The following is a 115,343-nucleotide window of genomic DNA, read 5'->3' on the forward strand; positions in this document are numbered from 1 at the left end:
GATGATCTGAAGCAGCTCGCTGTCGAAAACCGCGTAACTCTTTGTTTACCAAGGAGTTTTCCGTTTCGACTGCGCCGGAAGTGGGGCGAATTATAGACTTCCAGAATCTGCCGTCAACCCCTAATTTGTATTTACTATCAATAACCTGGAAATACCCGCCAATCGCCCTTCTATATAGAAGGAAAGAAACACCTTGAGCAATATATTGCGCAACCCGGACGACTTGAGCATGATGTGCTCCCCGCCTGACTAGTTCGGATACATCCAGAAATGAACGATCAACCCCGCAGCCTCGGTGCAACCCTGTTCCCGGTTGGCCTGCTTCTAATCGCCATGGCTTCGATCCAATCCGGCGCCTCCCTGGCCAAGAGCATGTTTCCCGTGGTTGGAGCCCAGGGCACCACCACCCTGCGGCTGATTTTCGCCAGCGTGATCATGTTGCTGCTCCTGCGCCCCTGGCGCGCCAAGCTCACCGCAAAGTCATTGCGCACGGTGCTGGTGTATGGCGTGGCGCTGGGCGGCATGAACCTCCTCTTCTATATGTCCCTCAGAAGCGTGCCTCTGGGTATTGCAGTGGCCCTGGAGTTCACCGGCCCGCTGGCGGTGGCTATTTATGCTTCACGGCGTGCAGTCGACTTCTTGTGGATAGGCCTGGCGATCATCGGGCTACTGCTGCTGGTGCCCATTGGCGAAACCAGTGCCAGCATCGATCTGGTCGGCGCAGCCTATGCCCTGGGCGCAGGCGTGTGCTGGGCGCTCTATATATTGTTCGGGCAAAAGGCCGGGGCCGATAACGGCATTCAGACAGCAGCCCTCGGCGTAATGATCGCCGCCGTGGTGGTGGCCCCGGTCGGCATTGTCCATGCGGGCGCGGCTTTGCTGACACCAGCCCTGATCACGGTTGCACTCGGCGTGGCAATCTTGTCCACCGCCCTGCCCTACACCCTGGAGATGGTCGCCCTGACCCGACTGCCCGCCCGCACCTTCGGCACATTAATGAGCATCGAACCAGCCTTCGGCGCCTTGTCCGGCTTGCTGTTCCTGCATGAATACCTGTCTCTGGCGCAATGGCTCGCGATCGCCTGCATTATCCTGGCCTCGGTCGGAGCGACCATGACCATGCGCAGCGAATCCAAACCCATGGTCGCAGCGGATTGATTCTATCTGCGATCTAGCTCTGGTATTTAGCGCTCAATTGAGCGATGTTTAGCCGGCTAATGGAGCGTCAACCACGGACTTTTCGGACAGGGATATCGCAAACGCTAAAGCAGCGGTCAATGCAGGCTCACTGCAGTCACACTCGAGCACCAGACTCGAGGCCGGCATTAAGGACGGGAATGAAACGATTTTTGATACTGTTGGCTGTACTTGCTATTGCAGGCTGCGCCGCGACCGCGAAGACCGAGGTCAAGCGTGGCAAAAAGGGGCTGCATATCAACTGTTCAGGGCTGTCCTCTTCCTGGGACAAATGCTACACCCGCGCTACCGACTCCTGCGGCCCCAAAGGCTATAGGGTGATCGCCAAGTCGGGTGACGGTACTGAAGAACCCGGTGACTACCCGTTCGGGCTGAACCCCGCCGGCTACACCAGCCGCAGCATGATCGTCATCTGCAAGTAAGCGCACGCGCCTCAGGTGGGTTCGCTTAGCTGGCTGACGATCCGGTCATGGTTCGACTTCAGCACCTGGCGCTGCATGTCCGGGCTGACCAGCATTCTCGCCACTACCAGTGCACCCACGCACTGCGACAGGATCGACCAGGCCAGGGCTTCATCGCCCAGGGTCTGGGCCCAGCATTGTTGCAAACGGCAAATCCAGTCCTGCGCCTGCTGACGCACCTCCACCGATGCCCGGGAAATTTCCGCACCCAATGTCGGTAACGCGCACCCAGCCTCCGGTTGTTCGACGTGACTCATGCTCAGGTATTGCTTGAGGCAACGGCGCAACCTGGCCTGACTTTGCTCGCCCTCCCCACCCAGCCGCTCGAGGCTATGGCTCAGTTCACGCTCGACGATCGTGGCGAACAGTTCGTCCTTGGACGAGAAGTGGCTATAGAAAGCACCGCCACTCAGTCCGATAGCCTTCATCAACCCATCCACACCAACACTGGAAAAGCCTTCCTTCTTGGCCGACACCGCGCTGCTTTGCAGCAGCCGCTCCCGGGTTTCCTGCTTGTGACTGGCTGAATAGCGCATGGTCTGCCTCGCTGATCTCTCGTCTTGACGCGTCGCGAATCGTAGCATAACGTTCGTTTAGTTAACGATCGTTTACTAATGAGTGATCCCACCATGACTGCAATCATTGATAACAAGAAAGTCGTATTGGTCGTTGGGGCTGGCGATGCCACCGGCGGCGCCATCGCCAGGCGCTTCGCCGCAGAAGGGTATGTCGCCTGTGTCACACGACGCAGCGCCGACAAACTGCAGCCGCTGGTCGAGTCCATCCAGCAAGCAGGCGGTGAGGCCCATGGGTTCGCTTGCGATGCACGCAAGGAAGAAGACGTGGTCGCGTTGATCGAGCACATCGAAACCCAGGTCGGCCCGATCGAGGCTTTCGTCTTCAATATCGGCGCCAATGTGCCGTGCAGCATCCTTGAAGAGACGGCACGCAAGTACTTCAAGATCTGGGAAATGGCCTGTTTCTCCGGCTTCCTCAATGGACGGGAAGTCGCCAAGCGCATGGTCACCCGCCAGCGAGGGACCATCCTGTTCACCGGCGCCACTGCCGGCCTAAGGGGCGCCGCCGGTTTCGCCGCGTTCGCCGGAGCCAAGCACGGTATTCGCGCGCTGGCACAAAGCATGGCGCGGGAGCTGGGCCCGTTGAATATCCACGTCGCGCACGTAGTGGTCGACGGCGCCATCGATACCGACTTTATTCGCAGCAACTTCCCGGAAAAATACGCGCTCAAGGATCAGGACGGCATCCTCAATCCCGAGCACATCGCCGACAACTACTGGTACCTGCACAGCCAGCCCCGGGACGCCTGGACCTTCGAGCTCGACCTGCGGCCGTGGAACGAGCGCTGGTAACCCCCCCTCAATAACAACAATCAGGGAGTACCCTCCATGAGCAAAAGCGTCGAGTTCTTCTTCGACCTGGGCAGCCCCACGTCTTACCTGGCCTACACCCAGTTGCCCAAGATCTGCGCCGAAACCGGCAGCCAGCTGATTTACCAACCGATGTTGCTCGGAGGCGTGTTCAAGACCACCGGCAATGCCTCACCCGTGACCATTCCCGCCAAAGGTCGCTACATGCTGCAAGACCTTGCACGCTACGCCAGACGCTACCAGGTGACGCTCAACTTCAACCCGCACTTCCCGATCAACACCCTGCAACTGATGCGCGCAGTGACCGGCGTCCAATTGCGCCACCCTGAACGCTTCGGGCAGTTTGTCGATTGCCTGTTCCGCGCGCTGTGGGTCGACCAACTGAACCTCAATGATCCGGCAGTGGTAGCTGCCACCCTGAGCCAGGGCGGCTTCGACCCTCGGGAAATTCTCGCGCTGTGCGAGGATGAAGAGGTCAAGACGGCCCTCAAGGACAAAACCGAGCACGCCCTGCAGCGCGGCGTATTCGGGGCGCCGAGCATGTTTGTCGATAATCAGCTGTTCTTCGGCCAGGATCGTCTGGACTTCGTGCGCGAAGCCCTGAGCTGATCTCCCCACGCCCTGCGCCGCCTGCCAGGGGCAGACGGCGCAATCGGCAATCAGATCGCCGCGGTGCGGATCTCCAGCCAGGCCAGCGCCGCGCCTTGCAGCAACGGGCTCAGACGCTGGCGAACTTCGGCGTGGTAGGCGTTGAGCCAATCACGCTCGTCCTGGGTCAACAACGAAGGTTGCAGGCAACGGGTGTCGATCGGGCACAGGGTCAGGGTTTCAAACCTTAAGAACTCACCGAACTCGGTACTGCCTGCTTCACGATTCAACACCAGGTTTTCGATACGCACGCCCCAGCGGCCGGGCCGATAGGTGCCCGGTTCGATGGACGTGATCATCCCCGGCTGCATCGCCGTGTGCGGTGCCGGCACGGCCTGGTAGGCAATGACCTGCGGGCCCTCATGGACGTTGAGGAAGTAGCCCACGCCGTGGCCGGTGCCATGACCGTAGTCCACGCCTTCAGCCCAGATCGGCGCACGGGCGATGGCGTCCAGCAAGGGCGAGAGAATGCCCCGGGGAAACTGCGCCCGGGACAACGCGATAACGCCCTTGAGCACCCGGGTGCAATCAGCTTTCTGCTCGGCGCTCGGGGTGCCGATCGGCACCATGCGCGTGATATCGGTAGTGCCACCCAGGTATTGGCCACCGGAGTCGATCAACAACAGCCCATCACCCTCGATCAGCGCGTGTTCCTCGGGCGTGGCGTGGTAATGGGGCATCGCGCCGTTGGCGTTGAATGCGGCGATGGTATTGAAGCTCAGCGAAACATAACCCGGGCGCCGAGTGCGGGCTGCGGTGAGGTGTTCGTCGATGGTCAGCTCGGTGATGCGCTCCTGGCCCAGGGCACTGTCGAGCCAGGCGAAGAACTCGCAGAGCGCGGCACCGTCCTGTTCCATGGCCTGGCGAATATGTTCGGCGTCGGCCAGGCTCTTTTGCGACTTGGCCAGGGTCGTCGGGTTCAGGCCTTCGATCAGGGTCACCGCGCCGTCCAGGTTGCCCAACAAACCGGCGGTCACCCGCGCCGGGTCGATCTGCACACTGGCCCCCGCAGGCACCGCGCTCAAGGCGGCGGCCACTTCGCTGTAATCGCGCAGGTTCACACCGTCCTGCTCAAGTACCGCGCGCAGTGCCGGGTCGACCTTGCCCAGGGCCACAAACAAGGTGGCCTGCTCTTGGCTGATCAGGGCAAAGGAGACAAACACCGGGTTGAACGACACATCGGCGCCGCGCAGGTTGAACAGCCAGGCGATGTCATCGAGGGTGGCAATGAAGTGCCAGTCCGCCCCACGCGCCTTCAGGGTTTCCCGCAACTTGGCCAGCTTTTCGACGCGGCTGACCGTGGCTTCAGGTGGCAAGTGTTGATAGATCGGCTGATTCGGCAAGGCCGGGCGATCGCTCCAGACCTGCTCCAGCAGGTCGATATCGGTGCGCAAGCGCGCGCCCCGTTGCTCCAGCTTGTCACCCAGGGTGCGGGCCGACGCCACGGCCATCACCGCGCCGTCCACCGCCACCACCGCGCCTTCGGGCGTGTGCTCGGCCAGCCAGTCCAGGGGCCCGGGTTGCCCCGGCAGCAACTTGACCAGTTCGATACCACTGCCTTTGAGTTCCTTGGTCGCCTGTTCCCAGTACCGGCTATCCGCCCAGACTCCGGCGAAGTCCGCCGTCACGATCAGGGTCCCGACCGAGCCATGAAACCCCGACAACCATTGCCGGCCCTGCCAGTAGCCCGGCAGGTATTCCGACAGGTGCGGGTCGGCCGATGGCACCAGCAATCCGTGGATGCCCTCGCGGCGCATCAGTTCGCGGGTGCGCGCCAGGCGCTGGGGAACCGTTCCATGGGTCAAAGGCTGCGTACTCATTGTCTCTCCTGCTAACCGTTTGGATCATTGTTATAGAAGGTTGAAGCCCGCGCCCTCTTCAGGGTTGGGCCACCGCCCAGAACGCAGGCGCACTGGCCACGGCGGCCTTGATCAACTGTGCGGCCTGATCGATGTCTTGCTCAGTGGTGAAACGCCCCAGGCTCAGGCGGATGGTGCGGCCGGCGGACCGTGCGTCATGCCCCAGTGCCAGCAGCACATGGGACGGCGCATTGCTCGCCGAATTGCAGGCCGAGGTCGCGGAAAACGCCATGGACGCGCTCAAGGCTGCGCCATCGAACGCACCTTCGTTAAAGGTCAGGCTCAGGGTATGGGGAATACGCTGCGTGGCGCTGCCATTGAGCCGCAAACCTGGAATATCGGCCAGTTGTTCGAGCAGGCGCGCGCGCAGATCGGCGATGGTCGCGGCTTCCTGCTCAAAGTGTTCGGCGGCCAGGGCAAAGGCGGCGCCCATCCCGGCAATCTGATGGGTGGCCAGGGTGCCGGAACGCAAGCCGCCCTCGTGGCCGCCGCCGTGAATCTGCGCCTGCAAACGCTGTTGCGCGCGCGGGCCGACATACAGCGCGCCGATGCCCTTGGGCCCGTAGATCTTGTGTGCGGAAAACGACATCAGGTCCACCGGCCATTGCGCCAGATCGATGGCCACCTTGCCCGCGCCCTGCGCCGCGTCCACATGCAGCAACGCACCGCGCTCCCGCACCACCTGGCCGATGGCAGGAATGTCGTTGACCGTGCCCAGCTCGTTGTTGACCAGCATCAGCGACACCAGAAAGGTGTCGTCACGCAGCGCCTCGCTCACGGCCTGGGCGCTGATCAGCCCTTCGGTATCCGGCACCAGGTAGGTCACGGCAATGCCGGCTTCCTGCAGTTGTTTGGCGGTATCGAGAATCGCCTTGTGTTCGATCTGACTGGTGATGATGTGCCCGCCGGACACCCCGCGTGCCTGGGCCACACCCTTGAGCGCCAGGTTGTTGGACTCGGTGGCGCCGGAGGTCCAGACGATCTGCTCGGCGCTTGCACCCACCAGTTGCGCGACCTGCTGGCGCGCCAGTTCGACACTGCGTCGTGCCTGTTGGCCGAACGCGTGGGAGCTGGACGCCGGATTGCCGAAGTTGCCGGCAAACCCCAGACACTCCACCAGCACCTGGATGACTCGCTCATCCACCGGCGTGGTGGCGGCGTAGTCGAAATAAAGAGGACGTTTATTCATGGCAAAAAACCCACAGAGACTATTCCAGGATCAGGCCGCGGGGCGTCCTGTTGCCGCTCACAGCGCAGGCTCGAAGGCCACGCGACAACGGCAGGACAGCCCGGCAACAGCCGATCGAATGCAGTTAAAGAAAAACAACTTCGTTTAAAAGTGCGTAGGAACGCTCCTGAAATCAGCTTAACAGGCTACTGGCGCCGGGTTGAAGCGGTTCAGCCAACGCTTTCGAGCAGCAACGGGTACAGGGAAATCACCAGCAGGGCCGCCATGCCTAGATTGAACAGCCGCAACCAGCGCGGGTTACGCAGCACATTGCGCAACAGGCTGCCGCAGGCCGCCCACAGGCTGACGGTCGGTGCATTGATCAAGGCGAATACCGCCGAGATCACCAGCACATTGGTGAAATAGCCCTGCAAGGGGGTGTAGGTGCTGATGGCACCGACGGCCATCACCCAGGCCTTGGGGTTGACCCATTGAAACGCCGCGGCGCCCCAGTAACTGATGGGTTTGCCCTGGCCTTGCTCGGTCTCGGACATTGGCCCGGAACGGGCGATCTTCCACGCCAGGTACAACAAATAGGCCGCGCCGACATAACGCAACACGCTGTACAGCACCGGGTACGCCTCGAACACCGCGCCCAGCCCCAGGCCGACCGCTAATACGAGCACGAAGAAGCCGCAGCTGATGCCGAGGATATGGGGGATCGAACGGTTGAAACCGAAGTTGACCCCTGACGCCAGGAGCATGGTGTTGTTCGGTCCGGGGGTGATGGAGGTAACCAGCGCAAACAAGGCAAACGCCAGCAGCAGGTCCGGGGAGAGAGTCATGGGGCAAGTCCTTGGGGCAGGTCAGTCAGGCATTGACCTTATTCGAGCCCAGGCGCGAAACCCACGGACAGTTGGAGAAAACTTCGAGCAGTACAGACGCCTCAGCTGGCCCGCCCGTGCAGATTGAGCCCACGCTCGGCGCTCATCTCACCCTGCTTGTCAAAACCCGGGACCTTTTGCGGCAGGCCCAGCAACTGGGCTTTTTTCTGCTGGTACTCATCGAACGACAAGCTGCGACGGCTCAGCGCCTCCAGGGCCAGTTCGCGGCTTTCTTCAGCCGTGTAGGGCCGCAATTCGGGGGTGGAAGGGCTGGCGCAACCGGCAAGAACAGTGGCGGCGAGCAACAGTAAAAGGGCGGGAAGACGGTTCATGGCGGGTTCCTGGAAATCGGGTTGCGGACAATGAACACAGGCTACTCCCGCCTCCCGGGAGAGAAAAATCAACAGCCTCGATAGTCGCTATCGACTGTTTGTGTACCCGTTATTGGCGGCCCTTATATTTCTTAATGATCTATAAATATGGAAATACGCTCTTTTGAGGAATAACAACAAGGCTTTATAACTGGCCATCCGTTGCACGGCTGTTGCCTGAGCAACTGTTTGCCAGGCAACAGCCAATCAACAAAAGCAGACCCAGGCAACAGCACCCGACACCCTGCCATTGGGCTACAAGCCCCGTAATACCTGGGCTGCGGTCGTTGGTACAGCTCTTGCTCAGGCTCTGGGACTTCTCACTGCTCCTTGAGCCACTGTTTAAAAAGGAACTGATCATGTCGCGTCCATTGAAAGTCGTTGCCCTTTCCGGCGGTACCTGGCGTCCCTCGCGCACCCTGGTGCTGACCCAGGCCCTGCTCGCCGAACTGGCCGAACAGTTGCCGATCGACAGCAAGCTGATCGAACTGGGCGACATTGCCCGGCCCCTGGGCGCCGCGCTGTCGCGTCAGGAGCTGCCGGCCGAGATCGAGGCCGAGCTGCAAGCCATCGAAAGCGCCGACCTGTTGATCGTCGCCGCCCCGGTGTATCGCGGCTCCTACCCGGGCCTGCTCAAGCACCTGTTCGACCTGATCGACCTCAATGCGCTGATCGACACCCCGGTGCTGCTGGCCGCCACCGGTGGCAGCGAGCGGCATGCCCTGGTGCTGGATCACCAGTTGCGCCCGCTGTTCAGTTTCTTCCAGGCCCTGACGCTGCCGATCGGGGTCTATGCCACTGAAGCCGACTTCGCCAATTACCAAATAACCAGTGAGCCCTTGAAGGCCCGCATTCGCCTTGCTGCAGAACGCGCCGCTCCCCTGTTCGGCGCCCATCCGAAAAATCTGCTGAAAATCGCTTAAGGACCTGTCATGGATGTTTTCTGGTTTCTTCCGACCCACGGCGACGGCCATTACCTGGGCACCACCCAGGGCGCGCGCCCGGTCACCCTCAATTACCTGAAACAAGTGGCCCAGGCCGCCGACAACCTCGGTTACCACGGTGTGCTGATCCCCACCGGCCGTTCCTGCGAAGACTCCTGGGTCATCGCCTCGGCCCTGGTGCCCCTCACCGAACGCCTGCGCTACCTGGTGGCGATCCGCCCGGGGATTATTTCGCCCACGGTCTCGGCGCGCATGGCCGCCACCCTGGATCGGCTGTCCAACGGCCGTTTGCTGATCAACGTGGTCACCGGCGGCGACCCCGATGAAAACCGGGGTGACGGGATCTTCCTCGACCACAGCGAACGCTACGAAGTGACCGACGAGTTCCTCAAGATCTGGCGTCGCGTGCTGCAAGGCGAAGCCGTGGATTTCGAAGGCAAGCACTTGCAGGTGCAAAACGCCAAGGCCCTGTACCCACCGGTGCAGAAGCCCTATCCCCCGCTGTACTTCGGCGGCTCCTCCGACGCGGCCCATGACCTGGCGGCCGAACAGGTGGACGTGTACCTGACCTGGGGCGAGCCACCGGCCGCCGTGGCGGAAAAACTCGCCGACGTCCGCGAGCGCGCCGCACGCCATGGCCGGACCGTGAAATTCGGCATCCGCCTGCACGTGATCGTGCGTGAAACCGAAGAGGACGCCTGGAAAGCCGCCGCCAAGCTCATCGAGCACATCAGCGACGAAACCATCGCCGCCGCGCAGAAATCCTTTTCCCGCTTCGACTCCGAAGGCCAGCGCCGCATGGCCGCGCTGCACGACGGGCGCCGCGACAACCTGGAAATCGCCCCCAACCTCTGGGCCGGGGTCGGCCTGGTCCGTGGTGGCGCCGGCACCGCGCTGGTGGGCAACCCCGAGCAGGTGGCGGCACGCATCAAGGAATACGCGGACCTGGGCATCGAGAGCTTTATCTTCTCTGGCTACCCGCATCTGGAAGAGGCCTACCGCTTCGCCGAACTGGTGTTCCCGCTGCTGCCGGAACCCTACGCCAGCCTTGCCGGCCGTGGCGTCACCAACCTCACCGGGCCGTTTGGCGAAATGATCGCCAACGATGTCCTCCCCGCACACGCCAAGGCCTGATTGCTCGCAAACCTGTGTCGCGCGGTGGTCGTGCAAAGCCGATGGGCGGTGCTTCATGGCCGGCCCATTGGATGGGAATACGACTGCTGCGCAGGGTTTGCGATGACCACGCTTCTCCACGAGGAACACCGCGTGACTGCCAAGCCGCAAAGCGCCCTGTTGTCCCCCCTGCAGACCGCCCGCCAACTGGCCGCCGAGTTTGCCCTGACCGCCGTCGAACGCGATGAGCGTGGCGGCACCCCCAAGGCCCAGCGCGATGCCCTGCGCCAGAGCGGGCTGCTGGCCCTGAGTATCCCCACCCAGTACGGCGGCCTCGGCGCCAGCTGGAGCGACACCCTGAACATCGTCCGCGAGTTCGCCAAGGTCGACAGTTCCATCGCCCACGTCTTCGGCTTTCATCACTTGATGCTGGCCACCGTGCGCCTGTTTGCCCGCCCCGAGCAGTGGCAACCCTGGTTCGAACAGACCGCGCGCAAAAACTGGTTCTGGGGCAATGCCCTCAACCCGCTGGACACCCGCACCGTGGTCAAGAACCTCGGCGGCTGGCGCGAGTTTTCCGGCAAGAAGAGCTTCTGCTCCGGCGCCAGCGATTCGGAAATGCTTATCGCCTCGGCGGTCGATGAAAGCGCCGGTGGCAAGCTGCTGATTGCCGCCATCCCCAGCGGCCGCAGCGGCATCACCCTGCATAACGACTGGAACAACATGGGCCAGCGCCAGACCGACAGCGGCAGTGCCAGCTTCGAACGGGTGCGGGTCGAAGAATCGGAGCTGCTGCTCGACCCGGGTCCGCTGAGCACGCCGTTCGCCTGCCTGCGGCCGCTGATCGCTCAATTGACCTTTACCCATATGTTCCTCGGCATCGCCGAAGGCGCGTTCGAAGAAGCCCGGCAATACACCCTGACCGAAACCCGGCCCTGGCATAAATCCAGCGCCCAGGACGTACGCCAGGACCCTTACGTGCTCAGCCACTACGGCGAGTTCTGGGTTGCCCTGGAAGGCGTGCGCCTGCTGGTGGAACGCGCCGCCGACCTGCTGGACAAGGCCTGGGCCCGGGGTCCGGCCCTGAGCGCCGAAGAACGCGGGCACCTGGCCACCGCCATTGCTACCGCCAAGGTCGCCGCCAGCCGCAACGGGCTTGAGCTGTGCAGCAAGTTGTTCGAAGTCACCGGCGCCCGCTCCACCCATGCCTCGCTGCGCCTGGACCGGCATTGGCGCAACCTGCGCACCCAGACCCTGCACGACCCGCTGGACTACAAACTCCATGAGCTGGGCGACTGGGCACTGAACCAGTCCCTGCCGACACCGACTTTCTATTCATAGCCTTCTGTTCCCGGAGCGTGTCCATGCAGCTTTTGACCTTACCGCCCTCGCCCGCGCTGGCCACCTCGATCCGGGCCACCGCCCAGGTCTTCGAGGACCCGAAATCCCGGGCCCTGCTCGCCCACTTGCAACAGGTCGCGCCGAGCGAAGCCAGCGTCCTGATCATCGGCGAGACCGGTACCGGCAAAGAGCTGGTGGCGCGACATATCCACAACCTCAGCGCGCGTCGCAACCGGCCGTTCGTGGCGGTCAACTGCGGCGCGTTCTCCGAATCCCTGGTGGAGGCCGAACTGTTCGGCCATGAAAAAGGCGCGTTCACCGGCGCCCTGAGTGCCAAGGCCGGCTGGTTCGAGGAGGCCAACGGCGGCACCCTGTTCCTGGATGAGATCGGCGACTTGCCGATGGCGATCCAGGTCAAGTTGCTGCGGGTGCTGCAAGAGCGCGAAGTGGTGCGCCTGGGCTCGCGCAAAAGCATCCCGATCGATGTGCGGGTGCTGGCGGCGACCAACGTGCAACTGGAAAAAGCCATCAACGCCGGGCATTTTCGCGAGGACCTGTACTACCGCCTGGACGTGGTCAGCCTTGAACTGAGCCCATTGCGCGAGCGCCCCGGCGATATCCTGCCGCTGACCCGGCACTTTATCGATGCCTACAGCCAGCGCCTGGGTTACGGCAGCGTGTCCCTGAGCAGCGAAGCCGAAGCCAAGCTCAAGAGCTACAGCTGGCCGGGCAATATCCGCGAGCTGGAAAACGTGATTCACCACACCCTGCTGATCTGCCGCAACGGGGTGATCGAGCGCGACGACCTGCGCCTGTCGAACATGCGCATCGAGCGCCAGGACGACGGCCACGGCACCCAGGACGACTCGGCCCAGGCCCTGCTCGAGCGGGCCTTCCATAAACTGTTTGAAGAACAGGCCGGGGCTTTGCACGAGAAAGTCGAAGACGCCCTGCTGCGCGCGGCTTATCGCTTCAGCCATTACAACCAGGTGCACACCGCCAACCTGCTGGGCCTGAGCCGTAACGTCACCCGCACCCGCCTGATCAAGATCGGCGAGCTGGCCGTCAACAAAAGGCGGCCGGTAGAAGGCCCCAGCGAACGCACCCTGCAACTGTCGATATAACGTCAGTTGACCCGTTGCGGGGCCGGCGTTTTCGGCTCGACCAACAGACAGTGCAGGGCGTTGTCCGGGCTGCGCTCGATGCTGCGCAGCACCTGGAACGAACCAAAGGTCACCGTCCTGGCCTGATAGGCGTGAATCAGCTGCCAGAAGTCCTGTTCGCCGTTTTCAAAACTGCGAAAGGCCGCCTCCCCGGCTTCCCGTGATTGCCATTGCAGGTAGTTGAGGACCCGCCGCCCGTCGTCGCTGGCCTGCACGCTGGCACTCAAGAACCCCTCATGATCCTGGGCCAGACGCTCGGTCTGTACCGACAGTGCGGCCACCAGCCCCGGCTGCTGGTGGGGTTCGATTTCGAACTCGATCAATTGCGTGAAGCTGCGGTTTTTCTCGGGCAGGTGCATGGCCAATCCCCACGGACAAGTGAAAACGGAAATCTTGCGATTCGAAGGTGCGCAGGGTAAAACCTCGAGTTAACTAGAGGTCAAGTCACTTTTTTATCCGGGGCCGTCCATGATCTGCAGCGACAACATCCACAAGGAACTGACCGTCGGCCAACTCTCGGAGCGCAGCGGCGTGGCAGTCACCGCCCTGCACTTCTACGAATCCAAGGGCCTGATCAAAAGCAATCGCAATGCAGGCAACCAGCGCCGCTACCACCGCGAGGTGCTGCGCCGGGTGGCGCTGATCAAGATCGCCCAGCGCCTGGGCATCCCGCTGGCCACCATCGGCGAAGCCTTGCAGACGTTGCCCGATGGCCGGGCGCCCACGGCAGCGGACTGGAAAAATCTTTCCGCCCAGTGGCGCAATGACCTCGACGAGCGCATCAGCAAACTGATCTGGCTGCGCGACCAGCTCAATGGCTGCATCGGCTGTGGCTGCCTGTCCATGGAAGCCTGCCCGCTGCGCAATTTTGGTGACGTGCTGGGCGAGCGCGGACCGGGGGCGCACCTCCAGGATTAAGCGGGGCTGGTGGCCGAGAAGGTTAAGAAATCTGCCGAGTACGTAGGAACAGGCCGTAGGCCGTCGTCAGTAGAATCGACCCTATGCTAATGTCCGCAACTGCCTCCTACATTGAGCACCCTTCCATGCCACGGATTGCCTCCTTCGAAAAGCCGCGCTGGCTGCGCGACCTGCTGCGTTTCCTGCCCCTTAAAAGTCAGTTCGTGCTGTCTGGCAATGTCCGCGACCTGCAGGCCAGCGAAGTCGCGCCCGGGGTCATCACGCCCCAGACCTTCAACCTCAACCTGCGCGACGAACTGCTGGCGGCCGGCTACAGCCAAGTCATCAGTTGGGACCCGTTGGCCGGGTTTCGCGTGTTGCAGCCACCCGGGGCCGATCCGGCCATTGCCGACACCCTGCTGCGCGAACTGGGCCTGACCCCGGTGGAAGGCGCCGCGCCAGCCGGCACCGACCTGCTCAGCGCCACCTTACAGCGCCTGGTCAATCGCCCCGGCGAGCCCCTGGCGCTGATTGTCGATTTTGCCTCGCGCCTGGTCATTCGCAACGACGCCCTGACCCCGGCCGAACACCAACTCTTCACCCAGGCCCTGGTGCTGTCCCACCAGGCCCGGGGCCGCCCGGCCGGCGAGCAGCGCAAGCCGTTCTTCAACAGCATTCTCTGGGTGGTGGAAAAAGAAGGCGACCTGCCGGACTGGATGCTGATCGACAACCCTCGCCTGCGCCATATCCCGGTGTCCAAACCCGACCAGCAAGCGCGCCTGGCCCTGGCCCCGGCCTTGCTGCGCGGCCTTGCCGGCGGCCAGGAAGCCAGCGAGGAAACCCAGCACAAAGCCGCCCGCGACTTTGCCGAAAACACCGAAGGCCTGCTGCTCCTCGACCTGAATGCCATCGCCCAACTGGCCCGGGTCGAAGGCCTAGCCCTGGAGCGCATCGGCGATGCGGTGCGGCGCTACAAGGTCGGGGTCACCGAAGACCCGTGGCTGAAGATCGACCGCCAGCGGATTCGCCAGGCCGACGACTTCATCCGCCAGCGGGTCAAGGGCCAGAGCCATGCCGTGACCCACATGCTGGATATCGTCAAGCGCGCCATGACCGGCGTTGGCGCCAGCCGCAAGGGCAATCGACCCCGGGGCGTGGCCTTTCTCGCCGGCCCCACCGGGGTGGGCAAGACCGAACTGGCGAAGACCGTGACCAGCCTGCTGTTTGGTGATGAAAGCGCGTACATCCGCTTCGATATGTCGGAATTCAGCGCCGAACATGCCGACCAGCGCCTGGTGGGCGCCCCCCCGGGTTATGTCGGTTATGACGTCGGTGGCGAACTGACCAATGCCATCCGCGAAAAACCCTTCAGCGTGGTGCTGTTCGATGAAATCGAAAAAGCCCACCCGCGCATCCTCGACAAGTTTCTGCAAATCCTCGACGACGGTGTGCTCACCTCGGGCCGGGGCGACCGGGTGTATTTTTCCGAGGCGCTGATTGTCTTCACCTCCAACCTCGGCATCTACCGCCAGGGCGAGAACGGCGAGCGGGTGGCCAACGTACTGCCGGGGGAAACCTTCCCGGTGGTCCAGGGCAAGGTCCTGGGGGAAATCGAGCGTTACTTCAAACTGGTGCTCAACCGTCCGGAGATCCTCAACCGCATCGGCGAGAACATCATCGTCTTCGATTTCATCCGTGAGGACGTGGCCGGCGAGATCTTTCACCAGATGGTCGGCAATACCCTGGCCGACCTCACGGCCCAGGCGCTGCATATCGAACTGGACGCCGGCTCCCTGCAAAGCCTGCGCGACTTGTGCCTGCATGACCTGTCCAACGGCGGCCGGGGCATTCGCAACCAGCTCGAGGCGCACCTGCTCAACCCGCTGGCCCGGGCTCTGTTCGACCAGGATGCGCAACCCGGCGAGCACTTCCAGATCAGCCAACTGAACGCCGAAGGCCTGCTGCTGGAACGCCGTACCCTGTGAATATCAGCCTGTCGCGGGTGCATTTCCCGGTCACCACCCTGGGGCCGGGGCGGCGCCTGGGCATCTGGTTTCAGGGCTGCAGCATCCGCTGCGACGGCTGTATCTCCGCCGACACCTGGGGCCCCGGCAAACGGCCGCTGGCCCTGGCGCAACTGCTGGACGATATCCAGCCGTGGCTGACCGAGGCCGAGGGCATCACCCTCTCCGGCGGCGAGCCGTTCGACCAGCCCGACGCCCTGCTGGCCCTGCTCGGTGCGCTGCGCCAGCGCACCCGGGTCGATATCCTGGTGTACAGCGGCCACCCGCTGGAAACCCTGCAACCGTTGCTGCAACGCGCCGAGGGTTTGCTCGATGCACTGATATGCGACCCGTTCGAGCAACAACAGGCGCAAACGCGGGTCTTACGCGGCAGCGATAACCAACGCCTGATTTTTTTCACCGAGCTGGGTCGGCAACGCCTGGGTGCCTACGAGCGCCCATTGCAGGCGGACGACCGGGCTCTGGACCTTATGTTCGATGACGATGGCAGCATCTGGATGGCCGGCATCCCTCGCCGTGACGACTTGTTGCAACTGCGCGACCTGTTGCACGAGCAAGGTCACCAACTCCAGATCAGCGCCCATACCTCACGCCGCCGTTAACCGGAATTGCCACCGATGATACGTTTTTGCCCCAATTGCCAGACCGCACGCCCGCTGGCGGAAATCTTTTGCGAAGGCCAGCTGCCGGATGACCGGCCCTGTGGCTGGGAGCTTTCCGCCGAGGCCATCCACCCGGACGGCTGGCACCCGCAACCGGTGATCACCCAGGAACTGCTGGCCCAGCAGCAGACTCTGGACGCCGCGCCCATTGGCCTGCACTGCACCGCCGGGCACCCCATGGACCCCGGCGACATCATGTGCCTGGAGTGCGGCGCCGACCCGGCCAGCGCCGCCCCCGTCACCGACCCGGTGCCAGTGGCGGCCCCGGAACCGGCTGCCGCCAGCGGCGAAACCGTGATCGACGGCTGGCGCCTGCTGCGCCAGATCAGCAGCACCGGCGTGCGCGAACGGTTCATGGCCGAGCAGTTGGACAGCGCCCGCCAAGCGGTGCTGACCCTGTACCAGGCTGGCTCCGAGCCGGACCCGGCAGTGTACGAAGTGCTCAAGCGCCTGCCCCGCGAGCACGTACCGGAAATCATCGCCACCGGGCGCTGGGACGAACGCGCCTATGAAGTGGCCGAAGAACTCACCGGCGGCACCCTGGCCGACCTGGGGATCGTGGTCACTGATGTCAGCGCGGTGCAGCACATCGTTCGCGAGCTGGGCCAGGCCCTGCATGCCTTCAGCGAAGCCGGCCTGCGCCACCGCGACCTGCGCCCGGCGACCCTGCTGGTACGCAGCCGCGAGCCGCTGGACCTGGTGATCAGCGGCTTCGGTTCGGCGCGCCTGTCGGAGTTCGACCTGGACATCGTCTCGCCCCTGGAAACCAGCCGCTACATGGCCCCCGAGGCGATTGCCGGCGGCGTGGCCGCAGCGTCGGACTGGTGGAGCCTGGGCATGATCCTGCTCGAGCAACTGACCCAGGGCGCCTGCTTTGAAGGCATCAACGCCAATGCCTACCTGATCCATATCCTGGCCAACGGCGTGCTGTTGCCCGAGGACCTCGACCCGCAACTCGACCTGCTGCTGCGCGGCCTGCTGGCCCGTGACCGCCACCAGCGCTGGCAATGGCCGCAGGTCCAGGCCTGGCTCAATGGCGAGGCGGTCAGCGCCCCCGCCGCCACGGCCGCCGAGGAAGACACCGCCGAAGGCGCAACCATCGCCCTGGACAGCCGGCGCTTTCGCAAGCCCCGGCTGTTTGCCCTGGCCGCCGCCGAAGCGCAGCACTGGGACCAGGCCCTGGACCACCTGCTGCGCGGCGTGATCGTGACCTGGGCCGAACAGGCCGGCCTGGCGCCCAAGTTGCTGGCCGGCCTGCGCCAGGTGGCCCAGCACGAAGGCCTGGAAGATGATGTGCGGCTGATGCTCGCGCTCAAGCTGCTGAACCCGGAAATGCCGCTGATCCAGCGCGGTGACATCGTCACCCCGGGCTGGCTGCTGGAACACCCCCTGGACGGTTATCGCCTGATCAGCGGCCCGGCCCCCGACCTGCTGGAACGCCTGGAGACCGAACACTGGCTGTCGCGGCTCAAGGTACGCGCCGAACAGGTACGCCAGCGCGCCCAGCATCAATCCATCGAACTGGACGAAGACCAGCTGCGGATCTACCTGCTCTCGACCTCCCGCGCGCGTCTGGCGGCGCAGTGGGAAGAGCGCCAGCGCTTGCTGCCCGACAGCGAGCACCACGGCGTGCTGTCACTGTCGGACCGGCGCCTGATCAGCGAAGAAGACCTGATCGTGCTGCTCAGTGCGGCCATCGGCCAGTTCCGTTCGGTGGACGCGATCCTCGAGGAAGCCGCGCAACTGGCCCGGGACGCGGTGGTGCTGAGCTATGAAGACGAAGCGGCGCGCAGCTTGCTGGCGCAGCCACGGCCGTCCATTTACCGCAGCGTCGACGAGCGCATCAGCGGCTTTGCCCGCTGTGGCGTGCCGAGTATCGATGAGTGGGCCGAGCAGTTCCGCCTGGAGCGGCGCATGCCGTTGGCCCGGGCCCTGGTGCTGCTGGCGATCCCGGCCGAGCAATGGCTGGAGCCGCAAAAGCAGCATTACGTGTCGCAGATCCTGGATTTCTTCGAGAAGAAGGTTGCCAGCGTGGTCATGCGCGGGCCGCTGGTGCGCATGAGCATCGGCAAGACCACGGCCCGGGTCGATCTCCACGAACTGCACAGCGAACGCAGCCCGGCCCCGGCCCTGCTGGATCACCTGGTGGCACGCAACGCGCAGCCGATTGCCCTGGACCCGGCCTGCTTCGCCAGCGACGAAGGGCGAGAGGGGCGCCTGAACAGCCTGTACCGGCAAAGCTCGCTGTATAAGCGCGACACCGGGATCGACGGGCTGTACCTGGGCTTTCCGTTCCTGCTGACCCGCGACCCGCGCGGCACCACCCGCACTCGCATCGCCCCGCTGCTGCTGTGGCCGGTCAAGCTGCTGCTGGAAGTCGGCAGCCGTGGCCAGGTGTCCCTGGTGTTCGACAGCGAACGCGAAGAGGTGCGGCTCAACCCGGGCCTGGAAACCCTGCTCGGGATCGACGCCAGCAAGGTCTGGCGCAAGGCCGCCGACGAGCTGCTGGGGCGCTCGGCGCTCAAGGCGGCCGACGTGATGGACGCCTTCGGCATGCTGGCCACCGCCCGTTCGCGGGTGCTGGGGGCACTGCCGCCGGCCACCACCGAGGTGGTCGCCTACCAGGATCAACTGGCCTGCTCCGCGGTGCTGTTCCATGTGGCCTTCATGGGCCAGGCCATCGGCGAAGACCTGCGCCAGCTCAAGGCCCTGCCCCCCGGCGGCACCGGCCTGGAAACCGCCCTGCGCCTGACCGAGGGCAGCACCCAGGCGCCGGCCATGGAGGCGGTGCCGGAACTGCAACGCTTCTTCACCGTGGCCAGCGACCCGTCCCAGGAAGCCGCCGTGCTCCAGGCCCGGCAAGCCCCCGGGCTGCTGGTGGAAGGTCCGCCCGGCACCGGCAAGAGCCAGACCATCGTCAACATGGTGGCCGACGCCATTGGCCGCCAGCGCAGCCTGCTGATCGTCTGCCAGAAGCACGCGGCCCTGGAAGTGGTGCACAAACGCCTGGTGGCCGAAGGCCTGGGCAACCGCATCGTCATGCTCAACGACATCAACCGCGACCGCGAACCGGTGATCCGCAGCGTGCGCGAGCAACTGGAGGCACTGTTCAAGGTCGAGGTGGTGGAGCAGCCCTGGTTGCGCCAGCGCGAACGCCTGGCGGCGCGGATCGAAGCCCTGGAAGGCGAGCTGGATCGTTTCCACCAGAGCCTGCACCGTCTCGATGAACACACCGGCCTCAGCTACCGGACCCTGCTCGGCGAGCTGATCGGCCTCGAACAAGGCACCGCGCCGCTGGACATGCCGGTGCTGCGCCAGCGCCTGGCGGCCCTGGACATCGCCGACCTGACGCGCCTGGAAGAAGCCTGCGCGCCCCTGGCCCGGCTGTGGTTGCCGGCACGTTACGAAAACAGCGTGCTGGCCCAGGTCCAGGCCTTTCCCACCGACAAGGCCAGCCTGCAAGCCTTCGACAGCAGCCTGCGAAGCTTTCAGGAAGCCGAGCGCACGCGCCTGCAAACCCTGGACAGCCACCCGGCAAGCTTTGAAGTCGAGGACCCGGCGCCCTATCGCGCCTGGCTCGATGGCCATGTGCAAAGCCTGCTCGGCCTCGACGACAGCCATCGCCACCTGCTGGCCCGCTGGCTGCCGCTGTTTCGCAGCCATGGCGGCGAAACGCCCCAGGGCGATGGCCTGATCCAGGCCCTGGAACAACTGGACCTGCAATTGCAGCAGTGCGACCCGGCCCATTACCAGGCCAGCCTGTCGCCGGCCCTCGGCAGCCTGCCACCGGCCGAGCTGCGGGCCTTGCAGAACCGCACCCGCAGCCTGATCCAGGGCACTTCCTGGCTGGCCCGGCTCAACCCCTTGCGCCTGGTGCGCCGCAGCAAGGTGCTGGGCTTCCTCGCCGAACAGGGGGAAAACGCCAGCGAACAACGGCTGCCGGCCCTGCTCAACGCCGCCCTGCTGGAAAGCCAGTGGCGTCCGCTGCGCCACCAGCTCGGCCAGTTGCACCAGGTGTTGGGCCTGGGCGAAGTGGCCAGTGATAGCGGCCTGGCCCTGCACCCGCTGGTGCGCAATGACCTGCGGCAATTGCAGGACATGCGCGCCCTGGCCCGGGGCCTGGCCGAAGCACCCCGGGTCGACCAGGTGGACGCCGCGATCCTCACCGGCGAGCGGCAGTCCCTGGAAGCCTTGCTCGCCGGTTACGACGTGGCCTTTATCCGCTGCAATGTGCGCCAACTGAGCCTGGCCGCCCTGCAACGCCTGGGGGACTGGCTGGAACCGCCGCTCCTGGCACAGTTGCAAGGCGCGGTGCAGCAGAACCAGAGCAACCTGCTGATCCTCAACCGCCTGGAGGCTGCGCTGCCGACGCTGGCGGCCTATCAGCAGTTCCGGACCCGGGTCGGCCAACTGTCCGCCGCCGACCTTGAACTGTTTGGCGTATTGCGCGAGCAACAAGCGGCCCTCGATGCCGTGCCGCCCGAGCAACTGGAGGCGCTGATCCGGCGCATGCTCAACCGCGAAGCGCGCCTGGCCTGGAAACGGCGCATGGAGCAACAGCTGCCGGAGCTGATGCTGGAGCAAAGCGAGACCGCCGCAAAAATTGCCAGCCTGGCCGAAGCCGACGCGCAGATGCGCATGCTCAATCGCCAGTTGCTCAGCGAGGGCATCGACGCCGCACGCCTGGGCACGCGCAAGCAATGGGAAGACGTGACGCGCCTGACAGGCCGGCGTTCGCGGCGCCTGCGGGAATTCATCGAGATGGGCTCGAGCCTGGGCCTGATGAGCCTGCGTCCGGTGTGGCTGATGAACCCCGATGTGGCGAGCCGGGTGCTGCCGCTCAAGCCCGGCCTGTTCGATATCGTGATCTACGACGAAGCCTCGCAGATGCCGGTGGAGTTCGCCCTGCCGACCCTGTATCGCGGGCGGGTGACGGTGGTCAGCGGCGATGAAAAACAAATGCCGCCGACCGCGTTTTTCTCCAGCCGGGTCGAGAGTGACGAAGCCGAACTGTTCGACGGCGACCTGCCGGAAGACCAGGACAGCGAAGAACAGCGCGAGGAATTCGAAGACACCTGGAACCGGCGCGAGATCAAGGACTGCCCGGACCTGCTGCAACTGGCCCGCAGTTCGCTGCCGGCCACCACCTTGCAGATCCACTACCGCTCGGCCTACCGCGAGCTGATCGGTTTCTCCAACGCCTCGTTCTATGGCAACCGCCTGAGTATTCCGGTGCGCCATCCCCAGGCCAATATCCTCAGCATCAAGCCCCTGGAGCTGATTCGCGTCGACGGCGTCTACCAGCAGCAGAGCAACCCCCTGGAAGCCGAGCGCGTGGTCGAGCACCTGGCCCAGCTGTGGCTGACGCCGTACGACGAGCGACCGTCGGTGGGCGTGGTGACCTTCAACCGCAAGCAGGCCGACCTGATCGAGGAATGCCTGGAACGCCGCGCCGAACTCGACCCGGTGTTCCGCGCCGCCTACAGCCAGGAACGTGAACGCAGCGAAGACGGCGAAGACATGTCGGTGTTCGTCAAGAACGTGGAAAACGTCCAGGGTGACGAACGGGACATCATTGTTTTCTCTTCGACCTTCGGCCGTAACAGCCAGGGCAGCTTCCGCCGCAACTTCGGTGTGCTCGGGCAGACCGGCGGCGAGCGCCGACTCAACGTGGCCGTGACCCGGGCGCGGAAAAAAGTGGTGATGATCACCTCGATGCCGATTGCCGACATCTCCGACATGCTCAGCACCCAGCGCCCGCCGGCCAGCCCCCGGGACTACCTGCAGGGCTACCTGGAATACGCCCGGGCGCTGTCTGCCGGGGAGTTCAGCACCAGCCAGAACGTACTCGGGCGCCTGCTCACCGAACGCCCGGAAGTGCGCCTGCAACACAGCGCCCACAGCGACGGCTTTACCCAGGCCGTGGCGGCCTTTGTGCAAACCCTGGGCTGGACCGCAGCGCCGGCCAACGAAGGCGATGCCTTCGGCCTGGATTTCGCCATCGAAAACCCGGCCACCGGGCTGTATGCCATCGGCATCGAATGCGACACCCCGCGCCACGCCCTGCTCGGCCGCGCCCGATCGCGAGAGATCTGGCGGCCGTCGGTGCTGCGCCGGGCCATTCCCCATATCCACCGGGTCTCGTCCCAGGGCTGGTACCAGGATGGCGACGCCGAGCGCGCCCGCCTGCAAGCCGCCATCGAACGCGCCCTGAGCGAGCCGGTCGTGGCCCCGCCATTGGTGGCCCCGGCCATAGTCGCCGAGCCGGACGCAGTGCAGCCCCTCCTCGATACGGAAGACACCCCATGAGCGGCCCTAAAGTCGTACGCATCATTACCCGCGAAGAAGTCCTTGAGATCTGCGCCGGCCATTTGCGCCGCCTGGAAAAAGCCATCGCCCGCTGGGAGCAGCAAGCCGCACGGATCGGTGAACTCAACGCCGGCGAACAGGCCGCCACCTACGCCCGTCGCGATCAACTGCGACGCCTGATCGACGCCGACCAGTTGCGTGAACTGCAAACCCTGGTGCCGATCGAGATCGAGTTTCTCCAGCGTGACCTGGCCCAACGCGAAGAGCGCGCGGTGCAACGCGCTGCCGAGCAGCGGCAATGGCAGCGGCGCCTGCGGGAAAACGCGGCGACCCTGCTCAAGGCCCTGCAAGGCAAAGAGGCGCCGGCCGCGCTGCTGGAGCAACTGCACGCCCTGGCAGACGGCCGAGGGGACGAACAGGCCGAAGGCATTCTGGCCGAGGGCTTTGCCGCACTCAGCGCCACGCCGGTCGACAGCAGCCTGAGCGAGGCGCAGCAACAATTGGCCCGGCGCCTGCAAACCGACACCGCGCCCCAGACCCTGGCCCAGTGGCGCGCCGCCCATGAACAACGCGAACCCCGGCTGCTCGACATCGATCGGCATATCGCCCACCTGCAGACCCTCGACAGCGACGCCAGCGCCGAGCCGTACCTGGCCAAGCTGGTGCTGATAGAAAGCGAACACCGGAGCCTGCAACGCAACCTGCTGCTCGACAGCCTGGTGCTGGAACTGGCCGCGGCCACCCGCGCCAGCACCGAACGCCGGGGGCGCCTGGCCCAGTTGCAGGATCTGGCGGCGGAAGTCGAGACCCTGCTCGGCGAAGCGGCCCAGGACGTGCTCAGCCAGGTGCAGCAGTGCGCCGCCGACGACCCGCACAGGGTCAATGATCTGATCGAACAATGCACCGCACTGATCGCCGAGCACCTGCAACGCCAGGCCGCTTTGGCCCGGCGCCAGGCGGTATTGGAAGGCTTGAGCAGCCTGGGCTACGAAGTCCGTGAAGGCATGGCCACGGCCTGGGCCGACAAGGGCCGGGTGGTGCTGCGCAAAACCGCCACCCCGGGCTATGGCGTCGAAGTCGGCGGCAGCGCCGACAATGGCCGGCTGCAAGTGCGTGCGGTGGCGCTGACCGCCAATCACGACAGCCAGCGCGACCAGGACATCGAAACCATCTGGTGCGGCGAATTCCAGCGCCTGCAGGCCCTGCTCGCGGCCCAGGGCGATGACCTGAGCATCGAAAAGGCCCTGGCCGTGGGCGCGGTCCCGCTCAAGGAAGTGGCGCTGGATGAAGCGCTGGTGCAGCACGACGTGCGTCAGCTGCGCACCTTGTGACAACGCCCGGCGGGCACCGGGCGCCGAGTGGGCAAATCAGAAGCCCGGGGCAATCTGACCCTTGTAGCGGGTCAGGATAAATTGCCGGACCTCATCGGAGTTCAAGGCCTTGGCCAGCTTCTGGATCCGCGGGTCGTTGATGTTGTCCGGACGCGCCACCAGGAACTCGATGTACAGGTCCTTGCCCTTCTCCACGATCAACGCGCTGTTGGTGTCGATCCCGGCTTCCAGGGCGTAGTTGGCGAAAACAAACGCCAGGTCCACCTGGCTCACCGAACGGGCGAGCAAGGCCCCTTCCAGTTCACGAATCTTCAGGTGCTTGGGGTTCTCGGCAATATCGCGCTGGGTGGCCAGGGTGTTGCTCGGGTCCTTGAGCTTGATCAAACCGGCCTCGTGCAGCAGCACCAGGGCGCGGCCGGTGTTCACCGGGTCATTGGGGATCGACACCGTGGCCCCGTCCTTCAACTCGGAGATGTTCTTGATCTTGGTCGAGTAGGCGCCAAAGGGTTCGATGTGCACGCCCACCACCGGCACCAGGTCGGTGTGGCGGGTCTTGTTGAAGTCATCGAGGAACGGTCGGTACTGGTAATAGTTGGCGTCGAGGTTTTTCAGCGCCAGTTGCTGGTTGGGCTGGATAAAGTCGGTGAAGACCTTGATATCCAGGTCCACGCCCTCCTTGGCCAGGGTCGGTTTGACGAATTCGAGGATCTCCGCGTGGGGCACCGGGGTGGCACCGACTATCAGTTTTTCATTGGCGTGAACGCTCAACGACAGGACGGCGGCCAGGATGGCCAGGGACTTTTTCATGCTGTGCTCCTAAGGCAGAGGCGAGTGACCGTCGTGGGGCGCACGTGAGGCCGTTTTTTGGTTTTGAAAAGGAAGGGCTCAACGCCGGCTGTAGCGCGCCACCAGGCGGTCGCCGGTCATCTGCAGGGCCTGAACCAGCACCAGCAGCAGGACCACGGTGACCACCATCACGTCGGTCTGGAAACGCTGGTAGCCATAGCGGATCGCCAGGTCGCCGAGGCCGCCGCCGCCAATCACCCCGGCCATCGCGGTGTAGTCCACCAGGACGATGGCGGTCACGGTGACCGCCGCCAGCAACCCGCCACGGGCTTCCGGCAACAGGGTGTGGCGGATGATCTGCCAAGTGCTGCCACCCATGGCCTGGGTGGCCTCGACCACGCCGCGGTCGACCTCGCGCAGGGCGGTTTCCACCAGGCGCGCGAAAAACGGCGTGCAGCCCACCACCAGCGGCGGGATGGTGCCGGGCACCCCGAGGGAGGTGCCCACCAGCAGCGTGGTCAGGGGGATCAGCACAATCAGCAAAATGATGAACGGCAGCGAACGCAGCATGTTGACGATCACCGACAGCACCCGATAAACGCCTATGGCCTCATGCAACTGGCGCTTGCCAGTGAGAAACAGCAGCACCCCCAGGGGCAGCCCCAGCAGCACGGTAAACCCCAGGGCGGCAAACAGCATGCTCAGGGTGTCGAGGCAGGCCTGGCCGATATCGGCCCAGTAAATATTCTTCAGCAACTCAGCCATGACGTGCGCCTCAGGACCAGTCGTGGCGCGGCGGCTTCACGCCATTGAGCAGCCAGTTGCCGAGCACGTGGTACTTCCAGCGCACCGGGTCGTGCAGGGTGTGCACCCGGGCGTTGCGCCAGTGACGGTCGAAGTTGTGCTTTTTCAGGGTCGAGCGGGTGCCGCCCAGTTCGAACAGCTTGTTGCTGGCCTCGATGGCAATCTCGGTGGTCAGCACCTTGGCCCTGGCCACCGCCAGCGAGGCCCGGGCCACGTTGTCTTCATCCGGCGCCGGACGCGCCGCATCCAGGGCCAGGCCGGCACGTTCCAGCAGGGCCTCGGCGGCTTCCAGGCGGATGTCCAGGGCGCCGATCTGAATGATGGTCAGCGGGTCTTCGCTGGCTTTTTCCACACCTGCATCGATCCATGGCCGCGCATGCTGCTGCACAAAGGCCACGGTGTCGCGCAGCGCGGCGCGGGCGATCCCGGCGTCGATGGCGGCGGTGGTCAGTTGGGCGAACGGCCCGGCCAGGGTCGGGCTTTCATAGGAGCGGTAGGTGGGAAACAGGTTGAAGGCCGGTACATACAGGTCCTGGGCCAGCACCGTACCGCTGGAGGTGGTGCGCTGGCCCATGCTGTCCCAGTCATCGATCACCGAAAGCCCCGGGGTGCCACGGGGCACAAAGGCCAACTGGCCCTTTTGCTCTTCGTCCAGGGCCAGTACCGCCAGCCAGTGGGCATACAGCGAGCCGGTGCAGTAACCCTTGCGGCCATTGACGCGGTAGCCGTCACCCTCGCGACGAATGGTGGCCTGGATGTCCTGCACGTTCTTGCCGCCGGTTTCCGACAACGCATTGGCGAAGCGATGGCCTTGCAGGGCCAGGGCGAAAAAATGCGCCTGCTGCTCGGCGCTGCCCTGCAAGCGGATGTCCTCCAGCAGGCAGTAGTGGTTCTGCGGGATCTGCCCCAGGGACGGATCGGCCGCCGAAATGATCGCAATCACCCGTGCCAGGACCGCGTAGGACACCTGGGCCCCGCCAAACTCGCGCGGCACGCTGATGCCCCACAGGCCACTGTTGGAATACAGGTCGACCACCTCGACCGGCACCTGGCGGCTGCGGTCGCGCTCGGCGTCGTGTTCCAGCAGCACGGCGGCGACCCGCTCGGCGACGCTGATGGCTTCGGCCTCGTCGCGGATCACATGGGCAGCGGGCGAATGAATGGGGTAAACGGCAGATTCAGGCAAGGAAGGCATGCAGCGCTCTCGGGTGAATAAAGGTCTGCCAGGGCCATTGCAGCTTCCATGCCGGAAGTTTTAGCCAATGGATTCAAGCAGTTGCGCCAGCGCGACCAGCAGTGAAGGTTGCCCTGGCGAGCAAACTGCTGGATCACTGTTGCCCGGCCAACAGCGCGCCACTGTTGCCAGGGCGACACCTCGTCGGCTCGTACCAGGGCCAATGACGCCCGGGCCTATAGTGAATCCACCGGAAAAACCGGCCCACCCGCGTCACTCACCACGATCCAGGAGAAGCGTCATGAGCGTGAATCCGATTCCCGAGGGCTACCCCAGCATCACCCCCTACCTGGGCATCCAGAAGGCCGCCGAGGCCATCGAGTTCTATAAAAAGGCCTTCGGCGCCGTTGAAGTCATGCGCCTGAGCATGCCCGACGGCGGCATCGGCCATGCCGAACTGCGCATCGGCGACTGCCCGATCATGCTCGGCAGCCCCTGCGAGCAGGGCCCCTTGAGCAACCCGCAGGCCTCGCCGTCGGTAGGGCTGCACCTGTACGTCAAGGACGTCGACCAGCAGTTCGCCCAGGCCATCGCTGCCGGCGGCCAGGTGGTGTCCGAGGTCAAGGACCAGTTCTACGGCGACCGCAGCGGCACCCTGAAGGATCCGTTCGGCCACCTGTGGTTCCTCGCCAGCCGCAAGGAAAACCTCAGCAATGAAGAAATCAGCCAGCGCGCGGCGCAGATGTTTCAACAGGCCTGAGCCCGAAACGTGCGGCACCTCGCGGACGACCGCCCATGGCTGACCCTTAGCGGCTCATGAGCCCTCCCGCCCCCTGTGGCCTGGCCCAGGCTCGGGGCTCGGTGGGCCGCTGACTGGCTCTGAAACATTTCCTTTCATATCCGCCTGCGGGTTTTAAGATTCTCATTCGTCTTAATTAGATGCAGCCGGCCGCGTTGGCTAAACCTATGCCTCCACTTTTTGTGCCCGGGGCATGAGGTCAATTTGCCAAAGCGGCTCCACTCCTCGAATCAAGACGTGCATTCAATGTCGAAGAAGTCTCGCTCAAAAATCTGGTTTCTCGTCCACAGCTGGCTGGCGCTGCCCATCTGGTTCTTTGTGCTGATCGTGTGCGTCACCGGCACCCTGGCGGTGGTCAGCCAGGAGATCGTGTGGCTGGCCAACCCGGATGTCCGGGCCAGCAAACCGTCGGATGATGCCCAGGCCCTCAGCTACGACCAGGTGGTCGCGGCCATCAAGCAGGCCGAGCCGCAGTTGATGGTGAGGTCCATCAGCACCCCCGATGAAGGGCATTTCGCCCTGGATGCCGCTGTTACTTATCCCGACGGGCGCTCGGTCACGGTGTACGTCAACCCTTATACCGGGGCCATCCAGGGGGTCAGCCCGCAGTTCAACTTCCAAGCCTTCACCCGTGCCCTGCACGGCTGGTGGCTGGTGCCCTTCACCAACGGCTACAGCTGGGGCTGGTACCTGGTGTCGCTGCTGGGCCTGCCGCTGCTGGTGTCCCTGATCACCGGGCTGGTGGTCTACAAGAAGTTCTGGAAGGGGTTTCTCAAGCCCAACCTGCGTTTCAAGCACGGCGCGCGGATTTTCTGGGGCGACTTCCACCGCCTGAGCGGCATCTGGTCGATCTGGTTTATTGCGGTGATCTCCATTACCGGCACCTGGTTCCTGATCGAGGCGATCCTGGCCGATAACCACATCAGCATTTCCAGCGAAGCCGTGGTTCCGGTGATCGCCCGTGAAAGCGTGCCGATGTCGCTGGACGGCAAGCCCGCGCCGATGATCGGCCTGGACGAGGCGATCGCCATTGCCACGCAGAAAATCCCCGGCTTCGACATCAGCTTCGTCAGCCTGCCGAGCAACGCCTACAGCCACTTGTACGTCGGCGGCCGTGGCTGGTATCCGCTGATGTTCCAGACCGCCAACATCAACCCCTATACCGGCTCGGTGGACACCACCAGCCTGCTGGCGGACCGCACTTCCCTGGAGTTCGTCACCGAATCCATGCGTCCGCTGCACACCGGCGATTTCGGCGGTCTGTGGATCAAGCTGATCTGGTTCTTCTTCGGCCTGGTGCTGAGCATGATGGTCCTCAGCGGCCTGCTGATCTGGACCAAACGCACCGCACTGGCCACCGCCAACGCGCTCAAGCGCAGTAACAAACCGGCCCGTAGTAGCACCCCGCCCCGGGCTGTCCCGGCGATGAACACCGACACCCCGGAGGGCAACCTGTGAGCCAGGCAACCACTACCACACCGACCTCGGGCCTGAGCCGGCTGTGGCACAAATGGCGTTTCCACCTGAACATCCTGCTGTTGCTGATCCCCCTGGGGTTCATGCCCAAGTACTTTGCCGACGCCGCACTGTTTCGCGGCGACAGCGGCCTGGGCGAACGGGAGCTCGGGGAAATCCAGGTCGGCCCCTGGAGCTTGCGCCTGGCCGAGTTGCGCAATGAAGCACCACGCCTCGACGGCCCGGCCGGTTACATGAAACGGTTTAACGCCGCCCTGTGCGAGGCCTGCGTTGATCAGGTCAAGGCCACGTACCTGCGCATCGGCAAACCGCGCAGCCTGCGCGCCGCCGGGGTGATTTTCTTCGGCACCCCGTACCGCCTGGCTGCCACTTTGCCGGTCGCGGAAAAAACCAAGGCCGACGCCGAACTGTGGATCACCATGGAAGGCTGGGACGGCAGCATGCACCAGGCCGCCATCCCCCTGAGCCAAGCGTCGCCCGCCACCATTGCCTGGCTGAACAAACAAGGAGGCAAACCATGATCTTCGCCGCACCCCTCTCCCGCCTGCGCCTGTTGCGCAGCGCCCTCCTACTGGCCGCCGGCGCCGCATTCAGCGGCAACGCCCTGGCCCACAACCCGATGTGCGAATGCAAGGCCATCGACGCCGAGCAGATCCAGTGCACCGGGGGTTTCTCCGACGGCAGTGGCGCCCCGGGGGTGACCCTGGACGTGATCGGCTACGACGAGACCATCCTCGTCCCGGGCAAGCTGGGCACTGACTCGACACTGACCTTCAAGAAGCCGGCGTCGGAATTCTACGTGCTGTTCGACGCCGGCCCCGGCCACGTGGTGGAAATCGACCAAGCCGATATCGAGGCCCCATGAGCGCCTCCACAACCCAGATCGTGCGCCCTGCCGGCGCCGGCCACGAAACCCTGTACGTGCTGCTGTTGTGCCTGGTGATCCTGGCCGTGGCCGGTTCGGTGGCGCTGCTGCGCGGCGAGTCGCAGACCGTCAGCAGCGTCGACAGTCATCAACTGGACGCCCGACGCGACCTCAGCGCCGGCGAACAGGGGATCTACGCCGACCTGCGGGTGACCCTCGACGAAATCCACCTGTTGCAAACCGAGGCCCAGGCGCTGCCTACCCCCGCGCAACTGGCCGCAGAAGGTTTCGCGCCCTTTGCCCAGGACGCCAGCTCGGTCAGCCGTGGCGACCACGCCTGGCAACTGCTCGACCAGGCCTATGTCGGCCTGAGCCAGAACCCGCAAGTGGCAGGCTCGTTTGTGATGCGCATCGGCGCTGACCCGACCAACCCGGATATCTGGCTCAACCGCAGCAAGCCCCTTGCCGCCCCGACCGACTTCAGTGACCAGGCCCTGCTCGATGCCGGCTGGAAACAGGTGGTCGCGCAATTCGATGCCGGGGTGACCCGCCAGCATCGGCACTGAAACTCCGCATTCACCCGAGAGAAGACTGCTTGCCCATGCCTATTTCATCTCTACGTCGCCCGCTGCTGCGCGGCTTGCTGGTCGGCCTGCTGGCCCTGCTGCTTGCGCCCCTGGCCCAGGCCGATCAAGCCAAGCGCCTGCGCATCGGCATCACCCTGCACCCGTATTACAGCTATGTGGCCAATATCGTCGGCGACAAGGCCGAGGTGGTGCCGCTGATTCCCGCCGGTTTCAACCCCCACGCCTACGAACCGCGCGCCGAAGACATCAAGCGCATCGGCACCCTGGATGTGATTGTGCTCAACGGCGTGGGCCACGATGACTTCGCCGACCGCATGATCGCCGCCAGCGAGCGCCCCGACATCCCGGTGATCGAGGCCAACGAAAACGTACCGCTGCTGGCCGCCACCGGTGTGGCCGCCCGCGGCGCGGGCAAGGTGGTCAACCCGCACACCTTCCTCTCCATCAGCGCCTCCATTGCCCAGGTCAACAACATCGCCCGCGAGCTGGGCAAGATGGACCCGGACAACGCCAAGACCTACACCCAGAACGCCCGCGCCTATGGCAAGCGCCTGCGGCAGATGCGCGCCGACGCCCTGGCCAAGCTGACCAAAGCCCCCAACGCCGACCTGCGAGTGGCCACGGTGCACGCGGCCTACGACTACCTGCTGCGCGAGTTTGGCCTGGAAGTCACGGCCGTGGTCGAGCCGGCCCACGGCATCGAGCCCAGCCCCAGCCAGCTGAAAAAGACCATCGACCAACTGCGTGAGCTGGACGTGAAGGTGATCTTCTCCGAGATGGACTTCCCGTCCACCTACGTCGACACCATCCAGCGCGAATCCGGGGTCAAGCTGTACCCGCTGTCGCATATTTCCTATGGCGACTACAGCGCCGAGAAGTATGAAAAGGAAATGACCGGCAACCTCGACACCGTGGTCCGGGCGATTCAGGAGGCCGGGGCATGACCGCCATTGAAACCCTGACCCGCGGCCCGTCCATCGAGTTCGCCCAGGTCAGCCTGACCCTGGGCCGCACCACCATCCTCGACAACGTCAGCTTTGCCGTGCAACCCGGCACCGTGCACGCCCTGGTCGGCCCCAACGGCGGCGGCAAGAGCTCGCTGATCAAGACCCTGCTCGGGCAGATGCCGCACCAGGGCCAACTGAGCCTGCAGTGGCCGGGTGAACCGGGGGTGATCGGCTACGTGCCCCAGGCCCTGGAGTTCGACCGCGGCCTGCCGATGACCGTCGACGACTTCATGGCCGCCATGTGCCAGCGCCGCCCGGCCTTCCTCGGCCTCAGCCGGCATTACGCCGGGGCCATCGGCGAAGCCCTGGAGCGGGTCGGCATGCAGGACAAACGCAAGCGGCGCATGGGCGCGCTGTCCGGCGGCGAACGCCAGCGCGTGCTGCTGGCCCAGGGTTTGATCCCGGCCCCGCAACTGCTGGTGCTGGATGAGCCGATGTCGGCCCTCGACGAAGCCGGGATCCAGGTCTTCGAGCGCCTGCTGGGCGACTGGCGCCGCGCCGGGATCACCCTGCTGTGGATCGAGCACGACCTGGAAGCGGTCGGGCGCCTGGCAGACCGGGTGACCGGCCTCAACCGTCGCGTGCTGTTCGACGCCCATCCGCAACAGGCCCTGACTCCGGAACGCCTGCTGACCCTGTTTTCCACCCATCCGCGTCCCGCCGACGCCACCTGCGAGAGTGCCGCCTGATGAGTTATGAAGCTGTGCGCCTGACGATCCAGGGCTGGGCCTCTTCCGGGTATCTGCCTGAAGCCCTGGCCTACGGCTTCGTGGTCAACGCCCTGCTCGCCGGCCTGTTGATCGGCCCGGTGCTGGGCGGCCTGGGCACCCTGGTGGTGGTCAAGCGCTTTGCGTTCTTCTCCGAAGCCGTGGGCCACGCGGCGCTGACCGGGGTCGCCATCGGCATTCTGCTGGGCGAACCCTACACCGGGCCCTACGGCAGCCTCTTCGGCTACTGCCTGCTGTTCGGCATCCTGCTCAACTACCTGCGCAATCGCACGGGCCTGGCACCGGACACCCTGATCGGCGTGTTCCTCTCGGTGTCCCTGGCCCTGGGCGCCAGCCTGCTGCTGATTTTGGCGGGCAAGATCAACGTGCACATCCTCGAGAACGTACTGTTCGGCTCGGTGCTGACGGTCAACGGCAACGACCTGCTGGTGCTGGCCGTGGTCGGCGCACTGGTCATGGGCCTGAGCCTGCCGCTGTACAACCGCATCATGCTCGCCAGCTTCAACCCGCAACTGGCAGCGGTGCGCGGGGTGGCGGTGAAAAGCCTGGATTACCTGTTCGTGATCCTGGTGACCCTGATCACCGTGGCGGCGGTGAAAGTGATCGGCGCGATCCTGGTGGGCGCGCTGCTGGTGATCCCGGCCGCTGCCGCACGCTTGCTGAGCCAGTCGCTGAAGGGCTTTTTCTGGATCTCGGTGTTGATCGCCACGGTCAGCACCCTGTGCGGCATTCTCGCGCCGATCCTGTTCGACCTGCCCATCCCCTCCGGCGCCGCGATCATCCTGGTGGCCGGCATCGCCTTCGCCCTCGCCGCCATCGCCCGCGGCACGGTCCCCAGCCTGAAAGGGAATATCGGATAAATGCTTCGTTCAATGCACACTCCCCTGCGTCACCTGACCCTCGCCCTGGCCCTGGCCGGGCTCGGCATCAGCCATGCCGGCGCCGTCGAACGCTTCGAGCCGATGCACATGCTCGCCAGCAACGGCCTGGGCAATGCGGCCCTGCACTCGGCCACGGCCAGCAAGCCGGTCACCGTACTGGCCTCGTTGCCGGTGACCTTCGGCCTGGGGCAGATATTGCTGCAAGGCACGCCGGTCAAGCTGGAGCGGGCAGCACCGGCCAACCTCCCGGGTTCGCGGCAGACCGCCTACTTCACCGGGCGCGGCGCCCCGGCCCTGAGCAAACTGGCCCTGAGCGCCGACGCGGTGATTGGCCTGCGCTCGATCTGGCCCGACGATCCGCTGTACCCCAACGCCCGGCGCAGCAATATCCATGTGGTCGAAGTCGACGCCGCGCGGCCGGTGGATGGCGCCTTGCCGGGCATCGCCCTGCAACCGGGCAAGACCGATGGCCTGAACAGCCAGCCCTGGCTGTCGAGCAACAACCTGGGGCGCATGGCCGATGTGCTCGCCGCCGACCTGGTGCGCCTGGCCCCCGAGGCCAAACCGAAGATCGAAGCCAACCTGGCCGCGCTCAAGCAGCGCCTGCTCAAACTCAGCGCCGACAGCGAAGCGCGCCTGGCCGATGCCGATAACCTCAGCACGTTCAGCTTGAGCGAACACTTCGGTTACCTGATCAGCGGGCTCAACCTGGAGTCGATCGGCGTCGATGCACGGCCCGACAACGAATGGACGCCCCAAGCCCTTGAACAACTCAAGACCCAGCTCAAGGACAACGACGTGGCCATCGTCCTCCACCACCGCCAACCGTCCGATGCCGTGAAAGCCGCGATCAGCGCCGCAGGCAGCCAGTTGCTGGTGCTGCAAACCGACAGCGACGACCCCCTGACCGAGCTGGAAACCAACATCGGCCAGGTCACCCGCGCCCTCACGCCTCAATCCTGAGCGCTGTAAACGGGAGCCGGCGAGCGGGCATCCGCAACCCGGCGCCTACAGGCCGTTACGCGCTTACAAAAACCTTCAGGAAATAGCCCCCAAGCCGGTGCTAACCTGCCGTTCGCCTTCAAGGACCGACAGGAGCCCTGCCCCATGAGCGACTACCTCAAGCTCAACCAAGCCAACTGGGACGAACGCGCGCCGCTGCATGCCGCGTCCGAGGAATATGCGTTTCAGCGCTACCTCGACGACCCCCACCACCTGTCGTGCGTGGTGCGTTTCGATCAACCGCTGCTGGGCGATATTCGCGGCCTGCGGGCCGTGCATCTGCAATGCCATATCGGCACCGACACGCTGTCGCTGGCGCGCCTCGGCGCGCAGATGAGCGGGCTGGATTTCTCCGCGGCGTCGCTGGTCCAGGCCCGCAGCCTGGCGGAGCAATGCGCCACGCCGATCACCTATGTGGAGTCCGATGTCTACGCGGCCTGCGAGGTGCTGCCCAAGGCGAGTTTCGACCTGGTGTACACCGGCATCGGCGCCCTGTGCTGGCTGCCGAGCATCGACCAATGGGCACGCACCGTCAGTGAACTGCTCAAGCCCGGTGGCCGGCTGTTCCTGCGCGATGGGCACCCAATGATGATGAGCCTCAACGAAGATCGCCAAGACGCCCTGGTGGTGGACCGCCCCTACTTCGAACAGGCGCAGCCGCTGAGCTGGAACGATGAGACGACCTATGTGCAAAGCGAAGTCCGGATCAAGGCCAGCCAAAGCTACGAGTGGAACCACGGCCTGGGCGAGGTCATCACCGCACTGCTGAAATATGGCCTGCAGATCAGCGCCCTGGTGGAACACCAAAGCATTCCCTGGGAAGCGCTGCCTGGGCAGATGGTCTTGGACGACCAGGAAGAATGGCACCTCAAGGAAGCGCCATGGCGCTTGCCATTGAGCTACACCCTTGTGGCCACGGCCGCAGGCTGCGCCAAGCACACCTGACACATCACGGCGTTTTGGTGAGCCCTGTAGCCGCTGCCGCAGGCTGCGGCTACAGGCGCGGCGTATCTGGGATTTACTGCGCCGCGGCGGCCTGGCCATCCATTTTCTGGCGCAGGCTCAGGGGGCGCATGTCGGTCCAGACCTCTTCGATATAGGCCAGGCATTCCTTTTTGAAGCCGCTCTTGCCGACGGTGCGCCAGCCTTGTGGCACGGCTTTGTAGTCGGGCCAGATCGAGTATTGCTCCTCGTGGTTGACCACTACCTGAAAGAGGATGTCCTCGCGGTCAAATACTGAAGTCATTGCGTGTCTCCATCGATATAAGGTTCGCCACGCCACGTGCGCGGCCACTGTGTAAAAGGAACGGATCAGCGCGGCAATAAATTACAAACTGCTCACCGCAGCAGCCACCGCCAGGCTGAAAATCTTCGCCACCTGGTCAATTTCCGCCGCGGTAATCACCAACGGCGGCAAGAAACGCACGACGCTGCCATGGCGTCCGCCCAACTCCAGGATCAACCCGCGCTTGAGGCACTCGCGCTGCACCAGTGGCGCCAACTGCCCGTAGTGCGGCGGGTGGTCCTGGGCATCGCGCTCGCCTTCGGGGTTGACCAGCTCGACGCCGAGCATCAACCCACGGCCACGAATATCCCCCAGTTGCGGAAACTCGCGTTGCAGGATCCGCAAGTGCTCGGTCAGGCGCTCCCCCATGGCAGCCGCGTGTTCCGGCAGACGATGCTCCTTGAGGTAACGCATCACCGCCGATCCGGTAGCCATGGCCATCTGATTGCCACGGAAGGTGCCGGCATGGGCCCCTGGCAACCAGGTGTCGAGCCAGTCGCGATAGACCATGACCGCCATCGGCAAGCTGCCGCCAATGGCCTTGGACATCACCACCACATCGGGAATGATCCCCGCGTGTTCGAAGGCAAACATCTTGCCGGTGCGGCCGAAACCGCTCTGGATCTCGTCGACGATCAGCGCCACGCCGGCCTTCTCGGTAATCCGCCGCAGGCCGCGCAGCCAATCAAGATCGGCCGGGATCACCCCGCCCTCGCCCTGCACCGCCTCGACGATCACCGCCGCCGGCAACTGCACGCCGGCTTCCGGGTCGCTCAACAGGTTTTCCAGGTAATGCAGGTTGACCTTGACCCCGGCCTCGCCCCCCAGGCCGAACGGGCAGCGGTAGTCGTAGGGGTAGGGCAGAAACTGCACACCGCTGCTCAACAGGCCGGCCATCGCGCGCTTGGGGCCCAGGCTGCCCATCAGGCTCAAGGCGCCCTGGCTCATGCCGTGGTAACCGCCCTGGAACGACAGCACGGTGCTGCGGCCGGTGGCGGTTCGCACCAGCTTCAACGCGGCTTCCACCGCGTCGGTGCCGGTGGGGCCGCAAAACTGGATCTTCGCCTCGTCGGCCAGGGCCTGGGGCAACAGGCCGAACAGGTCCTGGACAAACTGGTCCTTGACCGGCGTGGTCAGGTCCAGGGTCAGCAGCGGCAATTCGTCGGCCAGCACTTGCTGGATGGCCTCGATCACCACCGGGTGGTTATGCCCCAGGGCCAGGGTGCCGGCACCGGCCAGGCAATCGATAAAGCGCCGGCCTTCGACGTCCTCGACATAAATGCCGCGCGCGCGCTTGAGCGCCAACGGTATGCGCCGTGGGTAACTGCGGGCGTTGGACTCCTGGCGGGCCTGACGCGCCAGCAACGGCGATTCGTTGAACTGATACAGGGTTTCGGCCGGCGCGGGGCTGACCCGCGCGGGCTGATCTTCAATAAGGCTGGTAACGGCTGACATCGCAAACCCTCACGCTGGAATTGACCAAAACTGCTCACCAGCCAGAGGCAGCCGTGACGGCGCACACTCGCAGGTTTTCCTGTTCTGGAAACGCACCAGCACGACAGGGATTTACACCCAGGGGACAGTTAATTGCTCAACGGCAGGTGCCGGGCAATCCGCATTCGGCGACGTGGGCCCGCGAGCGGTCATCAGCCGGGTTGCTCCAGTCACGAAAAAGACCCAGGGCGTGATGCCCTGGAGTGGGATCAGGCGGCGTGCAGCGGCAAGGTCAATTCGACCCGCAGGCCATCCGGCCGGCTGTCGAACAGCAAGGCACAGCCGCAGCGCTGGACGATCGCCTGGACAATCGCCAGCCCCAGGCCACAGCCGGTGCTCTGGCCATTGCGCCAGAAACGCTGGGTCAGGTGCTGCAGGTCTTCCTGGGCAATACCGGGGCCATGGTCGCGCACCTGGAAGCGCACACGGCTGCCGACGGTTTCCAGGGTCAGCTCCACCGGCGCGTCGTCCGGTGTGTGGCGCAAGGCGTTGTCCAGCAGGTTGCGCAGGGCGGCAATCGCCAGCACCGAGGGCATTTCCACCGGTGCGGTGGCCACCGAGTCGTTCAGGTGCAGACGGATCCGCTGGCGCGCGCCGCTGGCCGCGTCCTGGATCGCCAGGCGCGCCACCTGCTCGGCGTTGCACTGCACGCCATCGTCGAACGACAGGCTGCCCTCGACCCGGGCCAGCAGCAGCAATTGTTCCAGGGTCCGGTGCATGCGGTCGGCGCCCTCTTCGGCGCGAGCCAGGGATTGGTCGCGCGCGGCCCCCTCGGTCATGCGCGCCACTTGCAGGTGGGTCTTGATCGCCGTCAGTGGGCTGCGCAGTTCGTGGGCGGCGTCGCCGGTCAGGCGGCGTTCCCGTTCCAGGGTCTTGGCGATGCGCTGGAACAGCTGGTTCTGGGTTTCCACCAACGGCCGCAGTTCACTGGGCATCGGATCGATCTGCAACGGCTCCAGGGAATCGGCGCTGCGCCGCATCAAAGCGTCGCGAATACGGTTGAGCGGCGCCAGGCCCTGGCCGATGCCCAGCCAGAACAGCCACAGGCACCCCAGCAGCGCCACGCCTACCGGCACCGAGGCCGCCAGCAGCACCGACATGTTCAGGGCTTCGCGCTCCACCTGGCGATCAGCGGTGGTAATGCGCAGGTTGTCGCGGGCCAGGGTGAAACTGCGCCAGCGCGCGCCGTCAATCATCTGATCATGAAACCCCAGTTTTTCGGCCTCCAGTTTCTGCTCCGGGGTGCTGTGGCTCCGGGCCAGGATCTCGCCCCGCAACGAGCTGACCTGGCACGCCATGCCGCCGGGGACGTTCAATTGCTGGGCACTGAAATGGGTGCCCTCACCCTTGTTCGGCAGCTCCGGCAACTGCTCCAGCAGGCCGGCGACCATGCGCGCCGAAGCCACCAGGCGCTGGTCGAGGGAAAACATCATCTGATTGCGCAGGTCGCTGAGCATCCAGGCCGCCGCCAGGGCCCAGATCAGGATAAAGGCAGCGCCCAGGGTCAGACTCAGGCGCAGGCGCAGGCTCATCACTCAGGCGTCCTCCCCGCCATCTGCCGGCCCCAGGCGATAGCCCAGGCCGCGCACGGTCTCGACGATGCCGTTGCCGAGCTTGCGCCGCAGGTGGTGGATGTGCACGTTCAGCGCGTTGCTCTCCAACTCGTCGTTGAAGCCGTAGACACTGTCTTTGAGCTGCTCGCTGGAGAGCACCCGACCACGGTTGTGCAGCAGCGCCTGGAGCAGCGCCTGCTCGCGTCGGGAAAGGTCTACCGGTGCGCCGCCGAGCAGGGTTTCCCGGGTGCTCGGGTCGTAGCTGAGGCGGCCATGCTCGATCAGGTTGACGCTGCGCCCGGCCACCCGGCGCAACAGGGTGTGCAGACGGGCGGCGAGTTCACGCAGGTCGAAGGGTTTGAGCAGGTAATCGTCGGCACCGGCCTGCAGGCCGTCGACGCGGTCGGTGACCGAGTCGCGTGCGGTGAGGATCAACACCGGAATCTCCAGGCCTTGCTGGCGCTGTTGCTTGAGCAGCTTGAGGCCGTCTTCATCAGGCAGGCCCAGGTCGAGCACCATCACATCGAACGCGGCCACCCCGAGCATGGCCCGCGCCGCGGAAGCGGTGGCGACATGCTCCACGGTCAGGCCCTGGGCCGTGAGACCGGCGACTATGCCGCTGGCGATCAGCTCATCATCTTCACAGACAAGTACGTGCATGGTGAGACCTGTAGAAAAGCGTAGATTAAGACCGCGCGGGATTAAGCCGACATTATGGCCCGCACGGCCAACGCCACAAGCTGCGCAGGGTTAATCATCGGTTAATCGCCACCCGCCATTGTGCTCGCTGCCCCCAAAGGTTTAAGGCTTTAGCATGCGTCGATTGTTTATTTTGCTGTGTTTACTGGTCTCGGCCGTGGCCCAGGCGGGGAATAACCCGTTCGAGGTCAAGCCGGACTTCCTGCCGGTCGGCAAGGCTTTCGTGTTCACTTCACAACGTCTCGACTCCGGAGAGACCCAGCTCTATTGGCAAATTGCCGATGGCTACTACCTCTATCAACAGCGGCTGAAACTCGATGGCCTGGCGGATGCGCACAAACCGCCGCTGCCCGAGGGCGAGGCCCATAGCGATGAGTTTTTCGGCGCCCAGCAAGTCTATCGCCAGGGCCTGGAACTGAAGATCCCGGCCGGCGCCAGCGGCAAGATCAAGGTCGGCTGGCAAGGCTGCGCCGACGCCGGCCTGTGCTACCCACCGCAATCGCTGGAGGTTGACCTGGGGGGCAGCCCGGCGCTGGCCGGCAACACCACGCAAGCGGCGGACCAGGCCCTGGCCAGCAGCCTGCAACAGCAGAGCCTGGGGTGGAGCCTGCTGCTGTTCTTCGGCCTGGGCCTGGTGCTGGCCTTTGCCCCGTGCTCGCTGCCGATGCTGCCGATCCTCGGCGGGCTGGTGGTGGGCAGTGGCGCCAGCCCCCGTCGCGGCCTGGCCCTGGCCAGCAGCTATGTGTTGAGCATGGCCCTGGTGTATGCCGCCATGGGCGTGATTGCCGCGCTGCTGGGCAGCAACCTGCAAGCCTGGCTGCAACAGCCCTGGGTCCTGGGCAGCTTCGCCGCGCTGTTCGTACTGCTGGCGCTGCCGATGTTCGGCTTCTTCGAATTGCAATTGCCCGCCTTCCTGCGCGACCGCCTGGAAGACGCCAGCCGTCAGCGCCAGGGCGGCAGCCTGATCGGCTGCGGCATTCTCGGCGCCCTCTCCGCCTTGCTGGTCGGCCCGTGCATGACTGCGCCCCTGGCCGGCGGCCTGCTGTATATCGCCCAGACCGGCGACCTGGTATTCGGCGGCCTGGCCCTGTTTGCCCTGGGCCTGGGCATCGGCCTGCCACTGCTGCTGCTGGTGACCGTGGGCAACCGTTTCCTGCCCAAGCCCGGGCCGTGGATGAACCTGCTCAAGGGCGCGTTCGGCTTCATGTTCCTCGGCACCGCGATCTATATGCTGCGCCCGGTGCTGGACGCCAGCCTGTGGATGGGCTTGTGGGGCGCCCTGGGCCTGGTGCTGGCCTACGCCACCTGGCAACAACGGGCCATTGCCGGACGGCTGCTGCACCTGTTCGGTGCCGCCGCGCTGCTGGTCGGCTTGTGGGGCAGCCTGCTGCTGGTGGGCGCCGCCGGCGGCAGCGACAACCTGTGGCAACCCTTGCAGGTCTACAGCGGCGGCAACGTCGCCAGCGCCGCGACCACCGACGAAGCGTTCCATACCGTCAAGACCCCGGCCGAGTTGCGAGGCGCCCTCGACAGTGCCAAGGCCCAGGGCCAATGGGTGCTGCTGGACTACTACGCCGACTGGTGCGTGTCGTGCAAAGTCATGGAGAAGCAGGTGTTCGGCCAGGCCACTGTCATGCAGGCCCTGAGCGACGTACGCCTGCTGCGCCTGGATGTCACCGCCGACAACGCCGACAGCCGCGAACTGCTCAACCGGTATAAAGTGCCGGGGCCGCCGAGCCTGCTGTGGATCGGCCCGGACGGCGAAGAACGTCGTAGCCAGCGGATCACCGGAGAGGTGGATGCCGCGGCTTTTCTGCAACGCTGGACCATCACCCGGGAAGCCCGTTGATGCTGACCTTTACCATCGGCACCTTTGCCATCGCCCTTAACCACCTGCTGTTGATCAGTGCATTGGCGCTCGCCACCCTGATTGGCTGGAGGGTGGCCAAGCGCGGTGGTGAAAACCCCGAATCGGTGCTGTTCAGCCTGTTCCTGCTCGGCCTCCTGGCCGCGCGCGCAGGCTTTGTGCTGGCCTACTGGAAACACTATCGCGATGACCTGTGGCAGATCGTCGACCTGCGCGACGGCGGCTTCCTGGTCTGGCCCGGGGTCATTGTCCTGGTGCTCGGGGCGCTGGCCTGGGGCTGGCGCCGGCCGGCACTGCGCCGGCCCCTGGGCGCCGGGGTCGGCAGCGGCCTGGCGTTCTGGCTGCTGGCCAGCCTGTCGTTGACCCTGTACGAGCAAGGCACGCGGCTGCCCGAGATCACCCTGCACAGCGCCACCGGCGAAAGCGTGCAATTGACCGACTATCAGGGCGGCCCGCTGGTGATCAACCTCTGGGCCACCTGGTGCCCACCGTGCCGGCGAGAAATGCCGGTGCTGGAAAAAGCCCAGCAGCAACGCCCGGACCTGACCTTCTTGTTCGTCAACCAGGCCGAAAGCATGCAAAGCGTCAGCACCTACCTGGCCACCCAGGGTCTGAACCTGAACAACGTGCTGTTCGACGGCAGCGGCCGCCTCGGCAAGGCCGTGGGTTCGATGGCGTTGCCGACTACCCTGTTCTACAGCGCCGACGGGCGCCTGTTGGGCAGCCATCTGGGCGAACTGTCCGAGGCCAGCCTGGCCCGCGCCCTGGAAAACTTCGACACGCCGCACACCTCGGCGCTCGCCCCTTCAAGGAAACTGCCATGCCCTTCATCCGCCACCTGCTGACCCTGTCCCTGGGCGCCGCCCTGCTGCCGGTAACCGCGCTGCACGCCGAAGAACTGCCGGCGCCCATCCGCAAGATCGAAGCCAAGGGCGCCAAGATCATCGGCAGCTTCGACGCCCCCAGCGGCCTCAAGGGCTACGCCGCGCAGTACCAGAACCGGGGCATGACCCTGTACCTGACCGCCGACGGTCAGCACGTGCTGCTGGGCAACCTGTACGACGCCGACGGCAAGGACCTGAGCGCCGAGCCCCTGCAAAAGCTGGTGTACGCGCCGATGTCCAAGGAAGTCTGGGCCAAGATGGAAGCCAGCAACTGGATCGCCGACGGCAACAAGGACGCGCCGCGCACCGTGTACCTGTTCAGCGACCCCAATTGCCCGTACTGCAACATGTTCTGGGAACAGGCCCGGCCCTGGGTGAACGCAGGCAAGGTCCAGCTGCGGCACATCATGGTCGGCATCATCCGCGAAGACAGCCCCGGCAAATCCGCCGCCCTGCTCGCCGCCAAAGACCCGCAGAAAACCCTGGCCGAGCACGAAAAAGCCGGCAAAGGCAGCACCCTCAAGCCCCTGGCGAAAATCCCGGCAGCCATCCAGGCCAAGCTCGACGCCAACATGAAGCTGATGGAAGAACTCGAACTGTCCGCCACCCCGGCGATCTTCTACCTCGACGACAAGGGCGAACTGCAACAGCAGCAAGGCGCGCCTTCGCCGGACAAACTGCTGAAAATCCTCGGTCCGAAATAAGCCATACCGCCCGCGGTTTCCCTGATTCAAGCAGCAGGCAGAGGTGGATCAGCACCTCTGTGTCCGCGACCAAAGGCAACAGGAAGTCAGATTGATTGAGGCACCTGTAGCCGCTGCCGCCAGGCTGCGCTGGCCAGGATAGCCGCCGATAGGGTGTCAGTGGTTTGGGGGTGTCGTTGAGGGCCAGCGCCCGAACGCGGCCCGAGCCTGGCGGCAGCGGCTACAGGGTATCGGGGCGACGGGGTTGTAGCGCAACCTCACTCACGCCGCTCAATGATATTCGGCAACTGCTCGGTCATGCCGTGCGCCGTCAAATACCGGGTCACTTCGTCGACCCAGGCCTCGTTCGAGGCGATACCGGCCCAGGCCTGGCTGCCGACTCTGTGGTAGGGGCGGTCGTCGAAGGTGTAGATCAAGCGCTGGTTGACGTGGCTCAGGTCGAGGTTGTTCTTTTCACTTTGACGCAGCAGGGCATTCAGGACTTTCTGTTCCTCTTCTTCATTGCGGCGGTAATGGGACAGTTTCGGCGAGCTGAGGACCAGGAACTGCGGCGCCACCTGTTCATCCAGGGCCGCCTGCAAGCGGTAATGGCCATCCAGGATCAGGTAGGCATTCAGGCCGCTGACGTACCACAGCAGGATCGGCGGCAGGCTGCCCTCGCGCGCCTTTTTGCGCCACCACTTCAGGCGTCCTGTAAGGCGTCCGGAAAACCGGTCCACCGCGTGCAGGCCGACCACCGCCCCGCCGGCTTCCCCGAGTGCGACCCAACGTGGCGCGCCGGGCTCCTGGTTGCTCAGAAGGTTATCGCCCCGTATCGACCACTCAGGCAAATGGCTCAGGGCGTCCTGGCCGCCGACGAAATTCCAGTGCTGTTCCTGTGCCCACTGGCGCTGTATCAGCTTCAGCGGCTGATGCCACAAGCCGCGCACCAGCCAGTAGCCGGGGTACAGGAAGTCGGGCTGCTGGTGCCGCAGCTGGTCGATAAAAAACCGGCTCCAGGCCTTTAAGCGCAAGGCCGGCGCCAGTTGCGCGTGCTGTTCGATCGTGGGCGAATCAATGGCCTCGACCAGGGTCAGCGGCAGTTGTTCGAGCAGGGTGTTGCGGATCAGCCACACCCCGTAAAAGCAGCGCGACAGGGTGCCCCAAAGCAGGGTCTGATCCCCCAGCACCAGTTGCATGCGCAGGTTGTCGCCGCTGAGCAGACGCAACGGCGGCTTACTAGCGCACGGGCGTTTCACGTCCACGCCCAAACCGCTCCAGTTGCCTGCGAGGTCCTCGATATCACGCCAGAAAATCTGTTCCACCTTCACTCCTCAATCCCTGCCTGCCACCCGCGAGGCTCACGCCTTGCGCTGAATAATGTCCTGCAAATGCCCGGTTTCACCCTGGGCCTGCAAATGCCGGCTGACGTCATCGACCCAGGCCTGGTCCGAACCGATCCCGACCCAGGTGTGGGTCTGCGGGGAATGCTCGGGGCGGTCGTCGAAGGCGTGGATCAGCACGTCATTCATGCTCGCCGGGTTGAAGTTGGGGTACTTGTCGATCTGCCGGCGCAAGGTTTCCAGCACCTGTTGCTGCCAATCGGGGTCGGGCTGCACCGGCTGGATATGGGTCGAGCTGAGGACGATAAACTGCGGCGGGCGGTTTTCCTCGATGGCGGCCTGCAAGCGGTAATGGCCATCGAGGACCACATAGGCACTGAGGCCACCAACGAACCACAACAGGATCGGCGGCAAGCTGCCCTCGCGCGCCTTCTTGCGCCACCACTTCAGGCGCCCGGCCGTGGGGTCGACGCGGCGCAGGCGTATCAGGTTGCTGTCGTGGGACCACCAGTTGATCCAGTGCACCGGCTCCACGGCCAGGTCGTCGGCCAGCGCGCTGCCCCGCAGGCGCCAGCCCGGCAGGTGGCTGGAGGTGTCGTCGATGGAGGCAAAGGACCAGGCCGAAACGCCGTTGCGCTCGATGCCACGAATGTTGTCCGGGTCCGGCAGCAGGCCCCGGGCAATCCAGTAGCCGGGGTAGAAGAAGTCCGTTTGCAGGCTGTGCAGTTGGCTGACGAAATGGCGGCTCCAGGCCTTGAGCCGCGCGTCGGGGGCCAGCGCCTGATGCTGTTCGACCTCTGCCGAGGAGATGCTCGGCAACAGTTGCAGCGCCTCGGCCGCCTGGGCATTCCTGATCAGCCACACGCCGTCGCAATAACCGGCCATGGTCGCCCAGAACAGTGGCGTGGCGCCCAGCATCAGCTGCATCCGCCAGTTGTTGCCGGTCAGCAGGTGCAGCTCGGGCTTGCGCGCCTCGCCCTCGACCTGAACCCCGAGGCCCACCCAGCGGCCTTGCCGACTCTCGATATCCCGCCAGTAAAGCTGTGCCGTCATCGTCCCTGGTCCTTGACTCTTGATTCTTGAAAACCTGTCTGAAACAACAATGCCCGGCAGCAACGATGAGGGCGCTGGCGGGCATGGGGGCGGGACTATAGCAAGGATTGCCGCGCAAGATGGAGGCTGGGCTGACCTTGGATTCGCCTACGGGTGGGTTGGCGGATGGAGGGGACAGCGCAGCCTCGTGCCTCGGCAGCGGCTACAGGGTCAGTGGGTTAGAGGCCCTCCAGTTCGGCCATGAGATCGCTCAGGCGGTCGGCTTTTTCTTCATCGATTTCGCTGGTGCCCAGGCCGTCGATGTACTCGGCCAGTTCCTGCACCGTGCTGCATTCGAACATGGCCCGCAGCGGTACGTTGCGTTGCAGTTGCTTTTGCACCCGCGAGGCGATCTGCGTGGCCAGCAGCGAGTGGCCGCCGAGCTCGAAGAAGTTGTCGCGGATGCCCACCTGCTCGACCTTCAGTACCTCGGCCCAGATCGCGGCCAGGGTTTGCTCCAGTTCGTTGCGCGGTGCCAGGTAGTCCTGGCCTTGCAACTGGCCGATTTCCAGGGCCGGCAGGGCCTTGCGCTCGAGCTTGCCGTTGGCGTTGAGAGGCATGCGCTCCAGCCATAGCCAATGCAGCGGCACCATGTATTCCGGCAGTTCGCTGCGCAGTTGCTGCTTGATCCGCTCCAGGCGTTCGCCGGGCGTGCGCGCCGAGTCACTGGCCACCAGGTAGCCCACCAGGTGCTTGCCATTGGCGCCCTCTTGCACCCCGACCGCCGCTTCGCGAACGTCCGGGTGCTCGTGCAGGCGGGCTTCGATTTCCCCCAGTTCGATGCGGTAGCCGCGGATTTTCACCTGGTGGTCGATGCGCCCGACGTACTCCAGGACGCCATCGCTGCGGCGCCGCGCCAGGTCACCGGTACGGTACAAACGCTCGCCCGGCGCGCCGAACGGGTTGGGCACGAACACCTGGGCGGTGCGCAGCGGATCGCTGACATAACCGCGCCCGACACCGGTGCCGGCCACGCACAATTCGCCGACCGCACCCAGAGGTGCCAGGGCCAGGGCGTCGTCCACCAGGTACAGCAGGTTGTTGTCGGTGGGCGTGCCGATCGGCAGGTAACTGCCACGGGTCGAGGCCTGGTCGACGCGGAAGAACGCCACGTCATCGGAACATTCGGCCGGCCCGTAGGCATTCACCAACCCCACCTGTGGATAACGCAGCAGCCACTGATGGGCCAGTTCCGGTGGCATCGCCTCGCCGGTGGGCAACATCCAGCGCAGGCCGTCGAGCGCCACCGATTCCTGGGCGAGCATGCCCTGGATCAATGACGGCACGCTTTCCAGCACGCTGATGCCCTGGGCCTGCACGTGTTCCAGCAAGCCCTGGGGATCGTGGGCCAGGGCGTTGGGCACGATGTCCACCCGCGCCCCGAACAGCGGCGCAGCGAGGAACTGCCAGACCGAAATATCAAAGCTCTGGGACGCCGTCTGGGCGATCACATCGGCCTCGCTCAGTTGCAGGTACGGCACCTTGCTCAACTGGTTATTGAGCATGCCGCGCTGCTCCACCATCACGCCCTTGGGCAGGCCAGTGGAACCCGAGGTGTAGATCACGTACGCCAGGTTGTCCGGGGCGCTGTAGCGGCCCGGGTTGCCCTCGGCAAAATCGCCGGCCTGCACCGCCTCCCACACCAGCAATTGCGGGCGGTGGGCACAGGCCAACTCGTCGAGCAGGTGCTGCGCTTGTTCACGGCAGGCTTCGGTGCACACCAGCAACGGGGTCCGGCTCAGGTCGATGATGCGCTCCAGGCGCTGGCTCGGCAGGCCCGGGTCCAGGGGCAGATAACCGGCCCCGGCCTTGAAGCTGCCGATGATCATGCCCAGCAGGTCCAGGCCGCGCTCGGCCAGCAGCGCCACCGGTTGGTCGAAGCCCACGCCCTTGGCCAGCAGGGCATGCCCCAGGCGGTTGCTGCGTCGGTTCAACTCGGCATAGCTGTGGTGCTGATCCAGGCAGGTGGCGGCAATGCGTTGCGGATGGACCGCCACCTGCGCCTCGAACAGCTCAACGTAACTGCGCTCCAGCGGGTAATCACCGGCGCTCTGGTTGCAGTCGTGCAGCAGGAATTGCTGCTCCTGCTCGCCGAGCAATGGCAGGTCGGCCATGTCCCCGTGCAAGCCGTGCATCAGCGCCAGCAGCAGGCGCTTGAACTCGCCCAGCATGCGCTGCACGGTGTTCTCGTCGAAGTAACGCTGGTCGTAAGAGAGGTGCAGCCCCAGGTCATCCCCCGGGTAGCACACCGCCGTCAGCGGGAAGTTGGTGTGGGTGCGGCCCGAATCCGAGGTGGCATTGAGGCTTTGCGCACGGTCCAGCACCGAGACTTCCACCGGCGCGTTCTCGAACACAAACAGGCTGTCGAACAGCGGCTGGCCCTTGGGCAGTTCACTGTGTTCCTGGATGCTCACCAGCGGCAGGTATTCGTACTCGCGCAGCTCCATGTTGCTGGCCAGCAACTCGCCGAGCCACTGGCGCACGCTGCACGGCTGATCGTCAGCCGGCATCTTGACCCGCAGCGCGACGCTGTTGATAAACAGCCCCACCGTGCGTTGCATCTGCGGCATCTCCACCGGGCGTCCGGCCACGGTGACGCCGAACAGCACGTCGCGCTCGCCGCTCAAACGCCGCAGCACCAGGGCCCAGGCCGCCTGGGCGAAGGTGTTGATGGTCAGTTGGTGCTGCTGCGCCAACTCGCGCAATTGCGCACCGTCGCAGGCATCGAGACGGGTGTAGCAGTCGCCGACGGTCATGCCGCCGCTGTCACCGGCGTGTTCACGCAGGAAAGGCCGGTCGCTGGGGATCGGCGTGGTCTGCTCGAACCCTTGCAGGTTGCGCTGCCACCACTGGCGCGCCTCGGCCAGGCTCTGACGTTGCAGCCAGCCGATGTAGTCGCGATAGCGCGGCGGCACGTCCAGTTGCGGGTCGCGGCCTTCGCCGAGGGCGCTGTAGATCTCGAAGAAGTCATTCATCAGCAACGAGCGGCACCAGGCATCGATCAGGATGTGGTGGTTGCTCATCATGAACCAGTAGCGGGTGGCGCCGACGCGGATCAGCCGCAGGTGGAACGGCGCCTTGTCCAACAGTTCGAACCCGGCTTCGCGCTCACGCTTGAGCAGCGCTTGCAGTTGGGGCTCCTGCTCGACCTCGGCTACCGCAGTCCAATCCAGGTACTCGATCGGCGTGCTGCCCGGCTTGTGGATAACTTGCAGCATGTCCTCGCCGACGTTCCAGCAGAAGGACGCGCGCAAGGCTTCATGACGGGCGATCACCGCCTGCCAGGCCTTGGCGAAACGCTCGGGGTCGAGTGCGCTGTTGATGCGGTAGCGGTCCTGCATGTAGTACAGGCCAGTGCCCGGCTCCAGCAGGGTGTGCAGCAACATGCCCTCCTGCATCGGGGTCAGCGGGTACACGTCTTCGATCTGCGCCGCCGGCACCGGCAAACCGTCTAGCTGTGCCTGGGTCAGACGAGCCAGGGGGAAATCCGAGGGCGTCAGGCCGCCGGCATCGTCCTTGAGGCAATGGGCAATCAGGCTGCGCAGCTCGCCCAGGTAGGCCTCGGCCAGGTCGGTGATGGTCTGGCTGTCGAAGCGCTCGGCGCTGAAGGTCCAGCGCAGCACCAGTTCGCCGCCATACACCTGGCTGTCGACGCTCAGCTCGTTGGGCAGCGGTGCGTCCGGCGAGTGGGCCGGGCCCACCGGCTCGTCCAGGGGGCGGAACAACGCGTCCTGGGCAAAACTCTGGTCGAACTGCCCCAGGTAGTTGAAGGTGATCGGCGCCCGGGGCAAGGCGGCCAGGGTCTGGCGGCTCAGGTCGTCAGCCAGGTAACGCAGCACGCCATAACCCAGGCCCTTGTGCGGCACCGCGCGCAATTGCTCCTTGATGGCCTTGATCGAGGCGCCCTGCCCGGCTGCTTCTTCGATCTGCAACGGGGTCAGGCGCAACGGGTAGGCACTGGTGAACCAGCCCACGCTGCGGGTCAGGTCGATGTCGTCGAACAGGGTTTCGCGGCCGTGGCCTTCGAGCTGAATCAACGCCGAGTCCTGCCCGGTCCAGCGGCACAGCACCCGCGCCAGGGCCGTCAGCAGCAGGTCGTTGACCTGGGTGCGGTAGGCGGCGGGCGCCTGTTGCAGCAGTTGCTGGGTGCACGGGGCATCCAGGGTCACGCTGACGGTCTGCCCGTGCCGGTATTGCTGCCCGCCCTGGGCGCGCTCCACCGGCAGCTCGGCGCTGGGACCGGCCAATTGGTCCTGCCACCAGCCCAGCTCTTCGCGCAGGGACTCGCTGCCGGCATAGGCCTGCAAGCGCGCCGCCCAGTCGCGCAGGGCACTGGTTTTCAGCGGCAGACGCGGCGCCTGCTGCTCGAGCAACTGGCGGTAGACGCTTTGCAGATCGTCCAGCAGCACGCGCCACGAGACCCCGTCGACCACCAGGTGGTGAATGGCAATCAACAGCCGTTGCTGGTCTTGCGGCCCGTCCACCAGCAGCGCCCGCAACAGCGGCCCCTGCTGCAGATCGAGGCTGCGCTGGGCGTCGCTGAACAGTTCGAGGCAACGCTCCATGGACGGCACGCGCACGTGCCACAGCAGCGGCTCGTCACCCAGGGCCTGGTGTTCGGCCTGCCACGTGCCCGAGTCCTGGCTGAAGCGCAGGCGCAGGGCGTCGTGGTGCTCCAGCACCGTCAACAGGGCCTGCTCCAGGTGCTGCGGATCCAGCGGCTGGGTCGGTTGCAGCAGCAAGGCCTGGTTCCAGTGCTGGCGCTCGGGAATGGCGCTGTCGAAGAACCAGTGCTGGATCGGCGTCAGGCCCGACGCGCCGCTGAGCAGGCCTTGCTCGGCACTGACCTGCTGGCTGCGGCTGGCGACGGCGGCCAGGGTCTGCACGGTCTGGTGCTGGAACAGGTCACGCGGGCTGAAATGAATACCCAGCTGGCGCGCCCGGCTGACCACCTGGATCGACAGGATCGAGTCGCCCCCCAGTTCGAAGAAGTTGTCGTTCAGGCCGACCTGAGCCAGGTTCAGCACTTCGCACCAGACCTGGGCCAGGGTCTGCTCCAACTCGTTGCTCGGCGCCACGTACTGCTGGCGGTTGAGCTCCGGGTCCGGCAGGGGCAAGGCGCGACGGTCGAGCTTGCCGTTGGCGGTCAGGGGCATGCTCGCCAGCAGGATCAGGTGGGTCGGCACCATGTAGTCCGGCAACTGGCTTTTCAGGTGCAGCTTGAGCGCATCACGCAGGGCGTTCTGCTGCTCGGCGCCGTGCTCGGCCGCCTCGCTCACCAGGTAGGCCGCCAACTGCCGGCCACCGGGCATCTCCAGCGCCAGCACCACCGCCTCACGCACCGCAGCATGTTCCAGCAGGCGGGTCTCGATCTCCCCCAGCTCGATGCGGAAACCACGGATTTTCACCTGATGGTCGATCCGCCCCAGGTATTCCACCAGGCCGTCGGCACGCTGGCGCACCAGGTCGCCGGTGCGGTACAGGCGCCCGCCCTCGGTGCTGAACGGGTCGGCGACAAAGCGTTCGGCACTCATGCCCGGACGCTGGTGATAGCCCTGGGCCAGGCCAGCACCGCCGACATACAGCTCACCGGTGGCACCTTGCGGCACCAGGGCCAGGTCGGCATCGAGAATGTAGGCGACACGGGTGCCGATCACGCTGCCGATCGGCACGCTGCCGACGCCCTCCTCCAGCACCTGGGGTGCGAGGCTGGCCAAGGGCATGACCACGGTTTCGGTGGGGCCGTAGGCGTTGAAGAACAGGCTCGGCTGGAACGCCCCGCGGATCCGGCTCAGGTGCTCGCCGGTCAAGGCTTCGCCGCCGGTGATGCACATGCGCACCGGCAGGGTTTCACCCTGGGTTGCCAGCCACTGCGCCAACTGGCTGCCGTAGCTGGGAGTAAAGCCGAGGATGTTGATCCGGTGCTGGCGGATCAGTTGGCAGATCTCCTGCGCGTCCCACTGGCCCTGGGCCCGCAGCACCACATGGGCGCCGCTGAGCAGCGGCACCAGCAGGCGCTCGGTGGCGGCGTCGAAGTTGATCGAATAAAAGTGCAGCTCGCAATCGTCGGCGCGCATGCCGAAGCGCTCGATCACCGCCTGGCAATGCATGGCGATTTCGCCGTGGGCCACCACCACGCCCTTGGGTTTGCCGGTGGAACCCGAGGTGTAGATCAGGTAGGCCTGATGCTGCGCCAGGCTGATAAAGGGCAACTCACTGGCCGGGTAGTCGGCCAGCAGCGCGCCGTCTGCCTCCAGGCACCAGCGCCCGACCGTGGCCGGCAGCAGGCCCAGGGCCTCGAACATCGCGCTGTCGCTGAGTAGTAGGCCGATGCCGCTGTCTTCGATCATGTAATGCAGGCGGTCCAGTGGGTATTCCGGGTCCAGGGGCACGTAGGCGCCGCCGGCCTTGAGGATCGCCAGCAAGCCGATGACCATTTCCAGAGAGCGCGGCAGGGCCAGACCGACCCGGACCTGGGGGCCAACCCCACGCTCACGGAGCATCCAGGCCAAGCGATTGGCGCGCTTGTCGAGCTCGCTGTAGCTCAGGGTCTGCCCGGCAAACGTCAGGGCCGGCGCGTCCTGGCGAAGCTGCGCCTGCTGGCTGAACAGCTGCTGGATGCACTGGTCGAGACGATGCACCCCGGGCTCGATGCCCAGGCTGTCCAGCAGCTGCTGTTGCTCGCCGGCGTCCAGCAGCGGCAGTTCACTCAAGCGCTGCTGCGGATTGGCGATCAGCGCCTGCAACAGGTTGCGCCAGTGCCTGGCCATCCGCGCAATGCGCGGCTCGTCGAACAGGTCGGTGCTGTAGGTCAGGCAGCAACCCAGGCGATGGTCGAGGTCGGTGACTTCCAGGTTGAGGTCGAACTTGGTCGCCCGCGCGTCGTTGGCCAGGTATTCCACGCTCATCCCGGCCAGTTGCCGGCTTTGCTGGAATTCCCAGCGCTGCACGTTGCACATCACCTGGAACAACGGGTTGTAGGCAGCACTGCGCGGCGGTTGCAGGGCTTCCACCAGGTGGTCGAACGGCAGGTCCTGATGGGACTGGCCCTCGATCACGGTGTGCCGCACCTGCTCGAACAGCTGGGCCACGCTCATCTGCCCGTCGAGCTGGCAACGCAGGACCTGGGTATTGAGGAAGGCACCGATCAGCCCTTCGCTTTCCGGGCGGATGCGGTTGGCCACCGGCGCGCCGATGCGCAGGTCGGTCTGGCCGCTGTAGCGGTACAGCAGCACTGCCAGGGTCGCGGTCATGGTCATGAACAGGGTCAGGCCCTGTTGCGCATTGAAGGCGCGGACCCGCGCTGCCAAATCATCACTCAGGTCGAAGCGGTACAGCTCGCCCTGATGGCTTTGCACCGGCGGCCGCGGACGGTCGCTGGGCAACTCCAGCAGCGGGTGCTCGTAGCCCAGTTGCGTGGTCCAGTAGTCGAGCTGGCGCTGGCGTTCGCCGGCCTCCAGCCACTGGCGCTGCCACACGCTGTAGTCCAGGTACTGCACCGGCAACGGTTCCAGGGGCGACTCGCGGTCGTCGATAAAGGCTTCGTACAGCGCGCTCAACTCCCGGGCGAAAATATCCATCGCCCAGCCCTCGGTGACGATGTGGTGCAGGGTCAGGACCAGGTAGTGCTCCTGCTCGCCGGCCTTGACCAGGCACACTCGCAGCAGCGGGCCGGTCTCCAGGTTGAACGGTGTATGCGCCTCGCTGTCGGCCAGTTGCTGCAGACGCGACTCCCGAGCCGCAGCGTCGAGCGCGGAAAAATCCTTCCAGGCCATGCGCACCGCGCTTTGCCCGTGCACCTGTTGCCGGGCCACGCCGTCGACGCTGGGGAAGGTGGTGCGCAAGGTTTCATGGCGCATGATCAGCGCCTGCAACGCCGCCTCGAAACGCCCGATATCCAGCACACCGCTAAAGCGCGCCATACCTCCGACGTTATAGGCCGGGCTGTCGGGCTCCATTTGCCACAGGAACCACATGCGCTGCTGGGAATAGGACAGTGGCACCGGCAGGCTGCGGTCGACCTTGGCAATCGGCGGCTGCTGGTTGCGTTGCCCCGCTTCCTGGATCAATCGCACCTGTTCGGCAAAGTCCCCCAGCTCGCTGGCTTCGAACAGCACCCGCAGCGGCAGCTCGACATCACAGGCCTGGCGGGTGCGGGAAATAATCTGCGTGGCAAGCAACGAGTGGCCGCCCAGGGCGAAGAAATCGTCACGCAGGCCGATCCGTTCCTGGCCCAGCACTTCGCGCCAGACCCCGGCGATTTGCTGTTCCAGGGCGCTGCTCGGCTCAACGTGCTCGCGCACCTGCCACTGCGGCTCGGGCAAGGCACGGCGGTCGAGTTTGCCGCTGGGGCTCAGGGGCATGGCCTCCAGGCGCAGCAGTTGCGCCGGCACCATGTAGTCCGGCAGCTCGGCGGCCAGCGCGGTTCTCAGGCGGACACTCTGCGCCGCGTGCTCCTCGCTGCTGTCACTGCTGGTGTAGTAGCCGATCAATTGCGCCCCGGCCAGGGTGTCGCGCACCAGTACCGCAGCCTGGGCCACGCCGTCCTGGGCCAGCAGCCGCGCTTCGATTTCCTGCGGCTCGACGCGAAAGCCCCGCAGTTTGACCTGCTGATCGAGGCGTCCGAGGTATTCGAGCACACCCTCGCGGCTCCAACGCACCCGGTCACCGGTGCGGTACAGGCGCTCGCCGCTGACGCTCAGCGGGTCGACCACAAAACGTTCGGCGGTCAGCGCCGGACGTCCCAGGTAGCCACGGGCCAGGCCGTTGCCGCTGATGCACAGCTCACCCGGCACGCCGGCAGGCAATGGGTTGAGGTCGTGGTCGAGCACGCGGCAAATCACATTGCCCAGGGGCCGGCCGATGGGCGAACGCTCGCCGTCGGCATCGGTGCAGTGCCAGTGGGTAACGTTGATCGCGGTCTCGGTCGGGCCATAACGGTTGTGCAGTTGCACCTGCGGCAGTTGCTCCAGGACTCGGCTGCGCAATTCGGCAGGCAAGGCTTCGCCCCCGGAGAACAGGCGGCGCAGGCTTGTGCACTGGGCGGCCAGGGGCTCATCGATAAACAGCTGCAACAGCGGCGGCACAAAGTGCAGGGTGGTCACGCCGTAGTCCTGCACCAAGCGGGCGATACGGTGCGGGTCGCGATGCTCGCCGGGGGCGGCGATCAACAACTGGCAACCGGTGATCAACGGCCAGAAGCACTCCCAGACCGACACGTCAAAACTGATGGGCGCCTTTTGCATCAGCACGTCGCTGGCGTCCAGGCGGTAGGTGGCCTGCATCCACTGCAAGCGTTCGCTCAGCGCCTGGTGAGTCACGCCCACACCCTTGGGCTGGCCGGTGGAACCGGAGGTGTAGATCACATAGGCCAGGTGCTCGCCATCCAGGTGCAGGCCCGGGGCCTGGCTTGGCCAGGTGTCGAGCTTGAGGCTCTCCATGGCGATGGTGCTGACGCCCGCGGCCTGGGGCAGGCGCTCGAGCAGGTGGGTCTGGGTCAGCAGCAGCTCGACGCCGCTGTCGCCCAGCATGTAGGCCAGGCGCTCGGCGGGGTAATCCGCATCCAGCGGCACATAGGCGCCACCGGCCTTGAGGATCGCCAGCAGGCCGATCAGCAGGTGTGGCGAACGCTCGGCGGCAATCGCCACCCGCACATCCGGGCCCACGCCCTTGTCGCGCAGGTAATGGGCCAGTCGGTTGGCCTGGGTGTGCAGCTCAGCAAAGCTCATCTGGCCGCCGTCCCACAGCAGGGCGCTGCGCTCCGGGGTCAACCGCGCCTGTTCGCAGAGCAGCTCCGGCAGCCAGCGCGTGGCCGGGGCGCAGGGGGCGCTGCTCCATTGCAGTTGCTGGGCCTGCTCGGCCGGGTTGAGCAGTTGCAGGTCGCCAATTGCAGTATCCGGCTGCTCGCAGGCCTGTTGCAGCAGGCTGACGAAATGCTCGGCCAGACGCTCGATGGTGGCGGCGTCGAACAGTTCATCGGCGTAGTCGAAGGCCAGGCTCAGGCGCCCATTGCGGTCTTCGTCGCTGTGCAGTTGCAGGTCGAACTTGGCTTCGCGGCTGTGCCACGGCAACTCTTCGGCCAGCAGCCCGGGCAGCCGGCGCAAGGCGCTGAGATCGCGCTGCTGGTGGTTGAACATGACCTGGAACAGGCCCTGCTCCCGCGCCTGGGGGAAGGCTTCCAGCAGTTGTTCGAACGGCAGGTCCTGATGGGCCTGGGCTTCCAGCGCGGCTTGCCGGGTCTGTTGCAGCAGCTCGGCGAACGACAGCCGCGAATCGATGTTGGCACGCAGTACCTGGGTGTTGATGAAGAAGCCGATCAGGCCCTGGGTTTCCAGGCGCGGGCGGTTGGCATTGGGCACGCCGATGCGCAGGTCGCGCTGACCGCTGTAGCGATACAACAGGCTCTGGAACGCCGTCAGCAGCACCATGAAGGCGGTCGATTGCTGGGCCTGGGCGGCTTCGCACACTGCCTCGCTCAGGCTCGCGCCCAGGCGCAGGCTGTGGCGTGCGGCGCTGCGGGTGAGCTGCGCGGCGCGTGGGTGGTCGGTGGCCAGTTCCAGGCTCGGGTGCTCGTCCCCCAGTTGCTGTTTCCAATACGCCAGTTGGCGTTCGCCCTCGCCCTGGGCCAGCCACTGGCGCTGCCAACTGCCGTAATCGGCGTACTGCAACGGCAGGGGCGCAAGCGTCGCCACCTGCCCCTGGGAGGCCGCTGCATACAGGCGCGAAAACTCGTCGACCAGCAGGTTCAGCGACCAACCGTCGGCAATGATGTGGTGCAAGGTCACCAGCAGTTGGTGCTCTTCGTCGTCCAGGCGCAGCAGGGTGACCCACAGCAGCGGACCGTGCTCCAGGTCGAACTGGGTGCGGGCTTCGTCCTCGCGGATCTGCCGGGCCCGGGCTTCGCGCTCGGCCGGCGGCAGGTCGCCGAGATCGATCAGTTGCAGATTGAATTCAGCGCTCGGGGCCACCTGCTGCAGGGCCTGGCCGTCGCGTTCGAAAAAGCGCGTACGCAGCGATTCATGGCGTTCGATCAATTGCTCGAAGCTGGTGCGCAGGGCGTCCTGGTCCAGTTCGCCGCGCAGGCGCAAACCGGCGGGAATGTTGTAGGCCGTGCTCTGCGGGTCGAGTTGCCAGGTGATCCACAGCCGGTTCTGAGCCAGGGATTGCGGCAGGGCCTCGCTGCGGGACAAGGCGCCAATGGCGCCCTGGGCCAGGCCGCCGTCCTGTTGCAGGCGCGCCACCTGGGCAGCAAAACCGGCCAGGGTCGGGGCCTCGAACAGCAGCCGCAGGTTCAGTTCCAGGCCCAGCGCTTCCCGCAGGCGCGCCACCACCTGGGTCGCGGCAATCGAGTTGCCGCCAAGCAGGAAGAAGTGATCATCGGCCGCCACGTGCGGCACTTGCAGCTGCTCGGTCCAGATCTGTGCAATCACGGCGCGCAGCTCACTGCTGCCCTGCTCGGCCGGGGTCGACTCAAGGGCGCCCCCGTGCGACGGCGGGAACAACCCATAGTGATCCAGGCTGCCATCGGCCAGGCGCGTGCGACAGGCCGAGCGTTGCAGTTTGCCGCTGGAGGTCTTGGGCAACGCCCCCGGGTTGAGCAGCACCACCACGCTTGGCGCTTCCTGATAGGCCTCGGCCACGGCCTGGCGAATCAGCTTGATCAAGGCCTCGGGCGCCAGGATTTTCTGCACGCTGCGGCTGATCTCGGCGGCAATGCCGATGCCTTCCACGCCCTGCTCGGTGACCGCGAACGCCGCGACCCGGCCTTTGCGCACCACCTCCACTTCACGCTCGATGGTTTGCTCGATGTCCTGTGGATAAAGGTTGTGCCCGCGCACGATCAGCAGGTCTTTCAGGCGCCCGCTGATGTACAGCTCGCCAGCGCGCATAAAGCCCAGGTCACCGGTGCGCAGCCAGGTGCGACCAGCGTGCTGGACAAAGGTCTTGGCGCTGGCTTCGGGGTTGCGCCAGTAACCGTGGGCGATGCTCGGGCCGGCGGCCCAGACTTCGCCCACCTGGTTTTCGGCCAGTTCGGACAAGGTGTGAGGATCGACGATCAGCACCGCGTGCAGCGGCTGGCTGCTGCCGCAACTCATCAGCGCATTGCCACTGCCCGGCTCGGCGCAATTGCGCGCCAGGGCCTGGTCATCCAGGCGCAACGCCGGGATGCCCTGGCCACGGGTACCGCCGGCCACGAACAAGGTGGCCTCGGCCAAACCATAAGACGCAAAGAACTGATGGGAGGTGAATCCGCAGGCGGCGAATTTCTCGGCGAAACGCTCCAGGGTGTCCAGGCGAATCGGCTCGGAACCGGAATAGGCCACGCGCCAGCGGCTCAGGTCCAGGCGCGCCAGGGCCGACTCGCTGACCCGCTCGCTGCACAGGCGGTAAGCGAAGTCCGGGCCACCGCTGATGGTGCCGCCGTACTCGCTGATCGCCTCCAGCCAGCGCAGGGGCCGACCGAGGAAATACCCCGGGGACATCAGGACACAGGGCACGCCGCTGAAGATCGGTTGCAGCAACCCGCCGATCAGGCCCATGTCGTGGTACAGCGGCAGCCAGCTGACGATCACATCATCGGGGTTGAGGTCGATGCCAAAGCCGCGACGGATCAGCAGTTCGTTGGCCACCAGGTTGCCATGGCTGACTTGTACACCCTTGGGCAGCGCCGTCGAACCGGAGGTGTATTGCAGGAAGGCGATATCGTCGGCCGCCAGCTCAACGGCCCGCCAGCCCTGGGCCAGGCTCGGATCCAGTGTGTCGACACAAAGCAGGGGCGGTGCACCGGGGGCTTGCAACTCTTCCATCTGCAGCAGGGATTCACGCAGGCCGGCACTGGTCAGCAGCAGCCTGGGCTCGGCGTCGGCGATGATCGAGATCAGCCGCTCCTGGTGATGGCGCCGGCTCGACTCCGGTGGATAAGCCGGGACCGCGATCACCCCGGCATACAGGCAGGCAAAAAACGCCGCGACATAATCCGGCCCGCTGGGGAACAGCAGCACCGCCCGGTCGCCCAGCTCGGCGTTGGCTTGCAGGGCCGCAGCCAGGGTCCGCGCGCGCAGATCGAGGTCGCGGTAAGTGAGGACCACGTTCTGATCCTGGTCTTCGGCAAGAAAGCGCAAGGCCACTTGATCGGGCGTCTGAGCCGCCCGGCGTTGAAGGGCGTGGGCCAGGGTGCTGGGGAGTTCGAACGCGTCCGTCATGGGGTTTCCTGCCAGGATTATGCTTGCAATTGGTGTCGATCCGGGAGCTGCCTAGCGCCTAACAACCCTTTTATAAACAAAGGGTTATGCCGATATACAGAAGGTTTTAAGCGCTGCACGACAAGGCTCTTGGCCCGTGACCTTTCTCCAATGAGAACGGATGACGTCTTGAAATAATTAGTCGCCATCCTGCGCTCTCAAGGCTCGGCGCCGGGGTCAGACGTGCAGCAGTTCTCAATCTGCACCTCAGGGGAGCATTAATTCTCTTTCTCAATTGACAATCATTATCATTCAGCCTAGTTTGTCGCTCGATGTGTAGGACGAGTCCCAATCTTCTGTCGTCCCACTTACCTCCCTGCAACAAGGTGATTTCCATGACGGAACAAGTATCCACAAGCAAGTGTGATTCACCGCTTCTCCAGGCGTTTGTCGATAACCGCCTGATTCTGGTCAAGATTGCCGCGCGCATCACGGGCTGCCGCTCGCGCGCCGAAGACGTGGTGCAGGATGCGTTCTTCCGATTGCAGTCGGCACCGCAGATCACTTCATCGTTCAAGGCCCAGCTCAGCTATCTGTTCCAGATCGTGCGCAACCTGGCGATCGACCATTACCGCAAGCAGGCGCTGGAGCAGAAGTACTCAGGCACTGAAGAGGAAGGTTTGAATGTGGTCATTCATGGCGCGTCCCCGGAAACCTCGCACATCAATTTTTCGACCCTGGAACACATCGCCGACGCCTTGACCGAGCTGCCGAGTCGCACCCGCTATGCGTTCGAGATGTACCGCCTGCACGGCGTGCCGCAAAAGGACATCGCCAAGGAGCTCGGCGTCTCGCCGACCCTGGTCAACTTCATGATTCGCGATGCCCTGGTGCACTGCCGCAAGGTCTCGGGCAACCGCGCCGATACCTACGCCCGCCGTTGAGCCCCGCCTCTTCCTGAGGTCAGCAACTCGCTTGCAGCCGACCAGGGCCCGGAGCAGAAAACTGCACCGCCCTCGCCGGCAAGCCCGCTCCCGGGATTACAGCAGGGAGCAATGATCGAAAAAGCGTTCACGCCCCAACATCATCAAGGCCGCGCGCTTGTGGGGAAAATCGAACTCCTTCTCGCAGTGAAAACACTGGTTGTGCATGTAGCCGATCATCTTCGCGTTATCGGCGCGCGGCTCGGCAACCACCGTCTGGGTGCGCGGGTCGTCGAGAAACAGGTAATGCACCAACGCCGATAACCAGCTCGCCACCTTGTGCGGGCCGCGCTGATCCTCTTCTCCCACCAGCATGTGAATGCCGCGATCGTAATTGTCGGCGTCATAGAACGGCGCAATCCGGTCTTCCTTGGCCCAGTAGGCTTCGAAGTAGGCGAACGGCTGGTCGTCGAAACAGCCGATCAGGGTCAGGGTGTGGGGGTCGGCCTGGAGCTTGTCGAGGTATTCGCGGTGCTGCTCGAGGCTGCCGCCTTCCTGCCAGAAACTCAGGACCCGCGGGTTGTTCTGCCAGCGGTTGAAGCGCGCCAGGTCGCTCTCGATCTCCAGGGTGCGCAACGACACCCAGGCCCCCAACCGCGCATCGAAGCGTCGATAGACTTCACCCCGGGGCTTGACCGGACGTCGAGGGTGGCGCTTGCCGTCGCTGATGATCATCTGCTGTGGATAACTGCCCGTCAGCGACTCGCCCAGCCAGGGCTGCGGCAACTGCCAGAACAGGGTGCGCTGGCACAGGTACTGCTCGGCGTGCTCGCCGGCTATCAGCAGCCCGCTGCGCAACGCCTCATCAGGACGCTCGGGCAGGTGCCAGGTCAGGCTCTGGCAGCTCGGGTCGCGGGCGAACAACCAGTAGCAGGCGGCCCAGATCGCCTGGCCCAACGGCCGCTGGTGCAGTTGCAGCAGGTGGACCTGGGTCTGTTCCTCACGGTCGAGGCGCAGTTGGATCAGCAACTGCCCTTCCAGTATCAGGCTCAGGCAGGTGGCGGTTTCATCGGCGGCAAGGCGCTGCCCCTGGGGCAACGCCAGGGCGCTCAGATCGTTCAGGTTGGACATGGGTCGGGCTCACGATAATCGTCGACAGTTCAAGCAAGTGACGTGATCGGAGAGCAAAAATTTAGCCTTCAACGCCAGGCGTCGGCCATCTGGCGCAATCAGCGACGGGCCACCGGACTCACCACGATGCGGTAGGGGTCGAAGATCTTCAGCATCTGCCCGTTGTCGCGCAGGTCCTGGAGCAACTGGCCGAAGGCTTCGCCGCTGATCGGCGCTTTGGAACGGATCAGCGCGTAGTGGTGATACACCTGATCGATGCGCTCGGAGACCAGCAGTTGCGGGGCGTCATCGGCGTTATGCAGCAGGAAGTCGCTGAGGTAGGAACGGGTCACCAGGGCAATGTCCGAACGCCCGCGCAGCACCATCAGCAAATTGCTGTCGTGGGAGTACGTCAGCGTGGCGTTGAAGGTCTGCGCCAGGTACTTGGGGTCGGCGTTGAAGTGGGCAAAGGCATAGTGGTAGCCGCTGAACAGCGCCAGGCGCTTGCCGGAAAGGTCGTTGAAGTATTCCTGGCCCCGCTGCGGCGTGCGCTGGGCGACGAAAATCTCTGCGTCCTCCAGGCCCATGTCGACGCTGGTGTGGGCGATGTCCTGCCAACCCCAGGCGGGGTTTTCAAAAATCGCCATGTCCACGCGGCCCTGCTCGAAATCACGAAAGCGCCGGGGGATGGACGTGGGAACCAGAACGAACTGGTAGTCGCTTTGCAGTTGGTTCAAGGCTTCCACCAATTGCGGCAGGAGCCCGGTGTCGGCGCCCTGTTCGGGGCGTACGGTGTACGGCGGAAAATGCGCCGCCGCGACCCGTACCAACTGCGCCGCGGTTGCCGGCCCCATCCATAGCGCAACCAACGCCAATAACGCGATGTGCGTGGCCGTACGCATGGACAAGGACATCAAGGCAACACACCTCAAAAAAGACCGGGGGAATGCAAGTAAGCTAGGCGGTTTCAAGCACTTCGACAACTTTTGCAACAAACAATGATGGCTTGGGCTACCGGTCCTTGAGCACCAGGGTCAACGCTTCCTCGGCCAGTTGCTCCAGGGTCATGCTGCCATCGGCGCGAAACCAGGTGGTGGTCCAGGACAAGGCACCGGTCAGAAAGCGCCGGGTGATAAACACATCGCCCTTGATATACCCCGCTTCCCGGGCCTCGCCCAGCACCTGCAACCAGATCTGCTCATAGATATCGCGCAGCGCCAGCACTTGCGCCTGGCCCTCGGCGGACAGCGAGCGCCACTCGTACACCAGTACCGCCATGGCTTCGCCGCTGCCGCCCATGATCGACTGCAATTCACAGCGAATCAGCGCCAGCACCCGCTCGCGCACGCTGCCGGCCGCGGCCAGTTCGACCCGCATCAACGCGGTGTTGTAGTGGATGGTTTCTTCCATCACCGCGCGCAGGATGTCGTCCTTGCTTTTGAAGTGATGAAAAATGCTGCCCGATTGAATGCCCACGGCGCTGGCCAGGTCACGCACCGTGGTGCGCTCATAGCCTTTATTGCGAAACAGATGGGCGGCGGTTTGCAGCAGCTTGCCCCGGGCGCTGTCGGGGTCGGTCAGTTGCCCGTTGGCGACCAGCTCGCGTATGGCCTGCAAGGCTTTTTGCTCGTCCACGGGTTCTCTCCTACATTCAGCCAATCAGAAATACGCTGCCGCCCCTGAAAACAGGCGGGTTGCGCGCGCAATTTAAGCCTCCGGGGGCGACCAAGCAAGCGCTCGGGTCGAAGATACCTTGTGCATTTACAAACCAAGCGCTTGCTTGGTAGTCTCCTCGCAGTTCTTTTACCCGAGAGCCCTGCCATGACCAAGACCGTACGCATCGGCTGCGCCAGCGCCTTCTGGGGCGACACCTCAAGTGCCGCCGCGCAACTGGTGGAGGGCGGACACCTGGATTACCTGGTGTTCGACTACCTGGCCGAAATCACCCTGTCGATCATGGCCGGTGCCCGCATGAAGGATCCGACGGCCGGCTTCGCCACCGATTTTGTCGACGTCCTCAGCCCGCTGCTGGCGACCATTGCCCAGCAGCGGATCCGGGTCATCAGCAACGCTGGCGGGGTCAACCCCCAGGCCTGCGCCGCTGCTCTGCAAGCCGCCTGCGACAAAGCCGGGGTCGAGCTGAAGATCGCCGTGCTGCTGGGCGACGACCTGCAACCTCAATTCAAGCAACTGCGCGATGCCGGCCTCCACGAGATGTTCAGCGGTGCGCCCCTGCCGGCAACGTGCGTCTCGACCAATGCCTACCTGGGCGCCCCGGGGATTGTCGAAGCACTGCGCCTGGGCGCCGACATCGTGATTACCGGGCGGGTGGTCGACAGCGCGGTGGTCAGTGCGGCGCTGGTGCATGAGTTCGACTGGTCGTGGCAGGACTACGACAAACTGGCCCAGGCCGCCCTGGCCGGGCACATCATCGAATGCGGCGCGCAATGCACCGGCGGCAACTTCACCGACTGGCGCGAGGTGCCGGACTACGAACACATCGGTTTTCCTATCGTCGAAGTCGCGGCCGACGGCCAGTTCGTGGTGAGCAAGGTCGAACACAGCGGCGGCCTGATCAGTCCTCTGAGCGTCGGCGAACAGTTGCTCTACGAGATCGGCGACCCGCGTGCCTACCTGCTGCCGGATGTGGTCTGCGACTTCAGCCAGGTCCGGCTGCGGCAACAGGGCAAGCAGGCGGTCAGCGTGCACGGCGCCAAGGGCCTGCCGCCCACGGCCCAGTACAAGGTCAGCGCCACCTACCTCGACGGGTTTCGCTGCACCGCCAGTTGCCTGATGGCCGGCATCGACGCCGTCGCCAAGGCGCGCAGGGTCAGCCAGGCGATCATCGACAAGACCAGCGAGATGTTCAGCCAGCGCGGCTGGGCGCCCTACAGCGAAGTGAACATCGAACTGCTGGGCAGCGAAGCCACCTATGGTCCCCATGGCCAGCGCCAGGACAGCCGTGAAGTGGTGATCAAACTGGCGGTGCGCCATCCGAGCAAGCAGGCCCTGGTCCTGTTTTCCCGGGAGATCGCCCAGGCCGCCACCGGCATGGCGCCGGGCCTGACCGGGATCGTCGGCGGCCGGCCGACGGTGTATCCGCTGATCCGCCTGTTCTCCTTCCTGATCGATAAACAGGCCTGCCCGTTAAGCATCGACTTCGCCGGCCAGCAGCATCCCTGCGCCCTGCCCGCCGTCGACGCCCTCGACCCGGCGGCCCTGCCCGCCCCGCACCCGGTGCCCAGGCCCGAAGGGCGCGCCGACGCCAGCGTGGCCTTGATCAAACTGGCAGTGGCGCGTTCCGGCGACAAAGGCAACCACAGCAATATCGGGGTCATGGCTCGCAGCGCCGAGTACCTGCCGTGGATTGCCGAAGCCCTGACCCCGGAAGTGCTGGTGGACTGGATGAGCCACGTGCTCGATCCGCTGCATGGCCGGGTCGAACGCTGGTACTTGCCGGGCAGCCACAGCCTCAACTTCCTGCTGGAAAACGCCCTCGGCGGCGGTGGCGTGGCCAGCCTGCGGATCGACCCGCAAGGCAAGGCCTTCGCCCAGCAGTTGCTGGAAATCCAGATCCCGGTGCCCCAGGGCATCGCTGACGCCGTCAATTGACGCAAAGGAGCCGCCGTGGCTTACGACTCGATATTCAAACCTGGGCTGTTCAGCGGCCAGACCGTGCTGGTCACCGGCGGCGGCAGCGGTATCGGCCGCTGCACCGCCCATGAACTGGCGGCGCTGGGCGCCCATGTGCTGCTGGTGGGGCGCAAGGCCGAGAAGCTGCAAGCGGTGGCCGGGGAGATCGCCGAGGACGGTGGCAAGGCCAGTTGGCAAGCCTGCGATGTTCGCGATGAAGAGGCAGTGAAGGCGCTGGTAGCCGAGCTGATCGCCGCCCACGGGCCGATTCATGGCCTGGTCAATAACGCCGGCGGGCAGTACCCCTCGCCGCTGGCGTCGATCAATCAGAAAGGTTTTGAAACCGTGATGCGCACCAACCTGGTAGGCGGTTTCCTGATGGCCCGGGAAGTCTTCAACCAGTCCATGAGCAAGCACGGCGGGAGCATCGTCAACATGCTCGCCGACATGTGGGGCGGCATGCCGGGCATGGGCCATTCCGGCGCGGCGCGCTCCGGGATGGACAACCTGACCAAGACCGCCGCCTTCGAATGGGGTTACGCCGGGGTGCGGGTCAACGCCGTGGCGCCGGGCTGGATCGCCTCCAGCGGCATGGACACCTATGACGGCGCCTTCAAGGCGGTGATCCCGACCTTGCGCGAACACGTGCCCCTCAAACGCATCGGCAGCGAGTCGGAAGTCAGCGCGGCGATTGTGTTTCTGCTGAGCCCGGCGGCGGCCTTTATCAGCGGCAGCACCTTGCGCATCGACGGCGCCGCCAGCCTTGGCAGCCGCGCCTGGCCGCTGCACAAGGCGCAACGCGGTGCTCCGGCGTACAACGGTTTCCACCGCGCCTACCTGCCGGACGTACTCAAGGACGAGGAGTAAGCCATGCCGGTGATCCACTCCCAGCTCGACCCGCACAGCCCGTCATTTGCGCAGAACCGCGAGGCGATGCTGGCCGCCATCGCGCAGATCCGCCAGTTGGAGCAGAACCTGCTGGACAAGGCCGCCCAAGCCAAGGAGAAGTTCGCCCAGCGAGGACAATTGCTGCCCCGTGAACGCCTCAATTTGCTGCTGGACCCGGGAGCGCCGTTCCTGGAGCTGGCGAGCCTGGCCGGCTACAAGCTGCATGACGACAAGGACGGCAGCCAGGCCGGTGGCGGCCTGATCGCCGGGATCGGCTACGTGTGCGGGGTGCGCATGCTGGTGGTGGCCAACAACAGTGCGATCAAGGGCGGCACCATCTCCCCCAGCGGCCTGAAAAAATCCCTGCGTCTGCAGCAGATCGCCCTGGAAAACAAATTGCCGGTGGTGACCCTCGCCGAGAGCGGTGGGGCCAACCTCAACTACGCGGCGGAGATTTTCGTCGAAGGCGCACGCAGTTTCGCCAATCAGGCGCGCCTGTCGGCCATGGGCCTGCCGCAGATCACCGTGGTCCATGGTTCAGCCACTGCCGGCGGCGCCTATCAACCGGGGCTGTCGGATTACGTGGTGGTGGTGCGCGGCAAGGCCAAGCTGTTTCTGGCCGGGCCACCGCTGCTCAAGGCCGCCACCGGTGAAGTGGCCACCGATGAAGAACTGGGCGGTGCGCAAATGCACGCTCAGGTCGCCGGGACCGCCGAGTACCTGGCAGAGAACGACGCCGATGGCCTGCGCATCGCCCGCGAAATCGTCGGCCTGCTGCCGTGGAACGACCAGTTGCCAGTGGCTGCCCCGCGCCCCTACGCCGAACCGCTGTACCCGATCGACGAGTTGCTGGGGTTGATCCCCGACGACCCGAAAAAACCCTACGACGTGCGGGAAATCATCGCGCGCCTGGCCGATGCCTCGAACTTCCTGGAGTTCAAGGCCGAGTTCGACCAGCAGACCATTTGCGGCCATTTGCAGATTCAGGGCCGGGCCTGCGGCTTTATCGGCAACAACGGGCCGATCACGCCCAAAGGTGCGAGCAAGGCCGCGCAGTTTATCCAGCTGTGCGATCAAAGCCGCACTCCGCTGCTGTTTTTCCACAACACCACCGGGTTCATGGTGGGCACCGAGTCGGAACAGCAAGGGGTGATCAAGCATGGGGCGAAGATGATCCAGGCGGTGGCCAATGCCCGGGTTGCCAAGCTGACCATCGTCGTCGGCGGTTCCTACGGCGCCGGCAACTACGCCATGTGCGGGCGCGGGCTGGACCCGCGCTTTATCTTCGCCTGGCCCAACAGCCGCACGGCGGTGATGGGCGGCGCCCAGGCCGGCAAGGTGCTGCGCATCGTCACCGAGGCCAAGCACGCCAAGCAAGGCCAGGTCGCCGACCCGAAGATGCTCGACATGCTGGAACAGGCCACCGCGCAAAAGCTCGACAGCCAGTCCAGCGCCTTGTATGGCAGCGCCAACCTATGGGACGACGGGCTGATCGACCCCCGAGACACCCGTACGCTGCTGGGTTACCTGCTGGATATCTGCCACGAGGCCGAGGTTCGCCAGTTGCAACCCAACAGCTTCGGCGTAGCACGGTTTTGAAACGAAATACCCTGTAGCCGCTGCCGAACGCGGCCCGAGCCTTCGCCAGCGGCTACAGGTCGGGAGTTCGGGCAATCAGGATTGACGCGGTGTGACTCAACCTCAGGAGAACAATAAAAATGATCTTCACCCAGGAACATGAAGCGCTGCGGCGCACCGTGCGCAGTTTTGTCGAGCGCGAGATCAACCCCCATGTCGAGGAATGGGAGAAAGCCGGGCGCTTTCCGATCCACGAGCTGTTTCGCCAGGCCGGCGAGCTGGGGTTGCTGGGCATTTCCAAGCCGGAGAAATTCGGCGGCATGGGCCTGGACTACAGCTACTCGATCGTCGCCGCCGAAGAATTCGGCACCATCCATTGCGGCGGCATCCCGATGTCCATCGGGGTCCAGACCGATATGTGCACCCCGGCCCTGGCGCGGTTCGGCTCCGATGAGTTACGTGAACAATTCCTGCGCCCCGCCATCAGCGGCGAACAGGTGGGCTGCATCGGCGTCTCCGAAGTCGGCGCCGGCTCCGACGTGGCGGGCCTGAAGACCACGGCCCGCAAGGATGGCGACGACTACGTGATCAACGGCAGCAAGATGTGGATCACCAACTCGCCCTGCGCCGACTTTATCTGCCTGCTGGCCAACACCTCGGACGACAAGCCCCATATCAACAAGTCGCTGATCATGGTGCCGATGAACACCCCGGGCATCAGCCTCAGCTCGCACCTGGACAAGCTCGGCATGCGCAGCTCGGAAACCGCCCAGGTGTTTTTCGACAATGTGCGGGTGCCTCAGCGCTACCGCATCGGCCACGAGGGCGCGGGTTTCATGATGCAGATGCTGCAATTCCAGGAGGAGCGGCTGTTCGGCGCGGCCAATATGCTCAAGGGCCTGGAGTACTGCGTCGACAGCACCATCGAGTACTGCAAGGAGCGCAAGACCTTCGGCAACGCGCTGATCGACAACCAGGTGATCCACTTCCGCCTGGCCGAACTGCAAACCGAGATCGAATGCCTGCGGGCCCTGGTCTACCAAGCCACCGAGCAGTACGTGCGGGGCCAGGACGTGACCCGCCTGGCGTCCATGGCCAAGCTCAAGGCCGGGCGCCTGGGACGCGAAGTCAGCGACAGTTGCCTGCAATATTGGGGCGGCATGGGTTTCATGTGGGATAACCCCGTGGCCCGGGCCTATCGCGATGTGCGCCTGGTGTCGATTGGCGGCGGCGCCGACGAAATCATGCTGGGCATCATCTGCAAACTGATGGGCATCCTCCCGGGGAAAAAGAAATGAGCCGCCTGCCCGAATGCCAAACCCTGCTGCTCGAACCCCACAACGGCGTGCTGCACATCACCCTCAATCGCCCGGACAGCCGCAATGCCATGAGCCTGCAGATGGTCGCCGAACTGCGCGCGGTCCTGGCTGCCGTGGGGGACGATCGCAGCGTGCGCGCCCTGGTACTGGGCGGCGCCGGCGGGCACTTCTGCGCCGGTGGCGACCTCAAGGACATGGCCGCCGCCCGCGCCCAGGGCCCGAGCGCCTACCGCGACCTGAATCGCGCCTTTGGCACCTTGCTCGAAGAGGCGCAGCAGGTGCCCCAGGTCCTGATCGTGGTCCTGCAAGGTGCGGTCCTCGGTGGCGGTTTCGGCCTGGCCTGTGTCAGCGACATCGCGATTGCCGACCACCAGGCGCAGTTCGGCATGCCCGAAACCAGCCTCGGCCTGCTGCCGGCGCAGATCGCCCCCTTTGTGGTCCGACGTATCGGCCTGACCCAGGCCCGCCGCCTGGCCCTGACCGCTGCGCGTTTCGACGGCAACGAAGCCGAACGCCTGGGGCTGGTGCACTTTGTCGAGCATGACCCCCAGGCCCTGGCGGAACGCCTGGACGAGGTGCTGGCCCACGTCCTGTGCTGCGCCCCAGAGGCCAATGCCGCAACCAAGGCCCTGCTTCTGGCCAGTGCCGAAGAAGCCCTGCCCTCGCTGCTGGATCGCGCCGCCGAGCAGTTCAGCCGGGCGCTGGTCAGCGCCGAAGGGGTCGAAGGCACCCTGGCTTTTGTACAAAAACGCAAACCGGCCTGGGCCCGTTGAGCCAGTGGCCGGCCAGCCACTGATGCTGAAGCCGGCTTCGCCAGAACTACCACCTCAGGGAGCCCCCCATGCGTGCCTTCAGCAAAATCCTTGTCGCCAACCGTGGTGAAATCGCCTGCCGTATCCAGCGCACGGCTCAGGCCCTGGGCTATCGCACCGTGGCGGTGTTCAGCGATGCCGATGCCGACGCCCTGCATGTGCGTATGGCCGATGAAGCGGTAAATATCGGCGCGGCGCCGGTGCAACAGTCCTACCTCAACAGTGCCGCGATCCTGGACGCTGCCCGCCGCAGCGGCGCCGATGCGATTCACCCCGGCTACGGCTTTCTTTCGGAAAACGCCGCGTTCGCCAGCGCCTGCGAGGCGGCCGGCCTGACGTTTATCGGCCCCAGCGCCGCAGCCATCGAACTGATGGGCAGCAAGCGCCTGTCCAAACTGGCGATGCTGGCGGCGGGTGTGCCGTGCATTGCCGGCTACCAGGGCGCCGAGCAGGACGATGCCCGCTTGCAGGCCGAGGCCGAACGCATCGGCTACCCGCTGATGATCAAGGCCAGCGCCGGTGGCGGCGGGCGCGGCATGCGGCTGGTGCAACAGCCCGGACAGTTGCAGGAGCAACTGCGCACCGCCCGCTCGGAGGCACTGCATGCCTTTGGCAGCGATGAGTTGATTCTGGAACAGGCGTTGATCGAACCGCGGCACGTCGAGATCCAGGTGTTCGGCGACCAGCACGGCAACCTGATCTACCTCGGCGAGCGCGATTGTTCGATCCAGCGCCGGCATCAGAAAGTCATCGAGGAAGCGCCGTGCCCGGTGATGACTGCCGAACTGCGCCAGACCATGGGCGAGGCCGCCTTGCAGGCCGGGCGTGCGGTCAATTACGTCGGTGCCGGCACCGTCGAGTTCCTGTTGGATGCGCGCGGGCAGTTCTATTTTCTGGAGATGAACACCCGCTTGCAGGTCGAGCACCCGGTCACCGAGTTGATCACCGGCCTCGATTTGGTGGCCTGGCAGTTGCAGGTCGCCGCCGGCCTGCACCTGCCCTTGCGCCAGGAGCAGGTGCAGCTCACGGGCCATGCCATCGAAGTACGGTTGTATGCCGAGGATCCGGCGCAGCAGTTTCTGCCCCAGACCGGCCGGGTACAGCGCTGGGAGCCCGCCTCGGGCCCAGGGGTGCGCATCGACCATGGCCTGCTTGAGGGCCAATCGGTCAGCCCCTTCTACGATCCGCTGCTGGGCAAGCTCATCGCCCATGGCGCCACCCGTGAAGAAGCCCGGCGCAAGCTGCTGCGGGCCGTGCAGGATTCGGTGCTGCTGGGGCTGGCCAGCAACCAGCGGCTGCTGGCCAATCTGTTGGTCCATCCGGGATTTGTCAGCGGCCAGTTCAGCACCGCCTTTATTGCCGAGCACTGCGCCGATGACCCGAGCCTGCAAGCTCTGACCCCCAGCCCCGAACACCTGGCCATCGCCGCCGCGCTGTTTTACCAACAGGCCAGCGGCGCCCATCCCACAGGCCTGGCGGGCTGGCGCAACACCCCTAACCCGGCCCTGCACTACCGCCTGGGACATGAGCTGCAAAGCTGGTCGATCGCGGTCAGCCCGTTGCCGGCGGGCACGGTGCAGGTGCACCTGGTAGAGCAGACCCTTCAGCTCAAACTGCTGGAACAGGACGGGCGCTGGGCCCGGGTCGAGGTCAACGGCGTGCAGCGGCGCCATGCCTACCACTTGCAGGGCAAACACCTCTGGCTGGGCACCGGCCCCGGCAGCCTGCACGTGCAGGACCTGACCCACGCGCCGGTGGCCGGCCAGGCCAGCGCCGAGACGGGCACCCTCAAGGCGCCCATGGACGGGGCGATTGTCGATGTGCTGGTCAGCGAGGGCATGCCGGTGAGCAAGGGCCAACTGCTGCTGGTGCTGGAAGCGATGAAGATGGAACACCCGCTCAAGGCCGGCATCGACGGGGTGATCAAACGGGTTCAGGTGAGCCTGGGCGACCAGGTGAAAAACCGCCAGATTCTGCTGGAGGTGGAATAAGCCGCTAGGCGGATACGCCGGCTTTGGCTACGCTCATGCCTCATCTGGATGTTCAAGGCTGGAATTTGCGATGCCCCACTGGCTGGTAATAGATCTGGAAGCCACCACCGATGAAGGCGGCTGGCCGGTGAGCGAGATGGAAATCATCGAAATCGGCGCCACCCTGGTGAACCGGGAAGGCCGCGAACTGGATCACTTTCAACGCTTCGTCCGGCCCTCGCGGCGGCCGATGCTCACGCCCTTCTGCCGTGAACTGACCCATATCACCCAGGCCCATATCGACGCGGCGACGCCCTTGAGCGAGGTCTGGCCGCAGTTCGAGCGCTGGCTCAGCCCGCACCACGAGCGCTTGCACGGCTGGGCCAGCTGGGGCGATTACGATCGTCAGCAACTGCTGCAGGAATGGCAGCAACTGCACTTGCAAAGCCACCTGAGCCAGGTGCCCCACATGAACCTAAAGCAGCGCTTCGCCAAGGCCCGGCGCCTGGAACGGCCCATGGGCCTCAACAGCGCGCTGCAACTGGCGGGAATGCAGTTCAGCGGCCAGCAACACCGGGCCCTGGAGGACGCGCGCAATACCGCGCGCCTGCTGCCACTGATTCTTCCGGCCTGAGCCTGCGGGCAACAGGTGACGCCCCTAATGCCCTTGTGCATACTGGCCGACCTTTTTGACCCTTTTTCTAGAGGAATCGCCCATGTTTAAAGTCAACGAGTACTTCGACGGCACCGTCAAGTCGATTGCCTTCGGCACGGCCGAAGGTCCGGCCACCATCGGCGTCATGGCTCCGGGCGAATATGAGTTCGGCACCGCGCAACGGGAAATCATGCACGTGGTCTCCGGTGCCCTGACCGTCAAGCTGCCTGACAGCAACGGCTGGGAAACCTTCGCCGCCGGCAGCCAGTTCAATGTTCCGGCCAACAGCAAGTTCCAGCTCAAGGTCGCGGTCGATACCGCCTACCTGTGCGAGTACCGCGGCTGATCCGAACACCGGACACTGCACAAAAAAATGCCCGTATCCTGCGATACGGGCATTTTGCATTTCAGGACCAGGGGTTATTCGAGCACTGTGACCGGCATCCCGACTTCAAGCCGACCGTTGCTGTCGTTCACCAGGTTTTGCCCGAACATTGCACCCTCTTCCTGGGCCCGATACTGCTGCAGGGTGGCCAGGGGCTCGCGGTCGGCGCTGCGCTCGCCGGTCTGCGGGTCGATGGTGGTGAGGATGCAGCGCGCGCATGGCTTGACCAGCCGAAACTCGATATCGCCGATTCGCACCCGCTTCCAGCCGTCCTCGGCATAGGCGCTGCTGCCCTCGATCACCAGGTTGGGTCGAAAACGCAGCATCTCCAGGGGGCGTCCCACACGCAGCGACAAATCTTCAAGGGACGCCTGGCCAATCAGCAGCAACGGAAAACCATCGGCAAAGGCCACCTGATCGTCGTCCTTGCCGTAACCGGCCTCGGTGGCACGGGCCCGCTCCAGCGGCACCTGCACCAGGCGCGTCGGCTTGCCGACAAAGTCGCTGACCCAGGCCGCAGCAGCCGCGCCGGCATCCGGCACGCGCAGGGTATCGCGCCAGATGGTCACCCCCCGCAGCTCGGCATCGGCGCCGGGCAAGGCGACATCAATCGCGCTATGCCCGGGGGCACTCAGGGTCAGGCCGCCGCGTTCGTTATACAGCGCCGAGAGTTGGCTCATCTGCGCCACCGCGCGCTGCGTCAGGAACCGGCCGCTGGCTTCATCCACCAGCATCCAGCGTCGATCCCCATCCAGGCCCAGTTTGTCCAGGGTGATCTGTTGCAGGGACTCGCCCTGGCCGGACTTGAGGGGGTATCGATAAAGCGCGCTGAGACGCATGGCTGCTTCCTGAGGGGCAAAAACGCCACCTTATACGAGCCACCGGATGATGCAAGAAAACCCGACACGGGCAGGCCTTGCGCCTGCCCGCAGCCGCCAGGTCAGGCCGGAACTTCGTCGAGCATCAGGCGCTGGCGCACCACGTCGACCAATTTGTCCGGCTGGAACTTGGAGAGGAAGTTGTCGCAGCCGACCTTCTTCACCATCGAGTCGTTGAAGCTCCCGGACAGTGACGTGTGCAGCACTACATACAGGCCACGCAGGCGCGGGTCGTTGCGGATCTCGGTGGTCAGGCGATAACCGTCCATCTCCGGCATTTCCGCATCGGTGAAGATCATCAGCAACTTGTCGGTCATGACCACGCCGGTATCGGCCCAGGCCTTGAGCATATTCAGGGCCTTGAGGCCGTCACTGGCGATGTGCATCTTGACCCCGAGCTGGCCCAGGGTATCGCGCAGTTGCGACAGCGCTACGTTGGAGTCATCCACCAGCAGCACTTCGCGACCACGGGCGCGCTCCAGCACCGGATCGTCGAGCTTGTCGCGGGAAACCTTGGCGTTGTAGGGCACGATCTCCGCCAGGACTTTCTCGACGTCGATGATTTCCACCAGTTGATCGTCGACTTTGCTGATGGCGGTCAGGTAATGCTGGCGGCCAGCACTGGTCGGTGGCGGCAGGATGGCTTCCCAGTTCATGTTGACGATGCGATCGACGCCGCCGACCAGGAAGGCCTGCACCGAGCGATTGTATTCAGTCACGATGATGGTGCTGTTTGGCCCCGGGATCAGCGGGCGCATGCCAATGGCCTGGGACAGGTCGATGACCGGCAAGGTCTGGCCCCGCAGGTTGACCACACCGCATACAAACGGATGGCGCTGGGGCATCAGGGTCAGCTTGGGCAGTTGCAGAACTTCCTGCACCTTGAAAACGTTGATCGCGAACAGCTGCCGCCCGGCCAGGCGGAACATGAGGATTTCCAGGCGATTCTCACCCACCAGCTGCGTACGTTGATCTACCGTGTCGAGAATGCCGGCCATTAATGACTCCTGGGCGTGTTCTGATGAATTCACTAAAGGGAGTTATCGGCTGATAAAGCCGGACCTTGACCCCCTTACAAAATGCCACGTAAAACCATTGATGTCACATTAACATCATGGTTTACTGCGGTCGTCATCTCACACGAACACGACATTACTGGCGCCGACTACAAAGCGCCGGCAAAGTTCCTGCGTCTAGGGGAATCCCCTAGGAACAATCAGGACCAACCTGATATTCGCAGTATCCAATAGCCATTAATGTGACGCCATTCTCATTGCATGAATGGAGTCAGGCTTTTGTGTGCGACCGCAGGAACACAGCTTGGAACCCTCTCAAGCCCCACCGTCCTTGATATTCCAGCGCGCGAGCTCTTGCTTGTCAGCGGCGCTGACGGTGCCTGCCTTTGCAGATTAGGCCACTCCCTGCCTACCCTCGTCGCCCCATCAGTCGCACCGGCGCGCAGCACGTTCGGCCTCATAGGCATCCTCAAATCCCTGGCCGGCCCAACCCTTCCATTACCTGGCACCCCGTCGTGGAGATCCGCATGCTGAAGGAAGGCTATGAGGGGTATCAGCCGTTGTCGGAATTCCTCGCCGAAGCCGAGAAGCTGCTGGCCAAGTCCGAAGATTGCCTGAATCACCTGCACCTGATCAGCAACGATGAAGAAGCCATCCAGTGCCTGCGCGACTCCCTGCTCAAGCTTGCGAACATCACCCACGCCAGAGATGTAGAGCCTCTCAGTGATTTTGCCCGGTGCGTCCATGAGGTACTGGACCCATCCCGAAACTCGATGGACTTGGGGCAACAGGTCCTGCTCGCACTCAAGGACTGCCTGACACTGATGGCCTGGCAACTGGAACTGGTCGACCCCACCAGCGGCCAACTGAACATGGATGACAGCGAACAAAGCCTGCTGCTCGATGCCCTTGCCACGCAGCTTGATCAGCACCCTCCCCGGCGAATTTCCTCAGGCACGCCCTACCAAACGCTCTCTATCTCCAAGCGAAACAACTGAAAACGCTGCCAGTCATTTCGACTTCGGACCTGCCCGAACAGACCGCTGAGCGTTTTGAGCGTGATGTCGCCATTGAATACTTCATATCCCTCAGCGACATACTCAAGTATTAGCACCGCCAACTAAGGCCCATTATCGGGACTGCAAGTTTGGCGCTCTAACACCCAATAAAACCCTAATAAAATCAAATAGATCTTTACTGATTACAAGCATAAGACACAAATGGAACACCCGTCCCAAACCCAATAAACCTGACTTCCCAGACATATAAGTCGTCTATTTGGAAACGCGACCAACGGTATTCGAAGTGGTATTATGCGATCCATTAGATGCATTAAATAATGGCAAATTGCCTTCATTCAGAACCTGCAAAAGGCTGGCTCGCGACTTATGGAGCGTGCTGATTTTTAACCTTGCCCTTTCAAACAGCACCGCTTTTCAAACCGGGTCCCGTCACACGTTGTGACCGGGCTCCCCGTACTGAACATTTATTGGCTTCATATGCTATGCACGCCAGCCTCAAGTCCTTTATCACCTGGTCGCGTCCTCATAAAAACCTGCTGTGGCTGAGCCTGTTGCTGTGCTCATGCGCAGCCGTCGCCAACCTGGTTATTTACTGCCTGGCCAGTACCCTGCCGACGGCCCTGCTGGTGTTGAATATGGCGGCGCTGGCTTGTACCTGGATCCAGTACGGCTATACCCGCAAGTCGATCGAGTTCCAGCCCCAGGAGTTGGCCGACCGCCTGTTGGAAGTCCAGGAAAACGAACGCCATCGCCTCAGCCGCGAACTGCATGACGATATCGGGCAACTGCTGACCGCAGCCAAGCTGCAAAACGAATGGCTCAAGCGGCGCCTGCCCGAAGACCTGCACAGTCACTGCGCGGCCCTGGGCGCCACGCTGGATGAGACCCTGGCCAAGGTGCGCGACGTCTCGGCTATTCTCAACCCCCGACAACTCAACAGCCTGGGGCTGGAAGCCAGCCTGCGCGCGCACCTGCTCAAGACCCTGGAAAACACCCCGATGCACTGGAGCCTGGAATGCCAGCAGCACTTGACCGGGATCCCCGAGGAAATGGCCGTGGCAGCCTTTCGGGTTACCCAGGAAGCCGTCACCAATATCCTGCGTCATGCCCAGGCGCAAAACCTGCTGGTGCGCCTGCAGCGCCTGCCGCAGGGGTTGTCATTGCTGATCAGCGACGATGGCCGGGGTTTTGCCCCGGCGGCCAACCCGGGTGCCCAGGGGCAACGGGGCATGGCCGGCATGTCCGAGCGCATCGCACAACTGGGCGGCACCTTGAAAATCACCAGCCAGTCCGAGCAGGGAACACAGATTGAAGCACTTTTCCCCTGGGCTCCCCGGGCACTCGAACGGGCCAGCAAGAATAAGGTTTTACATTGACCTGTAATTTACTTCTGGTGGATGACCACTCGCTTATCCGGGCCGGCGTGCGAGCCCTGGTCATGGACATTCCCGGCTACGCAGTGGTCGGCGAGGCCAGCGACGGCGGCCAACTGCTGGAGCTGGTTGAACAGCTCCTGCCGGATATCGTGCTGCTGGATATTTCAATGAAAGACACCGGTGGCCTCGAAGCCTTGCAGCGGCTCAAGGCGGTACGTCCGCTGAGCAAGGTGCTGATCCTGTCGATGCACACCGACCCGGCCCTGATCATGCAGGCGCTGGAATCCGGCGCCCATGGCTACCTGCTCAAGGACACCACCGCCACCGAACTCGAGCACGCCCTCGAAGCCCTGCGCAACAACGAGCGCTACCTGAGCCCGGCCATCGCCCACACAGTAATCAACCAGGCCCTCACCCGAGTCCAGAAGCAGCAGCCGGAACAGGCCGACACCCACAACCTGACCGCGCGCCAGCTGGAAATCCTGCGCCTGATCGTGCGCGGCAAGTCGACCCGGGAAATCGCCCAGGGCCTGGGTCTGAGCATCAAGACCGTGGAAACCCACCGCTCGCAGATCATGAAGCGCCTGCAGATCTACGACGTCGCAGGCCTGGTGCTGTTTGCCGTGCGCGAACAGATCATCAGCCTCGACGACTAGTGCGCCGGGCGCTGGCCGAGCAAGGGTGAGCCCACCGGCAAATGCACGCGTAGCGCCCCAGGCCGGGCGCAGAAGCGCAGGCTGTCGCCCTTCAGCGGCTCGCCGTCGAGGTTGATGTCCAGGCCTTCGCTGACCTTGATCTCGACCCACGGCAAGCGCGCCCGGACAAACATGTTGTCCAGGCCAAAGCCCCCGGCCAACAGGTCCTTCAAGGTCCCGACCAACTCCTGCGGCGCCGGCAGGATGCTGATATCCAGCAGCCCGTCGTCGGCCAGCGCATTCGGGCACAGCACATGCCCCCCACCCGCCTGACGACCGTTGCCGATCCCCAGCGCCAGCAACTCGCCGCGCCAGTGGAAATCCGGCCCCTGCAACTCGCCGTAGGCCGCATGCAGCTCGCTGAAACGGGAGAGACCGGTAAACAGATAGGCCGCACCGCCCAGGACTTTCTTCAAATCTTCGGACGTATTGGCGGTCACCTGGCTGCCAAACCCGCCGGTGGCCATGTTCAGGAACACCTGGCCGCCGACTTCCCCCAGATCGATCGCCTGGGGCGCGACATCAAGCAGGTCCAGCGCGGCTTCCGGCTCCAGAGGAACACCGGCCGCGCGCGCGAAATCATTGGCCGTGCCCAAAGGCAACAGAACCAGGCTGGCCTCGCCGGCATGCCCGGCCATGGCCTCGGCGATATCGCGCAAGGTGCCATCGCCGCCGCCGGCAATCAGCTGTGGATAACCTGCGGCCAGGGCTTCACTCACCAGGCGCTGGGCATCGCCCGCCTCCCAGGTCAGACGTACGGCCAGCTCCCAGCCCTGCTCACGCTTGCGTTCGACGGCGTTGCGTACTTGTTCGTTGAGGGCTTGCTTACCGTGTAAAATCAACAGCGCTTTGCGCTCGCTCATCCGTCGTCACTCCTGTCAGTCGAAGATTGCTGCTGGATGTTGACCACCGGACGAGGAAAAAAACCCGTGGTTGGCCATTTAATTCATCACCTTCGTCGATTCCTGCGGAAAAACAGCGCACTCACTCGTACCAGGGCGGTTCGCCATTACCCAGCGTAGGTCGACAGCCCAGGTTTCGTGCGCGCATGCCGTCACAAACCATTTCGCTTTTACTCGGCGCAGCCCTGGCCGCGCACCTGACACCTGAGGCCTTCTGAGTGAGCACTCTCATTCCCTGCATCATCGCTGGCGGCGCCGGGACCCGGTTGTGGCCTGTTTCTCGGGAGGCCCTGCCCAAACCCTTCATGCGTCTGCCCGATGGCGAAAGCCTGCTGCAAAAAACCTTCGCTCGCGCGAGCGGGTTGGATGACGTCGGCCGGCTGCTGACGGTAACCCGGCGGGAAGTGCTGTTTAACACCCTTGATGACTACCGCCCCCTGAACCGCCGCAAGCTGGAGCTGGACTTCATCCTCGAGCCTTTCGGCCGCAACACCGCGCCAGCAATCGCCGCCGCCGCCCTGCACGTGCGCCGCCACTACGGCGAGGACGCCCAGTTGCTGGTGCTGCCGGCCGATCACCTGATCACCGACCTGGACGCCTTCGCCACCGCGGTAGGCCACGCTCGGACACTTGCCGAACAGGGCTGGCTGGTGACCTTCGGCCTGGTTCCTCAGCGCGCGGAAACCGGCTTCGGTTACATCGAAAAAGGCGCGGCATTGGACGATGCGAGCTTTCAGGTCGCGCGATTTGTCGAAAAACCCGACGCAATGACCGCCCAGGCCTATGTCGACAGCGGTCGCCACCTGTGGAATGGCGGCATGTTCTGCATGCGCGTCGACACCCTGCTGGAGCAATTGCGCGAGCATGCGCCCGAGGTGCTGACCAGCGTGCAAGAGTGCCTGGCGCGAAGCCACAGCCGCCAGGGCCCTGGCGAACTGCACCTGGAACTCGACGCGGACAGCTTCGCCTGCGTACCGGATATTTCCATCGACTACGCCCTCATGGAGCGCTCGCACAAGGTGGCGGTGGTGCCCTGCCAACTGGGCTGGAGCGATATCGGCTCATGGCAGGCGGTGCGCGAACTGCGCCCGGTCGACGCCCACGGTAACCAATGCCAGGGGGAAAGCGTGTTGCTGGACGTCAGCAACTGCTACATCGACGCCCCGCGCCGCCTGGTAGGTGCGATTGGCCTGGACAACCTGATCATTATCGACACCCCGGATGCCCTGCTGATCGCCGATGGGGCACGCAGCCAGGACGTCGGGGTCATCGCCCAGGCCCTGAAGCGCCAAGGCCATGATGCCTATCGCCTGCACCGTACCGTCAGCCGCCCCTGGGGCACCTACACGGTTCTGGAAGAAGGCCCGGGGTTCAAGATCAAGCGCATCGTGGTGCAGCCCCGCGCCTCACTTTCGCTGCAACTGCACCATCACCGTAGCGAGCACTGGATAGTGGTCAGCGGCACGGCCCAGGTCACCAATGGCGACCAGGCGTTCGTGCTGAAAACCAACGAATCGACCTTTATCAAACCGGGCCGCCCGCACCGCCTGGTCAACCCGGGGGCTGACGAACTGGTGATGATCGAAGTGCAAAGCGGCGAGTACCTGGGGGAGGATGACATCGTGCGTTTCACCGATGCCTATGGACGCACCCCAGGAGAAAAAGGGCCGGCCTGATCCGGTCAGCCGAATTCTCTGGGCGAGGCTCCAGCTTTCGTACGGACTCTCTTTACTTTTCTTACAACAGATTGGGAATTGCCTGAATTGACCCCATCCCGGCAATCGAAGAAGGTTCAGGTCAGGCGAACGGCGCCTGTTACAGGGACGTGAATATCATGAACGACAAGCAACTTTTCGAGGGTTCGAACTCCGGCCTCAATCGCCGACCCGGCCATAACCTGTGGTTGGCACCCAAGCCTGTGCAGGTGGCTGGCGGGGTCGTGCAATCGACCGTCGAACTCAAGGCCGGCGAGGGAAAATGCCTGCGCCTGCTGAAAAGGCTCGCCTGGGCCGGCCTGGCCGTGGCCCTGCTGACGGGGCTGCTGAGCTGGGGCATCAACAGCCGCTTCGGCTTGCTGCTATTGCTCCTGCTGCGCTAGCCGCCAGGCCTTGCCGACACACGCCCGACCATGATCCGGTCGGGCATGTCTGCTGCCACTTCAACCGAGCACTTCACTCAAGGGAATGAAGTTGACCCAATCCCCCTCGACCAGTGTGCGGCCCTCGAGCACCTCGACCAGCCCTTCGGCCCAGGCAGCGCTGCGCAACACACCGGAGCTCTGGTTGCGGTAAATCACCGCCCGACCTTGCTCCATCCGCCCACGCAGGTACTCACGCCGGTTACCGGGCTTGGCCCAGACAAACCCCGCAGGTACCTGAAACTGCAATGGCAGTACGTCGCGTACACCCTGCCGACGCAACAGATAAGGCCGGGCCAGCAAGGCAAAGGTCACCAGGGTCGACGCCGGGTTACCCGGCAAACCAATGACCGGCACCCCGCGAAAATGTCCGAAAGTCAGTGGTTTGCCAGGCTTTATCGCCAGCTTCCACAACGCCAGTTCACCTGCCTCGCGCAAGGCGATGCCGAGGAAATCCGCTTCGCCCACCGAGACTCCGCCGGTGGATAAAATCAGGTCGACATCGGACAGCTCGGCGAGGCGCTGGCGCGTGGTCGGCAGGTCATCGGGAAGAATCCCGGCGTCTACCACCTCACACCCCAGGCGTTGCAGCCAACTGCAGAGCAGGACCCGATTACTGTTATAGATCTGCCCCGGTCCCAAGGCCTGGCCCGGCTCAACCAACTCGTCACCGGTAGACAGCACCGCCACGCGCACAGGGCGCACCACCTCAAGCTCGGCGCAACCCAGGGACGCGGCCAGCCCTTGCTCGATAGGCCCCAGGCGTGTGCCGGCCACCAGCACTGTCTCGCCTACGGTGGTTTCCTGGCCCTGGGGGCGAATGTTCTGCCAGGGGCTCATCGGCTCGCTGAACAGCACTCGCTCATCCGCCTGGACCTGGGCGTTTTCCTGCATTTCTACACAATCGGCCCCTACCGGCACCGGCGCACCAGTGAAAATGCGCGCACAGGTGCCCGCCTTCAGCGGCTCGGGCGCTTGCCCGGCGAAGATCCGCTGGCTGACCGGCAGCGGCTCGCCGTGCCAATCCGCAAGACGCAAGGCATAGCCGTCCATCGCACTGTTGGGCCATGGCGGCAGGTCCAGGGTGGAAACCAGGTCATCGGCCAACACTCGCCCCTGGGTCTGGGCCAGGGGCAAGCGTTCACGCTCAAGAATCGGCGCCGCTTCAGCCATCGCCAGCAACTGTGCCAGGGCTTCTTCCACCGGCAGCAAGGCGCCGGTCTTGCCGGGCTTACCCACGGGATTCACAGGGTGCGGCCTGCTTCAAATGGGGAACGAAGTTGCACGGCCGGTGGCGCGAGTCCAACTGCTCGGCGAGGATCCCGTCCCAGCCGGTGCGCACGGCATTGGTCGATCCCGGCAGGCAGCAGACCAGCGTACCGTTGGCCAGCCCGGCCAGGGCCCGGGACTGCACAGTGGAAGTGCCGATATCGGCCACCGAGATCTGCCGGAACAGCTCCCCGAAACCATCGACCTGCTTGTCCAGCAGGCAACTGACCGCTTCCGGCGTGCTGTCGCGACCGGTAAAGCCCGTACCGCCGGTGATCAGCACCACCTGCACCACGTCATCGGCAATCCAGGTCGCCACCTGCGCGCGAATCTTGTAGAGGTCGTCTTTAAGCAGAACCCGTGCGGCGAGGTTATGCCCCGCTGCGCTCAGGCGATCAACGAAGACTTGACCGGAGGTATCGGTCTCCAGGGTGCGGGTATCACTGACCGTCAGCACGGCAATGTTCAGCGCTGCGAAAGGCACATCAGCCTTGGCTTTCATAGGCTCGATCCAGTTGTAGGAGAAACAGCCCGGTGTTATATCACAGCGCTCTCTTTGACTGCCGCTACGGAGACCTGCCATGACCTTGCGCCTGCCCACACCGCCCTGTTCGATCCTGCTCCTGGCTGGCGGACGAGGGCAACGCATGGGTGGCCAGGACAAAGGCTTGATCGAATGGCGCGGGGAGCCGCTGATCGCTCACTTGCAACGCCTGACCCGTGGCTTGAGCGACGACCTGATCATCTCCTGCAACCGCAACCTGGAGCTGTACGCCAGCTATGCCGATCAGTTGGTGCACGACGACAGCCAGGACTTTCCCGGGCCGCTGGCGGGGATTCGCGCCGGGCTCAAGGCTGCGCGCCATGAGCGGTTGCTGGTGCTGCCCTGCGATGTGCCGCAGGTCGATACCGAACTGCTGTTGCAGATGCTGCAAACCGCCAGTGCCCACCCAGGAAAACCGCTGATGCTGCGCCAGGGCAAGCACTGGGAGCCCCTGTTGTGTGTCATCCCGACATCACTGCTACCGGACGTGGAGCGGGCCTGGCTGGAAGGTCAGCGCAGCCCCGGCAAAGTCATGCGGGACCTGGAGTGCGTGGCACTGCAATGCCCGGAAAATGATGCACGGCTGGCTAACCTGAACACGCCTGAGCTGTTACACCAGCACAACAGAGTGGCAGAATGACGCTAGTAAGGAACTTGCTGACGCTGTATACGTCTGAACATCAGTACTCAAAGTATTCAATTTCGGAGACATGCAATGACTCAACGGACTCTCGCCACGCTCATGCTCGCACTGGGTATCGCCACTCTTGCCGGTTGCGCCTCGCCTACAGTGATCACCTTGAATGACGGTCGCGAAATCCAGGCCGTCGACTCACCTAAGTTCGACAAGGATTCGGGCTTCTACGAATTCGAACAACTGGACGGCAAGCAAACCCGCATCAACAAAGATCAGGTTCGTACTGTCAAAGAGCTGTAAGCCCACCAGCTTGCGCCCGACTGACATAAAGCCCGCCTTGCGCGGGCTTTATTCTATGCAGGGCACTGAAATCCAGCCCCATGCCCCTTTACCAGTCCAGGCGGATGCGACTTTCGAACTCGCGCTCCTGCCCCGTCAACGGGTCGAGAAAACGCAGGCCCTGGGCCAGTAACTTGAGCGGCCGGGCATAGTCGTCCTGCGCGTCCTTGAGCACCTGTGGATAGAACGGGTCATTGCAGATCCCCGCCCCCAAGGCACTCATGTGCACCCGCAGCTGGTGCTTCTTGCCCGTCACCGGGTACAGACCGTAGCGCCAGAGCTCACCGTTTTTTTCACGCACTTCCACCGCCGTTTCGGTATTACTGACGCCGGCGCCTTCCTGCATGCGGAAGAACGGCTCGCCCTCTACCAGCCGACTCTTGTGCACCAGTGGAAAGTCATGTTGCGGCAACGCCCGGGCAATGGCCTCGTAGCGTTTTTCAATCTGCCGCGTGGGAAACAACGATTGATAGGCCGAACGGCTATGGGGATTGGCGGAGAACAGCACCAGCCCTGCGGTATGCCGATCGATACGGTGCAAGGGCACCAGGTGGGGGTTGTCCAGACGCCGAATCAATCGTCGCAGCAGCGTCTGCTCGACATACTCGCCTGCCGGCGTGACCGGCAGAAAATGCGGTTTATCGGCCACGATCAGATGCTCGTCGGCAAACAGAATCGACTCCTGCACCGGTATCACCTTTTCGTCCGGCACTTCGCGAAAATAATGAATTCGCAAGCCTTCGCGGTACACCAGGTCAATGCCGACAGGCTGCCCCTGCCCGTCAAGCACCCGTCCGCGAGCAATGCGGTCGAGCCACTGCTCGCGGCTGATGGTGCTGAAGTGATCACAGAGGCAATCGAGCACTGTCGACCAGGAACCTGGAGGCAGGTACAAGGTGCTGGCCTGGTGCTGCGCGGCATTGAAAGGTGTGGAAGACATACGAAAAGCTCGAGCCGTTAATGCAAAGGCGCATTATCCGGCAAGGGCTGCGAGGCGCCTAGGAGAGTTTGCGCAAGCGAATCAAGCGTGCCCGACCTTGGCTTGCGCCGCTGCATCGGTGAACTCCTTGAGCCAGCGCAGCACATCCACCGCCTCCCAACGCCCTGGATCGTAGAGCGCATAAAGCAGGCCCTGATAGCCCACCACATCCAACTGGCGGTGGTAACCGGCCCGCTGAAACAAGGCTTCGATTTCGGCGAAGCAGGTATTGAAATGCAACTTGTTGAACGGTGTCTTGCCTTCGGTGACCAGGCCATCCAGGCGCAGTTCGAGCACCGCCTCATGCACCACATCGGCCGACATGCGGTTCACACTGCTTTTCAGTTGTTCGACATTGACCATCATCTATCCCTTCCCTTCTTCATTCGTCCCCTGCCTGCACCCTCTGCATGGCAAGATCATCCACGGCCCACATAGCTGACCACCCACAGCACCACACCCCAGATCTGCAGCGACTCCTGATCATTCACCGCTACCGACGGTATCGACGGGCGCGCAGCCTTGAGCAGCAGGCCGCCCCTGGGATCGGGCGCCAGCAGGCGCAGGCTGAAGCGACTTTCCCCATCGAGATGGACCACGACATAGTGCTCCGCGACCGGGGTCGCCGAGCGATCGACAATCAAGCGGTCACCGGGGTAAATGCCAAACCCGAGCAAGCTGTCGTCATCGACCAGTACTGCGCGGATCTGCGGGGCGCCCAGGCCTACGGTACGGTCCAGGGAAAACCCGTTCAGCAGCGCCTGTTCATCCGCGACAACGCTGGAATCAGCTCGCGACTCTCCGGGCTCGGGCAGCAAGTGCTGCAAGCGCTCGGCACGGGCAAGAATGGTCAAGGACATGGCAGGGCACCCCAAATACTGTACGCACATACAGTAAACGAATTATCGGGTTGTTGCCAACGGATTAGCAGGCGTGCGACAGGCGGGGGCCAGGGCGCGTTGCCCTCAGCGCAGGAAGGCCACGACCTGTTCGGCTTCGAAGGGCCAGTCCAGTTCGGCACCGGTGTCTACCCGGCGCAGTACCGGAATGCGCAAGCCATAAGCCTCGAACAAGGCCTCGCTGTCGGCGATGTCCACCAGTTCGACCAGCAATCCATGCTCGACCAGCGGCATCAATTCTGCTTCGGCAAGCTCACACAGGTGGCAACCAAGGGTGCCGAACAACTGGCATTCAGGAGGCATGACGCACAGACCAAAAAAAAGGAACAGGGCGTTATTCTAGGCCTGTCGACAATGCTCGTCGACCCAGGCCCGGGGCGCATTACAGCCGAAACCCACGCCTCGCCGGCCCCTCGAATCCGGCTGCCGGACCACGCATTCGGACATTCCGGGCAAAACATGACCTATATCAGCTCACGCCCAGTGCGATTGCGCGACCCTCGCGGCTTTTTTGCCTCTAGGCTGTACCCCCACGTGCGCCCCCCTGTCCGGAGATACCTGTGTTTGCCAATCTGTTGATCATTCTCGCCTCGTCGCTGGTGGTGATAGCCCTGTTCCGGCGCCTGCGCCTGCCGCCGGTACTGGGCTACCTGTGCGTCGGCCTGCTGGTGGGGCCTACGGCATTCGACTGGGTGAATGACAGCGAAGACCTGCCGGACCTGGCCGAATTGGGGGTGGTGTTTCTGCTGTTTTCCCTGGGGCTGGAATTCTCCCTCTCGAAAATGCTCGCCCTGCGCCACGTGGTGTTCGGCCTGGGGAGCTTGCAGGTGCTGTGCTGCGGCGTATTGCTGGGCAGCCTGCTGGCGATCTTCGGCATGCCCCTGGGCGCGGCACTGATGCTCGGTACCGGCCTGGCCCTGTCATCGACGGCAATTGTCAGCAAGGAACTGACCAGCCTGGGGGAAATCTTCAGCAGCCACGGCCAGAACGCCATCGGCGTGCTGCTGTTTCAGGACGTGGTTGCGGTGTTGCTGCTGACCCTGGTCCCGGTGTTCGCCGGCCACAGCGAGCAGGCCTGGTACTGGGCCTTGCCGAGCACCCTGGGCAAGACCGTGGTGCTGTTTGTCGGCCTGCTGCTGGCCAGCCGCTGGTTGCTGCCCCGGCTGTTTCACGAGGTTGCTGCTTCCCATTCCGCCGAGCTGTTTGTGCTGCTGGCGCTGGTGATCGTGCTGCTGACCGCCTGGCTGACCCACCTGCTTGGCCTGTCCCCGGCCCTGGGCGCGTTTCTCGCCGGGATGTTGCTGGGTGAAAGCCATTACCGGCACCAGATCGAGGCCGACATCCGGCCGTTTCGCGACATCCTGCTGGGCCTGTTTTTCGTCAGTATCGGCATGTTGATTGACCTGCAATTGTTCGCCAGCCACGGGCTGCTGATTCTCGGCCTGACCCTGGCGTTGCTGCTGATCAAAGGGACAGTGGTGGCGATCCTGCTCAAGCTGCGGGGCAGCGATGGCGAAACCGCCTGGCGCAGCGGCCTGGCCCTGGCCCAGGGCGGCGAGTTCTGCTTTGCCCTGATGGCGCAGATGCAACAAGGCCAGTTGATGCCCGCCGAGATCAGCGGCCTGCTGCTGGCCGCGACGTTCTGCTCGATGTTGCTCACGCCCCTGCTGTTGCGGGCGGCGCCGGCGATTGCCGCACGCTTGCACCGCAAGCCGAACCAGGAAGCCCGGCTCGAAGAAATCAGCGCCCTCACCGCCGAGCTGCAAGGACACGTGGTGATTTGCGGTTATGGCCGCGTGGGCCAGTCGATCGGGCGCTTTCTGCGCCGCGAGCAGCAGCACTTCATTGCTCTGGATGACGACCCGGTGCGGGTCCGGGAAGCGGCGGCGGGTGAAAGCTGCGTGCATTACGGCGACTCACGACGCGGCGACCTGCTCACCGCCGTCGGCCTGGAGCGCGCCCGGCTGGTGGTGATTGCGGTGGATAAAACCGATATCGCCCTGCTGGTGCTCAAGGAAGCCCGACGCCTGAATCGCCAGGTGCCGATCCTGGTGCGCACCCGAGATGACAGCCAACTGGCCGAACTCAAGGCCGCCGGCGCCAGCGAAGTGGTGCCCGAACTGCTGGAGTCGAGCCTGATGCTCGCCTCCCATGCCCTGATCATGCTCGGCGTGCCCGAACAGCAGGTGCAGGCCAAGGTCGACGATGTTCGCCGCGATCGCTACCAGTTGCTTCACGGTTTCTACCACGGGGCGCAAAGCAACCTCATGGACAACAATGGCCAGCCCCGGGTGCTCAAGCATGCGGTCAACCTGGGGCCCGACGCTCACGCCTGCTACCTGCCCTTGAGCGCCCTGGGCCTGGAACAACTGGGGGCCCAGGTGCAGTGCATCCAGCGCGACAGCAAGGAACTCTCGGCCGACACCGCGACCCGCTTGCAGCCCGGCGATACCTTGGTGCTGTGCGGCCCCCTGGGAGCGATCGAAGCCTGCGAAGCACGCCTGCTCAGCGGCCTTTAGCCCGCGCCGGGGAACGACCGCGGTCAGTCCTGACTGACCGCGCCGATCTTGTGCAGCGACAGGTCGGCGCCGTAATACTCCTCTTCCTGGCTCAGGCGCAGGCCGTGGCAGGCCTTGATCGTGCCGTACACGGCAAAGCCGCCGAGCAGCGCCACCATCACCCCGAGGGTGGTGCCGATCAACTGGCTGGCCAGGGTGACCCCGCCCAGGCCACCCAGGGCGCTCTGGCCGAAGATCCCGCAGGCGATGCCGCCCCACACGCCACACAAACCGTGCAATGGCCAGACACCCAGCACATCGTCGATCTTCCATCGGCTCTGCGCGGCGATAAAGCACCAGACAAACAAGGCGCCGGCAATGGCCCCGGTGACCAGCGCCCCCACCGGGTGCATCAGGTCGGATCCGGCACAGATCGCCACCAGCCCGGCCAATGGGCCGTTGTGCAAAAAGCCTGGGTCATTGCGCCCAACAATCAACGCCGCCACGGTGCCGCCGACCATCGCCATCAGCGAGTTGACCGCCACCAGGCCACTCACGCCTTGCAGGGTCTGGGCGCTCATCACGTTAAAGCCGAACCAGCCGACAATCAGAATCCACGAGCCCAGGGCCAGGAACGGAATGCTCGAAGGCGCAAACGCCACCAGCTTGCCGTCGCGATAGCGGCCATTGCGCGGGCCCAGCAACAGCACCGCCGCCAGCGCCAGCCAGCCGCCCATGGCGTGCACCACCACCGAACCGGCAAAATCGTGGAAGCCGGCGCCAAAGCGCGCCAGCAACCAGGCTTGCAGGCCGAAATTGCCATTCCAGACCATGCCTTCGAAAAACGGATAGATGAACGCCACGATCAGCGCCGTCGCGCACAATTGCGGCACGAAGCGCGCCCGCTCGGCGATGCCACCGGAAATAATCGCCGGGATCGCCGCGGCAAACGTCAGCAGAAAGAAGAACTTCACCAGCCCGTAGCCGTGATCGGCACTGAGCACCGCCGCCGGCTGCAGGAAGCTGACGCCGTAGGAGATCCAATAGCCTATAAAGAAATAGGCCAGGGTCGAGATCGCGAAGTCACTGAGGATCTTCGACAGGGCATTGACCTGATTCTTCTGGCGCACGGTGCCGACTTCAAGGAACGCAAAGCCGGCGTGCATGGCCAGGACCATGACCGCGCCAATCAGGATAAACAGCGAGTTGGAAGCATGGACCAGACTGTCCACAGCGCTTTGCAAATTTTCCATGGGGTTGGCAGACCTGATATCAGCAATAGACCCCTGATGCTGTGGACCAGGCTACTTGCACCAAGTTGGCACCAACCACCCCTTGGCGGGGGCATTGGCGAACCGTTTTGGCGCAGAGCCGATGTCGAGGCAAATCATGCTCGGGGATCAAAGGTTCGATTTTTGGTTTTTTAGGCTAAGGTTTGACGCGCCTTGCGGGTGCGGGTGCGCGTTTTCAGCGCAATCGCCCGAGATTGCGCACCACGACAAAGCAAAAGCTGTACCAGAGATTTGCACTGAACCTTCAGCCAAGGCTCATACTCGAAACACTCACAAGCCACTACGGAGATAACCATGGCCAGCAAAACGGCAAAGACTGCTCAAGAAATACTGATGGCGGATTTTCAGGCACTGGTCAGTGACACGGAACGTCTGCTGGAACACACCGCGACCCTGGCCGGCGACCAGGCCGACGAGTTGCGCGGGCAGATCCACGACAGCCTGTTGCGCGCCCGCGAAACCCTGCAACTGACTGAAGACTCCCTGCGCGAACGCGGCAAGGCGGCGGTCACTGCCACTGAAGACTATGTCCAGTCCAACCCCTGGCAGTCGGTCGGCATTGCGGCAGGCGTGGGCTTTTTGATTGGCTTGCTGGCGACACGGCGCTGATATGGCTATCGGTGATTCCGACTCGCCCGCAGCGGGCGCCAGCTCCTCATCGCGGCGCCTAGGCGCTGCTTTCCTGGGTTTGTTGCACAGCCACGTCGAGCTGTTCGGCATCGAGCTGCAAGAGCAGAAATCGCGCACCGTAAGCCTGTTGCTGTTTGCCGGGCTGGCCCTGGTGTTCGCCTTGCTGTTGCTGGTAGGGCTGTCGGCGCTGGTGCTGATTTTGCTCTGGGACACCTACCGCCTGGCCGGCATCATCGGACTGTGCGTTTTCTACAGCCTGGCCGCGCTGTTTTGCGCCATGCGCCTGAGAGCCGCGATCTTCGATGAGTCCTCGCCCTTCCACGGCACCCTCGAAGAACTCGCCAACGACCGGGAGCGCCTGCTGCCATGAACCTGCCCGAGATTCCGCAAAACAGCTCCCGCCGGGAAATGCGCAAGGCGCTGATTCGCTTGCGCATGGAAATGCATCGCCAGGAAATCCGCCACGAATCCCAGCAACTGCTCCAGCCCTTGCAGCGCATGCGCGGGCTGGGTCAAAGCTGGCAAGCCGGTTTTGGTATCAAGCACGCGCCGTTATGGGGCGTGGCTGCGGTGACCCTGCTGGGGTTTTTCACCGGCAAGGGGGCCAAGGGCGGCGGCGTCAGCAGCCTGACCCGGATAGTCCGCCTGGGCACCACCCTGGTGCCGCTGATCAAACTGGCCATGCAAGGCTCCTCGCGTAAAAACTAGTCAGTCTGAATCTGGCTGCATTCTTGCTAAGCATCCTCGATCGGCCCCTTTATCAAAGGGGCCGTTTCCTGCCTGTCCAACCGACAGTCGCCGGCTTCAAATCCAACAAGACACACTTAAGGAGGCCATGTGATCGACGGGCAACCGCTCGCCTGCTTTCAGCCATTCATCGATACCGCCACCGGGCGTATCGCGGGTGTCGAAGCCCTGGGGCGCCTGCGCCAGGCTGATGGCCAACTGGCTTCGGTCGGTCCTCTGTTCGCCGACTCCAGAACCCCCTCGACCGCCCTGCGCCGCCTTGATCGCCTGATTCGCGAAAAAGCTCTGAGCCGCCTGCACGAAGCGCCCGAAGAGTGGTTCCTGAGCCTGAATATCTCGCCGCGCTGGATCAGCCGCCTGCGCAGCGGCCAAGCCCTGCCGAGCCTCAAGCAGTTGCAGCAACACGGGGTCGACCCACAGCGCATAGTGTTCGAGATCACCGAACTGGGCGGCAACAGTCAGCGCCTGGCCGAAGTGGTGGCGCGTTATCGCGAGGCCGGGGCGCGTATCGCCATCGACGACTTCGGCGCCGGCTATTCCCAGCTCGATCGGGTGCTGGCCCTGCAGCCGGATATCCTCAAGCTCGACATGCGCCTGTTCCAGGCGGCGGCCCGAGGCGGCCCGAGCAGTGACGTGGTCAAGGCCCTGGCACAGATGGCCGAGAAGACCGGCTGCTGGATCATCGCCGAAGGAGTGGAGACCGAGGCCGAGCTGAGTTTCGCCCTGGAGTGTGGTTCGCGCTATGTGCAAGGGTTTCTGTTTGCCCGCGCCGAGGAACATTTTTTCGCCAGCGACGCCTTTGTCGCGCCGTTCGCCCGACTGCGCGAACGCTACGTGCAGCACAAGCTCGGCGAGCGCAATCGATTGATGGTGATGCGCCAGCAACTCGCCGAGCTGATGGCGATTCTGCAAGCCTGGGCCCAGGCTCAGGCGCCGATCAGCCAACTGCCACAGTTGCAGGCATTCCCCTGGTTGCTGCGCTTCTATCAATGCGACCGCCATGGCACGCAACTGACCCCCAACCTGGAGTGGCGCAACAACGGCTGGGAAGCCAACCACAGCTATGTCGGGCACAACTGGTCGTGGCGACCGTACTTCTATCACCTGCTGGCCGAAGGCTGGGACGAGCGCCGCCTGACCCTGTCCAACACCTACCGCGATGCCACCAGCAACCAGTATTGCCTGACCGCCGGGCAGTTTTTCGATAATGGCCAACGTCTGCTGTTGATCGATATCGATGCCGCCGGGCTTTAGTGATTAGCAGCACTTGCAGGTCGTGACGCGAACCGGGAAGCTAGCCCATCAGTCACTTGACGGAGAGACCCAGCCTTGGATTGGCAGACCCTGCTCAACCGCGAACGCCTCGGAAAACCGCTGCACAGCCCAGAAGAACTCGGCCGCAGCCCCTTTCACAAAGACCACGATCGCATCATCTTCTCCGGCGCCTTCCGCCGCCTGGGACGCAAGACCCAGGTGCACCCGGTTACCAGCAACGATCACATCCACACGCGCCTGACCCACTCCCTGGAAGTCAGTTGCGTCGGCCGCTCCCTGGGCATGCGGGTCGGCGAGACGATCCGCAGCGCCCTGCCCGACTGGTGCGAACCCAGCGACCTGGGGATGGTGGTGCAATCGGCCTGCCTGGCCCACGACATCGGCAACCCGCCCTTCGGCCATTCCGGTGAAGATGCCATCCGCCACTGGTTCCAGCAGGCTGCCGGACGTGGCTGGCTGGATGCGATGAGCGAGGCCGAGCGCAACGACTTCCTCAACTTCGAAGGCAATGCCCAGGGTTTCCGGGTACTGACCCAGCTCGAATACCACCAGTTCGACGGCGGCACGCGCCTGACCTACGCCACCCTCGGCACCTACCTGAAATACCCCTGGACCGCACGCCACGCCGACTCCCTGGGCTACAAGAAGCACAAGTTCGGCTGCTACCAGAGCGAGCTGTATTTAGGCCTTGCAACCAAAAACGACATTATTGCAATGTCAACAGCCAAGAAGTTATAAGTGCGAGTATTTTAGAATAGGCATGCGTAAATCTATGCCTTTTTGGAATAAGGCCTGATCTTTCGTAACTTTCATCATAAACGCAAACCCCACTCCGTGAACAGCCCGATCTGGCTAGGTGCTCGTAAAGACCAGAGCCAGTAAAGAAGCAAAAGCACTGGCTCGGTAACCTCTACAGGCCTGAGTGCCAGTGGAAGAGTTGCTGCAAGTTCTCTGGCTAGCTGTAAGGCTAGGTGATTCGGATTCAGCGTTACCCCTTCCATGGACTCAAAGACATGATAGGATTCTCACCTGAACAGATGGTAGCATTATGCCATTTTTGGACCTAAGGCTATTGAACCTCAAAATGACCAGTTCGTAGTAGGAATCTGAGGTAAAAATTCAAGTTTGTAATTGTGTTTTGTTTTTTGCTAAAGAAACTAAGGAATAGACATGAGTAAAAAAACTGTAGTGAAATATGTAGCAGTAATTGTAAGAGATAAAACGGTCAGCTCCCACACAAGCGGCTCTGTTACAACAAGCAAGCAAGGTAATAACGTTTCTGTAAGCAACAACATAGGTACCAATGTAAAGCTAGAGCTAGTCCTTGAGTTCCCCGACGGGGACTTACTGCCAGTAATCCTACTCAACGAAAGTTTACATGCCCCAGTGGGTAAGAAAATTCTAATGGCTTTTAAAGAGGGAGAACCCATAGCTTATCAAGTAACTCCAGTCGGGCAGATCTACCCTCTTGGCTATGTTACCCAAAAAAGCAGTACTGGCTCTCAAGAGTTCTGGGGTTTAACAATGCCTTTAGCGGGAACTTTTTTTAGTTTAGCACTGCTAGCATTGCCTTTAACGTACTATGAAGATGGCGAAATGAAAAACTACAACGGCGGGAAAATTGTCGCCGCTGCCGGGCTAGCATTCACCGCACTCGCTACTTATATCGGCAGAGGGTGGCTCGGCTATATTATTGGAACAGCCCTCAGCGGAATCGCAACTCTCGCAACAAGCGTACACGCGAACTCAAAAGAAAATGCCGGACGCAAACTAATGCTGAACGAAATCAAAAGCGAATTTGACAAGCTAAAAGTTCAGCTTTGACACAAAAGGCCACTTCGGCGGCCTTTTTTTGTGAGAAGTTCACTCGCAAAACACAATGAAACACGCACTCATAACATACACATCAAAGTTTTAACTTGGCAAACCTTAGAAAACCACCTAGATAGGCCCTAGAACTGATGTAGGAACGGTATAAAAAGGCCAACTTAGAAGGTAGCCTAAATATCGCCATCCAAGAAGCAAAACAAATGCTTATCTAACTGCTTTTGGACTTATCAAAATACAACCAATACAATGGCTGTGGTTTAATTTAATACCACATACCACTTTCCTCGACCGACTTCAACTCGCTTTTATATGGACTTTTGTTAAAGCCCTCAACCACCTTATAAGTATTCAGCTTTTCAGGAGAGCGATATTGCGTATCACTTGCGAAAGATTGGAATGTGTCACCATCAATCATTCTTATATGCATTTGAAGCTCTCTTGAATCGTAGCCATAAAACTCAACAAAACCGGGAATTTGACTTTGACGTGCAACCATCAACGCTTCTTTGACTGGTTGATCATATAGATAGAATGTAGCAGTCACCATGATGGCACCACCGGATTCAGTATTGTTCTTACCAAACTGGGGGTTCACATAAGGGGTGAATACAACCCCACCATCCATGTCCTTGGTTTGACCTAGCCATTTACGTTCTTTAATAGCGTTGATCGTCTTATTGATAGGGCCAGAGTACTCAACACTCCGCCTATCTTTGTCCAAATCAACATGATTAAAAACTTCCGCACTAACAACCATAGACGAAGCGGCTAGCACTACTGCAAACGCCAAGCTGATATTTTTTTTCATTTGCCCCCTCAATTCAACCCTTAAAAAACCACCAGAATAGTTTTTTTATTTTAAATTAACTAAAACCAAGTCCCACTTTCTTCTGGGGTTTTCAATTGGCTTTTATATTGACTCTTATTGAAGTGTTCAACCTTCTTGTAAGTATTCAGCTTTTCAGGAGAGCGGTATTGCGTATCACTTGCGAAAGATTGAAACGTGTCATCATCAATTATTCTTACATGCATTTGAAGCTCTCTTGAGTCGTAGCCATAAAACTCAACAAAACCGGGAATTTGACTTTGGCGTGCAACCATCAACGCTTCTTTGACTGGTTGATCATATAGATAGAACGTAGCCGTAACCATAATAGCCCCACCAGATTCAGTATTATTCCTACCAAACTGAGGGTTTACATAAGGCGTAAATACAACGCCACCGTTCATATCCTTGGTTTGACCCAGCCATTTCCGATCTTTAATAGCGTTGATTGTTTTATTGATAGGTCCAGAATACTCAACGCTTCTTCTGTCTTTATCAAGCTCGACATGCCCAAAGGTTTCCGCTGATACAGCGAACGGAGAAACGGCAATCAACGACGCCAATAAAATTCCTAATATCTTATCCATTTTTTCCTTATCCATTCAGTTTAATTACATGCACCATCCTATCAACACCAAGGCAGAATGCTATCACACAGGTAGCGATAGTAAAATCCACCTCATTTAAAAATCCGCACGAAACCAATAACTGTTTAGTTACCACGGAAATGGCGACCAGAACGCCGGTCCCTACCGCAATACCGATTCCCGCCAAAATTCAGTTTGCTTTCATGACGACTCCTTTGGTGTTCCTCATTGTCGTTTAACGCGATGGGAACGCCAAGGGCGTGAGTGATGGGGACGCATGCCCGCAAAGCTTCTCCACCACCAAGAAGCTCGCTACCTGACGGCAATTTTCGACGAATCCTTAGAAACGTTCCCTACCGCTAACGTTGGCATCACGATCTCTGGGCTTTTCAGAACAAGGCTTAAAACTACGCTTTATTCATATAAATCAATTAGATAGCAACTTTACAGTTTGGTTGCTGAATTGCCCGTAGTGGGTTGCCGCTGCTGGAGCAGATCGCCCACAAACTCGGCCTGCCGCAACTCGAAGAACAGCGCTGGGCCCGCCATCCGCTGGTGTACCTGATGGAGGCCGCGGATGACATCTGCTACGCCCTGATCGATCTCGAAGATGGCCTGGAGATGGAGCTGCTGGAGTATGCCGAGGTTGAATCACTGCTGCTGGGGCTGGTAGGTGACGACCTGCCCGAGACCTATCGCCAGCTCGGCCCTCAGGATTCACGCCGGCGCAAGCTGGCGATCCTGCGGGGCAAGGCCATCGAGCACCTGACCAATGCCGCCGCCCGCGCGTTCGTCGAGCAACAGGATGCGCTGCTGGCCGGCACCCTGCACGGTGACCTGGTGGAGCACATGCACGGCCCGGCCAAGCGTTGCGTGCTGAACGCCAAGGACATCGCCCGCAAGAAAATCTTCCAGGACAAGCGCAAGACCCTGCATGAAATCGGCGCCTACACCACCCTGGAAATCCTCCTCAACTCCTTCTGCGGCGCAGCGCTGGAGCAACATGGCGGGCGCACCCCGTCGTTCAAGAACCGGCGCATCCTCGACCTCCTGGGCAACAACGCCCCGGACCCGAACTGGCCGCTGCACGCGTCGTTCCTGCGCATGATCGACTTTATCGCGGGCATGACTGACAGCTACGCCAGTGAAATGGCCCGGGAAATGACCGGCCGCTCAAGCCCGCACTAACCGGGTCCTGCCCCGCCCTTCCCCATCGTGGAAGGGCGGCATTCCCCTGATGCCCGACCTGACACTCTCAGGCACACCTTTAGACGGCTTCCAGGCCTGTTCACCGACCGCGGTGCGCAGCGCTGATGGTTGCTCATTAACATTTGCAAACGGATGTACTTCACCCAACCGCCAGCCCGTTGTAATCCCCACCTCCATTGAGCGTAGGAACCTTCCTAGTTTGCGTTTGAGGCCCTGGATCACGTAATTCCAGTGGTGAGCTGGGCTAATGTTCGGGGCCTTTAATTGCTCCGAGCAGGTTTAACATGAGTTCGATTTTCATCATCGACAACCATCCGATCATGCGTCTGGCAATCCGTATCCTGATGGAACACGAGGGGCACCAGATCGTCGGCGAAACCGACAACGGCGTCGATGCCCTGCAGTTGGTCCGCGAGTGCATGCCGGACCTGGTCATCCTCGACATCTGCCTGCCCAAGATCGACGGTCTGGAGTTGCTCTACCGCTTCAACGCCCTGAGCCCCTCCCTGCGGACCCTGGTCCTGACCGCCCAGCCGCCGGCGCTGTTCGCCAACCGCTGCATGCGGGGCGGAGCCAGCGGCTACCTGAGCAAGGAGCAGGAGCTCAATGAACTGCTCGGCGCGATCAAGGCAATCCTGGGGGGCTACCACTACTTTCCCAGTCAAACCCTGTCCACCACGCCCGCCGAGCACAGCTCGCCCCTGGAACTGGCCTTGTTCCGCTCACTCAATGACCGCGAACTGATCGTCTTGCAGCTGTTCGCCCTGGGCCGTACCAACAAGGAAATAGCCACCGGCATGTTTCTGAGCAACAAGACCGTCAGTACCTACAAGAAAAGAATCATGCAAAAACTGGATATCCAGTCCATGGCCAAATTGATCGATATGGCGAAACGCAATGCACTGGTCTGACGGCCCACACACCAGGAAAAAACGGCGCTTGCCAGATAAATATCAAAACGCCACTATTCAGTATTTTCAAGACTCTGCCTTGATGTCCAGGGTGCTGGGCGGCAGCCTCCCGCTTGCGTCGCGAGGCAAAATGGATCTGCCTTAACTATGCTTACCCCCTAAGCAGCGCCCCCCCGTGCGCCCTGGAGAGCACTGCAATGCCGAGCACGCCACGGTCCGAACAACGCCGCTTTCCTCTCCACGTGCATATCAGCGTGATGTTTACCTTTTTACTGTTGTTGACCGGTATCGTGCTGGGCTTTTTCAACTACCAGCAAACCACTCGGATCATCCTGTCCAGCAGCGAACATCTGTTCCAGCGCATCGAGCAGGATGTGCAGCAGGACCTGAAACACACCTACCAGCCGATTCGTTACCTGCTCAGCCTGCAGGCCGACAACCCGGCCATCCAGGCACCCGACCTGAATCGACGCCTGGCGCTGCTCAAGCCGTTCAGCCAATCGCTCATCGACCATGGGGAACTGGCCTCACTCTATGTGGGTTATGCCAACGGCGACTTTTTCATGGTCCGGCCGCTGCGCAGCGCCGCGCTCAAGGCCGCACGCAAGGCTCCGGAGGCGGCCGCCTACGAAGTCTGGAGCATCGAGCGCGACCCCGGCGGCGAGCAGGTGCGCTCGCAAACCCTGTTCTACGACAGCACCCTGGGCCTGCTCGATCAACGCAGCAATAGCAACGAACGCTATGACCCGCGCACGCGCGCCTGGTTTGCCAATGCTCCTCGCGATGACGAACAGATCACCACCGCCCCCTATGTGTTCTTTTCCACGCGCAACGTCGGCACCACCCTGGCCCGGCGCAGCGGCGACAGCGCAGTGATAGGCGCCGACCTGACCCTCGAGCAACTGTCCGCCACCCTGGCCAAGCACCGCGTCACCCCCAGTACCGAAATCGCCCTGATCGACGCCAACGGCAATGCGGTGGCCTACCCGGACAGTACCCGGCTGATCATCGAGGCCCAGACCGCGCGACTGATCAAGGCCAACGATCTGAGCCCGGCCCTTGATGCGTTGCTGCACGGCGCGGCCCAGGCCAATCGTCTGCAGGTGGGAGACCGCACCTGGATCGTCGCCAGTCGACATATCGCGGAAGGGGGTCCCGGCGGCCTGCAACTGGCGCTGCTGGTGCCGGAGGATGAACTGCTGGTGGATGCCTATCGCATGCGCTGGCAGGGTGCACTGATCACCTTGGCCACGCTGTTGCTGTGCCTGCCCCTGGGCTGGCTGATTTCGCGAGTGCTGGTCCGGCCGTTGCGGGCCCTGGTGCAGGAGGCCGACGCCATTCGCAGCTTCGACTTCCACTACCCGGTCACCCGGCGTTCGCCGGTGCTTGAGGTCGATCAGTTGAGTGTCTCCATGGCGCGGATGAAGGACACCCTGGCGAGTTTCTTCGAGATCACTGCCAGCCTGTCCGCCGAGACGCGGTTCGACCCGCTGTTACAACGCGTGTTGTTTGAAACCGTGAAAATCGGCCAGGCCCAGGCGGGGCTGATCTTCCTCTGCGAAAGCGAAGGCACGCGCCTGGAGCCCCACGGGCTGACCATCGACGGCCAACAGCAAGACCCGACGGCGTTCAACCTGCCCGCCCTGGTCCTCGACAACCCCCAGGGCCCGACCTGGCTGCAGCAACTGGCGAACCGCGACAGCCTGGTCACCACCCTGGGTTTCGAACAGGCCGGGAATCTGCAAAGTGTGATGTTGGCCCTGGCCTGCCCCAGCGCCCATCTGATCGGCCTGCGCCTGCGCAATCGACACAACGAAACCGTCGGCGTGCTCGTCCTGCTGCTGGTGGACAGCGGCCAGGAAGCCGACCTGGAAAAACTGCGTCCTGATCGCATCGCCTTCATCCAGGCCATATCAGGTGCTGCCGCGCTGTGCATCGACAGCCAGCGCCTGCAAAACAAACAAAAGCAATTGCTCGACTCATTTATCCAACTGCTGGCCGGGGCCATCGATGCCAAGAGCCCCTATACCGGCGGTCACTGCCAACGGGTGCCGGCACTGACCCTGATGCTGGCCGAAGCCGCTGCCGCCAGCCAGCAACCGGCCTTCGCCGCCTACCAGCCCAATGAAGATGAATGGGAGGCCCTGCATATCGCTGCCTGGCTGCACGACTGCGGCAAGGTCACGACCCCGGAATACGTGGTCGACAAGGCCACCAAGCTGGAAACCCTGAACGACCGTATCCACGAAATCCGCACACGCTTCGAAGTCCTCAAGCGCGATGCCTGGATCAACTACTGGCAAGGCCTGGCCCGGGAAGGCGATGAATCCTCACTGGCCAGCACCCGGGATGCCGAGCTGGCCCAGCTGGACGCCGACTTCGCCTTTGTCGCCCACTGCAACGTGGGCGGCGAAGCCATGGCCGAGGCCGACTTGCAGCGCCTGCGAGAGATTGCCGAACGCACCTGGAGCCGAACCCTGGATGATCGCCTGGGGGTCTCCTGGGAGGAGAAAAAACGCCAGGAGCGCGGGCCGCTTCCAACGCTGCCGGTCCGTGAACGGCTCCTCGCCGACAAACCCGAGCATCTGTTGGAACGCGATGAAAGCGAACTGATCGCCGCAGACAACCCCTGGGGCTTCAAGCTCGACGCACCGCCGCACAAATACAACCGTGGCGAGCTCTACAACCTGAGCATCACCCGCGGCACGCTGACCCGTGAGGAGCGCTATGTGATCAACCACCACATGGTGCAAACCATCCTGATGCTCAACCACCTGCCCTTCCCCCACCATTTGCACAACGTCGCGGAAATCGCTGGCGGCCATCATGAGAAAATGGACGGCACCGGCTACCCCAAACAGTTGAAGCGCGAACAGATGAGCCTGCCGGCACGGATGATGGCAATCGCCGATATCTTCGAAGCACTGACAGCCGCGGATCGCCCCTACAAGAAGGGCAAGACCCTGAGTGAAGCCTTGGGCATCATGGCCATGATGTGCCGTGACGCCCATATCGATCCCGAACTGTTCGGCCTGTTTATCGAGGCACAGGTCTATCGGCATTACGCCGAACGCTTTCTGGAGCCGCAGCAGATCGATGCGGTCGACCCGCAAGGCCTGCTGCGCAAGGCCGGACTGATGGAGTGAAGCGGATCAGCAGTCGCTCAGGCGCAGGAAAATCGCCGCCAGGGCTTCGATGCCGGTTTGATCGTCGACGCTGAAGCGGGCCAGTTTCGGGCTGTCCAGATCCAGCACGCCGATCAGCCGTCCGTCCTTGACCAGCGGCACGACCAACTCGCTGTTGGACGCGCTGTCGCAGGCAATGTGCCCCGGGAACGCGTGTACATCTTCGACCCGCTGGGTTTGCCGCGAGGCCGCAGCCGCGCCACATACACCACGACCGAAGGCAATCCGCACACAGGCGATCTGGCCCTGGAACGGGCCGAGCACCAGTTCTTCATCACGGTTGAGGTAGAAGCCAGCCCAATTCAAATCGTCGAGCTGGTTGAACAGAAACGCCGAAAACTGCGCGGCATTGGCAATGAAATCCCGCTCATCGGCCAGCAGGGATTCCAGCTGGGCGCACAACAACCCATAGCCTTCCAGGTCCTTACCGGCGCTTTGCAAATCGATCATGCCTTTTGCTCCAGCAACTTCAGGCCAACCCAGTAGCGGGCGAATTGGTAGGCGCAACGGCCATTGCGGTTGCCGCGGCCCGTGGCCCAGCGCACCGCGAGAATCTCCAGCTCCTCATCCCGCTGCCATCTGAGGTTTGCCTTGCTCGCCAGCTCGCCGATCCAGTGCTCCACTACATTGAGGAAGTGTTCCTGGGTGAAAGGGTAGAACGACAGCCACAGGCCAAAGCGATCCGACAGGGCGATCTTGTCTTCCACCGCTTCGCTAGGGTGAAGTTCGCCATCGACGCGCTTCCAGTTCTCGTTGTCACTCTCTTTCTCGGGCACCAGGTGCCGCCGGTTGGAGGTCGCGTAGAGCAGCACGTTGTCCGGCGCCTGTTCCAGCGAGCCGTCGAGTACGCTCTTGAGCACCCGGTAATCGCCTTCACCGGCCTCGAACGACAGGTCATCGCAGAACAGCACGAAACGCTGGGGCAGCTTGACCAACTGCTCCACCACTCGCGGCAGGTCCGCGAGGTGATCGCGCTCGATTTCGATCAGGCGCAAACCGCCCTTGGCGTGTTCAGCCAGCAAGGCGCGCACCAACGACGACTTGCCGGTACCGCGCGAGCCCCAGAGCAAGGCGTGGTTGGCCGGCATGCCATCGAGAAACTGCTGGGTATTGCGTGCCAATTGCTCACGTTGCCGGTCGACGCCGATCAGATCGGACAAGCGCATGTCGAGGCTGACCTCCAGGGGCAACAGGAAGCCATTGCGTCCCTCCCGTTGCCAGCGCGCGGCCAGGCAGTGCGTCCAGTCGATGACTTGTCGCGGGGCCGGCAGCAACGGCTCAAGCCGAGCCAGGACCGCATCGGCGCGTTCAAGAAAAGCATTCAATCGAGAATCCACGACTTCTCCTCAGACAGGTTCACAATAATGGTCGGGCATCCAGACGAAACAGGAGTGCGGTGCCCGTGGTCTACCCAAGCAGGATCAGCGCCAGGCCCCTGCCGGCAATAACTGACGATCAGCTATGCTTGCCCAGCGAAGGGAAACGGAAAGTGGCTCAGCATCCCATGGATATTAAATTCACCCACCGCCTGTCTTACAAACAAGCCAGGCTTACAGTGCTGGTCGGCTTCATCCTCGGGACGGCGCTCAGTCTGCTGCAAATCGGCATCGATTATGCCAGTGAAGACGCCTCCATCAATCAGGAAATACGCTCGCTCCTGGAAATCAGCCATAACCCGGCCTCGCGTATCGCCTACAACATCGACGCCGAACTGGCCCAGGAACTGACCCTGGGTTTGCTGCGCTCACCGGCCATCATTGGCGCGCAACTGATCGATAACAACAACACCCTGCTGGCCAATGTCGAGCGTCCGCCGCTGAAAAGCCGCTACCGGGCCATCAGCGACTTCCTGTTCGGCGCCAATCGCCAGTTCGAAGACCGGCTCTTTCTCAGCCATCTACCCGAAGAATCCTTGGGCACCTTGCACCTGGAGGTCGATACCTTCGCCTTCGGCAGCCGCTTCCTGCGCCGGGCCGAAGTGACCCTGATCAACGGCTTCGCCCGCAGCCTGATCCTGACCGGGATTCTCCTTGGCCTGTTTTACGTGATGCTGACCAAGCCGCTGGTCAGGGTGATCCGCGAACTCAGTGGCCGCGACCCGCGCAGCGCCGACCAGCCCAAGCTGGACTTCCCGCCGGGCCACGAAAACGATGAAATCGGGGTGCTGGTCAAGGTCGCCAACCAGCAGTTTGAAAACATGTCCACCGAGATCCAGCAACGGCGCAACGCAGAAAACCGCCTGACCGACTATCTTGGCCAACTGGAAAACATCGTCTCCGCACGCACCACTGAGCTCAAGGCGATCAACCAGCGCCTGAGCCAATCCAACGAAGAACTGGAAACCGCCCGCAGCACCGCTCTGGATATGGCTCAGGCGCGGGCCGCCTTCCTGGCCAACATGAGCCACGAAATCCGCACCCCGCTCAATGGCTTGCTGGGCATGATCGCCTTGTCCCTGGACAGCCAGCTGAACGCCGAACAACGCCAGCAACTGTCGATCGCCCACGATTCCGGCAAGGTGCTGGTGGAGTTGCTCAACGATATTCTCGACATGTCAAAGTTCGACGCCGGGCAACTGGAACTGGAACGCATCCCGTTCGACCTCGGCGTGCTGGTCGAAGACACCGCCAATCTGCTGTCGCAGAACACCGCGTCCAGCGTCGAATTGACCTGCCTGATCGAACCCGATTTCCCGGCTCTGGTGCTGGGTGACCCGACTCGGGTGCGGCAGATCGTCAGCAACCTGTTGTCGAACGCGCTGAAATTCACCCGATTCGGCCGGGTGGATGTGCGCCTGTGCACCCACGATGACGGGGTACGGATCGAAGTCTGCGACACCGGCATCGGCATCGCACCGGAAGCTCAACTGCGGATTTTTCAACCCTATACCCAGGCTGGCGCCGGCATCACGCGCCAGTACGGCGGCACCGGCCTTGGGCTGGCCCTGACCCACAACCTGTGCGAGGCCATGCAGGGACGGCTGAGCATCAGCTCCGAGGTGGGTTTTGGCAGCCAGTTCTGCGCCGACCTGCCGTTACCCTGCCATACCCCGGCCGTGGCTCCGGCGCCGTTGTTTGGCACTATCCTGGCGATTACCGAGCCTGGCAGCGGCCTCGCTGAACTGCTGGGCAAACTCCTGCCGGCCTGGGGCCTGAATTATCGACGCTGCAACCTGAGCGATTCGCTGCTCGGGCTCGAGCCCGACCTGTTGATCACCGACTGCCCGGAATGCCTGTTCGGCCTGCGCCCGACCCTCTCTGCGCCGATCCTGCTGGTCACCGCCTATGGCAGTTTTCTCCCCAGTGAGGAGGCTGCGGCCCTGGCGCCGCTGCAGCAACAGGCCCGGCCATTGGCGCGCAATGCCCTGTACCAGACACTGCGTCGGGCACTGCTGGGGCACACCGTGATCATCGACGACGCTCAGCTGGAGACCTACACGCCTTTACGTCGAGCACGGATCCTGCTGGTGGAGGACAACCCGGTGAACCAACTGGTGGCCAAGGGCATGCTCAGCAAACTCGGCTGCGCCGTGAGCGTCGCGGCCCACGGTGCCGAAGCCCTCAACCTGCTGGAGCACGAGGACTTCGATCTGGTGCTGATGGACTGCAACATGCCGGTCATGGACGGTTACGAGGCCAGCCGGCAGATACGTCGCAGCGGCCGCTGGCCTGACCTGCCGATCATTGCCCTGACCGCCAACGCCATGCCCGAAGAGCGCGAACGTTGCCGCCTGGCAGGCATGAGCGATTACCTGGCCAAGCCGTTCCGACGCGAAGAACTGGCCGCCCTGCTGGACCTCTGGGTGCCGACTACGACAATGCTTTGACCTGGGCCAGCAAACGGTCCAGACCATTGCGCAACTCGTCCAAACCATTGAGGTCGACGCCGCTGTCGCAGAGCAAGGCCGCCTTGAGCGGCGGCACTTGCTCGCGCAGGGCCAGGCCCGCAGGGCTCAGGCTTAGATGCACCTCACGCTCATCCAGGACCGAGCGCTGGCGCTGCACCAGTTGCAACTGTTGCAGTCGCTTGAGCAATGGCGTCAGGGTTCCGGAGTCCAGCGCCAGACGCTCACCCAGCGCCCTGACGGTGGGTAATTCGGGCGGCGTTGCCTGCCACTCCCACAGCACCAGCATCACCAAGTACTGCGGGTAAGTCAGGCCCAACTGGTCGAGCATCGGCTTGTAGCCACGCACCACAGCCCGCGAGGCGGCGTAGAGTTTGAAACACAGCTGACGGTCGAGGCTCAGCGAATCGGCGGACAGGTCGTTCATTTGAGCAGGGCTTCAATCTCGCTCGTCAGGTCCTGGGGCTTGGTGGTCGGCGCGAAACGCTTGACCACCTGCCCGTCCTTGCCGACCAGGAATTTGGTGAAGTTCCACTTGATGCCCTGGGAGCCCAGCAAGCCCGGCGCACGCTTTTTCAACTGAACGAACAGTGGATGGGCCTGTGCGCCATTGACATCGACCTTCTTGAACAGCGGGAAGCTGACACCGAAGTTCAGTTCGCAAAACTCGGAAATCGCCCCCTCGTTTCCCGGTTCCTGCTTGCCGAACTGATTGCACGGGAACCCCAGCACCACCAGACCTTGATCCTTGTAGGTCTGCCACAGCTCCTCCAGCCCTTTGTACTGGGGCGTAAAACCGCACTTGCTGGCGGTGTTGACCACCAGTACGGCCTTGCCGTGGAAGTCGGCCAGGGTTGTTTGCTCGCCCTTGATGGTGGTGCACGGGATGTTCAACAGGGTGTCACTCATGGTGCAGGCTCCAGGAACAGTAAAGGTCGCTAAAAATAGCGCTCAATTAAATTGCGTACAACCTAATTCAATGGAAAGCGATTTCGAAAAATCGCTTCTTGTCGGCAGGTCTTAGCGCGGCACCAGGTCCAGGCACACCGAATTGATGCAATAACGCAGGCCGGTCGGTGGCGGCCCATCGGGGAATACATGCCCCAGGTGCGCATCACATTTGGCGCACACCACTTCAGTGCGGATCATGCCGTGGCTGACATCGCGAATATCGACCATGGCGCTTTCACCGATCGGTTCGTAGAAGCTCGGCCAGCCGCAGCCGGAATCGAATTTGGCCCGCGAGTCGAACAAGGGCTCGTTGCAGCAGATACAGTGATAGACCCCTTCGGTCTTGGTGCCGTTGTACTTGCCCGAGAACGGTCGTTCGGTGCCTTTGAGCCGGCATACGTTGTATTGCTCGGGATCGAGCATGGCGCGCCATTCTTCAAGGGTTTTTTCCAGCTTTTCCATCATCCCTCCTCTGCAACTGAAAAAGCCCGATCTGTATCTTTTCCACGGATCAGGCGGCACGTATGATTGCGCCTCGTTAGACGCCAGTCTGGCAGCCGCGCCAAGCGCATTCAAACGGATTTTGCCGCTGCAAGCGTAGGCTACAGGCCTGTGTGAAAACGCAGGATTCCCAGTACGGTAGTTCATCCGCCATCTGGATCGTTCATTTTCGGGAACACATCGCCATGCAGGTCAGCAAATCGAACAAGCTCGCCAACGTCTGCTACGACATTCGCGGCCCAGTGCTCAAGCACGCCAAACGTCTGGAAGAGGAAGGCCATCGCATCCTCAAGCTGAACATCGGCAACCCGGCACCCTTTGGTTTCGAAGCGCCGGATGAAATCCTTCAGGACGTGATCCGCAACCTGCCGACCGCACAGGGCTACAGCGACTCCAAAGGCCTGTTCAGTGCGCGCAAGGCGGTCATGCAGTACTACCAGCAGAAGCAGGTGGAAGGCGTCGGCATCGAAGACATCTACCTGGGCAACGGTGTTTCCGAACTGATCGTGATGGCCATGCAGGCCCTGCTCAACAATGGCGACGAAGTGCTGGTCCCGGCCCCGGACTACCCGCTGTGGACCGCTGCGGTCAGCCTGGCAGGCGGCAATCCGGTGCATTACCTGTGTGACGAGCAGGCCAACTGGTGGCCGGACCTGGCCGACATCAAGGCCAAGATCACCCCGAACACCAAAGCCCTGGTGATTATCAACCCCAACAACCCGACGGGCGCCGTATACCCCAAGGAAGTGCTGCTGGGCATGCTCGAACTGGCCCGCCAGCACAACCTGGTGGTGTTCTCCGACGAGATCTACGACAAGATTCTGTACGACGACGCCGTGCATATCTGCACCGCGTCCCTGGCTCCGGACCTGTTGTGCCTGACCTTCAACGGCCTGTCCAAGTCGTATCGGGTCGCGGGCTTCCGCTCCGGCTGGGTGGCCATTTCCGGTCCCAAGCACCATGCCCAGAGCTACATCGAGGGCATCGATATGCTGGCCAACATGCGCCTATGTGCCAACGTGCCGAGCCAGCACGCCATCCAGACTGCACTGGGCGGCTATCAAAGCATCAACGACTTGGTCCTGCCCCAGGGCCGCCTGCTGGAACAACGCAATCGCACCTGGGAACTGCTCAATGACATTCCCGGCGTAAGCTGCGTCAAGCCCATGGGCGCGCTGTACGCCTTCCCGCGGATTGACCCGAAAGTCTGCCCGATTCATAACGATGAGAAGTTCGTCCTCGACCTGCTGCTCTCGGAGAAACTGCTGGTGGTTCAAGGCACGGCCTTCAACTGGCCATGGCCCGACCACTTCCGCGTCGTCACCCTGCCACGGGTGGATGACCTGGAGCAGGCAATTGGCCGGATCGGCAGCTTCCTCAAGTCTTACCGTCAGTAAGTACCCGTTGCAGTGCGATCGGTCCGCCGGTCGCACTGCGATTAATTCAGCAACACATCTTCGCTCCCCTGCCCCGCCTCCCTTCTATAAGCTGACACCCTCCCGACACACCGCTGGTGCAAGGGCTTGTAGCAAAAAACACACTTCGGGATTTATCTGATTCGCCGCAGAAATTTCATGCACGCGTCTAGGATCAGTCTGTAAGACACAGTTTGAAATAGTCACCCGGTTGAATAGCCCGGTGCCGCACCTTATATACCCCGCAGTACGCTACATCTTAAGCATGAGGAGATTTTAACAACCATGATGCGCATTCTGCTGTTTTTGGCCACTAACCTGGCGGTCGTGCTGATTGCCAGCATTACCCTGAGCCTTTTCGGCTTCAACGGGATCATGGCGGCCAACAAGGTTGATCTCGACCTTACTCAGCTGCTGATCTTCTGTGCCGTCTTTGGTTTCGCCGGTTCGCTGTTCTCGCTGTTCATCTCCAAGTGGATGGCGAAGATGAGCACCAGCACCCAAATCATCAGCCAGCCACGCACTCGTCACGAGCAATGGCTGCTGCAGACCGTTGAACAACTGTCCCGTGAAGCCGGGATCAAGATGCCCGAGGTCGGTATTTTCCCGGCTTACGAGGCCAACGCCTTTGCCACCGGCTGGAACAAGAACGACGCGCTGGTTGCGGTCAGCCAGGGCTTGCTGGAACGTTTTTCGCCGGATGAAGTTAAAGCCGTGCTGGCCCATGAAATCGGGCACGTCGCCAACGGTGACATGGTCACCCTGGCGTTGATCCAGGGCGTGGTGAACACCTTCGTGATGTTCTTCGCCCGTATCATCGGCAACTTTGTCGATAAGGTGATTTTCAAGAACGAAGAAGGCCAGGGCATTGCCTATTACATCGCGACCATCTTCGCCGAGCTGGTCCTGGGCATCCTCGCCAGCTCCATCGTCATGTGGTTCTCGCGCAAACGCGAGTTCCGTGCCGACGAAGCCGGCGCCCGTCTGGCCGGTACCAGCGCGATGATTGGCGCCCTGCAGCGCCTGCGCTCGGAACAGGGCTTGCCGGTGCACATGCCCGACACCTTGAACGCCTTCGGCATCAACGGTGGTCTCAAGCAAGGCCTGGCTCGGATGTTCATGAGCCACCCACCGCTGGAAGAGCGTATTGAAGCACTGCGTCGTCGCGGCTGATAGCGACACCAGTAACACCCAAAAGGGCGACGCGAGTCGCCCTTTTGCATGGTCGCGATAAAACCAGGCTCAGGCCTTGTCCAGCAACCGGTAGACCCGTTCGTCCAGGCGCGTGACCCCACCCTTTAGAAACTTCCAGCTCTCGCCCAGAATGTCCCGCTCCACTTCGACCTCAAGCTGCCAACGCGCGCCCAGCAAGTGCCTGACCTCTTCGTCGAGCACGGCAAAGGGCGGTCCTTCGATGAGCGCCTGATCGTAATCCATGGTGATCAGCAAGCCACGCGCGCCATGGGGCAGTACGCGATTCAACAGCGCTGCGTACTGGCCGCGCATCTCTGGCGGCAAGGCGATCAACGCCGCCCGGTCATACAAAGCCGTGCAATCGGCGACGTCCTCGGCGGCCAGGGCGAAGATATCGCCGCACCAGAGCTGGATCGCGCCCTTCTGATAGACCTTGAAACGCCCGTGCCGAGTAACGGTGGGCGTCAGTTGCTGTTCACTGAAGAAGTCCTGGATGGCCTTTTCCGACAACTCGATGCCCAGCACCTCGTGCCCCAGGCCGGCGAGCCACTTGAGGTCCAGACTTTTGCCACACAACGGCACCAGCACCCGCGCCCCTGGGGTGAGCCCCAAGTGCGGCCAGAACTGCTGGAGATAGGGATTGACCTCTGATAGATGAAAGCCGATCTGATCGCGCTCCCAGCGTTTTTGCCAAAATTCCGGCTCCATGAATCACCCTGAAAATTCGATCAAAAAGCACTAAAACTTATATTAGATTTAGATTGATGATCTGATTGAAGATGGCCCTATCTTAACCCCCCAGGATCCCCTCCATGCTCCCCAGCCTGTTTATCTCTCATGGTTCACCCATGCTCGCCCTGGAGCCCGGGGCCAGCGGTCCGGCATTGGCGCGACTGGCTGCGCAACTGCCGAAACCCAAGGCAATCGTGATGGTTTCCGCGCACTGGGAAAGCCAAGACCTGCGGGTCAGCGCCAACCCGCATCCGGAGACCTGGCACGACTTCGGCGGCTTCCCCGCCGCCCTGTTCGCCGTGCAGTACCCGGCCCCGGGTGATCCGGCCCTGGCGGCCCAGGTGGTAGAGCTGCTCAAGGCCGATGGCTTGCCCGCACAGCTCGACAGCAAGCGCCCCCTTGACCACGGCGTATGGGTACCGTTGTCGCTGATGTACCCCGCAGCGGACATTCCCGTGGTCCAGGTCTCGCTACCAAGCCGCCTCGGCCCTGATCTGCAGACCCATGTCGGGCATGCATTGGCCAGCCTGCGCGAGCAGGGAGTGTTGCTGATCGGCTCCGGCAGCATCACCCACAACCTGGGTGAGCTCGACTGGCACGCCGGGCCGGAAAGCATCGAGCCCTGGGCCAAGGCCTTTCGTGACTGGATGATCGACAAGCTGGCAGCAAACGATGAGGCCGCCTTGCATGATTACCGGCGCCAGGCGCCGAATGCGGTGCGCAGCCACCCCAGTGATGAACACCTGCTGCCGCTGTATTTCGCCCGTGGTGCCGGCGGCGAATTCAGCATCGTCCACCAAGGCTTCACCCTGGGTGCATTGGGTATGGATATCTATCGCTTTGCCTAGGCGCCTCACTGGCCTGCCTGCCGCCAGGCGATAAACGCCAGGCAAAAAAAATCCCCGAACCAGTCGGGGATTTTTTATGTTCGATCAATCAGCCCGAGAGCGGATCAATCTTCGCGATAGCGACGCAGCTTCAGCTGCTTACCGGCAACGCGAGTGTCCTTCAGCTTGGTCAGCAACTTCTCCAGACCATCTTCCGGCAGCTCCACCAGGGAGAAGCTGTCACGCACCTGGATGCGACCGATCGCTTCACGAGCCAGGCCGCCTTCGTTGAGGATGGCGCCCAGCAGGTTCTTGGCAGCGATACCATCACGCGCGCCCAGCGCGGTACGGCAGCGAGCACGGCCTTCAGCCAGCGGGATCGGAGCACGACGCTCGCGGTCACCACGGTCTGGACGGTCGCCAGTGCGCTCAGGACGATCGCCACGCGGTGCGTTGTTCGGCACCAGTGGACGCTCTTTCTCGATGGCTGCCAGGGTCAGAGCCTGACCGTTGGTAGCTTTGCGCAGCAGAGCAGCAGCCAGAGCACGTGGCGTGCAGCCGATATCAGCGGTCAGGCGATCCAGCAGATCACCGTGGGTCGATTCAGCATCGGCCACCAGCGGCGACAGGCTGTTGGTCAGCTTCTTGATACGCGCGTCGAGCACCGCTTGGGCGTCCGGCAGGCGAACTTCAGCAACCTTCTGACCGGTTACACGCTCGATCACTTGCAGCATGCGGCGCTCACGTGGAGTCACCAGCAGCAGCGCACGACCTTCGCGACCGGCACGGCCGGTACGGCCGATACGGTGCACGTAGGATTCCGGGTCGTACGGCATGTCCACGTTGAATACGTGGGTGATGCGCGGTACGTCCAGGCCTCGAGCAGCAACGTCGGTCGCCACAACGATGTCCAGACGGCCATCCTTGAGGGAGTCGATCACGCGCTCACGCTGGTTCTGGGCAATGTCACCGTTCAGCGCAGCGGCTTTGTAGCCTTTGGCTTCCAGGGCACTGGCCAGATCCAGGGTCGCTTGCTTGGTGCGCACGAACATGATCAGGGCGTCGAAGTCTTCCACTTCCAGCAGGCTCAATACAGCCGAGGTCTTCTGGTCAGCGTGAACCAACAGGTGAGCCTGTTCGATCGCGGTAACGGTCTGAGTCTTGGTCTGGATCTTCACGTGTTGCGGATCGCGCAGGTGGCGTTCGGCAATGGCACGGATCGACTGTGGCAGGGTGGCCGAGAACAGTACGGTCTGACGGGTTGCTGGCAAGGCCTTGAAGATAACTTCCAGGTCGTCCATGAAGCCCAGTTTGAGCATTTCGTCAGCTTCGTCGAGAACCAGGTGGTTCACGGTAGCCAGGACTTTTTCGTCACGACGCAGGTGGTCGCACAGACGGCCCGGAGTGGCGACAACGATCTGTGCGCCATTACGGATTGCTTTCAGTTGTGGGCCCATAGGCGCGCCGCCGTAAACGGCCACAACGGTAACGCCCGGCATTTGCTTGGCGTAGGTTTCGAAAGCGGTTGCAACTTGCAGCGCCAACTCACGGGTTGGAGCCAGGATCAGGGCTTGCGGTTCGCGCTTAGCAGGATCGATGCGGTGCAGGATCGGCAGGGCGAACGCAGCGGTTTTACCCGTACCGGTTTGCGCCTGACCAATCATGTCGTGACCGGCCATGATGATCGGGATCGATTGATGCTGGATAGCCGAAGGCTCCTCGTAGCCAGTCGCGATGACGGCTGCAAGAATATTCGGATTAAGATTAAAAGCGGCGAAGCCGCCGGTTTCCTGGGTCATGGGTCTGCCTCTAAGTGCATCCGCAAAGACCCATGCTCCAAAGCTGCGCATGCCGTGTAAGACTCAAGAGTCGCCCTGGCAGCTTTGTCGGCGGGGATTTGCGAAAACGATTGAATGAAAGAATCGTCAAGGATAGTCCGCGCAGCGGACAAGCAGCCGAAGCTGACTTCGGGGAATTGCAATACCTAAACGTGGCCCGGTTAAAGGCCGGCGCGCACTATACCGGAATTACTCAAAAAAGGGAGATTTTTTTATCGGAAAACCCCGCTGTATGCCTGTGCGCCGTGGGCTTTGCGGATCATCCGCCAACGGTCTATTTTGCAAAGGCCCGGCCCCGCTGGCCACGGAGCTTAAACGGTTCATCTTTCAGGCTGGTACCGTCGGTCCGAGACGCCCCTTCCCCCCCTAGGATATGCCCATGAATCAGCCCAGCAGCAGTCGCGTCAGCCGTGAACAGCGTGGTCATCTGTTTCTGATCGGCCTGGACCGGGTCGCCAAGCGCAACGCCTTTGATCTCGAGCTGCTCAACCAGTTGAGCCTGGCTTATGGCGAATTCGAGGCGAGCAGCGAGGCCCGGGTAGCGGTGGTCTTTGCCCATGGCGAGCACTTTACCGCCGGGCTGGACCTGGCCAATGTCGGCGCGGCACTGGCTGAAGGCTGGCAGGCCCCGGCCGGCGGTTGTGATCCCTGGGGGGTGTTTGCCGGCCCCCGGGTCAGCAAACCGGTGATTGTCGCGGCGCAGGGCTACTGCCTGACCATCGGCATCGAATTGATGCTGGCGGCCGATATCAACCTGTGCGCCAGCAATACCCGGTTTGCCCAACTGGAAGTGCAGCGGGGGATTTTTCCTTTTGGCGGCGCCACCCTGCGTCTGCATCAGATCGCCGGCTGGGGCAACGCCATGCGCTGGTTGCTGACCGGCGACGAATTCGATGCCCACGACGCCTTGCGCCTGGGCCTGGTGCAAGAGGTGATGGCCAGTGAGGATTTGCTGCCGCGCGCGATGCTGCTGGCCGAGCGGATTGCCCGGCAGGCGCCGCTGGGGGTCCAGGCCACCTTGATGTCTGCCCGCCAGGCGCGCCTGGAAGGTGAAACCGCAGCAGCCCTGGGTTTGCCGCCGCTGGTGAAGAAACTCCTGAACAGCGAGGACGCCAAGGAGGGCGTGCGGGCAATGGTCGAAAAACGCCCAGGCGTATTCAAGGGTCTGTAACCGCTGCCGAGGAACGAGGCTGCGCTGGCCCTAACCCGCCGGCGCACATACCGGCCTACTGCGACGGCGGGCCATCAGGTCGCTGGACGGATGGCCTTGATCAGCGATTGCAATGAGTAGCCCAGGCGCGGGGCCAGGGCTTCGGCGCGGGCAGACAGGGCGCCACTGTCCAGTTCCTGGTCGAGGTCTGCGGGCACGATCAGAATCACGTTGCCCTCCTTCACCGGCAACTCCCAGTAATGCCGATGATAAAGCCCACGCAACAGCGCCGCGCCCAAGGGCTTGCCATCATCGGTGGCCCACTGGTTGATCACCAGCCAGCCACCCGGGTTGAGGCGCTTCTGGCAGTTTTCCAGGAAACCCCAGGCCAGGTGCCCGACACCCGGGCCGACATCGGTATAAAGGTCGACGAAGATCAGGTCTGCGGGTTCGGCAGTCTCCAGCAGTTCCAGGGCATCGCCGACGCGAATGTACAGCCGTGGATCATCGTCCAGCCCCAGGTATTCGATGGCCAGGCGTGGCACATCGGGACGCAGTTCGATGGCTTCGACGTCTTCCAGGGGCAGAAACTTCAGGCAGGCCTGAGTCAGAGTCCCGGCGCCGAGGCCGAGAAACAGCGCGCTTTCCGGGTGCTCATGGCACAAGGCACCGATCAACATGGCGCGGGTGTAGTCGTACTCGAGCCAGCTCGGATCGGCAGTGAACACGCAGCTCTGCTCGATGGCGTCGCCAAACTCGAGAAAGCGGTAATCGGCCACTTCCAGCACCCGGATCATGCCGAACTCATCGTGCACTTCGGCGAGCAGGTGCTCGACGCGCTCCTCAGTCATCTCATCTCCTAGGCGCAATGGGGCTCAAGCTCGCCATTGCAATCAACCAACCACTCGGCGCCGAGCGGGAAAGGCGCGATTGTCGGCCAAGCGACGGGAACAGGTCACGCACTAATTGCTGATAACATGCGCCTCCCACCGAAGAACACTTGAGTGCGTGATGAGCCAACCCTGGAGTCCCGACAGCTGGCGTGCCTTGCCGATCCAGCAACAACCCCACTACCCCGATGCAGCCCATTTGCTGCAGGTCGAGCAATCCCTGGCCAGCTATCCGCCGCTGGTGTTTGCCGGTGAAGCCCGGGAGTTGCGACGCCAGTTTGCCGAGGTGACCCAGGGTCGCGCATTCCTCCTGCAAGGCGGCGATTGCGCCGAGAGCTTCGCCGAGTTCTCTGCCGCGAAGATCCGCGACACCTTCAAGGTGCTGCTGCAGATGGCGATCGTCATGACCTTCGCCGCCGGCTGCCCGGTGGTCAAAGTCGGGCGCATGGCCGGTCAGTTCGCCAAGCCGCGCTCGGCCAACGACGAAACCATCAACGGCGTTACCCTGCCGGCCTACCGGGGCGATATCGTCAACGGCATCGGTTTCGACATGAAAAGCCGCGTCCCGGACCCGGACCGCCTATTGCAGTCCTACCACCAGTCCACCGCGACCCTGAACCTGCTGCGCGCGTTCGCCCAAGGCGGCTTTGCCGACTTGCACCAGGTGCACAAGTGGAACCTGGACTTCATCGCCAACTCGGCCCTGGCCGAGAAGTACAGTCACCTGGCCGACCGGATCGATGAAACCCTGGCCTTTATGCGCGCCTGCGGTATGGACAGCTCGCCACAACTGCGCGAGACCAGCTTCTTCACCGCCCATGAGGCCCTGCTGCTGAACTACGAAGAAGCCTTTGTGCGGCGCGACAGCCTGACCAACGACTATTACGACTGCTCGGCGCACATGCTGTGGATCGGCGACCGCACCCGCCAGCTGGACGGCGCCCACGTCGAATTCCTGCGCGGGGTGAACAACCCGATCGGGGTCAAGGTCGGCCCAAGCATGAACACCGACGAGTTGATTCGCCTGATCGATATCCTCAACCCGGATAACGATCCCGGTCGCCTCAACCTGATCGTGCGCATGGGCGCGAACAAGGTCGGCGATCACCTGCCCCAACTGATCCGCGCGGTGGAAGGCGAAGGCAAGCAGGTGCTGTGGAGCTCCGACCCGATGCACGGCAATACCATCAAGGCCAGCAGCGGTTACAAGACCCGCGACTTCGCGCAGATCCTCAACGAGGTGAAGCAGTTCTTCCAAGTACACGAAGCCGAAGGCAGCTACGCCGGCGGCATCCACATCGAGATGACCGGGCAAAACGTCACTGAATGCATCGGTGGCGCGCGTCCTATCACCGAGGATGGCCTGTCGGACCGCTATCACACCCACTGCGACCCGCGGATGAACGCCGATCAATCCCTGGAGCTGGCGTTCCTGATTGCCGAGACCTTGAAACAGGTCAAGCGCTGAGCAAGCCGGGCGCGCTCGTGGCGAGATAAGCCCGCGAGCGTGCCCCGCAGCCCTAGAGAAAACCCCGCAATCGCTGGGCACTGGCCCTTGGGCAATTGAGCTGGACCTGCTCCAGCCCCAGCCACTGCGCCATTTGGCGTAAATTGGCTGCCAGCGCCATCATCCCCTGTTCATCCAGCCCCTGCGGTTCTTCATGCACGGCATGCACTGCCAGGCGCCCCAATGCCCGCTCAGCCCGCAGGTCGACCCGCGCGGCGATCCGCTCGTCATGCAGGAACGGCAGCACGTAGTAGCCATAAATCCGTTTGTGTTGCGGGGTATAGATCTCCAACCGGTAGCGAAAATCAAACAGGCGCTCGGTTCGGCTGCGCTCCCAAACCAGTGAATCAAAGGGCGAGAGCAAGGCGCTGGCCTCGACCTTGCGCGGCACTTTAGGCGCGGGCAGGCAATAGGCCGCTTGCCGCCAGCCCTCGACCTCGCAGCGTTGCACCTCACCGGCCTCAAGCAACTGGGCCAGGCGTACCGGACCGTCCGCAGGGCTCAGCCGGAAGTAATCACGCAGGTCTTTTTCCGTGGCGACTCCGAGTGCACCAATCGCATGCAACAGCAAGCCGCGCTGGGCCTTTGCCTCGTCGAGCAAGGGCTGCTGCAGGATGGCGGCGGGCAGTACCCGCTCCGGCAGGTCGTACAGCCGCTCGAAACCACGACGCCCGGCCACCGTCACTTCGCCGGCAGCGAACAGCCACTCCAGCGCGTGCTTCTCGGCACTCCAGTCCCACCAGGGGCCGGCGCGCTCCTGCCGAGTCGACAGGCTGCCCGCCCCCAGCGCGCCCTGCTCCTCGACACAGGCCAGCACCCGGCGAATGGTCGCCTGTTGCTCCTGGCCAAAACGCGCCAATTGCCCATAGATACCTTGCCCCTGGCTGGCGCGCTGCATCCGCCAGCGCAGCAAGGGGTACATGGCCAACGGCAGCAGCGAGGCCTCATGCCCCCAGTATTCGAACAACCGACGTTGGTGGCCCTGGCTCCAGGCCGCTTGATCGAGCAGTTGCGGGGAGTAATTGCCCAGGCGCGAGAACAACGGCAGGTAGTGCGAGCGCACCAGGGCGTTGACCGAATCAATCTGCAGCAGGCCCAGGCGCCCGATCATCCGATTGACCTGGGCCGAACTGATCGCAGCGGTCGAGGGCCGCACGCCAAAGCCTTGAGCAGCCAAGGCCAGGCGTCGGGCCTGCTTGATGGAAAACGACTGTTGGGCGGGCATGGGCATCTCCTTGTCTGCCCGCAAACTACCTCAGCCGCCAGCCGCTTGTGTAGCCGTTTATTTGGACATCGGGTCATCCCAGAAGGGCCTGCTGATTTCACGCTCGACGTCTGCGCGGCTCAAGCCAATGTCCTTGAGCGCTTCGTCGCTCATGCTCGCCAACTCGACCCGCTCACGGTTGCGCTGATGCCAGCGGGCGACTGTTTGCAGCACCGTCCGCCAGGAAAGACCGTGAAACGAAAACTTCTGCGCCAGCACATAACCTTTTTGACCTTTCATCATCTTGCCCTCCAGTGGGGATGACTAAAGTCTCGCCGCGCAGCTAAGATCAATCCAACGAATGTTTCTTATGCAATACATCTC

Annotated in this window: 97 protein-coding genes and 2 pseudogenes; 58 read left to right on the forward strand and 41 right to left on the reverse strand. The window is 63.2% G+C overall.

What is annotated here, in order from left to right; genetic code table 11:
- The first annotated feature begins 270 nt into the window (after positions 1–270).
- Together rhtA and MF4836_RS12640 are read left to right on the forward strand one after the other, a co-directional pair.
- Positions 271–1,158, forward strand: a complete 888-nt coding sequence (gene rhtA / locus MF4836_RS12635; RefSeq protein WP_078470586.1) for a threonine/homoserine exporter RhtA — start codon at positions 271–273, stop codon at positions 1,156–1,158.
- Between the two features lie 179 nt (positions 1,159–1,337).
- The gene (locus MF4836_RS12640; RefSeq protein WP_020297800.1) at positions 1,338–1,619 is read left to right on the forward strand and encodes a hypothetical protein; all 282 of its coding nucleotides are present in this window, start codon (positions 1,338–1,340) and stop codon (positions 1,617–1,619) included.
- A gap of 11 nt (positions 1,620–1,630) precedes the next feature.
- Here the strand turns inward: MF4836_RS12640 and MF4836_RS12645 are convergent, their stop codons facing one another.
- Positions 1,631–2,194 carry a TetR/AcrR family transcriptional regulator gene (locus MF4836_RS12645; protein WP_078470587.1) on the reverse strand — a complete coding sequence of 188 codons (564 nt, stop codon included), beginning with the start codon at positions 2,192–2,194 and terminating at the stop codon, positions 1,631–1,633.
- 93 nt (positions 2,195–2,287) lie between these two features.
- On the opposite strand from MF4836_RS12645, the gene MF4836_RS12650 reads away from it, so the two are divergent.
- The gene (locus MF4836_RS12650) at positions 2,288–3,028 is read left to right on the forward strand and encodes an SDR family oxidoreductase (protein WP_078470588.1); all 741 of its coding nucleotides are present in this window, start codon (positions 2,288–2,290) and stop codon (positions 3,026–3,028) included.
- Between the two features lie 36 nt (positions 3,029–3,064).
- A complete protein-coding gene (locus MF4836_RS12655) occupies positions 3,065–3,655 on the forward strand; it encodes a 2-hydroxychromene-2-carboxylate isomerase (protein WP_078470589.1) in 591 nt (196 codons plus the stop codon).
- A gap of 50 nt (positions 3,656–3,705) precedes the next feature.
- Here MF4836_RS12655 and MF4836_RS12660 read toward each other — a convergent pair whose 3' ends face one another.
- The 4 genes from MF4836_RS12660 to MF4836_RS12675 form a co-directional block, all read right to left on the reverse strand.
- Complete coding sequence (locus tag MF4836_RS12660) at positions 3,706–5,514, reverse strand: aminopeptidase P family protein (RefSeq protein ID WP_078470590.1); 1,809 nt, start codon at positions 5,512–5,514, stop codon at positions 3,706–3,708.
- Between the two features lie 58 nt (positions 5,515–5,572).
- Positions 5,573–6,742 (reverse strand): cysteine desulfurase family protein, encoded by a 1,170-nt coding sequence (locus MF4836_RS12665; RefSeq protein ID WP_078470591.1) that lies wholly within the window; start codon positions 6,740–6,742, stop codon positions 5,573–5,575.
- A 209-nt stretch (positions 6,743–6,951) separates the two neighbouring features.
- Positions 6,952–7,566: a LysE family translocator gene (locus MF4836_RS12670; RefSeq protein WP_078470592.1), complete on the reverse strand. Its 615-nt coding sequence runs from the start codon at positions 7,564–7,566 to the stop codon at positions 6,952–6,954.
- 101 nt (positions 7,567–7,667) lie between these two features.
- A complete protein-coding gene (locus MF4836_RS12675) occupies positions 7,668–7,937 on the reverse strand; it encodes a hypothetical protein (protein ID WP_078470593.1) in 270 nt (89 codons plus the stop codon).
- A gap of 398 nt (positions 7,938–8,335) precedes the next feature.
- Between MF4836_RS12675 and msuE the strand changes: the two genes are divergently transcribed.
- The 4 genes from msuE to MF4836_RS12695 all read left to right on the forward strand — a co-directional run bounded on the left by msuE (position 8,336) and on the right by MF4836_RS12695 (position 12,498).
- Complete coding sequence (gene msuE / locus MF4836_RS12680; protein ID WP_020297809.1) at positions 8,336–8,899, forward strand: FMN reductase; 564 nt, start codon at positions 8,336–8,338, stop codon at positions 8,897–8,899.
- A gap of 9 nt (positions 8,900–8,908) precedes the next feature.
- Positions 8,909–10,054 carry an FMNH2-dependent alkanesulfonate monooxygenase gene (gene ssuD / locus MF4836_RS12685; RefSeq protein WP_078470594.1) on the forward strand — a complete coding sequence of 382 codons (1,146 nt, stop codon included), beginning with the start codon at positions 8,909–8,911 and terminating at the stop codon, positions 10,052–10,054.
- A 102-nt stretch (positions 10,055–10,156) separates the two neighbouring features.
- The gene (locus MF4836_RS12690; RefSeq protein WP_177326786.1) at positions 10,157–11,374 is read left to right on the forward strand and encodes an acyl-CoA dehydrogenase family protein; all 1,218 of its coding nucleotides are present in this window, start codon (positions 10,157–10,159) and stop codon (positions 11,372–11,374) included.
- 23 nt (positions 11,375–11,397) lie between these two features.
- Positions 11,398–12,498: a sigma-54 interaction domain-containing protein gene (locus MF4836_RS12695; RefSeq protein WP_078470595.1), complete on the forward strand. Its 1,101-nt coding sequence runs from the start codon at positions 11,398–11,400 to the stop codon at positions 12,496–12,498.
- A 2-nt stretch (positions 12,499–12,500) separates the two neighbouring features.
- On the opposite strand, the gene MF4836_RS12700 is transcribed toward MF4836_RS12695, so the two are convergent.
- A complete protein-coding gene (locus MF4836_RS12700; RefSeq protein ID WP_078470596.1) occupies positions 12,501–12,896 on the reverse strand; it encodes an antibiotic biosynthesis monooxygenase family protein in 396 nt (131 codons plus the stop codon).
- 109 nt (positions 12,897–13,005) lie between these two features.
- On the opposite strand from MF4836_RS12700, the gene soxR reads away from it, so the two are divergent.
- The 5 genes from soxR to MF4836_RS12725 all read left to right on the forward strand — a co-directional run bounded on the left by soxR (position 13,006) and on the right by MF4836_RS12725 (position 23,760).
- Positions 13,006–13,455 (forward strand): redox-sensitive transcriptional activator SoxR, encoded by a 450-nt coding sequence (soxR, locus tag MF4836_RS12705; RefSeq protein WP_078470597.1) that lies wholly within the window; start codon positions 13,006–13,008, stop codon positions 13,453–13,455.
- 83 nt (positions 13,456–13,538) lie between these two features.
- Entirely contained in the window at positions 13,539–15,419 is a 1,881-nt protein-coding gene (locus MF4836_RS12710) for an AAA family ATPase (RefSeq protein WP_102047905.1), read from the forward strand.
- Positions 15,416–16,060, forward strand: a complete 645-nt coding sequence (locus tag MF4836_RS12715; RefSeq protein ID WP_078470599.1) for a 4Fe-4S cluster-binding domain-containing protein — start codon at positions 15,416–15,418, stop codon at positions 16,058–16,060. Before MF4836_RS12710 ends, MF4836_RS12715 begins: the two co-directional genes overlap by 4 nt.
- 15 nt (positions 16,061–16,075) lie before the next feature.
- Positions 16,076–22,429: an AAA domain-containing protein gene (locus MF4836_RS12720; RefSeq protein ID WP_078470600.1), complete on the forward strand. Its 6,354-nt coding sequence runs from the start codon at positions 16,076–16,078 to the stop codon at positions 22,427–22,429.
- The gene (locus MF4836_RS12725) at positions 22,426–23,760 is read left to right on the forward strand and encodes a hypothetical protein (RefSeq protein WP_078470601.1); all 1,335 of its coding nucleotides are present in this window, start codon (positions 22,426–22,428) and stop codon (positions 23,758–23,760) included. The genes MF4836_RS12720 and MF4836_RS12725 overlap by 4 nt, the downstream gene beginning before the upstream one ends.
- Positions 23,761–23,796: 36 nt before the next feature.
- Here the strand turns inward: MF4836_RS12725 and MF4836_RS12730 are convergent, their stop codons facing one another.
- The 3 genes from MF4836_RS12730 to MF4836_RS12740 form a co-directional block, all read right to left on the reverse strand.
- Complete coding sequence (locus MF4836_RS12730) at positions 23,797–24,567, reverse strand: MetQ/NlpA family ABC transporter substrate-binding protein (RefSeq protein WP_078470602.1); 771 nt, start codon at positions 24,565–24,567, stop codon at positions 23,797–23,799.
- A 78-nt stretch (positions 24,568–24,645) separates the two neighbouring features.
- Complete coding sequence (locus MF4836_RS12735) at positions 24,646–25,311, reverse strand: methionine ABC transporter permease (RefSeq protein ID WP_078470603.1); 666 nt, start codon at positions 25,309–25,311, stop codon at positions 24,646–24,648.
- A gap of 10 nt (positions 25,312–25,321) precedes the next feature.
- A complete protein-coding gene (locus MF4836_RS12740; RefSeq protein ID WP_078470604.1) occupies positions 25,322–26,545 on the reverse strand; it encodes an SfnB family sulfur acquisition oxidoreductase in 1,224 nt (407 codons plus the stop codon).
- 280 nt (positions 26,546–26,825) lie between these two features.
- On the opposite strand from MF4836_RS12740, the gene MF4836_RS12745 reads away from it, so the two are divergent.
- The 10 genes from MF4836_RS12745 to MF4836_RS12790 all read left to right on the forward strand — a co-directional run bounded on the left by MF4836_RS12745 (position 26,826) and on the right by MF4836_RS12790 (position 34,814).
- Positions 26,826–27,284: a VOC family protein gene (locus MF4836_RS12745; protein WP_078470605.1), complete on the forward strand. Its 459-nt coding sequence runs from the start codon at positions 26,826–26,828 to the stop codon at positions 27,282–27,284.
- A gap of 285 nt (positions 27,285–27,569) precedes the next feature.
- Positions 27,570–28,781, forward strand: a complete 1,212-nt coding sequence (locus MF4836_RS12750) for a PepSY-associated TM helix domain-containing protein (RefSeq protein WP_078470606.1) — start codon at positions 27,570–27,572, stop codon at positions 28,779–28,781.
- On the forward strand, positions 28,778–29,320 hold the full coding sequence (locus MF4836_RS12755; RefSeq protein WP_078470607.1) for a thiamine pyrophosphate-binding protein: 543 nt from the start codon (positions 28,778–28,780) through the stop codon (positions 29,318–29,320). The genes MF4836_RS12750 and MF4836_RS12755 overlap by 4 nt, the downstream gene beginning before the upstream one ends.
- The gene (locus MF4836_RS12760) at positions 29,317–29,664 is read left to right on the forward strand and encodes a hypothetical protein (protein WP_078470608.1); all 348 of its coding nucleotides are present in this window, start codon (positions 29,317–29,319) and stop codon (positions 29,662–29,664) included. The genes MF4836_RS12755 and MF4836_RS12760 overlap by 4 nt, the downstream gene beginning before the upstream one ends.
- Positions 29,661–30,230 (forward strand): DUF6162 family protein, encoded by a 570-nt coding sequence (locus MF4836_RS12765; RefSeq protein ID WP_078470609.1) that lies wholly within the window; start codon positions 29,661–29,663, stop codon positions 30,228–30,230. Before MF4836_RS12760 ends, MF4836_RS12765 begins: the two co-directional genes overlap by 4 nt.
- 35 nt (positions 30,231–30,265) lie before the next feature.
- The gene (locus tag MF4836_RS12770; protein WP_020299761.1) at positions 30,266–31,195 is read left to right on the forward strand and encodes a metal ABC transporter substrate-binding protein; all 930 of its coding nucleotides are present in this window, start codon (positions 30,266–30,268) and stop codon (positions 31,193–31,195) included.
- Complete coding sequence (locus MF4836_RS12775) at positions 31,192–31,947, forward strand: metal ABC transporter ATP-binding protein (RefSeq protein ID WP_078470610.1); 756 nt, start codon at positions 31,192–31,194, stop codon at positions 31,945–31,947. The genes MF4836_RS12770 and MF4836_RS12775 overlap by 4 nt, the downstream gene beginning before the upstream one ends.
- Positions 31,947–32,846, forward strand: coding sequence for a metal ABC transporter permease (locus MF4836_RS12780; RefSeq protein ID WP_078470611.1), 900 nt, complete (start codon positions 31,947–31,949; stop codon positions 32,844–32,846). The genes MF4836_RS12775 and MF4836_RS12780 overlap by 1 nt, the downstream gene beginning before the upstream one ends.
- A gap of 12 nt (positions 32,847–32,858) precedes the next feature.
- Positions 32,859–33,830, forward strand: a complete 972-nt coding sequence (locus tag MF4836_RS12785) for a metal ABC transporter solute-binding protein, Zn/Mn family (protein WP_178102946.1) — start codon at positions 32,859–32,861, stop codon at positions 33,828–33,830.
- A gap of 144 nt (positions 33,831–33,974) precedes the next feature.
- Positions 33,975–34,814: a class I SAM-dependent methyltransferase gene (locus MF4836_RS12790; protein ID WP_078470613.1), complete on the forward strand. Its 840-nt coding sequence runs from the start codon at positions 33,975–33,977 to the stop codon at positions 34,812–34,814.
- A gap of 73 nt (positions 34,815–34,887) precedes the next feature.
- Here MF4836_RS12790 and MF4836_RS12795 read toward each other — a convergent pair whose 3' ends face one another.
- The 4 genes from MF4836_RS12795 to MF4836_RS12810 form a co-directional block, all read right to left on the reverse strand.
- The gene (locus MF4836_RS12795) at positions 34,888–35,115 is read right to left on the reverse strand and encodes an MbtH family protein (protein ID WP_020299756.1); all 228 of its coding nucleotides are present in this window, start codon (positions 35,113–35,115) and stop codon (positions 34,888–34,890) included.
- Positions 35,116–35,196: 81 nt separating this feature from the next.
- Positions 35,197–36,609 carry an aspartate aminotransferase family protein gene (locus MF4836_RS12800; RefSeq protein WP_078470614.1) on the reverse strand — a complete coding sequence of 471 codons (1,413 nt, stop codon included), beginning with the start codon at positions 36,607–36,609 and terminating at the stop codon, positions 35,197–35,199.
- Between the two features lie 248 nt (positions 36,610–36,857).
- Positions 36,858–38,180, reverse strand: coding sequence for an ATP-binding protein (locus MF4836_RS12805; RefSeq protein ID WP_078470615.1), 1,323 nt, complete (start codon positions 38,178–38,180; stop codon positions 36,858–36,860).
- A gap of 3 nt (positions 38,181–38,183) precedes the next feature.
- Complete coding sequence (locus tag MF4836_RS12810) at positions 38,184–38,861, reverse strand: response regulator (RefSeq protein ID WP_078470616.1); 678 nt, start codon at positions 38,859–38,861, stop codon at positions 38,184–38,186.
- 154 nt (positions 38,862–39,015) lie between these two features.
- Here MF4836_RS12810 and dsbD point away from each other — a divergent pair, with 154 nt between their 5' ends.
- Genes dsbD through dsbG form a run of 3 tightly spaced genes read left to right on the forward strand, consistent with a single transcriptional unit; the run spans position 39,016 to position 42,355 of the window.
- Positions 39,016–40,749: a protein-disulfide reductase DsbD gene (gene dsbD, locus MF4836_RS12815; RefSeq protein ID WP_078470617.1), complete on the forward strand. Its 1,734-nt coding sequence runs from the start codon at positions 39,016–39,018 to the stop codon at positions 40,747–40,749.
- The gene (locus MF4836_RS12820; RefSeq protein WP_078470618.1) at positions 40,749–41,612 is read left to right on the forward strand and encodes a TlpA disulfide reductase family protein; all 864 of its coding nucleotides are present in this window, start codon (positions 40,749–40,751) and stop codon (positions 41,610–41,612) included. Before dsbD ends, MF4836_RS12820 begins: the two co-directional genes overlap by 1 nt.
- On the forward strand, positions 41,588–42,355 hold the full coding sequence (dsbG, locus tag MF4836_RS12825; RefSeq protein ID WP_078470619.1) for a thiol:disulfide interchange protein DsbG: 768 nt from the start codon (positions 41,588–41,590) through the stop codon (positions 42,353–42,355). The genes MF4836_RS12820 and dsbG overlap by 25 nt, the downstream gene beginning before the upstream one ends.
- A 257-nt stretch (positions 42,356–42,612) precedes the next feature.
- Here dsbG and MF4836_RS12830 read toward each other — a convergent pair whose 3' ends face one another.
- The 3 genes from MF4836_RS12830 to MF4836_RS12840 form a co-directional block, all read right to left on the reverse strand.
- Entirely contained in the window at positions 42,613–43,659 is a 1,047-nt protein-coding gene (locus MF4836_RS12830) for a hypothetical protein (RefSeq protein WP_238596148.1), read from the reverse strand.
- A gap of 36 nt (positions 43,660–43,695) precedes the next feature.
- Complete coding sequence (locus MF4836_RS12835; RefSeq protein WP_078470621.1) at positions 43,696–44,730, reverse strand: hypothetical protein; 1,035 nt, start codon at positions 44,728–44,730, stop codon at positions 43,696–43,698.
- A 218-nt stretch (positions 44,731–44,948) separates the two neighbouring features.
- Positions 44,949–57,971, reverse strand: coding sequence for a non-ribosomal peptide synthetase (locus MF4836_RS12840; RefSeq protein ID WP_078470622.1), 13,023 nt, complete (start codon positions 57,969–57,971; stop codon positions 44,949–44,951).
- 374 nt (positions 57,972–58,345) lie between these two features.
- Here MF4836_RS12840 and MF4836_RS12845 point away from each other — a divergent pair, with 374 nt between their 5' ends.
- On the forward strand, positions 58,346–58,894 hold the full coding sequence (locus tag MF4836_RS12845; protein ID WP_020299746.1) for an RNA polymerase factor sigma-70: 549 nt from the start codon (positions 58,346–58,348) through the stop codon (positions 58,892–58,894).
- A 96-nt stretch (positions 58,895–58,990) separates the two neighbouring features.
- Here MF4836_RS12845 and MF4836_RS12850 read toward each other — a convergent pair whose 3' ends face one another.
- The 3 genes from MF4836_RS12850 to MF4836_RS12860 all read right to left on the reverse strand — a co-directional run bounded on the left by MF4836_RS12850 (position 58,991) and on the right by MF4836_RS12860 (position 61,618).
- Positions 58,991–60,004 carry a GNAT family N-acetyltransferase gene (locus tag MF4836_RS12850; RefSeq protein WP_078470623.1) on the reverse strand — a complete coding sequence of 338 codons (1,014 nt, stop codon included), beginning with the start codon at positions 60,002–60,004 and terminating at the stop codon, positions 58,991–58,993.
- 98 nt (positions 60,005–60,102) lie between these two features.
- The gene (locus MF4836_RS12855) at positions 60,103–60,897 is read right to left on the reverse strand and encodes a substrate-binding periplasmic protein (RefSeq protein ID WP_078470624.1); all 795 of its coding nucleotides are present in this window, start codon (positions 60,895–60,897) and stop codon (positions 60,103–60,105) included.
- Between the two features lie 97 nt (positions 60,898–60,994).
- Complete coding sequence (locus MF4836_RS12860; protein ID WP_020299743.1) at positions 60,995–61,618, reverse strand: TetR/AcrR family transcriptional regulator; 624 nt, start codon at positions 61,616–61,618, stop codon at positions 60,995–60,997.
- A gap of 186 nt (positions 61,619–61,804) precedes the next feature.
- On the opposite strand from MF4836_RS12860, the gene MF4836_RS12865 reads away from it, so the two are divergent.
- The 8 genes from MF4836_RS12865 (at position 61,805) to ppnP (ending at position 71,184) form a co-directional block, all read left to right on the forward strand.
- Complete coding sequence (locus MF4836_RS12865; RefSeq protein WP_078470625.1) at positions 61,805–63,595, forward strand: acyclic terpene utilization AtuA family protein; 1,791 nt, start codon at positions 61,805–61,807, stop codon at positions 63,593–63,595.
- A 15-nt stretch (positions 63,596–63,610) separates the two neighbouring features.
- A complete protein-coding gene (locus tag MF4836_RS12870; RefSeq protein ID WP_078470626.1) occupies positions 63,611–64,483 on the forward strand; it encodes an SDR family oxidoreductase in 873 nt (290 codons plus the stop codon).
- A 3-nt stretch (positions 64,484–64,486) separates the two neighbouring features.
- Positions 64,487–66,103, forward strand: coding sequence for a geranyl-CoA carboxylase subunit beta (gene atuC, locus MF4836_RS12875; RefSeq protein WP_078470627.1), 1,617 nt, complete (start codon positions 64,487–64,489; stop codon positions 66,101–66,103).
- 119 nt (positions 66,104–66,222) lie between these two features.
- A complete protein-coding gene (atuD, locus tag MF4836_RS12880; RefSeq protein ID WP_078470628.1) occupies positions 66,223–67,380 on the forward strand; it encodes a citronellyl-CoA dehydrogenase in 1,158 nt (385 codons plus the stop codon).
- Positions 67,377–68,174: an enoyl-CoA hydratase/isomerase family protein gene (locus tag MF4836_RS12885; RefSeq protein ID WP_078470629.1), complete on the forward strand. Its 798-nt coding sequence runs from the start codon at positions 67,377–67,379 to the stop codon at positions 68,172–68,174. The genes atuD and MF4836_RS12885 overlap by 4 nt, the downstream gene beginning before the upstream one ends.
- Positions 68,175–68,242: 68 nt before the next feature.
- On the forward strand, positions 68,243–70,204 hold the full coding sequence (locus tag MF4836_RS12890; protein ID WP_078470630.1) for an acetyl/propionyl/methylcrotonyl-CoA carboxylase subunit alpha: 1,962 nt from the start codon (positions 68,243–68,245) through the stop codon (positions 70,202–70,204).
- Between the two features lie 70 nt (positions 70,205–70,274).
- On the forward strand, positions 70,275–70,817 hold the full coding sequence (locus MF4836_RS12895; RefSeq protein ID WP_078470631.1) for an exonuclease domain-containing protein: 543 nt from the start codon (positions 70,275–70,277) through the stop codon (positions 70,815–70,817).
- A gap of 82 nt (positions 70,818–70,899) precedes the next feature.
- Complete coding sequence (ppnP, locus tag MF4836_RS12900; RefSeq protein ID WP_020299735.1) at positions 70,900–71,184, forward strand: pyrimidine/purine nucleoside phosphorylase; 285 nt, start codon at positions 70,900–70,902, stop codon at positions 71,182–71,184.
- A gap of 74 nt (positions 71,185–71,258) precedes the next feature.
- Here ppnP and MF4836_RS12905 read toward each other — a convergent pair whose 3' ends face one another.
- Both MF4836_RS12905 and MF4836_RS12910 read right to left on the reverse strand, forming a co-directional pair.
- Positions 71,259–72,062: an MOSC domain-containing protein gene (locus MF4836_RS12905; protein WP_078470632.1), complete on the reverse strand. Its 804-nt coding sequence runs from the start codon at positions 72,060–72,062 to the stop codon at positions 71,259–71,261.
- Positions 72,063–72,163: 101 nt separating this feature from the next.
- On the reverse strand, positions 72,164–73,099 hold the full coding sequence (locus MF4836_RS12910; RefSeq protein ID WP_020299733.1) for a chemotaxis protein CheV: 936 nt from the start codon (positions 73,097–73,099) through the stop codon (positions 72,164–72,166).
- Between the two features lie 545 nt (positions 73,100–73,644).
- Between MF4836_RS12910 and MF4836_RS12915 the strand changes: the two genes are divergently transcribed.
- The 3 genes from MF4836_RS12915 (at position 73,645) to MF4836_RS12925 (ending at position 76,171) form a co-directional block, all read left to right on the forward strand.
- Positions 73,645–74,115, forward strand: a complete 471-nt coding sequence (locus tag MF4836_RS12915; RefSeq protein ID WP_078470633.1) for a hypothetical protein — start codon at positions 73,645–73,647, stop codon at positions 74,113–74,115.
- Between the two features lie 506 nt (positions 74,116–74,621).
- Positions 74,622–75,515 (forward strand): sensor histidine kinase, encoded by an 894-nt coding sequence (locus MF4836_RS12920; protein ID WP_078470634.1) that lies wholly within the window; start codon positions 74,622–74,624, stop codon positions 75,513–75,515.
- The gene (locus MF4836_RS12925) at positions 75,512–76,171 is read left to right on the forward strand and encodes a response regulator (RefSeq protein WP_078470635.1); all 660 of its coding nucleotides are present in this window, start codon (positions 75,512–75,514) and stop codon (positions 76,169–76,171) included. Before MF4836_RS12920 ends, MF4836_RS12925 begins: the two co-directional genes overlap by 4 nt.
- Here the strand turns inward: MF4836_RS12925 and yegS are convergent.
- Positions 76,168–77,073 (reverse strand): lipid kinase YegS, encoded by a 906-nt coding sequence (gene yegS, locus MF4836_RS12930; RefSeq protein WP_078470636.1) that lies wholly within the window; start codon positions 77,071–77,073, stop codon positions 76,168–76,170. The genes MF4836_RS12925 and yegS overlap by 4 nt on opposite strands.
- Before the next feature lie 257 nt (positions 77,074–77,330).
- On the opposite strand from yegS, the gene MF4836_RS12935 reads away from it, so the two are divergent.
- Both MF4836_RS12935 and MF4836_RS35515 read left to right on the forward strand, forming a co-directional pair.
- Positions 77,331–78,788, forward strand: coding sequence for a mannose-1-phosphate guanylyltransferase/mannose-6-phosphate isomerase (locus MF4836_RS12935; protein WP_078470637.1), 1,458 nt, complete (start codon positions 77,331–77,333; stop codon positions 78,786–78,788).
- Positions 78,789–78,946: 158 nt separating this feature from the next.
- On the forward strand, positions 78,947–79,210 hold the full coding sequence (locus MF4836_RS35515) for a hypothetical protein (protein WP_078470638.1): 264 nt from the start codon (positions 78,947–78,949) through the stop codon (positions 79,208–79,210).
- A 60-nt stretch (positions 79,211–79,270) separates the two neighbouring features.
- Here MF4836_RS35515 and MF4836_RS12945 read toward each other — a convergent pair whose 3' ends face one another.
- A complete protein-coding gene (locus MF4836_RS12945; protein WP_078470639.1) occupies positions 79,271–80,497 on the reverse strand; it encodes a molybdopterin molybdotransferase MoeA in 1,227 nt (408 codons plus the stop codon).
- Complete coding sequence (gene moaB / locus MF4836_RS12950) at positions 80,481–81,020, reverse strand: molybdenum cofactor biosynthesis protein B (protein WP_020299725.1); 540 nt, start codon at positions 81,018–81,020, stop codon at positions 80,481–80,483. Before moaB ends, MF4836_RS12945 begins: the two co-directional genes overlap by 17 nt.
- Before the next feature lie 79 nt (positions 81,021–81,099).
- On the opposite strand from moaB, the gene mobA reads away from it, so the two are divergent.
- Together mobA and MF4836_RS12960 are read left to right on the forward strand one after the other, a co-directional pair.
- Positions 81,100–81,702, forward strand: a complete 603-nt coding sequence (mobA, locus tag MF4836_RS12955; RefSeq protein ID WP_078470640.1) for a molybdenum cofactor guanylyltransferase MobA — start codon at positions 81,100–81,102, stop codon at positions 81,700–81,702.
- A gap of 75 nt (positions 81,703–81,777) precedes the next feature.
- The gene (locus MF4836_RS12960; protein WP_043230450.1) at positions 81,778–81,999 is read left to right on the forward strand and encodes a YgdI/YgdR family lipoprotein; all 222 of its coding nucleotides are present in this window, start codon (positions 81,778–81,780) and stop codon (positions 81,997–81,999) included.
- Between the two features lie 88 nt (positions 82,000–82,087).
- Here MF4836_RS12960 and MF4836_RS12965 read toward each other — a convergent pair whose 3' ends face one another.
- From MF4836_RS12965 to MF4836_RS12980, 4 genes are all read right to left on the reverse strand, one after another.
- Positions 82,088–82,978, reverse strand: coding sequence for a pseudouridine synthase (locus MF4836_RS12965; protein WP_078470641.1), 891 nt, complete (start codon positions 82,976–82,978; stop codon positions 82,088–82,090).
- Positions 82,979–83,059: 81 nt separating this feature from the next.
- Positions 83,060–83,380: a hypothetical protein gene (locus MF4836_RS12970; protein WP_043230518.1), complete on the reverse strand. Its 321-nt coding sequence runs from the start codon at positions 83,378–83,380 to the stop codon at positions 83,060–83,062.
- A 56-nt stretch (positions 83,381–83,436) separates the two neighbouring features.
- Entirely contained in the window at positions 83,437–83,877 is a 441-nt protein-coding gene (locus tag MF4836_RS12975) for a S24 family peptidase (protein WP_078470642.1), read from the reverse strand.
- Between the two features lie 105 nt (positions 83,878–83,982).
- A complete protein-coding gene (locus MF4836_RS12980) occupies positions 83,983–84,219 on the reverse strand; it encodes a glutaredoxin family protein (protein ID WP_020299719.1) in 237 nt (78 codons plus the stop codon).
- A gap of 257 nt (positions 84,220–84,476) precedes the next feature.
- Between MF4836_RS12980 and MF4836_RS12985 the strand changes: the two genes are divergently transcribed.
- Positions 84,477–86,435: a monovalent cation:proton antiporter family protein gene (locus MF4836_RS12985; protein WP_078470643.1), complete on the forward strand. Its 1,959-nt coding sequence runs from the start codon at positions 84,477–84,479 to the stop codon at positions 86,433–86,435.
- Positions 86,436–86,458: 23 nt separating this feature from the next.
- On the opposite strand, the gene MF4836_RS12990 is transcribed toward MF4836_RS12985, so the two are convergent.
- Entirely contained in the window at positions 86,459–87,667 is a 1,209-nt protein-coding gene (locus MF4836_RS12990; RefSeq protein WP_078470644.1) for an ammonium transporter, read from the reverse strand.
- A 333-nt stretch (positions 87,668–88,000) separates the two neighbouring features.
- Between MF4836_RS12990 and MF4836_RS12995 the strand changes: the two genes are divergently transcribed.
- From MF4836_RS12995 to MF4836_RS35010, 6 genes and pseudogenes are all read left to right on the forward strand, one after another.
- The gene (locus tag MF4836_RS12995) at positions 88,001–88,315 is read left to right on the forward strand and encodes a DUF883 family protein (protein WP_020299716.1); all 315 of its coding nucleotides are present in this window, start codon (positions 88,001–88,003) and stop codon (positions 88,313–88,315) included.
- A 1-nt stretch (position 88,316) separates the two neighbouring features.
- On the forward strand, positions 88,317–88,706 hold the full coding sequence (locus MF4836_RS13000; protein ID WP_020299715.1) for a phage holin family protein: 390 nt from the start codon (positions 88,317–88,319) through the stop codon (positions 88,704–88,706).
- A complete protein-coding gene (locus tag MF4836_RS13005) occupies positions 88,703–89,044 on the forward strand; it encodes a hypothetical protein (protein WP_078470645.1) in 342 nt (113 codons plus the stop codon). Before MF4836_RS13000 ends, MF4836_RS13005 begins: the two co-directional genes overlap by 4 nt.
- 129 nt (positions 89,045–89,173) lie before the next feature.
- A complete protein-coding gene (locus MF4836_RS13010) occupies positions 89,174–90,337 on the forward strand; it encodes an EAL domain-containing protein (protein WP_078470646.1) in 1,164 nt (387 codons plus the stop codon).
- A gap of 75 nt (positions 90,338–90,412) precedes the next feature.
- Positions 90,413–91,042, forward strand: a pseudogene (dgt, locus tag MF4836_RS13015) (dGTP triphosphohydrolase); the annotation flags it as partial.
- A gap of 486 nt (positions 91,043–91,528) precedes the next feature.
- Positions 91,529–92,182 carry a hypothetical protein gene (locus MF4836_RS35010; protein ID WP_153050233.1) on the forward strand — a complete coding sequence of 218 codons (654 nt, stop codon included), beginning with the start codon at positions 91,529–91,531 and terminating at the stop codon, positions 92,180–92,182.
- Positions 92,183–92,450: 268 nt separating this feature from the next.
- Here the strand turns inward: MF4836_RS35010 and MF4836_RS13025 are convergent, their stop codons facing one another.
- Positions 92,451–92,996: a hypothetical protein gene (locus MF4836_RS13025; protein WP_078470648.1), complete on the reverse strand. Its 546-nt coding sequence runs from the start codon at positions 92,994–92,996 to the stop codon at positions 92,451–92,453.
- A 59-nt stretch (positions 92,997–93,055) separates the two neighbouring features.
- The gene (locus MF4836_RS13030) at positions 93,056–93,601 is read right to left on the reverse strand and encodes a hypothetical protein (RefSeq protein WP_078470649.1); all 546 of its coding nucleotides are present in this window, start codon (positions 93,599–93,601) and stop codon (positions 93,056–93,058) included.
- Positions 93,602–94,069: 468 nt separating this feature from the next.
- On the opposite strand from MF4836_RS13030, the pseudogene MF4836_RS13035 reads away from it, so the two are divergent.
- The 3 genes and pseudogenes from MF4836_RS13035 to MF4836_RS13045 all read left to right on the forward strand — a co-directional run.
- Positions 94,070–94,789, forward strand: a pseudogene (locus MF4836_RS13035) (deoxyguanosinetriphosphate triphosphohydrolase); the annotation flags it as partial.
- Positions 94,790–95,094: 305 nt separating this feature from the next.
- Entirely contained in the window at positions 95,095–95,721 is a 627-nt protein-coding gene (locus tag MF4836_RS13040; protein ID WP_078470650.1) for a response regulator transcription factor, read from the forward strand.
- A gap of 197 nt (positions 95,722–95,918) precedes the next feature.
- Positions 95,919–98,867, forward strand: coding sequence for an HD domain-containing phosphohydrolase (locus MF4836_RS13045; protein ID WP_078470651.1), 2,949 nt, complete (start codon positions 95,919–95,921; stop codon positions 98,865–98,867).
- Positions 98,868–98,873: 6 nt separating this feature from the next.
- Here the strand turns inward: MF4836_RS13045 and MF4836_RS13050 are convergent, their stop codons facing one another.
- Positions 98,874–99,356 carry a GAF domain-containing protein gene (locus tag MF4836_RS13050; protein WP_078470652.1) on the reverse strand — a complete coding sequence of 161 codons (483 nt, stop codon included), beginning with the start codon at positions 99,354–99,356 and terminating at the stop codon, positions 98,874–98,876.
- On the reverse strand, positions 99,353–100,243 hold the full coding sequence (locus MF4836_RS13055; protein WP_078470653.1) for an ATP-binding protein: 891 nt from the start codon (positions 100,241–100,243) through the stop codon (positions 99,353–99,355). Before MF4836_RS13055 ends, MF4836_RS13050 begins: the two co-directional genes overlap by 4 nt.
- A gap of 167 nt (positions 100,244–100,410) precedes the next feature.
- On the opposite strand from MF4836_RS13055, the gene MF4836_RS13060 reads away from it, so the two are divergent.
- Positions 100,411–102,732, forward strand: coding sequence for a hybrid sensor histidine kinase/response regulator (locus MF4836_RS13060; RefSeq protein WP_078470654.1), 2,322 nt, complete (start codon positions 100,411–100,413; stop codon positions 102,730–102,732).
- On the opposite strand, the gene MF4836_RS13065 is transcribed toward MF4836_RS13060, so the two are convergent.
- The 3 genes from MF4836_RS13065 to msrB form a co-directional block, all read right to left on the reverse strand.
- Positions 102,716–103,177, reverse strand: a complete 462-nt coding sequence (locus MF4836_RS13065) for a MarR family winged helix-turn-helix transcriptional regulator (protein WP_078470655.1) — start codon at positions 103,175–103,177, stop codon at positions 102,716–102,718. The two genes, MF4836_RS13060 and MF4836_RS13065, sit on opposite strands and share 17 nt — an antisense overlap.
- Entirely contained in the window at positions 103,174–103,659 is a 486-nt protein-coding gene (locus MF4836_RS13070; RefSeq protein ID WP_078470656.1) for a glutathione peroxidase, read from the reverse strand. Before MF4836_RS13070 ends, MF4836_RS13065 begins: the two co-directional genes overlap by 4 nt.
- A gap of 111 nt (positions 103,660–103,770) precedes the next feature.
- Entirely contained in the window at positions 103,771–104,163 is a 393-nt protein-coding gene (msrB, locus tag MF4836_RS13075) for a peptide-methionine (R)-S-oxide reductase MsrB (RefSeq protein WP_078470657.1), read from the reverse strand.
- A 224-nt stretch (positions 104,164–104,387) separates the two neighbouring features.
- Between msrB and MF4836_RS13080 the strand changes: the two genes are divergently transcribed.
- On the forward strand, positions 104,388–105,599 hold the full coding sequence (locus MF4836_RS13080; RefSeq protein ID WP_020299703.1) for a pyridoxal phosphate-dependent aminotransferase: 1,212 nt from the start codon (positions 104,388–104,390) through the stop codon (positions 105,597–105,599).
- 303 nt (positions 105,600–105,902) lie between these two features.
- On the forward strand, positions 105,903–106,790 hold the full coding sequence (htpX, locus tag MF4836_RS13085; RefSeq protein ID WP_020299702.1) for a protease HtpX: 888 nt from the start codon (positions 105,903–105,905) through the stop codon (positions 106,788–106,790).
- A 69-nt stretch (positions 106,791–106,859) separates the two neighbouring features.
- On the opposite strand, the gene MF4836_RS13090 is transcribed toward htpX, so the two are convergent.
- Positions 106,860–107,519 carry a thiopurine S-methyltransferase gene (locus MF4836_RS13090; RefSeq protein WP_078470658.1) on the reverse strand — a complete coding sequence of 220 codons (660 nt, stop codon included), beginning with the start codon at positions 107,517–107,519 and terminating at the stop codon, positions 106,860–106,862.
- 104 nt (positions 107,520–107,623) lie between these two features.
- On the opposite strand from MF4836_RS13090, the gene MF4836_RS13095 reads away from it, so the two are divergent.
- Positions 107,624–108,391 carry a DODA-type extradiol aromatic ring-opening family dioxygenase gene (locus tag MF4836_RS13095; RefSeq protein ID WP_078470659.1) on the forward strand — a complete coding sequence of 256 codons (768 nt, stop codon included), beginning with the start codon at positions 107,624–107,626 and terminating at the stop codon, positions 108,389–108,391.
- A gap of 104 nt (positions 108,392–108,495) precedes the next feature.
- Here the strand turns inward: MF4836_RS13095 and MF4836_RS13100 are convergent, their stop codons facing one another.
- Complete coding sequence (locus MF4836_RS13100) at positions 108,496–110,169, reverse strand: DEAD/DEAH box helicase (protein WP_020299699.1); 1,674 nt, start codon at positions 110,167–110,169, stop codon at positions 108,496–108,498.
- Between the two features lie 418 nt (positions 110,170–110,587).
- On the opposite strand from MF4836_RS13100, the gene MF4836_RS13110 reads away from it, so the two are divergent.
- The gene (locus tag MF4836_RS13110; protein ID WP_078470660.1) at positions 110,588–111,379 is read left to right on the forward strand and encodes a crotonase/enoyl-CoA hydratase family protein; all 792 of its coding nucleotides are present in this window, start codon (positions 110,588–110,590) and stop codon (positions 111,377–111,379) included.
- A gap of 74 nt (positions 111,380–111,453) precedes the next feature.
- Here MF4836_RS13110 and MF4836_RS13115 read toward each other — a convergent pair whose 3' ends face one another.
- The gene (locus MF4836_RS13115) at positions 111,454–112,209 is read right to left on the reverse strand and encodes a spermidine synthase (RefSeq protein ID WP_078470661.1); all 756 of its coding nucleotides are present in this window, start codon (positions 112,207–112,209) and stop codon (positions 111,454–111,456) included.
- Between the two features lie 160 nt (positions 112,210–112,369).
- Here MF4836_RS13115 and MF4836_RS13120 point away from each other — a divergent pair, with 160 nt between their 5' ends.
- Positions 112,370–113,716 carry a class II 3-deoxy-7-phosphoheptulonate synthase gene (locus tag MF4836_RS13120; protein ID WP_078470662.1) on the forward strand — a complete coding sequence of 449 codons (1,347 nt, stop codon included), beginning with the start codon at positions 112,370–112,372 and terminating at the stop codon, positions 113,714–113,716.
- A gap of 52 nt (positions 113,717–113,768) precedes the next feature.
- Here MF4836_RS13120 and MF4836_RS13125 read toward each other — a convergent pair whose 3' ends face one another.
- Positions 113,769–114,980 (reverse strand): winged helix-turn-helix domain-containing protein, encoded by a 1,212-nt coding sequence (locus MF4836_RS13125; protein WP_078470663.1) that lies wholly within the window; start codon positions 114,978–114,980, stop codon positions 113,769–113,771.
- Positions 114,981–115,037: 57 nt separating this feature from the next.
- Positions 115,038–115,259 (reverse strand): DUF1127 domain-containing protein, encoded by a 222-nt coding sequence (locus MF4836_RS13130; protein ID WP_078470935.1) that lies wholly within the window; start codon positions 115,257–115,259, stop codon positions 115,038–115,040.
- Between the last annotated feature and the right edge of the window lie 84 nt (positions 115,260–115,343).

Origin of the sequence: Pseudomonas sp. MF4836, from assembly GCF_002018875.1 — a bacterium.
Classification (GTDB): domain Bacteria; phylum Pseudomonadota; class Gammaproteobacteria; order Pseudomonadales; family Pseudomonadaceae; genus Aquipseudomonas.

Bases quoted from the DNA above. Each gene is read 5' to 3' on its own strand.
- rhtA (WP_078470586.1), top strand. From the start codon at position 271: ATGAACGATCAACCCCGCAGCCTCGGTGCAACCCTGTTCCCGGTTGGC.
- MF4836_RS12640 (WP_020297800.1), top strand. From the start codon at position 1,338: ATGAAACGATTTTTGATACTGTTGGCTGTACTTGCTATTGCAGGCTGC.
- MF4836_RS12645 (WP_078470587.1), bottom strand. From the start codon at position 2,194: ATGCGCTATTCAGCCAGTCACAAGCAGGAAACCCGGGAGCGGCTGCTG.
- MF4836_RS12650 (WP_078470588.1), top strand. From the start codon at position 2,288: ATGACTGCAATCATTGATAACAAGAAAGTCGTATTGGTCGTTGGGGCT.
- MF4836_RS12655 (WP_078470589.1), top strand. From the start codon at position 3,065: ATGAGCAAAAGCGTCGAGTTCTTCTTCGACCTGGGCAGCCCCACGTCT.
- MF4836_RS12660 (WP_078470590.1), bottom strand. From the start codon at position 5,514: ATGAGTACGCAGCCTTTGACCCATGGAACGGTTCCCCAGCGCCTGGCG.
- MF4836_RS12665 (WP_078470591.1), bottom strand. From the start codon at position 6,742: ATGAATAAACGTCCTCTTTATTTCGACTACGCCGCCACCACGCCGGTG.
- MF4836_RS12670 (WP_078470592.1), bottom strand. From the start codon at position 7,566: ATGACTCTCTCCCCGGACCTGCTGCTGGCGTTTGCCTTGTTTGCGCTG.
- MF4836_RS12675 (WP_078470593.1), bottom strand. From the start codon at position 7,937: ATGAACCGTCTTCCCGCCCTTTTACTGTTGCTCGCCGCCACTGTTCTT.
- msuE (WP_020297809.1), top strand. From the start codon at position 8,336: ATGTCGCGTCCATTGAAAGTCGTTGCCCTTTCCGGCGGTACCTGGCGT.
- ssuD (WP_078470594.1), top strand. From the start codon at position 8,909: ATGGATGTTTTCTGGTTTCTTCCGACCCACGGCGACGGCCATTACCTG.
- MF4836_RS12690 (WP_177326786.1), top strand. From the start codon at position 10,157: ATGACCACGCTTCTCCACGAGGAACACCGCGTGACTGCCAAGCCGCAA.
- MF4836_RS12695 (WP_078470595.1), top strand. From the start codon at position 11,398: ATGCAGCTTTTGACCTTACCGCCCTCGCCCGCGCTGGCCACCTCGATC.
- MF4836_RS12700 (WP_078470596.1), bottom strand. From the start codon at position 12,896: ATGCACCTGCCCGAGAAAAACCGCAGCTTCACGCAATTGATCGAGTTC.
- soxR (WP_078470597.1), top strand. From the start codon at position 13,006: ATGATCTGCAGCGACAACATCCACAAGGAACTGACCGTCGGCCAACTC.
- MF4836_RS12710 (WP_102047905.1), top strand. From the start codon at position 13,539: ATGCTAATGTCCGCAACTGCCTCCTACATTGAGCACCCTTCCATGCCA.
- MF4836_RS12720 (WP_078470600.1), top strand. From the start codon at position 16,076: ATGATACGTTTTTGCCCCAATTGCCAGACCGCACGCCCGCTGGCGGAA.
- MF4836_RS12725 (WP_078470601.1), top strand. From the start codon at position 22,426: ATGAGCGGCCCTAAAGTCGTACGCATCATTACCCGCGAAGAAGTCCTT.
- MF4836_RS12730 (WP_078470602.1), bottom strand. From the start codon at position 24,567: ATGAAAAAGTCCCTGGCCATCCTGGCCGCCGTCCTGTCGTTGAGCGTT.
- MF4836_RS12735 (WP_078470603.1), bottom strand. From the start codon at position 25,311: ATGGCTGAGTTGCTGAAGAATATTTACTGGGCCGATATCGGCCAGGCC.
- MF4836_RS12740 (WP_078470604.1), bottom strand. From the start codon at position 26,545: ATGCCTTCCTTGCCTGAATCTGCCGTTTACCCCATTCATTCGCCCGCT.
- MF4836_RS12745 (WP_078470605.1), top strand. From the start codon at position 26,826: ATGAGCGTGAATCCGATTCCCGAGGGCTACCCCAGCATCACCCCCTAC.
- MF4836_RS12750 (WP_078470606.1), top strand. From the start codon at position 27,570: ATGTCGAAGAAGTCTCGCTCAAAAATCTGGTTTCTCGTCCACAGCTGG.
- MF4836_RS12760 (WP_078470608.1), top strand. From the start codon at position 29,317: ATGATCTTCGCCGCACCCCTCTCCCGCCTGCGCCTGTTGCGCAGCGCC.
- MF4836_RS12765 (WP_078470609.1), top strand. From the start codon at position 29,661: ATGAGCGCCTCCACAACCCAGATCGTGCGCCCTGCCGGCGCCGGCCAC.
- MF4836_RS12770 (WP_020299761.1), top strand. From the start codon at position 30,266: ATGCCTATTTCATCTCTACGTCGCCCGCTGCTGCGCGGCTTGCTGGTC.
- MF4836_RS12775 (WP_078470610.1), top strand. From the start codon at position 31,192: ATGACCGCCATTGAAACCCTGACCCGCGGCCCGTCCATCGAGTTCGCC.
- MF4836_RS12780 (WP_078470611.1), top strand. From the start codon at position 31,947: ATGAGTTATGAAGCTGTGCGCCTGACGATCCAGGGCTGGGCCTCTTCC.
- MF4836_RS12785 (WP_178102946.1), top strand. From the start codon at position 32,859: ATGCACACTCCCCTGCGTCACCTGACCCTCGCCCTGGCCCTGGCCGGG.
- MF4836_RS12790 (WP_078470613.1), top strand. From the start codon at position 33,975: ATGAGCGACTACCTCAAGCTCAACCAAGCCAACTGGGACGAACGCGCG.
- MF4836_RS12795 (WP_020299756.1), bottom strand. From the start codon at position 35,115: ATGACTTCAGTATTTGACCGCGAGGACATCCTCTTTCAGGTAGTGGTC.
- MF4836_RS12800 (WP_078470614.1), bottom strand. From the start codon at position 36,609: ATGTCAGCCGTTACCAGCCTTATTGAAGATCAGCCCGCGCGGGTCAGC.
- MF4836_RS12805 (WP_078470615.1), bottom strand. From the start codon at position 38,180: ATGAGCCTGCGCCTGCGCCTGAGTCTGACCCTGGGCGCTGCCTTTATC.
- MF4836_RS12810 (WP_078470616.1), bottom strand. From the start codon at position 38,861: ATGCACGTACTTGTCTGTGAAGATGATGAGCTGATCGCCAGCGGCATA.
- dsbD (WP_078470617.1), top strand. From the start codon at position 39,016: ATGCGTCGATTGTTTATTTTGCTGTGTTTACTGGTCTCGGCCGTGGCC.
- MF4836_RS12820 (WP_078470618.1), top strand. From the start codon at position 40,749: ATGCTGACCTTTACCATCGGCACCTTTGCCATCGCCCTTAACCACCTG.
- dsbG (WP_078470619.1), top strand. From the start codon at position 41,588: ATGCCCTTCATCCGCCACCTGCTGACCCTGTCCCTGGGCGCCGCCCTG.
- MF4836_RS12835 (WP_078470621.1), bottom strand. From the start codon at position 44,730: ATGACGGCACAGCTTTACTGGCGGGATATCGAGAGTCGGCAAGGCCGC.
- MF4836_RS12840 (WP_078470622.1), bottom strand. From the start codon at position 57,971: ATGACGGACGCGTTCGAACTCCCCAGCACCCTGGCCCACGCCCTTCAA.
- MF4836_RS12845 (WP_020299746.1), top strand. From the start codon at position 58,346: ATGACGGAACAAGTATCCACAAGCAAGTGTGATTCACCGCTTCTCCAG.
- MF4836_RS12850 (WP_078470623.1), bottom strand. From the start codon at position 60,004: ATGTCCAACCTGAACGATCTGAGCGCCCTGGCGTTGCCCCAGGGGCAG.
- MF4836_RS12855 (WP_078470624.1), bottom strand. From the start codon at position 60,897: ATGTCCTTGTCCATGCGTACGGCCACGCACATCGCGTTATTGGCGTTG.
- MF4836_RS12865 (WP_078470625.1), top strand. From the start codon at position 61,805: ATGACCAAGACCGTACGCATCGGCTGCGCCAGCGCCTTCTGGGGCGAC.
- atuC (WP_078470627.1), top strand. From the start codon at position 64,487: ATGCCGGTGATCCACTCCCAGCTCGACCCGCACAGCCCGTCATTTGCG.
- atuD (WP_078470628.1), top strand. From the start codon at position 66,223: ATGATCTTCACCCAGGAACATGAAGCGCTGCGGCGCACCGTGCGCAGT.
- MF4836_RS12885 (WP_078470629.1), top strand. From the start codon at position 67,377: ATGAGCCGCCTGCCCGAATGCCAAACCCTGCTGCTCGAACCCCACAAC.
- MF4836_RS12890 (WP_078470630.1), top strand. From the start codon at position 68,243: ATGCGTGCCTTCAGCAAAATCCTTGTCGCCAACCGTGGTGAAATCGCC.
- MF4836_RS12895 (WP_078470631.1), top strand. From the start codon at position 70,275: ATGCCCCACTGGCTGGTAATAGATCTGGAAGCCACCACCGATGAAGGC.
- ppnP (WP_020299735.1), top strand. From the start codon at position 70,900: ATGTTTAAAGTCAACGAGTACTTCGACGGCACCGTCAAGTCGATTGCC.
- MF4836_RS12905 (WP_078470632.1), bottom strand. From the start codon at position 72,062: ATGCGTCTCAGCGCGCTTTATCGATACCCCCTCAAGTCCGGCCAGGGC.
- MF4836_RS12910 (WP_020299733.1), bottom strand. From the start codon at position 73,099: ATGGCCGGCATTCTCGACACGGTAGATCAACGTACGCAGCTGGTGGGT.
- MF4836_RS12915 (WP_078470633.1), top strand. From the start codon at position 73,645: ATGCTGAAGGAAGGCTATGAGGGGTATCAGCCGTTGTCGGAATTCCTC.
- MF4836_RS12920 (WP_078470634.1), top strand. From the start codon at position 74,622: ATGCACGCCAGCCTCAAGTCCTTTATCACCTGGTCGCGTCCTCATAAA.
- yegS (WP_078470636.1), bottom strand. From the start codon at position 77,073: ATGAGCGAGCGCAAAGCGCTGTTGATTTTACACGGTAAGCAAGCCCTC.
- MF4836_RS35515 (WP_078470638.1), top strand. From the start codon at position 78,947: ATGAACGACAAGCAACTTTTCGAGGGTTCGAACTCCGGCCTCAATCGC.
- moaB (WP_020299725.1), bottom strand. From the start codon at position 81,020: ATGAAAGCCAAGGCTGATGTGCCTTTCGCAGCGCTGAACATTGCCGTG.
- mobA (WP_078470640.1), top strand. From the start codon at position 81,100: ATGACCTTGCGCCTGCCCACACCGCCCTGTTCGATCCTGCTCCTGGCT.
- MF4836_RS12960 (WP_043230450.1), top strand. From the start codon at position 81,778: ATGACTCAACGGACTCTCGCCACGCTCATGCTCGCACTGGGTATCGCC.
- MF4836_RS12965 (WP_078470641.1), bottom strand. From the start codon at position 82,978: ATGTCTTCCACACCTTTCAATGCCGCGCAGCACCAGGCCAGCACCTTG.
- MF4836_RS12970 (WP_043230518.1), bottom strand. From the start codon at position 83,380: ATGGTCAATGTCGAACAACTGAAAAGCAGTGTGAACCGCATGTCGGCC.
- MF4836_RS12975 (WP_078470642.1), bottom strand. From the start codon at position 83,877: ATGTCCTTGACCATTCTTGCCCGTGCCGAGCGCTTGCAGCACTTGCTG.
- MF4836_RS12980 (WP_020299719.1), bottom strand. From the start codon at position 84,219: ATGCCTCCTGAATGCCAGTTGTTCGGCACCCTTGGTTGCCACCTGTGT.
- MF4836_RS12990 (WP_078470644.1), bottom strand. From the start codon at position 87,667: ATGGAAAATTTGCAAAGCGCTGTGGACAGTCTGGTCCATGCTTCCAAC.
- MF4836_RS12995 (WP_020299716.1), top strand. From the start codon at position 88,001: ATGGCCAGCAAAACGGCAAAGACTGCTCAAGAAATACTGATGGCGGAT.
- MF4836_RS13000 (WP_020299715.1), top strand. From the start codon at position 88,317: ATGGCTATCGGTGATTCCGACTCGCCCGCAGCGGGCGCCAGCTCCTCA.
- MF4836_RS13005 (WP_078470645.1), top strand. From the start codon at position 88,703: ATGAACCTGCCCGAGATTCCGCAAAACAGCTCCCGCCGGGAAATGCGC.
- MF4836_RS35010 (WP_153050233.1), top strand. From the start codon at position 91,529: ATGAGTAAAAAAACTGTAGTGAAATATGTAGCAGTAATTGTAAGAGAT.
- MF4836_RS13025 (WP_078470648.1), bottom strand. From the start codon at position 92,996: ATGAAAAAAAATATCAGCTTGGCGTTTGCAGTAGTGCTAGCCGCTTCG.
- MF4836_RS13030 (WP_078470649.1), bottom strand. From the start codon at position 93,601: ATGGATAAGATATTAGGAATTTTATTGGCGTCGTTGATTGCCGTTTCT.
- MF4836_RS13040 (WP_078470650.1), top strand. From the start codon at position 95,095: ATGAGTTCGATTTTCATCATCGACAACCATCCGATCATGCGTCTGGCA.
- MF4836_RS13045 (WP_078470651.1), top strand. From the start codon at position 95,919: ATGCCGAGCACGCCACGGTCCGAACAACGCCGCTTTCCTCTCCACGTG.
- MF4836_RS13050 (WP_078470652.1), bottom strand. From the start codon at position 99,356: ATGATCGATTTGCAAAGCGCCGGTAAGGACCTGGAAGGCTATGGGTTG.
- MF4836_RS13060 (WP_078470654.1), top strand. From the start codon at position 100,411: ATGGATATTAAATTCACCCACCGCCTGTCTTACAAACAAGCCAGGCTT.
- MF4836_RS13065 (WP_078470655.1), bottom strand. From the start codon at position 103,177: ATGAACGACCTGTCCGCCGATTCGCTGAGCCTCGACCGTCAGCTGTGT.
- MF4836_RS13070 (WP_078470656.1), bottom strand. From the start codon at position 103,659: ATGAGTGACACCCTGTTGAACATCCCGTGCACCACCATCAAGGGCGAG.
- msrB (WP_078470657.1), bottom strand. From the start codon at position 104,163: ATGGAAAAGCTGGAAAAAACCCTTGAAGAATGGCGCGCCATGCTCGAT.
- MF4836_RS13080 (WP_020299703.1), top strand. From the start codon at position 104,388: ATGCAGGTCAGCAAATCGAACAAGCTCGCCAACGTCTGCTACGACATT.
- htpX (WP_020299702.1), top strand. From the start codon at position 105,903: ATGATGCGCATTCTGCTGTTTTTGGCCACTAACCTGGCGGTCGTGCTG.
- MF4836_RS13090 (WP_078470658.1), bottom strand. From the start codon at position 107,519: ATGGAGCCGGAATTTTGGCAAAAACGCTGGGAGCGCGATCAGATCGGC.
- MF4836_RS13095 (WP_078470659.1), top strand. From the start codon at position 107,624: ATGCTCCCCAGCCTGTTTATCTCTCATGGTTCACCCATGCTCGCCCTG.
- MF4836_RS13100 (WP_020299699.1), bottom strand. From the start codon at position 110,169: ATGACCCAGGAAACCGGCGGCTTCGCCGCTTTTAATCTTAATCCGAAT.
- MF4836_RS13110 (WP_078470660.1), top strand. From the start codon at position 110,588: ATGAATCAGCCCAGCAGCAGTCGCGTCAGCCGTGAACAGCGTGGTCAT.
- MF4836_RS13115 (WP_078470661.1), bottom strand. From the start codon at position 112,209: ATGACTGAGGAGCGCGTCGAGCACCTGCTCGCCGAAGTGCACGATGAG.
- MF4836_RS13120 (WP_078470662.1), top strand. From the start codon at position 112,370: ATGAGCCAACCCTGGAGTCCCGACAGCTGGCGTGCCTTGCCGATCCAG.
- MF4836_RS13125 (WP_078470663.1), bottom strand. From the start codon at position 114,980: ATGCCCGCCCAACAGTCGTTTTCCATCAAGCAGGCCCGACGCCTGGCC.
- MF4836_RS13130 (WP_078470935.1), bottom strand. From the start codon at position 115,259: ATGAAAGGTCAAAAAGGTTATGTGCTGGCGCAGAAGTTTTCGTTTCAC.